Origin of the sequence: Photobacterium leiognathi, from assembly GCF_030685535.1 — a bacterium.
GTDB classification, from domain to species: domain Bacteria; phylum Pseudomonadota; class Gammaproteobacteria; order Enterobacterales; family Vibrionaceae; genus Photobacterium; species Photobacterium leiognathi.
Genome location: NZ_CP131601.1, coordinates 2710558 through 2825900 on the forward strand (window position 1 = coordinate 2710558; position 115343 = coordinate 2825900).

At 42.2% G+C, this 115343-nt stretch carries 80 protein-coding genes, 5 tRNA genes, 4 rRNA genes and 5 pseudogenes (2 of these 94 only partly in view); 43 read left to right on the top strand and 51 right to left on the bottom strand.

Annotation, left to right across the window (positions count from 1 at the left end; translation table 11 throughout):
• Positions 1–508, top strand: the final stretch of a protein-coding gene (locus Q7674_RS19275) for a Na/Pi symporter (protein ID WP_045064014.1). 635 nt of this gene lie to the left of the window's left edge; the window shows 508 of its 1143 coding nt (coding positions 636–1143); the start codon falls outside the window, past its left edge; the stop codon is at positions 506–508.
• 76 nt (positions 509–584) lie between these two features.
• On the opposite strand, the gene Q7674_RS19280 is transcribed toward Q7674_RS19275, so the two are convergent.
• The 4 genes from Q7674_RS19280 to rppH form a co-directional block, all read right to left on the bottom strand.
• Complete coding sequence (locus Q7674_RS19280; protein WP_305423136.1) at positions 585–1436, bottom strand: thymidylate synthase; 852 nt, start codon at positions 1434–1436, stop codon at positions 585–587.
• A gap of 89 nt (positions 1437–1525) precedes the next feature.
• Positions 1526–2329 (bottom strand): sulfite exporter TauE/SafE family protein, encoded by an 804-nt coding sequence (locus Q7674_RS19285; RefSeq protein WP_045064010.1) that lies wholly within the window; start codon positions 2327–2329, stop codon positions 1526–1528.
• A 25-nt stretch (positions 2330–2354) separates the two neighbouring features.
• Complete coding sequence (gene ptsP / locus Q7674_RS19290; protein WP_305423139.1) at positions 2355–4601, bottom strand: phosphoenolpyruvate--protein phosphotransferase; 2247 nt, start codon at positions 4599–4601, stop codon at positions 2355–2357.
• 42 nt (positions 4602–4643) lie between these two features.
• Positions 4644–5171: an RNA pyrophosphohydrolase gene (gene rppH / locus Q7674_RS19295; protein WP_008988445.1), complete on the bottom strand. Its 528-nt coding sequence runs from the start codon at positions 5169–5171 to the stop codon at positions 4644–4646.
• Between the two features lie 623 nt (positions 5172–5794).
• Here rppH and mutH point away from each other — a divergent pair.
• Entirely contained in the window at positions 5795–6475 is a 681-nt protein-coding gene (gene mutH, locus Q7674_RS19300; RefSeq protein WP_045064063.1) for a DNA mismatch repair endonuclease MutH, read from the top strand.
• Between the two features lie 18 nt (positions 6476–6493).
• On the opposite strand, the gene Q7674_RS19305 is transcribed toward mutH, so the two are convergent.
• Positions 6494–6796 carry a DUF6482 family protein gene (locus Q7674_RS19305; RefSeq protein ID WP_045064009.1) on the bottom strand — a complete coding sequence of 101 codons (303 nt, stop codon included), beginning with the start codon at positions 6794–6796 and terminating at the stop codon, positions 6494–6496.
• Between the two features lie 164 nt (positions 6797–6960).
• Here Q7674_RS19305 and Q7674_RS19310 point away from each other — a divergent pair, with 164 nt between their 5' ends.
• On the top strand, positions 6961–7995 hold the full coding sequence (locus Q7674_RS19310; RefSeq protein ID WP_305423141.1) for an NADP(H)-dependent aldo-keto reductase: 1035 nt from the start codon (positions 6961–6963) through the stop codon (positions 7993–7995).
• A gap of 55 nt (positions 7996–8050) precedes the next feature.
• On the opposite strand, the gene Q7674_RS19315 is transcribed toward Q7674_RS19310, so the two are convergent.
• From Q7674_RS19315 to xerD, 7 genes are all read right to left on the bottom strand, one after another.
• Positions 8051–8293 (bottom strand): hypothetical protein, encoded by a 243-nt coding sequence (locus tag Q7674_RS19315; protein WP_008988449.1) that lies wholly within the window; start codon positions 8291–8293, stop codon positions 8051–8053.
• Positions 8294–8567: 274 nt separating this feature from the next.
• Entirely contained in the window at positions 8568–9887 is a 1320-nt protein-coding gene (locus tag Q7674_RS19320) for a sigma-54-dependent transcriptional regulator (RefSeq protein WP_045064006.1), read from the bottom strand.
• Positions 9888–10229: 342 nt separating this feature from the next.
• Positions 10230–11738 (bottom strand): lysine--tRNA ligase, encoded by a 1509-nt coding sequence (gene lysS, locus Q7674_RS19325; RefSeq protein WP_305423144.1) that lies wholly within the window; start codon positions 11736–11738, stop codon positions 10230–10232.
• A gap of 32 nt (positions 11739–11770) precedes the next feature.
• Positions 11771–12869, bottom strand: a protein-coding gene (prfB, locus tag Q7674_RS19330) for a peptide chain release factor 2 (RefSeq protein WP_107176262.1) whose coding sequence is annotated in 2 segments (ribosomal slippage) — positions 11771–12793 and positions 12795–12869 — 1098 coding nt in all. Because the reading frame shifts where the segments join, the coding sequence is not laid out codon by codon here.
• Positions 12870–13046: 177 nt separating this feature from the next.
• Positions 13047–14771, bottom strand: coding sequence for a single-stranded-DNA-specific exonuclease RecJ (recJ, locus tag Q7674_RS19335; RefSeq protein WP_305423146.1), 1725 nt, complete (start codon positions 14769–14771; stop codon positions 13047–13049).
• Positions 14772–14885: 114 nt separating this feature from the next.
• Positions 14886–15614 carry a bifunctional protein-disulfide isomerase/oxidoreductase DsbC gene (gene dsbC, locus Q7674_RS19340; protein ID WP_045064004.1) on the bottom strand — a complete coding sequence of 243 codons (729 nt, stop codon included), beginning with the start codon at positions 15612–15614 and terminating at the stop codon, positions 14886–14888.
• 160 nt (positions 15615–15774) lie between these two features.
• The gene (gene xerD / locus Q7674_RS19345; RefSeq protein WP_008988455.1) at positions 15775–16671 is read right to left on the bottom strand and encodes a site-specific tyrosine recombinase XerD; all 897 of its coding nucleotides are present in this window, start codon (positions 16669–16671) and stop codon (positions 15775–15777) included.
• A 213-nt stretch (positions 16672–16884) separates the two neighbouring features.
• Between xerD and fldB the strand changes: the two genes are divergently transcribed.
• Positions 16885–17406 (top strand): flavodoxin FldB, encoded by a 522-nt coding sequence (fldB, locus tag Q7674_RS19350; protein WP_023931003.1) that lies wholly within the window; start codon positions 16885–16887, stop codon positions 17404–17406.
• A gap of 67 nt (positions 17407–17473) precedes the next feature.
• On the opposite strand, the pseudogene brnQ reads toward fldB, so the two are convergent.
• Positions 17474–18791, bottom strand: a pseudogene (gene brnQ / locus Q7674_RS19355) (branched-chain amino acid transport system II carrier protein).
• 392 nt (positions 18792–19183) lie between these two features.
• Here brnQ and Q7674_RS19360 point away from each other — a divergent pair.
• Positions 19184–19894, top strand: coding sequence for a tRNA1(Val) (adenine(37)-N6)-methyltransferase (locus Q7674_RS19360; protein ID WP_045064061.1), 711 nt, complete (start codon positions 19184–19186; stop codon positions 19892–19894).
• Between the two features lie 196 nt (positions 19895–20090).
• Positions 20091–21326, top strand: a complete 1236-nt coding sequence (srmB, locus tag Q7674_RS19365; protein WP_023931006.1) for an ATP-dependent RNA helicase SrmB — start codon at positions 20091–20093, stop codon at positions 21324–21326.
• An 89-nt stretch (positions 21327–21415) separates the two neighbouring features.
• Here srmB and yaaA read toward each other — a convergent pair whose 3' ends face one another.
• Both yaaA and Q7674_RS19375 read right to left on the bottom strand, forming a co-directional pair.
• A complete protein-coding gene (yaaA, locus tag Q7674_RS19370) occupies positions 21416–22189 on the bottom strand; it encodes a peroxide stress protein YaaA (RefSeq protein ID WP_023931007.1) in 774 nt (257 codons plus the stop codon).
• Between the two features lie 103 nt (positions 22190–22292).
• The gene (locus tag Q7674_RS19375; protein WP_045063999.1) at positions 22293–23720 is read right to left on the bottom strand and encodes an alanine/glycine:cation symporter family protein; all 1428 of its coding nucleotides are present in this window, start codon (positions 23718–23720) and stop codon (positions 22293–22295) included.
• Positions 23721–24426: 706 nt separating this feature from the next.
• Here Q7674_RS19375 and Q7674_RS19380 point away from each other — a divergent pair.
• Entirely contained in the window at positions 24427–24609 is a 183-nt protein-coding gene (locus Q7674_RS19380) for a DUF3545 family protein (protein WP_008988462.1), read from the top strand.
• Positions 24610–24681: 72 nt separating this feature from the next.
• Here the strand turns inward: Q7674_RS19380 and ung are convergent, their stop codons facing one another.
• Complete coding sequence (ung, locus tag Q7674_RS19385; RefSeq protein ID WP_023931008.1) at positions 24682–25344, bottom strand: uracil-DNA glycosylase; 663 nt, start codon at positions 25342–25344, stop codon at positions 24682–24684.
• 88 nt (positions 25345–25432) lie between these two features.
• Entirely contained in the window at positions 25433–26281 is an 849-nt protein-coding gene (gene nfo, locus Q7674_RS19390) for a deoxyribonuclease IV (protein ID WP_023931009.1), read from the bottom strand.
• A 322-nt stretch (positions 26282–26603) separates the two neighbouring features.
• Between nfo and grcA the strand changes: the two genes are divergently transcribed.
• Positions 26604–26981, top strand: coding sequence for an autonomous glycyl radical cofactor GrcA (gene grcA, locus Q7674_RS19395; RefSeq protein WP_008988465.1), 378 nt, complete (start codon positions 26604–26606; stop codon positions 26979–26981).
• A 153-nt stretch (positions 26982–27134) separates the two neighbouring features.
• Here grcA and thrC read toward each other — a convergent pair.
• The 3 genes and pseudogenes from thrC to thrA form a co-directional block, all read right to left on the bottom strand.
• Positions 27135–28418 (bottom strand): annotated as a pseudogene (gene thrC, locus Q7674_RS19400) (threonine synthase).
• Between the two features lie 2 nt (positions 28419–28420).
• Complete coding sequence (gene thrB / locus Q7674_RS19405; protein WP_023931011.1) at positions 28421–29377, bottom strand: homoserine kinase; 957 nt, start codon at positions 29375–29377, stop codon at positions 28421–28423.
• Between the two features lie 2 nt (positions 29378–29379).
• Positions 29380–31840 (bottom strand): annotated as a pseudogene (gene thrA / locus Q7674_RS19410) (bifunctional aspartate kinase/homoserine dehydrogenase I).
• A gap of 425 nt (positions 31841–32265) precedes the next feature.
• Between thrA and aceK the strand changes: the two are divergent.
• Both aceK and Q7674_RS19420 read left to right on the top strand, forming a co-directional pair.
• On the top strand, positions 32266–33996 hold the full coding sequence (gene aceK, locus Q7674_RS19415) for a bifunctional isocitrate dehydrogenase kinase/phosphatase (protein WP_045063995.1): 1731 nt from the start codon (positions 32266–32268) through the stop codon (positions 33994–33996).
• A 164-nt stretch (positions 33997–34160) separates the two neighbouring features.
• Positions 34161–34634 carry a hypothetical protein gene (locus Q7674_RS19420; RefSeq protein WP_008988470.1) on the top strand — a complete coding sequence of 158 codons (474 nt, stop codon included), beginning with the start codon at positions 34161–34163 and terminating at the stop codon, positions 34632–34634.
• Between the two features lie 24 nt (positions 34635–34658).
• On the opposite strand, the gene Q7674_RS19425 is transcribed toward Q7674_RS19420, so the two are convergent.
• A complete protein-coding gene (locus tag Q7674_RS19425; protein ID WP_045063994.1) occupies positions 34659–35165 on the bottom strand; it encodes a putative 4-hydroxy-4-methyl-2-oxoglutarate aldolase in 507 nt (168 codons plus the stop codon).
• Positions 35166–35882: 717 nt separating this feature from the next.
• Between Q7674_RS19425 and arcA the strand changes: the two genes are divergently transcribed.
• Positions 35883–36602: a two-component system response regulator ArcA gene (gene arcA, locus Q7674_RS19430; RefSeq protein WP_008988472.1), complete on the top strand. Its 720-nt coding sequence runs from the start codon at positions 35883–35885 to the stop codon at positions 36600–36602.
• Positions 36603–36739: 137 nt separating this feature from the next.
• Positions 36740–38127 (top strand): annotated as a pseudogene (locus tag Q7674_RS19435) (IS4 family transposase).
• Positions 38128–38186: 59 nt separating this feature from the next.
• Here Q7674_RS19435 and arcB read toward each other — a convergent pair.
• Positions 38187–40556 (bottom strand): aerobic respiration two-component sensor histidine kinase ArcB, encoded by a 2370-nt coding sequence (gene arcB / locus Q7674_RS19440; RefSeq protein WP_107229730.1) that lies wholly within the window; start codon positions 40554–40556, stop codon positions 38187–38189.
• A gap of 150 nt (positions 40557–40706) precedes the next feature.
• Positions 40707–41645, bottom strand: a complete 939-nt coding sequence (gene mnmL / locus Q7674_RS19445; RefSeq protein WP_045066130.1) for a tRNA modification radical SAM protein MnmL/YtqA — start codon at positions 41643–41645, stop codon at positions 40707–40709.
• 655 nt (positions 41646–42300) lie between these two features.
• On the opposite strand from mnmL, the gene gltB (Q7674_RS19450) reads away from it, so the two are divergent.
• From gltB (Q7674_RS19450) to Q7674_RS19490, 9 genes and pseudogenes are all read left to right on the top strand, one after another.
• Positions 42301–46848: a glutamate synthase large subunit gene (gene gltB / locus Q7674_RS19450; RefSeq protein ID WP_305423150.1), complete on the top strand. Its 4548-nt coding sequence runs from the start codon at positions 42301–42303 to the stop codon at positions 46846–46848.
• Complete coding sequence (locus tag Q7674_RS19455; protein WP_305423152.1) at positions 46841–48307, top strand: glutamate synthase subunit beta; 1467 nt, start codon at positions 46841–46843, stop codon at positions 48305–48307. Before gltB (Q7674_RS19450) ends, Q7674_RS19455 begins: the two co-directional genes overlap by 8 nt.
• Before the next feature lie 386 nt (positions 48308–48693).
• The gene (gene gltB, locus Q7674_RS19460; protein ID WP_305423154.1) at positions 48694–53157 is read left to right on the top strand and encodes a glutamate synthase large subunit; all 4464 of its coding nucleotides are present in this window, start codon (positions 48694–48696) and stop codon (positions 53155–53157) included.
• A 14-nt stretch (positions 53158–53171) separates the two neighbouring features.
• A pseudogene (locus Q7674_RS19465) lies at positions 53172–54585 on the top strand (FAD-dependent oxidoreductase).
• 162 nt (positions 54586–54747) lie between these two features.
• The gene (gene mtnN / locus Q7674_RS19470) at positions 54748–55446 is read left to right on the top strand and encodes a 5'-methylthioadenosine/S-adenosylhomocysteine nucleosidase (protein ID WP_305423155.1); all 699 of its coding nucleotides are present in this window, start codon (positions 54748–54750) and stop codon (positions 55444–55446) included.
• A gap of 45 nt (positions 55447–55491) precedes the next feature.
• Positions 55492–56448, top strand: a complete 957-nt coding sequence (locus tag Q7674_RS19475; protein WP_023931022.1) for a cobalamin biosynthesis family protein — start codon at positions 55492–55494, stop codon at positions 56446–56448.
• Positions 56448–57287 carry a vitamin B12 ABC transporter substrate-binding protein BtuF gene (btuF, locus tag Q7674_RS19480; protein WP_045066127.1) on the top strand — a complete coding sequence of 280 codons (840 nt, stop codon included), beginning with the start codon at positions 56448–56450 and terminating at the stop codon, positions 57285–57287. The genes Q7674_RS19475 and btuF overlap by 1 nt, the downstream gene beginning before the upstream one ends.
• Before the next feature lie 111 nt (positions 57288–57398).
• On the top strand, positions 57399–58010 hold the full coding sequence (locus Q7674_RS19485; protein ID WP_045066128.1) for a TRIC cation channel family protein: 612 nt from the start codon (positions 57399–57401) through the stop codon (positions 58008–58010).
• Between the two features lie 112 nt (positions 58011–58122).
• Positions 58123–59454, top strand: coding sequence for an IS4 family transposase (locus Q7674_RS19490; RefSeq protein WP_045066500.1), 1332 nt, complete (start codon positions 58123–58125; stop codon positions 59452–59454).
• 67 nt (positions 59455–59521) lie between these two features.
• Here Q7674_RS19490 and Q7674_RS19495 read toward each other — a convergent pair whose 3' ends face one another.
• Positions 59522–60145, bottom strand: a complete 624-nt coding sequence (locus Q7674_RS19495; protein WP_305423157.1) for a DedA family protein — start codon at positions 60143–60145, stop codon at positions 59522–59524.
• Positions 60146–60360: 215 nt separating this feature from the next.
• Positions 60361–61548 (bottom strand): tyrosine--tRNA ligase, encoded by a 1188-nt coding sequence (gene tyrS / locus Q7674_RS19500; RefSeq protein WP_305423160.1) that lies wholly within the window; start codon positions 61546–61548, stop codon positions 60361–60363.
• Positions 61549–61674: 126 nt separating this feature from the next.
• Here tyrS and Q7674_RS19505 point away from each other — a divergent pair, with 126 nt between their 5' ends.
• Entirely contained in the window at positions 61675–62979 is a 1305-nt protein-coding gene (locus Q7674_RS19505) for a peptidoglycan DD-metalloendopeptidase family protein (RefSeq protein ID WP_045065918.1), read from the top strand.
• A gap of 74 nt (positions 62980–63053) precedes the next feature.
• Here the strand turns inward: Q7674_RS19505 and erpA are convergent, their stop codons facing one another.
• Entirely contained in the window at positions 63054–63395 is a 342-nt protein-coding gene (erpA, locus tag Q7674_RS19510; protein ID WP_008988486.1) for an iron-sulfur cluster insertion protein ErpA, read from the bottom strand.
• A gap of 61 nt (positions 63396–63456) precedes the next feature.
• Positions 63457–64860, bottom strand: a complete 1404-nt coding sequence (gene clcA, locus Q7674_RS19515; RefSeq protein WP_043128429.1) for a H(+)/Cl(-) exchange transporter ClcA — start codon at positions 64858–64860, stop codon at positions 63457–63459.
• A gap of 323 nt (positions 64861–65183) precedes the next feature.
• Between clcA and hemL the strand changes: the two genes are divergently transcribed.
• The 15 genes from hemL to Q7674_RS19590 all read left to right on the top strand — a co-directional run bounded on the left by hemL (position 65184) and on the right by Q7674_RS19590 (position 88619).
• Complete coding sequence (hemL, locus tag Q7674_RS19520; RefSeq protein WP_008988488.1) at positions 65184–66482, top strand: glutamate-1-semialdehyde 2,1-aminomutase; 1299 nt, start codon at positions 65184–65186, stop codon at positions 66480–66482.
• Positions 66483–66840: 358 nt separating this feature from the next.
• Positions 66841–67926, top strand: a complete 1086-nt coding sequence (locus Q7674_RS19525; protein WP_305423163.1) for an AI-2E family transporter — start codon at positions 66841–66843, stop codon at positions 67924–67926.
• A 158-nt stretch (positions 67927–68084) separates the two neighbouring features.
• Complete coding sequence (rsmC, locus tag Q7674_RS19530; protein ID WP_045065915.1) at positions 68085–69107, top strand: 16S rRNA (guanine(1207)-N(2))-methyltransferase RsmC; 1023 nt, start codon at positions 68085–68087, stop codon at positions 69105–69107.
• A 300-nt stretch (positions 69108–69407) separates the two neighbouring features.
• Entirely contained in the window at positions 69408–72794 is a 3387-nt protein-coding gene (locus tag Q7674_RS19535; protein WP_305423165.1) for a hybrid sensor histidine kinase/response regulator, read from the top strand.
• Positions 72795–73572: 778 nt separating this feature from the next.
• Positions 73573–75249 carry an ABC transporter substrate-binding protein gene (locus Q7674_RS19540; protein WP_008988492.1) on the top strand — a complete coding sequence of 559 codons (1677 nt, stop codon included), beginning with the start codon at positions 73573–73575 and terminating at the stop codon, positions 75247–75249.
• A 149-nt stretch (positions 75250–75398) separates the two neighbouring features.
• Positions 75399–76385 (top strand): ABC transporter permease, encoded by a 987-nt coding sequence (locus Q7674_RS19545; protein ID WP_008988493.1) that lies wholly within the window; start codon positions 75399–75401, stop codon positions 76383–76385.
• 2 nt (positions 76386–76387) lie between these two features.
• Positions 76388–77422: an ABC transporter permease gene (locus Q7674_RS19550; protein ID WP_008988494.1), complete on the top strand. Its 1035-nt coding sequence runs from the start codon at positions 76388–76390 to the stop codon at positions 77420–77422.
• Positions 77422–78393, top strand: a complete 972-nt coding sequence (locus tag Q7674_RS19555) for an ABC transporter ATP-binding protein (protein ID WP_008988495.1) — start codon at positions 77422–77424, stop codon at positions 78391–78393. The genes Q7674_RS19550 and Q7674_RS19555 overlap by 1 nt, the downstream gene beginning before the upstream one ends.
• Positions 78394–78421: 28 nt before the next feature.
• Positions 78422–79417, top strand: a complete 996-nt coding sequence (locus Q7674_RS19560; protein ID WP_008988496.1) for an ABC transporter ATP-binding protein — start codon at positions 78422–78424, stop codon at positions 79415–79417.
• Between the two features lie 110 nt (positions 79418–79527).
• Positions 79528–81264 (top strand): glycoside hydrolase family 9 protein, encoded by a 1737-nt coding sequence (locus Q7674_RS19565; RefSeq protein WP_305423167.1) that lies wholly within the window; start codon positions 79528–79530, stop codon positions 81262–81264.
• Positions 81257–82141 carry a glucosamine kinase nucleotide-binding domain-containing protein gene (locus tag Q7674_RS19570; RefSeq protein ID WP_045065911.1) on the top strand — a complete coding sequence of 295 codons (885 nt, stop codon included), beginning with the start codon at positions 81257–81259 and terminating at the stop codon, positions 82139–82141. Before Q7674_RS19565 ends, Q7674_RS19570 begins: the two co-directional genes overlap by 8 nt.
• Before the next feature lie 9 nt (positions 82142–82150).
• Complete coding sequence (locus Q7674_RS19575) at positions 82151–84079, top strand: beta-N-acetylhexosaminidase (RefSeq protein WP_045065910.1); 1929 nt, start codon at positions 82151–82153, stop codon at positions 84077–84079.
• Positions 84080–84120: 41 nt separating this feature from the next.
• The gene (locus tag Q7674_RS19580) at positions 84121–86526 is read left to right on the top strand and encodes a glycoside hydrolase family 94 protein (protein WP_045065908.1); all 2406 of its coding nucleotides are present in this window, start codon (positions 84121–84123) and stop codon (positions 86524–86526) included.
• Between the two features lie 59 nt (positions 86527–86585).
• Positions 86586–87998 (top strand): phosphoglucomutase/phosphomannomutase family protein, encoded by a 1413-nt coding sequence (locus Q7674_RS19585; RefSeq protein WP_305423170.1) that lies wholly within the window; start codon positions 86586–86588, stop codon positions 87996–87998.
• 234 nt (positions 87999–88232) lie between these two features.
• Positions 88233–88619 carry a hypothetical protein gene (locus Q7674_RS19590; protein WP_008988502.1) on the top strand — a complete coding sequence of 129 codons (387 nt, stop codon included), beginning with the start codon at positions 88233–88235 and terminating at the stop codon, positions 88617–88619.
• Positions 88620–88991: 372 nt separating this feature from the next.
• On the opposite strand, the gene Q7674_RS19595 is transcribed toward Q7674_RS19590, so the two are convergent.
• From Q7674_RS19595 to Q7674_RS19640, 10 genes are all read right to left on the bottom strand, one after another.
• Positions 88992–89068, bottom strand: a tRNA-Asp gene (locus tag Q7674_RS19595).
• Positions 89069–89100: 32 nt separating this feature from the next.
• Positions 89101–89216: ribosomal RNA gene (rrf, locus tag Q7674_RS19600) — 5S ribosomal RNA — on the bottom strand.
• Positions 89217–89263: 47 nt separating this feature from the next.
• Positions 89264–89379 (bottom strand): 5S ribosomal RNA (gene rrf / locus Q7674_RS19605).
• Positions 89380–89464: 85 nt separating this feature from the next.
• Positions 89465–92344 (bottom strand): 23S ribosomal RNA (locus tag Q7674_RS19610).
• Between the two features lie 310 nt (positions 92345–92654).
• A tRNA-Val gene (locus Q7674_RS19615) sits at positions 92655–92730 on the bottom strand.
• Positions 92731–92759: 29 nt separating this feature from the next.
• Positions 92760–92835, bottom strand: a tRNA-Lys gene (locus tag Q7674_RS19620).
• A 21-nt stretch (positions 92836–92856) separates the two neighbouring features.
• Positions 92857–92932: transfer RNA gene (locus tag Q7674_RS19625), tRNA-Glu, on the bottom strand.
• A 99-nt stretch (positions 92933–93031) separates the two neighbouring features.
• Positions 93032–94583 (bottom strand): 16S ribosomal RNA (locus Q7674_RS19630).
• Together the 16S, 23S and 5S rRNA genes with 4 tRNA genes alongside form the textbook arrangement of a ribosomal RNA operon.
• Positions 94584–94953: 370 nt before the next feature.
• Positions 94954–96057, bottom strand: a complete 1104-nt coding sequence (locus Q7674_RS19635; RefSeq protein ID WP_045063604.1) for an acyltransferase family protein — start codon at positions 96055–96057, stop codon at positions 94954–94956.
• 22 nt (positions 96058–96079) lie between these two features.
• The gene (locus Q7674_RS19640) at positions 96080–97048 is read right to left on the bottom strand and encodes an acyltransferase family protein (RefSeq protein WP_045063602.1); all 969 of its coding nucleotides are present in this window, start codon (positions 97046–97048) and stop codon (positions 96080–96082) included.
• A gap of 1147 nt (positions 97049–98195) precedes the next feature.
• On the opposite strand from Q7674_RS19640, the gene Q7674_RS19645 reads away from it, so the two are divergent.
• Positions 98196–99278, top strand: coding sequence for a DNA cytosine methyltransferase (locus Q7674_RS19645; RefSeq protein ID WP_201798096.1), 1083 nt, complete (start codon positions 98196–98198; stop codon positions 99276–99278).
• On the opposite strand, the gene Q7674_RS19650 is transcribed toward Q7674_RS19645, so the two are convergent.
• From Q7674_RS19650 to Q7674_RS19670, 5 genes are all read right to left on the bottom strand, one after another.
• Complete coding sequence (locus Q7674_RS19650; protein WP_045063601.1) at positions 99239–100063, bottom strand: hypothetical protein; 825 nt, start codon at positions 100061–100063, stop codon at positions 99239–99241. The two genes, Q7674_RS19645 and Q7674_RS19650, sit on opposite strands and share 40 nt — an antisense overlap.
• Before the next feature lie 215 nt (positions 100064–100278).
• Positions 100279–100545, bottom strand: coding sequence for an AICE-type RepA C-terminal domain-containing protein (locus Q7674_RS19655; RefSeq protein WP_045063599.1), 267 nt, complete (start codon positions 100543–100545; stop codon positions 100279–100281).
• A gap of 110 nt (positions 100546–100655) precedes the next feature.
• On the bottom strand, positions 100656–102101 hold the full coding sequence (locus tag Q7674_RS19660) for an AICE element replication initiation protein (protein WP_045063597.1): 1446 nt from the start codon (positions 102099–102101) through the stop codon (positions 100656–100658).
• A gap of 10 nt (positions 102102–102111) precedes the next feature.
• The gene (locus Q7674_RS19665) at positions 102112–103038 is read right to left on the bottom strand and encodes a DNA polymerase (RefSeq protein ID WP_305423176.1); all 927 of its coding nucleotides are present in this window, start codon (positions 103036–103038) and stop codon (positions 102112–102114) included.
• Positions 103038–103694, bottom strand: a complete 657-nt coding sequence (locus tag Q7674_RS19670) for a hypothetical protein (protein ID WP_045063594.1) — start codon at positions 103692–103694, stop codon at positions 103038–103040. Before Q7674_RS19670 ends, Q7674_RS19665 begins: the two co-directional genes overlap by 1 nt.
• A gap of 243 nt (positions 103695–103937) precedes the next feature.
• Between Q7674_RS19670 and Q7674_RS19675 the strand changes: the two genes are divergently transcribed.
• Positions 103938–104876 carry a hypothetical protein gene (locus Q7674_RS19675; RefSeq protein WP_170106600.1) on the top strand — a complete coding sequence of 313 codons (939 nt, stop codon included), beginning with the start codon at positions 103938–103940 and terminating at the stop codon, positions 104874–104876.
• An 87-nt stretch (positions 104877–104963) separates the two neighbouring features.
• On the opposite strand, the gene Q7674_RS19680 is transcribed toward Q7674_RS19675, so the two are convergent.
• The 7 genes from Q7674_RS19680 to Q7674_RS19710 form a co-directional block, all read right to left on the bottom strand.
• Complete coding sequence (locus tag Q7674_RS19680; RefSeq protein WP_045063590.1) at positions 104964–105176, bottom strand: YMGG-like glycine zipper-containing protein; 213 nt, start codon at positions 105174–105176, stop codon at positions 104964–104966.
• A 163-nt stretch (positions 105177–105339) separates the two neighbouring features.
• The gene (locus Q7674_RS21890) at positions 105340–105615 is read right to left on the bottom strand and encodes a DUF2787 family protein (protein ID WP_336603122.1); all 276 of its coding nucleotides are present in this window, start codon (positions 105613–105615) and stop codon (positions 105340–105342) included.
• A gap of 384 nt (positions 105616–105999) precedes the next feature.
• Complete coding sequence (locus tag Q7674_RS19690) at positions 106000–106380, bottom strand: hypothetical protein (protein WP_052679870.1); 381 nt, start codon at positions 106378–106380, stop codon at positions 106000–106002.
• 11 nt (positions 106381–106391) lie between these two features.
• Positions 106392–106769 (bottom strand): hypothetical protein, encoded by a 378-nt coding sequence (locus Q7674_RS19695; protein WP_045063588.1) that lies wholly within the window; start codon positions 106767–106769, stop codon positions 106392–106394.
• 74 nt (positions 106770–106843) lie between these two features.
• Positions 106844–108043 (bottom strand): site-specific integrase, encoded by a 1200-nt coding sequence (locus Q7674_RS19700; RefSeq protein ID WP_045063586.1) that lies wholly within the window; start codon positions 108041–108043, stop codon positions 106844–106846.
• Positions 108044–108118: 75 nt separating this feature from the next.
• Complete coding sequence (locus Q7674_RS19705) at positions 108119–108763, bottom strand: hypothetical protein (protein ID WP_045063585.1); 645 nt, start codon at positions 108761–108763, stop codon at positions 108119–108121.
• Positions 108764–109167: 404 nt separating this feature from the next.
• Positions 109168–109252, bottom strand: a tRNA-Leu gene (locus Q7674_RS19710).
• 236 nt (positions 109253–109488) lie between these two features.
• Between Q7674_RS19710 and Q7674_RS19715 the strand changes: the two genes are divergently transcribed.
• Positions 109489–109974 carry an RDD family protein gene (locus Q7674_RS19715; protein ID WP_045063583.1) on the top strand — a complete coding sequence of 162 codons (486 nt, stop codon included), beginning with the start codon at positions 109489–109491 and terminating at the stop codon, positions 109972–109974.
• Between the two features lie 37 nt (positions 109975–110011).
• Here the strand turns inward: Q7674_RS19715 and lptG are convergent, their stop codons facing one another.
• Both lptG and lptF read right to left on the bottom strand, forming a co-directional pair.
• A complete protein-coding gene (gene lptG, locus Q7674_RS19720; RefSeq protein WP_045063581.1) occupies positions 110012–111085 on the bottom strand; it encodes an LPS export ABC transporter permease LptG in 1074 nt (357 codons plus the stop codon).
• Entirely contained in the window at positions 111085–112185 is a 1101-nt protein-coding gene (lptF, locus tag Q7674_RS19725; RefSeq protein ID WP_045063580.1) for an LPS export ABC transporter permease LptF, read from the bottom strand. The genes lptG and lptF overlap by 1 nt, the downstream gene beginning before the upstream one ends.
• A gap of 195 nt (positions 112186–112380) precedes the next feature.
• On the opposite strand from lptF, the gene pepA reads away from it, so the two are divergent.
• The 3 genes in view from pepA to Q7674_RS19740 are tightly spaced (at most 48 nt apart) and all read left to right on the top strand, a layout consistent with a single transcriptional unit that may run on beyond the window.
• The gene (gene pepA / locus Q7674_RS19730) at positions 112381–113889 is read left to right on the top strand and encodes a leucyl aminopeptidase (protein ID WP_107229652.1); all 1509 of its coding nucleotides are present in this window, start codon (positions 112381–112383) and stop codon (positions 113887–113889) included.
• Positions 113890–113937: 48 nt separating this feature from the next.
• Complete coding sequence (locus Q7674_RS19735; protein WP_008989767.1) at positions 113938–114390, top strand: DNA polymerase III subunit chi; 453 nt, start codon at positions 113938–113940, stop codon at positions 114388–114390.
• 29 nt (positions 114391–114419) lie between these two features.
• A protein-coding gene (locus tag Q7674_RS19740; RefSeq protein WP_045063578.1) for a valine--tRNA ligase crosses the window boundary here: on the top strand, positions 114420–115343 show its 5' end (the start). 1938 nt of this gene lie beyond the right edge of the window; the window shows 924 of its 2862 coding nt (coding positions 1–924); the start codon lies at positions 114420–114422; the stop codon falls past the right edge of the window.

Below are 115343 nucleotides of genomic sequence, written 5' to 3' on the forward strand. Positions count from 1 at the left end.
TGCATTGATTTTCGTAGCAATCACGATTATGGGTAAACTAATGCGTAACTTAATGGTTGGCCGTGCTCGTGACATCCTTAAGAGTGCTATCGGTCGTGGTCCACTACACGGTATTGCATCTGGTACAGCGGTTACAATTTTGGTTCAATCATCATCGACAACAACAAGTTTGATGGTTCCACTAGTAGGTACAGGTGTTCTTAAAGTACGTGACGTTTACCCATTCACCCTAGGTGCAAACATCGGTACATGTATCACGGCACTACTAGCAGCAACAGCAGTATCTGGCGATAACGCAGTATTCGCACTACAAATCGCTCTAGTACACCTATGTTTCAACGTGCTAGCAACAGTGTTGATTTACGGCGTTCCATTCCTACGTGAAATCCCGTTGAAGTGCGCTTTCTACTTAAGTGACCTAGCAACAAAGAACAAAGCAGCAGTAGCGGGTTACCTAGGCCTAGTATTCCTAGCTATCCCTGGCTCAATCTTAGCCTTCACTGCTTAATAAAACGAAACATGAAAAAGCCCAGCAGATGCTGGGCTTTTTGTTATCTAAAAATCACGAAGTTACTAACACATTCTTATACTGAGAATGGGTATTGAATCGCATCGTGGTGCTCGTAACCAATCACTTCAAAATCATCTAATGTTACCCATGTTTCTAAATCATCTAACGATTTGATCTTAGGGTTAATCTTCAGCTGTGGTGAAGCGAATGGTTCACGCTTTAACTGTACATCACGCATAAGCTCTAGCTGATCTTCATAGATATGTGCGTTAATGATTTTGTGATATGCCTGACCCGCTTTATGACAGGTGATCTGTGCTATTAATGCCAATAATGTAAACACTTGAACTTGATTGAAATTTAAACCTAAAGGCACATCACATGAACGCTGGTAGCTCGTTAAATAAAGCGTATCACCAAGTAGTGAGAAAGTATGAGTGTGCATACATGGGCGCAAGCAGCCCATATCAAACTCACCTGGATTATAAAACGTTAAGATCTCACCACGATCATCGATACCTTTTGTTAAGTCATCAACAATCTTCTTCAGCTGATCAATCGGTGTACCGTCAGGCTTTTGCCAGCGACGACCTTGCACACCGTAAACACGTCCCATGTCATCTTCACCTTTACGATGAGGATTATTCAGCCATGCTTGGTTATCATTGGCGTTAGCATTCCACGTATTACAGCCAATTGCGCGAAACTGTGCCGCATTATCATAACCACGTAAGTAACCGAGAAGCTCAGCAATTGCGGCTTTCCAGAAACTTTTACGAGTAGTGATCAACGGAAACTGATTATTAGCAACATCATAAGTCAGATCAGCATTGATAACCGTTAAACAACGCTTACCTGTACGTTCATTTTCAATCCACACACCGTCATCAACAATGCGTTGGCATAAGGCTAAATATTGTTTCATAGTCCTACTCGTAAATTGAATACGCCCAGCAAAAGCCAGGCGCGAAAATTAGTAATCGTTATTCTATCAGAAGCCTGTTGACCCTGCTGTTAAGTTAAAAACATTTTTATACTGATCACTAGCAATAATACTGCAAATAGCTTTTTAAGTGTCGGCGTCGGTAGTCGACTCACTAACGCCGCGCCATAACGTGTTGCTATCATCGAGGTTGCAGCAATACCGACCAAGGCTGGTAAATAGACATAGCCAACACTGTATTTGGGTAGTGACTCACTCCCTACACCAGCGTAGATAAACCCTATCATGCCAGAAATAGCAATCAACAGCCCAACTAGCGATGAAGTACCAATGGCTCGGCGCATTTCAACCCCAAAATAACTTAGGTATGGCACAGTTAACGAGCCACCACCAATACCAGCAAGGCTCGATATTAAACCAATCACACCGCCACTTACGGCGCATAATGGTGAGCTTGGTAATGGCTTATCATTGACAACTTTCATTGATAACAGCATTTGAATTGCTAAACACAACACAATCACTGCAAAGACTTTTGGTAAGTAATGGGAAGGGATAAGCTCTGCTACCACACTGCCACTAAGACCACCTGCAATGATCCCTGGCGCTAAACATTTCACCACAGAAAAATCAATATTACCGAGTTTAAAGTGATTGCGTGCAGAAGCCATTGAGGTCATGACGATGCTGGCTAAAGATGTTGCAAGTGCAATATGCATCACAAGGTGCGACGCAATTCCGGCTTTGGGTAACAACCACACTAAAGCAGGGACGACTAATAGCCCACCACCAATACCTAATAGACCAGCCAGTAACCCGACAACAGAGCCAAGTAGCAAACACATGCCAAATAGCCAAAGGGTTGTTTCATACATAGTTGTAACCAATTAAAAAGATGTTTTACTTACCTGCGCGGATAAATCCACCCAACCCATGGTGCTCAACAAATAAGGTGGTTTTATCCCTTACTTCTGCAGATAAATGTGCAGCAAGCACATCATCAGCAAGCTGTGCCATGTCATTAGCTGAAACATGGCGTAATATATATTTTATTTTGGCTACATTACGGGTATTCATACTTAAAGATCGATACCCCATTCCGACTAATAAAATTGCACCAATCGGATCACCTGCCAATTCACCACACACACATACTGGGAGTTGGTAGCGCTCTGCACTATCAATGATATGTTTTAATGCGTTTAATACCGCAGGATGCAGTGCATCATACACACTCGCCACCCGTGAATTATTACGATCAACAGCAAGCAAATATTGCGTTAAATCGTTACTTCCCACAGAGATAAAATCGACTTTATCTACCAGCGCATGCAGCTGATATAACATCGACGGCACTTCAATCATAATGCCTAAGCGTGGCTTACGAAGCTCCCCATCATACTCATTGGCGACTTCCTGATAGGCGCGCTCTACCAAGCTTTTTGCCTCATCAAGCTCAGCAATGCCAGAGATCATAGGCAGTAAGATATCCATGTTATTCAGCCCAATACTTGCTCGAAGCATAGCTCTAACTTGGATCAAGAAAATCTCAGGATGATCTAAAGTAAAGCGAATACCTCGCCAACCTAAGAAAGGATTATCTTCTTCAATGGTTAAATATGGCAGAGGTTTATCACCGCCGATATCTAAGGTGCGCATCACTACAGTTTGCTCGGGATAGGTTTGTAATATCGAACGATACTGATTGATTTGTTCATCTTCTGAAGGAAAACTGCGTTGCAATAAAAAAGGCACTTCAGTTCGATATAACCCCACCCCATCAACACCTTTATTGACAGCAATGCTCGTATCAGCACTTAATCCAGCATTAAGGTGGATCATGATCCGCTGACTATCTTTGGTATAAGCCTGCTTATAAAGATCATCTTCAACGGTTTTGGCAAGCTCTTGCTCTTCACGCAATAGACGGCGATATTCAACCAACACATGGCGATTTGGATTAACTAAAAAATCACCTCGGTAACCATCCACTACAACCAAATTGTTGTGCACCATATGAGGGACAAAATCGACCCCCATAATCGCTGGAATACCTAATGCGCGGGATAAAATAGCCGCATGCGAGTTTGCTGCCCCCTCTTGAGAGACAACGGCGGCGAGCTTACCTAACGGCACTGTCGCTAACATGGCGGCGGTGAGTTCTCTTGTCAGTAATACAACCAGCTCATCCCATTGCTGCTCATCGACTTCTTCATCGCGAAGGAAGAATAATAAGCGTTGACCAAGCTCACGAATATCTTGTGCACGCTCTTTAAGGTACTGATCTTTCATATTGGCAAAGCGCGCAGAATACGCTTCAACCACCTGACGAATAGCCCACTCAGCCTGATCGCCACAAGCAATACGCGCCTTAAGATCCTTGCGTAACATAGGATCATTTAATAGGTGACTGAAAAGATCGAAGATTGCTAAGGTTTCTTTTTGAAGTTCACTATCAAAGCGTTTTCTTAACCGACGAAACTCTGCACTGGCGGCTTCTATGGCAATCGTTAAGCGCTCTTGCTCAAAATTGACATCTAAACAAGACGTTGGCGCAACATGTTCTAACAGCGGCTGAGTATCATCCCACCAAGCTTTAGCCACAGCTACCCCAGCAGAAGCCGCAGAGCCTGTTAAATGCAGTTTGTTACCTTGCTCAAACCACATCCCTTGGGCTTTAGCATGGGCTAAAATGCCTGAGAGTTGGGCTGCAAGCGTGACAAGAAAAGATTCTTCACTTTCATCGAATTCGCGCTGTTCACGCTGTTGAACAACCAATACACCAAGAACTTGGCGTTGATGAATAATAGGCGTGCCAAAGAAAGATCGGAATGATTCTTCTCCAATCCCTGGCAAATGTTTGAAATGAGGATGAATACGGGCATCGGCAACATTAACAGGTTCAGCACTACGACCAACCAGCCCTACGAGACCTTGATTAAAACGCAGACTTACTCGACGGTGGGACTTATGTAAACCTTGCGTCGCCATCAGGGTATAGATCTGACGCTCATGATTAGCAATATAAACTGAACAACAGTCTGTTTTCATTGCCTGACAAGTGCTCATCACTAATTGATCGAGCGCTTCTATCAAGGTTTGAGCGCTGACCACCTTGTCAACTATCTCTCTAAGCTGTGTCAGCATAACAAGCCTTATAATCCTTCTATATTGCCGATTGCCTCTATATTACATATGTTTATTTTTGCTATTACGCTTGAATTTTCGCTCTTTCCATTCCTTAAAAGGCATAGCGACAGGCGCAAATTCTTTTAATGCTCGACGGTAAACATCACGCTTAAAAGACACCACCTGTCGAACTGGGTACCAGTAACTTACCCATCGCCACCCGTCAAATTCAGGAGTAGCACCTCGCTGCATATTGACCTTGGACTCATCGCATTCCAAGCTCAGCAAAAACCATTTTTGTTTTTGCCCGATACAAACAGGTTTCGAATCCCACCGTACTAAACGTTTAGGTAATTTATAACGTAGCCAATGACGGCTTGACGCAATTATCCTGACATCTTTTTTGGTTAATCCTACTTCTTCGTACAATTCACGATACATGGCTTGTTCCGGAGTTTCTCCATCATCAATACCACCTTGCGGAAACTGCCAAGAATGTTGTCCATATCGTCGAGCCCAAAATACCTGACCATGGCTATTGCAGATAACGATCCCTACATTAGGGCGGTATCCATCGCCATCAATCACTGGACGACCTCAAGTATAAATATCTATTAATAGTGATTTTTTCATAGTAGAAGAGATCGGTAAACAAAGTTTCGATCAGATCGTGATATTTTCCCACCTTCAACACAAATTCTGGATAACTTTGCCTTTGCTATAAGGTTATAAACAACCAAATGAGACCTATCCCACATTTATTCACTCTTTCTGTGGATAGATTTGTGCAGAAAATAAAAAAACGCTTTTTTTAGTACCAATAAAGGCCGAAAAAAATCACCTACTTACACGACCAATAAACAATATAATCAATAAAAATCATAAAGATAAAAAGTAAAAGCTTATATAATAAATTTAAATAAATATGATATTCACACCTCAAAAAAACGATCGATTAAAGATCAACCAATTATGGATTTATCCACATCAGATAAAAAATTAGATTGCATACTCACGCAGCAGGGTGGCTAAAATAGCGCCACACAACTGTTCATTCAAACAGTTAGCGAAAAATAAAATATTTATTAAAAAATTTCTGTGGATATCTTTTCAAAGGATCTTTTTCTCTTTTTTTAGCCATAAAATCCCCTTATAGCTATGATATGATCCTTATTCCTATTCTTTTCCAACAGATGATCATTAGTCTCACCATGCAAGCGATCCCTCAACCATCAACACCGACAACAGAACAAGAGCTACTTGAAAGAGCTCAGCAACTTGCCGGATTAACACTGGGGGAATTAGCCGATCTTGCAGGAATCATCCCACCGCCCGATCTAAAACGTGATAAAGGCTGGGTTGGACAATTACTTGAGTGGCATTTAGGCGCAACCGCGGGTAGCAAGCCTGTACCGGATTTTATCGAGCTGGGTATTGAGCTAAAAACCATTCCCATTGGTTATAACGGTAAGCCATTAGAAACCACGTTTGTTTGTGTAGCCCCTTTGATTGGTGTGCAAGGCTTACGCTGGGAAACTAGCCACATACGCCATAAATTATCACATGTGTTATGGATCCCTGTTGAAGGAGAGCGCGACATTCCACTTTCTGATCGCCATATGGGATCTCCCTTACTTTGGCGACCGTCACCTGATGAAGAAGCCCAACTGAAACAAGATTGGGAAGAGTTAATGGATATGATCGTCCTTGGTCACGTTGAGCAGATCACCGCTCGCCATGGTGAAGTATTACAATTGCGACCAAAAGCTGCCAACAGCAAAGCATTAACAGAAGCTTATGGTGCCAACGGGCAACCTATCAAAACGCTGCCTCGTGGTTTTTATTTAAAGACAAATTTTACAGCAGATCTGCTCTCTCGTTATTTTATTTAACGATGGCTATTGTTGTTGCTAAAAGTGCAACACAATATCTTCTTCGCATTGCGATACTTTGCCATCAGCAGAAAACTCATCATAAGGATCAGTAAGACGTAAGGTCATATTGCTGATCCCAACTGATTTTAATAAGGTTTGTGCCTGCTCTATATTTTGAAAATGCAGTAGATTGTCTTTTTCATCTTTTAGAGGACGAAGCTGATGTTTATATTCCACTTCCATCAAATAATATGAACATCCCGCATAGCAACTCAACACACAATGGGGAATTTTATTCGGTGATGCTTTTAACCAAGGCTTTAACTGAGATAACTTCATTGTTACTCCACGCAAGATAATGAAACACCTAACATTAACTATGTGTCAGTTTTCGCCAACCAGCAAGTCTCGAACATAATATCGATTTGGTATTGAATCTCGCTTCTCAGCGTTAGCGCTTCGGGCTATAGTCAAATGAAAGATCTTAATAGCAAGGATAGCGAATGAAATATCATACGATCCCGCATTCAAATTTAGACGTCAGTAAAATATGTTTAGGTACCATGACCTTCGGGGCACAAAACAATGAAGCCGAAGCACATAGCCAGCTAGATTTAGCCATCGAACGTGGCGTGAATTTTATTGATACTGCAGAAATGTATCCGGTCCCTCCTAACAAAGAGACTCAGGGACTGACTGAAAGCTATATTGGTAATTGGTTAGAGAAATCAGGATCACGCGACAAACTGATCATCGCAACCAAGGTAGCAGGTCCACGTAATGTGCCATATATCCGCGATAATATGTCACTTAACCGTCGTCATATTCATGATGCCGTGAATGATAGTCTTGAGCGTCTAAAAACCGATTATATCGATCTTTATCAAGTGCATTGGACACAACGACAAACCAACTGCTTTGGTAAACTGAATTATCACTACGAAGAAGATCACTCTGGTGTCACACTCATCGAAACCTTAGAAGCACTATCGGAATTAGTCAGAGCAGGAAAAGTACGATATATCGGGGTATCAAATGAAACACCTTGGGGAGTGATGTCGTATCTAAAGCTTGCTGATAAACACGATTTACCTCGTATTGTTTCCATCCAAAACCCATATAACTTACTTAATCGTAGCTTTGAGGTAGGTCTTTCTGAGATCAGCCATCATGAAGGTGTTGAGCTACTCGCCTATTCACCTCTCGCCTTTGGTACGCTGAGTGGCAAATATCTCAATGATACAAAGCCTAAAGGTGCACGCTGTACTGAATTTCCACGTTTTTCTCGCTACTTTAATCAACAAGGCATTCAAGCTACTCAAGCCTATATCAATGTGGCGCATAAACATGGTTTGGATCCAGCACAAATGGCATTAGCCTTTGTAAATCAGCGCCCTTTTGTTGCAGCAAACATTATCGGTGCAACAACTCTTGAGCAGTTAGAAACAAATATCCAGAGTATTGATTTGGTGCTTTCTGAAGAAGTGATGCAAGATTTAGAGCAAGTAGGTAATCAATACTCAAATCCTTGTCCTTAGTGTTTTAGTATCACGTAAATGTTGGCCAGTAAGATAACCTTACTGGCCTTTCTCTTTACGTGTTATGTCTAAACCGCAGCGTTCGCCTTAAATGACGTACTTTACGTTCAGCATGAACAAGATGGCTTACAGCAATACGACCATCACTTTCCACTCCCACATCTCGCAGTAAATGTGCTGAATGATAAGGCAGGTAAACACGAACTCGTCGCTGTTGATGCCGCCACAGTGCATCTTCACGTTTAATATCTTGTTGGATAAGAAAAATAGCAAAACGGATATAGATAGATTGGCGCATAATATTCTCCTTGGTTTTCAGTTGAGTTAGATATACCAAAAACAAATATTAACCAATCATTAACACTTAACAGGACTATTTATAGCATCCGCTTAACTACATGTTTTTATGCTACAAGATCTTATTTTGTTTATATATTAACCAAGATTAAACCAATAACTATATTTCATATCAGCATAAAAAATTGATGACTATTGATAGGGTTAATTCTATAGAGCTCTAAAACAAAAACAGCCACCTTTCGGTAGCTGTTAAGTAAGAATATCCAACTGTATTAGCCTTGTCGGAAACAACGTGGCGGTGGGATCAAGTCATGTTTGTTCAAGAGTCGATACATGGTTGCCCTTGATACCCCCAACTCTCTAGCGGCTGCTGAGATCTGCCCTTTATTGTTTTCTAACACAGTCAGTAGTGCCGTACGCTCCGACTCTTCTCGGATTTTTTTCAGGCTTTGTTTATCTTCGGTGATCCGTGGAATATCAAGTTGTTCGGCTTCAATACATTTATTTTCAGCCAAGAGTACCGCTCGTTTAATCTGGCTAATTAACTCACGTACATTTCCAGGCCATTGATATTGCAACAACATTACTTGTGCTTGCTCTGAAAATGACTTAGCCACACTGTTATATTGTCTGGCGTACTTAAGCAGTAAAAACTCGGCAAGTAACACAATATCGCTGCCGCGCTCTCGCAATGCAGGTACCGACAATGAAATCACGTTAAGTCTAAAGTACAAATCTCGAGTTAGAGTATCGAGCTCCGACAGATCATCAAAATTATGGCTACTGGTGGCAATAATACGAATATCAACAGTAAGAATGCTGCCATCAGGACGGTAATAAGTCCCATCACTAAGGATTTTTAAGATCTCTTTTTTTCTTTCATCGGCTAACAGGGTGAATTCATCTAATAAAAGCACACCGTTATTGGCATAATCGAGATAAGACTGTCGCTCAACATCATCAATCCACCCAGCTTGAACTGTTTCACAATTCACTCGTGCAAATGGCTTTTTAGCGCGAATAGATGCCTGGTGTAAGGCTTCTGCAACAACCAATTTACCAGTACCAATCTCACCATTGATCAACACAGGCACATCACTTAACGCTACACGCTTAACTTGATCACGTAGCTTTTTCATGATCGGCGTATTACCTTGTAGCCCTTGCTGACCAAATTGCCCTAATTGCGGCCACACTTGTCGTTCAAGTGCTAACATCCCACTTTGGTGACCAATAGTCTGTTTTAAACGCTCGCAAGGGACTGGCGTAGAAAAATAGTCTAAACAGAAATTCACAATAAATTGGCTGATCGCTTCATTACTTAATTGCTCATCACGAACAATAGCGATCCAACGTACTTGCTTATTGCGGTTAACCAACGCAGCTAAGCTATGTAAACTAAAATCATCGTTACTTAAATCAACAACACCGATACAGGGCCCCATTTCTAACAACAGTGACTCTGCTGCTCGTAAATCATAACAACGATGACATGACCATCCCGCCGCTTCCATTGACGGTAACCACTTTTGATTGACTCCACCAAAGACAACGATGGAATTAGCTGCCCCAATCTTATTTCGTTTATCCATTCCCTAATCGCCCTTGATCACGTTATCACGTAGCACGACTGTCGTTGTAATATGTATCAATAATAACCGTACCAAAATTGTTACAATCATATATGGATGAGATACAAATGCGCAACACGTTTACTATCAATTTAAAACTGAACCATTTATTTTCATAACAAAAATCATAGATTATCGGAAGAAGTCACAATCCAGATAAGCAACAAAAAAATTAACATTCATTTTTGATACAACAATGAATCATTTGACAACTATCACACAACTAACTGCATATTGCTTTTCAGCTCAGACAAAAAAGCCACCGATAAACGGTGGCTTTTATATCATCACATCAAACAAGTATTAGTTGTTAGATTGAGGACGCATTGCTGGGAATAGGATAACGTCACGAATAGTATGTGTGTTAGTTAACAGCATAACTAGACGGTCGATACCAATACCTTGACCCGCTGTTGGCGGTAAGCCGTGCTCTAGTGCAGTGATGTAGTCTGCATCGTAGTACATTGCTTCGTCATCACCTGCATCTTTCGCGTCAACCTGCGCTTTGAAGCGTTGGTCTTGATCTTGTGCATCGTTAAGCTCAGAGAAACCATTCGCAACTTCACGACCACCGATGAAGAATTCAAAACGGTCAGTGATGAATGGGTTTTCATCGTTACGACGAGCAAGCGGAGAAATATCTGCTGGGTACTCAGTGATGAACGTTGGTTGCATTAGTTGAGGTTCTGCAGTTTCACCGAAGATCTCTTCAAGTAGCTGACCACAAGTCCAGAAGTCTTCAACATCAACGTGTACAGATTTCGCAATCTTAACCATAAGCTCACGATCAGCAACGCCTTCGTAAGTTAGCGCTTGGATTTCTGCGTGGTCTGGGTTGTACTTCTTGATTGCGTCTAGCATGCTCATACGAGCGTAAGGGCCTGCAAATTCAACTTCGTATTCACCGTATGGCATCTTAGAAGAACCTAGAACATCCATTGCGATGCTGCTTAGCATTTCTTCTGTTAGATCCATTAGATCGTTGTAATCTGCGTACGCCATGTAGAATTCCATCATAGTGAATTCTGGGTTGTGACGTGGCGATAGACCTTCGTTACGGAAGTTACGGTTGATTTCGAATACACGCTCAAAACCACCTACCACTAGACGCTTAAGGTATAGTTCAGGCGCAACACGTAGGTACATGTCGATATCTAGTGCGTTGTGGTGAGTGATAAATGGACGTGCTGTTGCACCACCAGGGATCACGTGCATCATTGGCGTTTCCACTTCCATGAAGCCTTTGCTTACCATGAAGTTACGGATAGCCGATACCACTTTTGAACGAACAACGAATGCGTGACGTGAATCGTCATTTACAATTAGGTCAACGTAACGCTGACGGTAACGCATTTCTTGGTCAGTTAGACCGTGGAACTTTTCAGGTAGAGGACGTAGTGCTTTGGTTAGCAGCTCGTACTCATCCATGTTCACGTAAAGATCACCTTTACCTGACTTATGAAGCGCACCTTTAATACCGATGATGTCACCGATATCTAGACCTGAATATTTTTCTTTCAGCTCTTTTTGAACATCTTTTGATGCGTAAGCTTGGATACGACCAGATACATCTTGAATAGCAAGGAAAGGACCACGCTTCGCCATAATACGACCAGCGATAGCAAATACGTGACCCGCTTCTTCAAGCTCTTCTTTAGTCATTTCGCCGTATTTTGCTTCTAGATCTGCCGCTAAACTATCGCGACGAAAATCATTTGGGTCGTCATTTGCTTTGCAGTTTTCGCGGATCATATCTAATTTAGCGCGACGCTCAGCAATCAGCTTATTCTCATCTTGTAATTGATCAGTCATGGGGTAACCCTTAAATTTTTACCGAAATTCGGTTAAAGACCTGATTTCAGGCTTGCTTCAATAAAACGGTCTAAATCACCGTCCAGTACTGCTTGGGTGTTACGATTTTCCACCCCAGTACGTAAATCTTTAATGCGAGAATCATCCAGAACGTAAGAACGGATCTGGCTGCCCCAGCCAATGTCAGACTTAGAGTCTTCATTCGCTTGTTTCTCGGCATTTTGTTTTTGCAGTTCAAATTCAAACAATTTTGCTTTTAACTGCTTCATTGCCTGATCTTTGTTCTTATGCTGAGAACGGTCATTCTGACACTGCACCACAATATTTGTTGGAAGGTGGGTAATACGTACCGCAGATTCCGTGGTGTTTACGTGCTGACCACCCGCACCTGATGCACGGTATACGTCGATACGTAAATCAGATGGGTTAATATCGATCGCGATATTGTCATCAATTTCAGGGTAAACAAACGCCGAAGCAAAAGAGGTATGACGACGACCGCCTGAATCGAATGGCGACTTACGTACTAAACGGTGAACGCCCGTTTCTGTACGTAACCAGCCATAAGCATACTCACCGCTTACACGGATCGTTGCTGATTTAAGACCAGCAACATCACCTTCTGACACTTCAATTACTTCAGTTTTGAAGCCTTTCGCATCAGCCCAACGCAAGTACATGCGTAGCATCATGGATGTCCAGTCTTGCGCTTCTGTACCGCCAGAGCCTGCTTGCAGGTCAACGTAACAGTCAGAAGGATCGTGATCGCCTGCGAACATACGACGGAACTCAAGTTTTGCCAGCTTTTCTTCAAGCTCTGCTAACTCAGGTTCGATCTCGTCAAACGTTTCCTGATCTTCTTCTTCTACCGCAAGCTCAAGTAGACCTTCAACGTCTTCAACACCTTGATCTAACTGGTCGATAGTCTCTACAACCGCTTCTAGTGATGCACGCTCTTTACCTAACGCTTGTGCGCGCTCAGGCTCGTTCCATACATCAGGTTGCTCTAATTCTGCATTGACTTCTTCTAGACGCTCTTTCTTAGCATCATAGTCAAAGGTACCCCCTAAGGACATCAGTACGAGCTGATACGTCCGCTAGGCGGTTTTTAATTGGATTAATCTCGAACATTGCCACTCTTCATAGCCGAAATGGACATAACCGAAGGATTCTATCGAATTGTAGATAGAATATACAGAGGGAGAGAAAGGTTATAAGAAAATTTAATAGAAAATGGCGAGATTCTGGACGTAAACAACCGCCAAAACCTCGCCATCCATAAAATTATTGCGCAAATCGCCAATAACGCTATTTCGCGTTTAAGTGCTCTACCATCAATTGCACACTGCGATTACCACGGTATTCATTCACATCTAAACGATACACAAGTTCGATTTGTTGTACTGATGCATCAGGCCAACGTTTCACGTCAACGTTAAAAGCAATCGCATCTATCACACTGCCACCATTAAGGGGTTCAACCATCATCTTAAGATGTTTTCCTCCCACTAACTTTTGATGTAATAAGCGGAAAGTACCGTCAAAACTTGGCTCTGGAAATTGCTGTCCCCAAGGGCCACCAGCACGAAGAATTTCAGCCACTTCAAGGTTTAATTCATGACTACCAAGTTCGCCATCTGTCAGCAACACACCTTTTAAGGCATCTTCATCCAGTACACTGCGTACCACAGCATCAAAGGCCTTACTAAATGCATCCAGTTTATCTTCTGGAATAGTTAAACCAGCAGCCATTGCGTGTACACCAAACTTTAAGATCATGCCTGGGTTTTGAGTATCAACAAGATCTAATGCATCACGCATGTGCAAGCCTGCAATAGAGCGACAAGAACCTTTGATTTCGCCGTTACCAGCATCGGCAAACGCAATCACAGGGCGGTGATATTTATCTTTAATGCGCGAAGCCAAAATACCAATCACACCTTGGTGCCAATCACGTTGGAACAACACTAAACCATAAGGCATATTTTGCTGATTGAACTTTAAACGCTCACAAATCGCCAAGGCTTCATCTTTCATGCCTTGCTCAATTTCCTTGCGGGTTTGATTTAACCCATCTAGCTCAGATGCCATACGGCGTGCAGCTTGAATATTATCGCACAGCAACAACTCAACTCCGAATGACATGTCATCTAAACGCCCGGCAGCATTAATACGCGGCCCTAATGCAAAACCCAAATCACTGGTGACTAAACGAGAGGGATCGCGGTTAGCCACTTCAATTAACGCTTGAATACCCGGGCGACATTTACCAGCACGAATACGCTGTAAGCCTTGGTGAACCAAAATACGATTATTACCATCAAGGGCAACCACATCGGCAACTGTACCCAGCGCCACTAAGTCCAGTAATTCAGCAAGGTTTGGCATCGCAATGCCTTGTTGCTCAAACCAGCCGTTATTACGCAGCTCTGCACGCAGTGCCAGCATTAAATAAAAAGCGACACCAACCCCACATAAAGCTTTTGAAGGGAAACCACATTCATTAAGGTTTGGGTTAACAATGGCATCAGCGATTGGCAGCGTATCGCCCGGCAAGTGGTGATCGGTAACGAGCACTTTGATGCCTTTTTCTTTTGCCGCAGCAACACCAGAGATTGAAGAAACGCCGTTATCAACCGTCATGATAAGCTCTGCGCCACGAGCTTGTGCTTGCTCAACCACTTCTGGGCTTAAGCCATAACCATCATCAAAACGGTTAGGCACTAGGTAATCAACGTTTTGACAGCCCAACATACGCAGCGCTAAAACTGATAACGCAGAGCTAGTTGCGCCATCGGCATCAAAGTCACCGACAATGATAATGCGGGTATTATTGGCAAGCGCATCACTGAGCAATTGCACAGCAGCTTCCATACCGTAGAGCTGATTATAATTAAGTAACCCTTTTGCTCCTCGCTCTAATTCAGCATCATTATTGATCCCACGGCTGGCATAAATCCGCTGTAAAATAGGTGGGATTGCATCGGAAAAACTATCCGTATTCGCTAGAGGTCGACGTTTAATTTCAATCATAATCAGGCTTCTTATCAGTATTATTATCTTTGCATAGTAACCAAATCACAGATAACAAAAAAGCCTGAACATCATGCTCAGGCTTTTCATCATTTAATCATTCACAAAGCTAAATTAGCTTTTTGGTTGGCTATCAAGTAGCTGACGTAGTGCTGCTGGCGGCTGGTAGCCTGGGATCATAGTGCCATCAGCCAATACGATTGCTGGCGTACCGTTCACCCCCATTGCAACACCTAGCTCGTATTGTGCACGAACTAGATCTGGACGTGGCGTGATCTTACTTTCATCAAAGTTACCGCTCTTGGCATCATCCATCGCTTTAGCACGATCTTTGGCACCCCAAATTGCACTCATTTGGTTAAAGTTACCAGAACGCTCACCACCACGAGGGAATGCTAGGTAGCGCACAGTGATACCTTCATCGTTGTAGCCTTTGATCTCGTTATGCAGTTTACGACAGTAACCACAGCTGGTATCGGTGAACACGGTAACAACGTATTTTTCGTTCTTTGCAGGATAGACAATCATGTCTTTTTCCATCGCTGCAATTTTGTCCTTGTTCATTTTAGCCATTTTTTGCTCTGTTAAATTAACAGGCTGCGCACCGCTATTTTCATATAAATGACCAACGACGAAATATTTACCATCATCAGTTGTATAAATAACACCACGCTCAGTCACAACTTCATTCAATCCTGGGATTGGTGATGACGCAATCGATGATGGCGTTAAACCAACTTTTTCCAATTGCTGACTGATCGCCGCTTCATTTGGCTTCGCTACCGCAGAAAAAGCCGTTAACGCAACAGCGGTTGCAACAATAGTTCGACTGATAAAGTGCATTTAATTTATCCTTAATTAATGATGAAGATCTCTATGCTTAATAAGACCCGATTCACCGTAAAATAGTTTCACATTTCACTACGTGCTTGTTAGGCAAGCATAAGTAAACTTAAACATAACGCAAACTCGATACGTTAATTTGCCCAACACTCTCTCATAATTATGCGCGAGGATGGTGAGTTTGGTGTAATTGTTTTAGTCTTTCTGTCGCAACATGAGTATAAATTTGTGTTGTCGACAAGTCACTATGTCCAAGCAACATCTGTACCACACGTAGATCAGCACCGTAATTCAGTAAGTGTGTCGCAAACGCGTGGCGCATCACATGGGGTGATAAGGTTTCTGCATCAATACCCGCTAATACCGCATAATGTTTAATGCGATGCCAAAAAGTTTGGCGAGTCATTTGCCTTGCGCGACGACTAGGGAATAACACATCAGAGCTTTTTTCACCTAACAACTGTGGTCGCCCGGTTTCAATGAACTGTTCAATCCAATCAATGGCATTTTCCCCCATCGGCACTAAACGCTCTTTGTCACCTTTACCGGTAATACGCACCACTCCTTGACGTAAGCTGATGTTTTCCATTGTCAGCGTTACTAATTCAGTTACACGTAAACCTGTCGCATAAAGTAGCTCAAGCATGGCTTTATCACGCAGTTCAATCGGATCGTTAACGTCTGGCGCATCAAGCAAGGCATCCACTTGCGCTTCGCTTAAATCTTTCGGTAAACGCTTAGGTAATTTTGGGGTTACCAACATTGCGCTCGGATCATCATCACGCATCTTTTCTCGATGTAAATATTGGAAAAGACGACGGATCGCAGACACCATACGCGCACGGGAGGTCTGTTTATAATCTTTATCAAATAGCCACTGCTGATAACGTTGAAGATCATCAACCGATACATTAATCACATTGCGTGATTCTTGTTTCAGCCAATTTAATAATTTCATTAGATCATTACGATAAGAAGCCAAGGTGTTTTCAGACAACCCTCGCTCCATCCACATAGCATCTAGAAAACGTTCGATAATAACGTCATCGTTTTCCATTTTTCACTCCACTACCTGTGCTAGCACAAGCTAAACACATGGATAAATACACAGTACTTTCTTCATCATAGGGTATTTTTAGCAAAAAGTAACGAGCCTTGTGACAGGGGAGCATCAAGTTAAATTTTTCAGCTTGTTTTACTCACTTTATTGAGCTTGTCAGCGGATAACGGGTACACTGAGCAAATAAGTAAAATAACTAGGATACTCAGCATGAAAATCGGTTTGTTTTATGGCTCAACCACCTGTTATACCGAAATGGCGGCAGAAAAAATCCGCGATTGTATTGGTGCTGAATTAATTGAGCTGCGTAACATTAAAGAAGCAGAGATCAGTGAAATGAACCAATTTGATATGTTGATTTTAGGTATTTCGACATGGGATTTTGGTGAACTACAAGAAGATTGGGAAGCAGTTTGGCAACAACTTGATGGCTTAACTCTCACCAATAAAACCGTTGCATTATTTGGTCTTGGCGATCAAGAAGGCTATACCGAATGGTTCCTTGATGCGATGGGTATGCTGCATGACAAATTACTCGAAGCTGGCGTGCAATTTATCGGTTACTGGCCTAACGATGACAGTTACCAATTTGAAGCATCAAAGGCACTCACCGAAGACAAGCAATTCTTTGTTGGTCTTGCGCTTGATGAAGATTCACAATACGAACACTCCGATCAACGTATCACTCAGTGGTGCGAGCAGATCATGCTTGAGTATGCAGAAACGCTATAACCGCAGTAAAAACCCACCCAATAAAAAAGGGATGCTCATAGCATCCCTTTTCTCTATCTATCACATATTACGCAAGTTTATCTTGGTGTGAGCCCATCGCTTTACCACCAATAAAGCGTGTGATCACCAATGCCACTAATGTTGGTAGTACCCAAGCCATGCCGTAGTTAAATAACGGTAGACTGCTAAACATCGAAACATCGAATTTTAAGTACTTAGCTACATCAATCATACTGAAGATGAAAGAAACCAATAACACCACACGGTAAGCCAAACGTGGATTTGGTAACCATTTGCGAACCAATGTGAGTGCAACCAACGCAATCGCCACAGGATATAGTGCAAATAATACTGGCACCGATAGAGCAATCAGCTGATTTAGACCAACGTTCGCCACTACAGCACAAATCACCGCTAATACTACAGCCCACTTTTTGTAAGACATCGGAGTTAATGAGCTAAAGTAATCGGCACACGCACTGATCAAACCAATTGCCGTGGTTAAACATGCCAGTAAAACAATCGCAGATAAGATCACCTGACCAGGTGCACCAAACAGTGCCATTACATAAGCCGTTAGAATCACACCACCATTGCCAGCATTAGGTGCAACCGTTGAACTAGTTGCACCCAAGTAGAATAGTGAAATATAAACAAACGCTAAACCTGCTGCGGCAATTAAGTCAAGCATAAATAAGGTAGGTACACGTTGTTTTCTCATCGCTGATCCCTTTACTGCGGATCACATCAACAATCAACATACCAAACATCAATGCCGCAAAAGTATCCATGGTGTTATAACCTTCAAGGAAACCTTTGGTAAACGCTTGTGTTGCGTACTCACCTTGTGCCGCCACAATGCTTGCTTGTGGGTTCACAAATACTGCAATTGCTAATACGGCAAGAACAATAAATAAAGCAGGAGTTAAAAACTTACCAATCATGTCGATAAGCTTACCGCGAGACCAAGCAAAAAAGAGAGCAATCGCGAAAAAGATCACTGAAAAAGTCGTTAAGCTTGCTTGACCAGCACCTGCTGATAAAAACGGTTTCACTGCCATTTCATAAGCCACTAACCCTGTACGGGGTGCAGCGAATGCAGGACCGATAATAATAAAGATCAACACTGCCATTAATGTGGCAACTTTTGACGGTAAATCGCGGGTTAAGCCCTGCCAACCACCACCAGCCATGGCTACAGCAATAATACCAACTAGAGGTAAACCAACCGCTGTTACCAAAAATCCTGACATGGCAGAAAGCATATTTTCACCTACTAGCTGCCCTGCTAGTGGTGGAAAGATAATATTACCTGCGCCTAGAAAGAACGCGAAAGTCATAAAGCCTAACGCTATAATGTCTGTTACTTTGAGTGTCTTTTTCAAACTGCACCTTCCACTCGTTTATGGGTTATGTATTGTGTCTGCTTTTTTTATAATTCTCTGTATTGGTTACACACTGCAAAAGATATAACCAACGAAAGCATAATGGATAAAAACTACACCCTTGGCAATAGCGTAGAAATAAACACCATATAATCCATAAACAGAGCGTAAAATGTAGAATATAAAACCAATTAAATACAAATAATTAGAATATAAAATCAACCCATTACCAAAGATTAAAATATAAACCAAAAACCAAACAAATAGAACAACATTTTAGCAACAATAAAAGCACCATAATGAAACATCACTTGCAGTTATGGTTATATAAAAATCACTCAATCATTCAATCTGCTTATAATGCTTTGTTTGGTAAAGAAAAAGGATCGGGAATGTCTCGCGGCTTTAGCTTTAAACAATTTCACGTTAATGATTACGGCTGCGGTATGCCTGTTAGCACCGACGGCGTATTACTCGGCGCATGGGCTGCGCTACCACAACAAGGAAGATTGCTTGATATCGGAACAGGGAGCGGCTTGCTAGCATTAATTGCAGCACAAAGAGCACCAATACTATCTATTGAAGCGATTGAAATTGATCCACAAGCTGCCAATGCTGCTCGACAGAACTTTGCAGCCTCACCTTGGCATGAACGCTTACACTGTATTGAACAAGACATCACTTTATGGCTGCAAAGCCAACCGAGTAAGAGTGTTGATGGGATCATTTGTAACCCCCCCTATTTTAACTTTGGTCAACAAGCAGAATCGCAACATCGTGCTACCGCGCGTCATACTGATACCTTCACGCATCAGCAACTATTACACACCCTTGAATACCTATTAACCGAACAAGGGATTGCGAACATTATTCTGCCAACTTACGAAGGCGAATGCTTAATTGCAGCAGCGAAAGCGTTTAACCTTCATTGTATTGCAAGGTGTGATGTGCAAACGACTGAGAAAAAAACACCGATTCGATTACTTCTACAATTAAGTAAAAAGCAGCAAACATGCCTTTCGCAGCATATTTGCATCCATAAAGATGGCGATTACTCAAAAGAATTCAAAGCGTTAACCAAAGATTTCTACCTTAAAATGTAAGCTACTAAGGTATTTTTACAGATTAAGAACGCAGGAATAATCATCAAGTTTTGAAGTTTTTATGTTTTAATCGGTGTCACTTACGGCAAGAGTGGCTATAATGCCGCCCCTTAAATATTTAATACCCTTGTTGTTATCCTTTGCATTGGCATAGCGATAACCACATACATAGCATTTGTCTTGGGAGAGATAACTGGTGAAAGACTTTTCCGAATTAGAGTTAGATAGCGAACTGTTACAAGCGATTGAAGAAATCGGCTACAGCCGCCCAACCGTGGTGCAGGCGCAAGCTATCCCTCATGCCCTAGACGGTAAAGATGTAATGGCTTCTGCGCCAACAGGGACCGGAAAAACAGCAGCCTTTCTTCTACCGATGATCCAACACTTGCTGGACTTCCCGCGTAAAAAGCCGGGGCCTGCACGTGTATTAGTATTAACACCAACCCGTGAGCTTGCGATCCAAGTTGCCGATCAAGCACGTGCTTTAGCAAAACACACCATGCTAAAAGTATTCACTATCACGGGCGGTATTTCATACGACGAGCACGCTGAACTATTGGGTAAGACCCAAGATATCGTGGTTGCGACACCTGGCCGTTTAATGGAATACATCGAAGCTGAGAAATTCGACTGTCGTGCTATTGAATGTCTGATCCTTGATGAAGCCGACCGCATGCTAGACATGGGCTTTGGTAAAGTGGTTGAGCGTCTAAACCATGAGTGTCGCTGGCGTAGCCAAAGCTTACTGTTCTCAGCAACCCTTGAAGGTAAAGGTGTTCGTGAGTTCTCTGAAAAGATCCTAAACGAGCCTGTAGAAGTAGAAGCTGAGCCTTCACGTCGTGAACGTAAGAAAATCCACCAGCTTTACCACCGTTGTGACAACATGGAGCACAAGCTAGCACTATTAGAAAAAATTCTTAAAGAGCAAGCTGAGCGCACCATTATCTTCGTTAAAACTCGTGAGCGCCTAGCTATTCTTCGTGGTCAACTAGAAACAATGGGTATCCCTTGTAACTGGATCCAAGGTGAAATGGCGCAGTCTGCACGTAATAACATGATCACTCGTTTTCGTGATGGTGTTATCAACGTATTAATTGCAACCGACGTTGCAGCTCGTGGTATCGACTTACCAGATGTTAGTCATGTTATTAACTTCGACATGCCACGTACTGCAGATGTTTACCTACACCGCATTGGTCGTACGGCACGTGCAGGTAAAAAAGGAACAGCGATTTCATTAATCGAAGCACACGATCAGGCGATGATTGAACGTGTTAGCCGTTACATGAAAGAAGAAGTGCCAGAGCGCTTTATTGAAGGTTTACGACCTACGACGAAGAAACCATCGACGGTGAAGAAAAAGAAAAAAGTCGATAAAAAGGCCAAAGTAGCGAAGCAGAAGAAAAAGCTAAAGAAAGCGAAAAAAGCATAATCGCAATAACGCTTTAAAATCACACAAAAAAGGGCTGATCATTCAGCCCTTTTCTTTTATCTGTTTTATTTTAGTTTGGCAATAAGTAGTTATTGCTCTTCACGCTTAAACACAAGCTCTTTCTCTGTCGATTCAGCTTCAACAAAATAATAACCTGCGGTATCAAATTGCTTTAGTGCTTCAATCGATGAGATCTGATTATCTAAAATGTAACGTGCCATCATGCCACGTGCTTTCTTCGCGTAGAAACTGATCACCTTGTATTGACCATTTTTACAGTCTTTAAATACTGGAGTAATTAGCTGCGCATTGAGCTTCTTCGGCTTTACTGATTTGAAGTATTCATTTGAAGCAAGGTTAATAAGAATATCGTCGCCTTGCTCTGCTAATGCTTGATTCAGTTTGTCAGTAATAATATCACCCCAGAACTGATACAAGTTAGTGCCACGAGGGTTCGCCAACTTAGTGCCCATTTCTAAACGGTAAGGTTGCATTAAATCCAATGGACGCAATAAACCGTACAAGCCAGAAAGCATACGCAAGTGCTGCTGTGCATGAGCAAACTGCGCTTCCGTCATGCTCTCTGCATCAAGGCCAGTATAGACATCGCCTTTGAACGCTAAAATAGCCTGACGTGCATTATCTTGAGTAAATTGTGGCTGCCACTCAGCAAAACGTGCCGCATTTAAGCCTGCAATTTTATCGCTCACTTTCATTAAGCTCGCAATATCCATTGGCGTTAACTCACGGCATACATCAATAAGCTCTGCAGAGTGCTCCGTTAGCTCAGGCAAAGTGTAGGTAGATGTTGCCAATGGCGATTCATAATCAAGGGTTTTAGCGGGTGAAACCACAATTAACATAAGGCTTTTTCCTTTAAAGTCTGACTTGAAAAGACTATCACTAAACAACAAAAAAGCCACTTAGAAACTAAGTGGCTTTGGTTATTTCAGCAATAGGAGCACGCTATGATTTGCTCTTATCCCAAATGCCTTCTTCTAACTGGGCATGAAGCTCTGGATAATCATTACTATCAAAAGTTGGCACTTTCCCCTGTGATAACTGTTTATTGTAATCTGCCGCCAGTTTCACCACTGTGCCAGACAGCAATACAATCGCCACAAGGTTGATCAATGCCATCATTCCCATCGATACATCCGCCATCGCCCACACTGTTGGCAGGTCCGCTAGCGCACCAAACATCACCATAAATAGTACTACAACACGGAAAATGTTCAGTCCCGCTTTATGATTATGCTCAAGGAAGATCAAATTGGTTTCTGCGTATGAATAATTCGCCACTAAGGAAGTAAAAGCAAAGAAGAAGATTGCCACGGCAATAAATACCGCCCCCCAATCGCCCACTTGTGAGCTTAAAGCACGCTGAGTCAGCTCAATGCCTGTTACTTCACTATGCGGTACGTATTCCCCTGACATCAAAATAATTGCAACTGTTGCAGAGCAGATCACAATGGTATCCATAAACACACCTAGCATCTGCACATAACCTTGCGAAGCGGGATGTGGCGGATATGGCGTTGCTGATGCGGCGGCATTTGGTGCTGAACCCATCCCCGCTTCATTAGAAAACAAACCGCGCTTCAAACCATTGATCATGCCTTGGGCAATGGTATAACCAAATGCGCCCGACGCTGCTTCTTCTAAACCAAATGCGCTGCGGAAAATCATCATAATAATATCAGGCAGCTTCTCAATATTTACTGCCATGATAAACAGTGCCAACAGCAAGTAACACAATGCCATGGCTGGCACTAAAATTTCTGCGGTACGGGCGATTGCTCGCAGTCCACCGAAAATGATCACACCAGTCATAATAACCAGCACAATACCGACATAAACAGGCGACCAACCAAATGCCACATTTGCCGCTTGGCTAATCGAGTTTGCTTGTACCGAGTTAAACACTAATCCAAAAGCAATGATCAAAAAGACTGAGAACATCACGCCCATCCAGCGCATGCCTAAGCCCTTCTCCATATAGTAAGCAGGACCACCACGGTAGTTACCGTCATCATCTCGGGTTTTATAAAGCTGTGCGAGTGCGCTTTCCGCAAAAGCCGTTGCCATCCCCAACATAGCAATCAGCCACATCCAAAAAATAGCGCCAGGACCACCTAAAGTCAGTGCAACAGCAACCCCTGCCATATTGCCAGTCCCCACCCTTGCTGCAAGGCTGGTACACAGAGCTTGAAATGATGAGATCCCAGCACTGTCTGATTTACGGCTATTTTTCATCACCTTAAACATATGTCCAAAATGACGAAACTGGATAAAGCTCAAACGGTAAGTAAAGTAGATACCAACGCCGATCAGCAAGTAAATGAGTACTGAGCCCCAGAGTAAGTCATTTAAAAAGTTTATTTGACTGGACAAGTGAGTACCTTCTAAAAACGTAGTACGTATTGAATAAAAAGATAATGCTGCTCTACAGCGATTATCAACAAACTATACCCAAGTAACTTCAAGATGCAGTGTTCAGCGAGACGACCTTAGTTCTCAGGCGCGGCAACGATTCGAAGATATAGTGGTTCTACATTGAGAATCGTTAACAAAGTCTGAGAGCTAAGGACGCTCGCCCTTTGGGAGCGTGTCACTGAGCCGACTTCTTGCGTCAGACAACTTGGAAAGAGCTCGCTATTCCGCTTCGTTGTCTTCCTTGAATTCAACTCAGTGACTTCGCTCTGAATCAGGCATATTGAAGTCACTTGGGTATAAATGCTAACTTTTTAGCAACAATTCATCGTTATTTTCTTTCGCTATTATCACTAACCGCTCTTATATACATACATGCAGTCGATATAGAAAAGCGCAGCACTTATTACCATATCGCATGTACTAAGGGTATATATTTACAGTAAATAGTGAAAAATAGTTAAGCGAATCCAAACATAAATTCTGCACCACTGCGAGTCATTTACTCTAAATTTCGGTCATAAAGAGGATATATTTGACCTTTTTCACATAAAAATTTCATCTTTGAGCAACAAATGAGAAACACTTCAATTTTACTCTACCCCATATTGTGATACTTAATGACCTTGTAGCTTATAGTTAGCTAGATCATAGGAAGAGGTGCTTTATGGATAGCTTTGCATTTGATGATATGTTCGCAACAGATACGGTTTCTCGTCGTACACGTGCTAAACCAGAAAAACGTAAATGGCGCGAAATTGAAGCCTTAAAAGATCGTCAACGACTTCGCCGCGAGCTTCAGGACATGGATATGTGCGGCAGTTATGATGCGGATGAATTCGACTTTTAACCTAATTAACCTAAACAAAAAATAAAACGCCAGCATCACGCTGGCGTTTTGTTATCTGCGCTATCTCTAAGCTTATATTTGCCAATTGATCGGTGCTTTCCCCATCTCAGCTAATAACTGATTTGTTTTAGAGAAATGTTGGCAACCAAAGAAACCACGATAAGCCGATAACGGTGACGGGTGCGCTGAATGCAATACGTGGTGACGCGTTGTATCTATCTTCTTACCTTTCTTTTGCGCATGTGCGCCCCACAACAAGAAAATCACGCCTTCAGTATTATCATTGATATATTCAATCGCGCGATCAGTAAAAGTTTCCCAACCAATCTTAGCGTGTGAGTGAGCATTACCTTGCTCGACAGTTAATACCGTATTTAATAACAACACACCTTGCTCAGCCCATGGCTGTAAATAACCATGTTCTGGAATAGTAAAACCGTCGATATCAGTGGCTAACTCTTTATACATATTTGCCAGTGACGGCGGTGTTTTCACACCTGGCAATACCGAGAAGCTAAGACCATGGGCTTGCTTAGGTCCGTGATACGGATCTTGACCTAATATCACGACTTTGGTTTTCTCAAGTGGCGTACTGGTAAACGCATTAAAGACATCTTCTTGAGGAGGATAAACCACTTTACCAGCATGACGAGCAGCATCGACTGCCTGCTCAATATCGATGAAATACGCTTGCGCTTGTTGCTGCGCTATAAAAGTAGACCAACTGGCGGTCATAAATCGCTCCTCATTTATAATCTGTACGGCGTAAGGGTATCAAAAAACGGTAAAGCATCAGAAGAAGATCACCGCTTCCTCTATATAGTTACTTTTCTGCCGCAAACGCACGCAGAGTGGCAATTTCTTGATGCCAGATATCAGGATTAATCGTCTCTAGAATAAGCGGGATATTATTAAAACGATCATCTCGCATTAAATAGCGGAAACAATCCCAGCCAATCTCCCCTTCACCTAAACTATGGTGACGGTCTAAGTGACTACCCAAGCCACCTTTTGAATCATTTAAGTGCATGCCACGTAAATAATGCATGCCAACCACATTATCAAATTCAGCGAATGTACGATCAGTTGCGGTTTCACTGCTCAAATCATAACCAGCAGCAAAGGTATGACAGGTATCAATGCACACCCCAACACGGCTTTTATCTTCCACTTGATCGATAATTTCCGCTAAATGTTCGAAGCGCCAACCTAAATTTGAACCTTGTCCAGCTGTGTTTTCGATCACCGCAACTACATCACTGACTTCTTGATGAGCCAAATTAATCGACTCTGCGATAAGTTTTAGACAATCTTTTTCAGAAATTTTTTTCAAATGACTGCCCGGATGGAAGTTCAAAAGGTGTAATCCGAGCTGGTTACAACGGGACATTTCATCAATAAAAGCCGCACGTGACTTTTCTAGCTTTTCCGTCTCAGGTGCACCTAAGTTAATTAAGTAAGAATCATGGGGAAGAATTGCATCAGCGTTATAACCCAATTGCGCACAACGGGCTTTAAAAGCAGCAATAGCATCCGCTTCTAGTGGCTTAGCAACCCATTGACGTTGGTTCTTAGTAAATAGTGCAAACGCATTTGCATTAATCTTTTCAGCGTTAGTCGGTGCATTAAATACACCACCAGCTGCGGAAACATGAGCACCAATCAACTTCATAATAAAATACCTTACAAATAGCACTTGGCATTACTAGCCAAACACACACAAAAAAGAAACATCTGATACATAACTAACCATTAATTATGTAGTAAAATTACAACATATTGATATTAAAATATTTTTTGTTATTTCATATTTTTTGTTGATTAACCATAAAAATGGCGTTAGATTGACTTAGCTCAATAAAACAGCCCTATTAATTTTAAGGTTTTTTGTTGTGATTTGATCTCAATCAATACACAAGGGACCGAGTTGAACTATATAATAAATAGCTCAACAAAAATGGATAAATTTACGCCAAAACTCTTGGAGAAAAGTTATGATTACTGGTATTCAAATTACTAAAGCAGCAAACGACGAACTACTAAACTCTATCTGGATCCTAGACAGCGAATCAAACGAAGCTCGTTGTGTTTGTGCAGCATCTGGTTTTGAAGCTGACCAAGTTGTAGCTCAATCAGACCTAGGCGATATCGAGTACCGTGAGCTAGCTATCGAAGCACCAGCTAAGATCGAAGGCGGTCAGCACCTAAACGTAAACGTTCTTAAGCGCGAAACGCTAGAAGACGCAGCTAAGCACCCAGAAAAATACCCACAGCTAACAATCCGTGTTTCTGGTTACGCAGTACGTTTCAACTCACTAACTCGTGAGCAACAACAAGACGTTATCGCACGTACTTTCACTAACAGCCTATAATTCTGTTAGTGGCCTTAATTTAAGGTACGTAGCAATAAAAAAACGGCACTCTGTGCCGTTTTTTGTTATCTGTCTTTATACTTTGGCATAAATAGAATACTAAATAAGGAGCCGCAGCTCCCTTTTGATTTTCAATTCTCGCTCAATAAATCCCTATTGAACTGAACGTAATACTGCTTTCACGGCTTCAAAATCATTATCACGCTCTAGTGATAACAACTCCATCGCATTGTGCTTCGCCAAAGGCCCTGGTAATGGAATGTCTGTCTCTAAGATCTCATCAACCACTTCTTTAAACTTCGCAGGGTGCGCGGTACATAAGAATAAGCCTGTTTCACCTTCATTCAACTGCTCGTTAAGAATACGATAAGCAATCGCACCATGAGGTTCACACAAATACCCTTCTGCATCCATCTGCTTTAAAGTCTCTGCCGTTTGCTCATCGGTTACAGCACCATAGCCTAACTCGCTCAAGCCCCAGCCTTTAAGCTGACATAACTCTTCGATACGTAGTCAGTTGTTTGGTTGGCTCACATCCATCGCATTTGAAATCGTCGGTACTGTTACTTTCGGTGACCAGTCACCCGTTTGCAAATAACGTGGCACCGTATCATTAATATTTGTAGCCGCGATAAAGCGTTTGACTGGAAGGCCTAAAGATTTAGCCAATAAGCCTGCGGTTAAGTTACCGAAGTTACCACTTGGTACTGAAATAACGACATCTTTACGCTCAGCTTTTGGCAGTTGCGCTACGGCTTCAAAGTAATAACAGATCTGCGCCATTAGGCGACTAATATTAATAGAGTTCGCTGAATTCAAACCAACTTCTTGACGCAATTCTGCATCATCAAATGCTTGCTTCACCAAGGCTTGGCAATCATCAAAGGTGCCGTTAACCGCAACAGTGGTAATGTTCTTGCCTAGTGTACAGAACATCTTTTCCTGTAATGGGCTGATCTTACCTTTAGGGTACAGGATCACCACCTTGATGTTATCCATGCCGTAGAACGCATGAGCAACGGCAGCACCTGTATCACCAGATGTGGCAGTTAGAATAGTAATTTTTCCGTCATTATCAGTCACAGCAGCCAGCGATTGCGCCATGAAACGACCACCAAAATCTTTAAACGCTAAGGTTGGACCGTGAAACAACTCTAACGCATACACACCACCTTTAACTTTATTAATAGGTGCAGGAAATTGGAATGCACTGTCGACCATTTGACTAACAGTTTCAGCACCGAGCTCATCACCAATAAATGCTGATAAGATCTTGCTGCTACGAGCCACAAAATCCATATCGAGTAGCGCATCAATATTGCCTAATTGTGGCAGCTCTGATGGAAAGAATAGACCTTGGTTACGGCCTAAACCTTGACGTACCGCTTGACCAAATGAAACCTGCTCTGCGTGTTCTTTTAGGTTATATAACTTCATTGTTAAAGCTCACTTCCTGTTACTTTTGCGCCCAAGCTGTCAAGACGACAGACATGAACAAATCCTTCATCATTCTGAACATAATGTTCTTCAAGCCAACGTGCAAGTCGTTTAGCCACTTCTAAATCTGTACAAATGCTAAACATAGTAGGACCTGAACCCGAAATCCCACTCGCAATCGCCCCTGCATCTAATGCATGTTGACGTGCTTTAGCAAAACCTGGCAGCAGTTTTTCACGATAAGGTTCAGCCACCACATCTTTAATCATTTTAGCGGCTAGCAAGGGTTGATTTGAGTGGCAAGCATGAATAAAGCCCCCTAAGTGACGACCATGAGCAATCACATCTTGGCGACGATATTGCGCAGGCAAAATAGCACGGGCTTCAGCTGTCGGTACTTTGATCCCCGGATACGCCATGACCCAATACCAATCATCAAAACAAGGCACTTTTTGGCTGATAATACCCAACTCTTCAACCATAAATTGCAGCCCACCAAGAAAACATGGTGCAACATTATCGTAGTGAAGACTGCCAGAGATCTCGCCTTCCATCTCCCCCATTAGGGCTAATAATTCGGTTTCATTCAGCGGTTGATCGTGGAATCGGTTAAGCGCATCAAGAGCAGCGACAATCGAACATGCACTCGAACCTAAGCCCGAGCCAATAGGCATGTTTTTCTCTAGCGTCATAGATACAGGTAATAGCTTGATTGCTTTTTTATCTAGCTCACGGGCAAATACCTGCCAGCAGCGATAAACAATATTTTCTTCAGCTTGTTGCGGCAATTTATCAACAAATGCACCAACACACTGCAAGCTAAATGGCGTATCACCATCAGCGACTTTCACCCGATCACCTAGCAAGGTGCCATCAATTGGCGATACCGCAGCGCCGAGTACATCAAAACCAACACTGACGTTACCAATTGATGCCGGAGCATAAACAACAACACTCATCCTTATACTCCTCGTTTCCAGCCTAATGTACGCATCAGATCAGCAAACACACCTGCTGCTGTCACTTCAGTACCGAGCACCGTAACCACGAAGTACTAATGGAATTGGCTGGTAGTAACGGCTATAGAAAGCAAGGGCGTTTTCACCATCTTTGATCTTAAACATTGGATCATCAGGGTTAACCGCGACAATTTTCACCGAGCACTTACCGTTATCGATTTCACCAACATAACGCAGTACTTTGTCTTCTTTTGCTGCATCTTGGGCAAGCTTAGTAAAGTATTCATCCGCTTGTGGTAGACGTGCCATAAACTCATCAACAGAGCCTGAAGCATCAAAACCCGGTGGTAGTGCTTGCTCTACATCAACGTCTGAAAGCTCTAGCTCCAAGCCAGACTCACGAGCAAGGATCAACAGCTTACGCGCCACATCCATACCCGATAAATCATCACGAGGATCTGGCTCTGTAAAACCGTTATTACGTGCAACCGTTGTCGCTTCGCTAAAACTCATGCCTTCATCTAACTTACCGAAAATGTAAGACATAGAGCCGGATAGAATGCCTGAGAAACGCTGTAGCTCATCACCAGCAGCCATCAAATTTTGAAGGTTTTCGATAACAGGTAGACCTGCGCCAACTGTGGTGTCGTACATAAACTTGCGGCGACTTACACGCGCAGCTTGGCGTAATTGTTGGTAATACGCCATGCTCGCCGTGTTTGCCTTTTTATTCGGTGTAATAACGTGGAAACCTGCAGATAAGAAATCAGCATATTGCTCAGCGATGGTTTGGTCTGACGTACAGTCGATGATCACAGGGTTAATAATGTGATTACGCTGAACAAGCTGGATCATACGAGCAAGGCTTAATGGCTCGCTCACTGCACCCATTTGATCGCGCCAGTTATCTAAATTGAAACCGTCACTATTGAGTAGTAAGCCTTTGCTATTAGCCATACCGCAAACACGGATCACAATACCATCATCTGCGAGTTTGCTTTGCTGACGTTGGATCTGATCAACTAACTCACCACCAACACCACCAACACCAATCACGAATACATCAAGGAAATGCTGGCTATTAAATAGGTTTTCGTGACACGCTTTCACCGCTTCAGATACTTTATTTTGTGGAATAACGGCTGAAATAGCACGCTCAGAAGAGCCCTGTGCAATCGCAACAATGTTCACATCCACTTCAGCCAATGAGGTGAAGAAGCGAGAAGCGACACCGTGAGAAGTACGCATACCGTCACCGACTAGGGTCACAATAGAAACATCGTCCGAAAATTCAACTGGCTCTAATAAACCTTCTTTAAGCTCTAGTTCAAAGCTTTCAGTTAATGCCTTTTCAGCTTGAACACGATCCGCTGTTTCAATACAAAAACTAATGCTGTATTCAGAAGAAGATTGAGTGATAAGTACAATCGATACGCCAGCAGATGACATCGCACCAAATACCCGTGCAGCCATACCGACCATACCTTTCATACCCGGGCCTGATACGTTAACCATGGTGAGATCTTTTAAAGTCGTGATCCCTTTAATAGCTAACTGATCTTCACCAGTATCTTGACCAATTAATGTACCTGGTGCTTGCGGACTAAAGCTGTTTTTGATCAAACATGGAATTTGGAATTGAGCAATAGGCGCGATAGTTTTCGGGTGAAGTACTGAAGCACCAAAGTAAGAAAGCTCCATCGCTTCTTGGTAGCTTAATGATTTAAGTAAGCGCGCATCTGGTACTAAGCGAGGATCGCAGCTGTAGACACCGTCAACATCAGTCCAAATCTCGCAGCAATCAGCACGCAGGCAAGCAGCCAGTACAGCGGCTGAGTAATCAGAGCCATTACGACCAAGCGTCACTAACTCACCTTTACTATTACCAGCAGTAAAGCCCGGCATGATGCAGACATGACCTTCAGGTAGCGGCTGACGACGGAAGTTTTGCGTTGAGATCTCAATATCTACATGCGCTTCAAGGTAACTGCCTTCCGCATATAAGTATTGAACCGGATCAATAAGGCTAGCTGGCTGTCCTTTTGCTTCAAGTACCGCTTTCATTGCCGCAATTGAAATACGCTCACCTTTACTAATAATCGTCGCATATACATTATCAGGGCAGAGACCTAATAACTTAATGCCATGAACATACTCTTTTAATTGGCCTAATGAGCTTGCTAGCTTGGCATCTAACGCAGCTTTATCAAAACCTGGCTCTAAGGTTTTCAAACCACTAAATAACTCAACAAAAACTTGCTCAAGATCGGCAAGTTGAAGTGATGCATCGCCAGTTTTAACAGCGTTATCAATCACAGAAACCAGCTTGTTTGTCACTTTACCCGGTGCAGATAGCACCACAGATACGTCACCTTGCTGAGCATTATTCGCAATAATGTCAGCAGCTCTTAAAAATCGCTCTGCATCGGCTAATGATGAACCACCAAACTTAAATACTCGCATTCCCTACTCCCGAGTTTCTATCCTGAACTATCTAGTTATAACAGCTAGACATACTCAAATATGTGAATTAAAAATCGTTAAAAAAAAGCCCGCAGCTCTTATGAGTTGCGGGCCTATTGTTAATCTTTGCGCGTATCAGCCCGCACTAACACCTAAAATGTTAATGGTAATAATCGTGCGTGTAGTGCCGTTAAAGCTGAATACTTTTTTCATCTTGCTATGAATTCTCTTTTTGCTGATAGTTTACGTTTACAGCAATCATGGATTAGAGTCAATAATATCTTCACAATTACACAACACAATAGACAGCAAAGTTGTACCATTAATCAACAATTTTCATTACACAACTTGGGCTGATATATTGGTACTAGAATATGCAGGATTGCATACTTAACTTTCACACGACACATCAAGGGAGCTACGCCATGAGTACAGCGATGGAATCTCTAATAGCGCATACTATTTTACAAGGGTTTGATGCTATGTACGGTCGCTTTCTTGATGTCACCGCGGAAGCACAAGAGAGATTTGAAAAACAGTTATGGGGACAAGTTCATCATGCTCTCAAAAAGCGGATCAGCTTCTATGATCACCATGTAGAGCTAGTAACCAATCAAATCCAAATTATGCTCGGTGAGCGTTATGCCAATCATGATTTTTTGATGGCTGTAAAAATCGCCTATCAAGATTTGTTATTGGATTATCCCCGCTACGATATTGCTGAAAGCTTTTTCAACTCCGTTTACTGTCGTATTTTCAAACATCGCAACATCAATCGTGACAAACTCTTTGTTCACACATCCCAAGAAGATCGCGTTCCCCCTTACCCAACATCACTAACACGGTACTACCAAGTAAAAACAACTCTCAGTGCGATGTTTGAACGTATGCTCGATGACACCCCATTCACCTTACCTTGGCAAGATAAGTCTCGAGATATCAATTATCTACTCAAACATTTACAGCGAGATTTGGGTACACAATTCGATCAAGACACGACATTAGAGCTCATTCGTGAGCCTTTCTACCGTAACAAAGCTGCGTATTTAATTGGTAAACTGACATTTTCAAATGGTGAAATGTCACCTTTTGTGATCCCTATTTTAAACGACAGTGATCATGAAATTTATCTCGATGCCTGTATTTGTGATGTGAACGATATCAGTATTATTTTCGGTTTTGCGCGATCTTACTTTATGGTTTATGCGCCAGCACCAGCAGCTCTTGTACGCTTTTTATCTCAACTTATTCCCAATAAAACATTAGCTGAGCTCTATACTGCTATTGGTTGCCAAAAACACGGAAAAACTGAGCTATATCGTGAATTTTTAGCACATTTAGCGACTACAGATGATAAGTTTGTTATCGCTCCCGGCATCAAAGGCATGGTGATGTCGGTCTTTACTCTGCCTTCCTATGACTTTGTGTTTAAGATCATTAAAGACAAATTTGCCCCACAAAAAGACATTAATCACAGCACCGTTAAAGAGAAATATCAGCTAGTTAAAGAGCACGATCGAGTGGGCCGAATGGCTGATACTCAGGAATACCGAAATTTTTGTTTTCCGAGAGAGCGTTTTAGTGATGAACTCATTGAGGAATTACAAACGATCGCTCCATCTATCCTCACAATCACAGATGATACCGTCATGATAGAGCACCTTTACATGGAACGTCGAATGGTGCCATTTAATATCTATATCGAAAATGCGAGTGATGATGAACTGCGATACGCCATTGATGAATATGGTAAAGCAATAAAACAACTTGCTGCTGCCAATATTTTCCCTGGCGACATGCTATTTAAAAACTTCGGGGTAACGCGCCATAAACGTGTGGTTTTTTACGATTATGATGAAATTACCTACATGACAGAAATGAATTTTAGGAAGATCCCACCCCCTCGTTATCCAGAAGATGAGCTTGCTGCTGAACCTTGGTATAGCGTTGGGATCAATGATGTCTTTCCCGAAGAATTCCGTACTTTCTTATTAATTAATCCAAAAGTTCGAGCTCTATTTGATGAGCTACATAGCGATCTGTTTGAGGCAAGCTACTGGCAGCAACTTCAACAAAACATCAATAACGAAGACTACCCAGATGTGATCCCATATCCTAAGCAGTATCGCTTCATACAACACGATAAAACAGCCTAAATAAAGCAATCGCTATGTAATAAATAAAGCACGGTTTACAACAACAGGTGTAGTGGATCATACATTGGAAAACTCATTGCATATTTCTCACATCTGCAATGCCATTTTCGATATCGATCCCCTACAGTTAGAAGCATAAAATAATAATTAGAGAATAAGCTGATATGGCAAGATTATTTTTAGGGATTATTTTTTGTTTGGGCTCTCTTCTTCAGCCTGTAATGGCAACAGAGTTTGAAGACTTTGGCTTAACTTATGACGGTGGTAAAAAGCTATCGTCAGGCTGGTTTCTATCTTCACAATCACGCCACAAACAAGCCTTTGATGTTTGGCAGATCGACAGCGGCTATTCCTATCCAATAGCGAAAAATACACAGGTTTATTTAAGTACCCAACTGACCTCAACCACAGAGCAACAACATGGCTCTCGTGGTATCGCATCTGGTGTCAAATATAACTTCACACCTAAAGTAAGCCTGCAAAGTGAAATTAATACCGCGACCAGTGATGAAAAAACAAAAGTAGGGATTGAGGTCAGTAGCCAATACAACGTATCAGACAAATTAAATCTACGTGCTAGCGTAGATTATGAAGAATTAGAGCAAGTGATCGAATTAGGTCTTGGCTTTAGCTTCTAGCTTCTAGCTTCTAGCTTCTAGCTTCTAGCTTCTAGCTTCATTAAGAGCCGATAAGTCTAACTCTGTCTTAGATAAAATAATGCCGTTTAAATCAGCATAAATATAATCCCCTGGATACACTAAATCTTCATTGATATTCAAGGTAACATTTAGCTCTCCCATTTGACGCTTAATGGTTTTTATTGGGCAAGCTCCTATCGCTTTAACACCTAGATCCAGCGTCGCTAATGTACCGATATCACGTACTGCACCATTTACAATAATTCCCTGCCAATGATTTTTAATCGCCAACAGTGCCAATTGATCACCAAGTAGCGCACGACGACAGCTACCATGACCATCAATCAATAACACTTTACCTGTACCATCTTGCGATAACACATCACGGACTAAGCTATTATCTTCAAAGCATCGTAGTGTCACGCATTGACCATAAAAAATCGGCTTACCGCCATAATCATTGCACGTTAAAGGAAGAAAATGGATCGCTTGTTCATAGTGATCGCAGAGATCAGGCAATAAGTCTTTCATGATTTCCTCCTTGAGTAACACAGGCATTGCGAATAGATACTTAACAATACTCATGAGTACATTAACAACCAACCTACCCATTTATGGTTAGCCGCATAAAAGCAACACTAATATCTAAAAGTGTCTTTTACGTCCAATACACTTAATGAAGCATGTCATATCCCCGATTTTCCATACTAAATAGAGAAAAATCATATTTAGAGTAATGACACATAAAACATGCAACTAGTCGATGACAATGTTACAATTAAAAACATAACGTAAATGACATGTTGTCGTTAATGTAAGTTATAGCTTCAAAAACATACAATCGGTATGTTTTTTATTAATTTTTAATGTTGAATTAAGCAAGCCTCAGTGATTTTATCAATATTGTTAAATATAGTGATAACGAGCGCTAATACTTCACTCTGTTTGATATAAATCAACAAAGTTATAAATAGCTATACTAAACAAACGTACAATATTGTTAGAGAGCTGTTAAGTGAATACAATCGCTGCATTAATTAGGGAGAGTGTAGCCAACACCTCAGTTAATGAGGTATTTCGATAGCATTTACTATTACTATCGGAAAAAGGATGGTGTACCAACATAGGCAGCGATTTCGTAACCAATAAGTATTTTCGTTAATACTTTGCCTATATGTGAATTATTTTTATAGAATTTAACTTAACTCTGTTCATCGCAGATTTAGTTTTTGATATTAGGTACTGCCAATGCAAACCCCTCACATTCTTATCGTAGAAGACGAGCACGTAACACGTAACACCCTAAAAAGTATTTTTGAAGCGGAAGGTTACACTGTTTTTGAAGCAAACGACGGCGCAGAAATGCACCAGATGTTATCTGAAAATCCTGTTCACCTAGTGATCATGGATATTAACCTACCAGGTAAAAACGGTCTTCTACTAGCTCGTGAGCTTCGTGAACAAGGCGATATGGCGCTAATGTTCCTAACAGGTCGTGATAACGAAGTTGATAAGATCCTAGGTCTTGAAATTGGTGCAGATGATTACATCACAAAACCTTTCAACCCTCGTGAACTTACTATTCGTGCTCGTAACTTACTAACTCGTGCAATGAACCAAGGTCTTCCAACTGAAGATAAGAAGTTAGTTGAGCGTTACGAGTTCAACGGTTGGTCTCTAGAAATTAACAGCCGTTCACTAGTAAGCCCAAGCGGTGATCAGTTCAAACTTCCACGTTCTGAGTTCCGTGCCCTACTTCACTTCTGTGAAAACCCAGGCAAGATCCAAACTCGTGCTGATCTTCTTAAGAAGATGACAGGTCGTGAGCTTAAACCACATGACCGTACTGTTGACGTGACTATCCGTCGTATTCGTAAGCACTTTGAATCTGTTGCTGATACCCCAGAAATCATCGCAACTATCCACGGTGAAGGTTACCGTTTCTGTGGTGATCTAGGCGAAGAGTAATTCGTTTAGTTACCAATAAAAAGGCTACCTTAGGCTGTCTCTTATACACAAATCCCTAAGCCAATGCTTGGGGATTTTTTTGAACTAATTTTATGTTTCATAATCTGATCATCTAAGCAATGATAAGGATGATTATGATGACCTATATAGAACCAACGCTTTGGGCTCAAAAACAATTCGGTCAAGCGGATCTTAATGACCCAAGACGCACTCAAAGACTCGTTGCTCTAGCTACCTCTCTGGCTGAACAACCTGGTATCCCTATCTCAAAACTCATCATCTCCCCAGCCGATATGGAAGGGGCTTATCGCTTTATTCGTAATGACCAAATCAAAGCAGAAGATATTGCAGAAGCTGGATTCTATGTCACAGCACAAGAAGCTTTTGAACAACAAACACTGCTTGCATTGGAAGATACCACTTCTCTAAGTTACTCACATCACAGCATACAAGATACACTCGGGCATTCCAATCAAGGTAATCGACACCGAGCAATGTTCGTTCATTCAACGTTGCTTTTTGCTCCCGAAACTCACACTGTAGTTGGTTTAATCGAACAACAACGCTGGACCCGAGATATTGAAAAACGTGGTCAAAGACACCAGCACGCAACTCGACCATACAAAGAAAAAGAAAGTTATAAATGGGAACAAGCATCTCGCCATGTTGCAGAGCGACTAGGCGAGAAAATGTCAGAGGTTATTTCTGTGTGTGATAGAGAAGCCGATTTATTCGAGTACCTCACTTACAAGCACGAGCAACAACAACGATTTATCGTTCGCTCAATGCAAAGTCGCTGTATCGAGGAGCATGATAATCGTCTTTATGACTACGCTTCCAAGTTGTTATCAGCAGGAAGCAAAGAGCTAAAAATACCGCAAAAAGGCGGTCGTAAATCCCGCACGGCTCATCTAGACATCAAATATGCTCCCGTGACACTTAAGTCTCCCGCCAATAAAAAGAGTTCGATAATATCTCTCTCTACTATGTTGGATGTATAGAGCAAGGTGAGAGTGACGACAAGCTCGCATGGCATTTACTGACATCAGAGCCTGTAACGAACAAAGAGGAAGCACTTAACATCGTCAGTTATTATGAGCGTCGTTGGCTGATAGAAGATTTTCACAAGGTTTGGAAAAGTGAAGGCACGCAAGTTGAACAACTGAGAATGCAAAGTAAAGATAACTTAGAAAGGCTCAGTGTTATTTTGGCATTTATTGCTACTCGTTTACTCCAGTTAAGATTTATGAACGAATCTAAAGAGTTATCTAGTTGCTGTTGTGAACGGGTGTTAAAAGGTAAAGCGTGGAAGCTTATGTGGTTAAAATTGGAGAAGAAAAAGCTGCCCAAAGAAGCACCTAATATATCGTGGGCTTACAAAAGTATTGCACGGTTAGGTGGTTGGAAAGATACCAAGCGGACGGGTCGTGCTTCTGTAAAGACATTATGGCAAGGATGGTTTAGGTTACAAACCATCCTTGAAGGATATGAACTAGCTAAGTCTCTTGAACACAATGACTTGTGATCAATAGACAGGCCCTTAGGAGCCTTTTTTGTATCTGTGATTAATGTACAGTTTCTATTTTACTTGCCGTACTGCTTAAGCCACGCTTTCAATACATCAATATCGTTTTGATAGCAGTTTTTGATCTCATCAACCCAATCATTAATGTTTTCCCACCAAGCTGGTAGCTCTGGCGATTGCGCTTTTTGCGCCACTTGCTGAATATGTTTTAGACCAATAGAACCTGCTGCACCTTTGATTTTGTGCGCTTCGAACTTAATCCCGTCTTGATCTTTCGCGACCATATTGGAGTCTAAAATCGCAATGTAATCTGGCATCATTTTTTCGAACATTTCGATACTGGCATAGACAGGTTTAGTACCAACAATATCGACATAAGACGTCAGCATTTCAAGATCGAGCAATTTATCAATCATGCTCTCACTTGGGCCAAATTGCTCATGGTCAGATTCTAATTGCTCAGCTACTTCATCTTCTTCATAGCTACAACTTAATACAAGATTTTCGATTACACTAGTGATTGCTTTAACACTTAATGGCTTACTGATCGCTTCATCCATGCCTTTTTCAAGGTATTCGGTTTTATCGCTGATCACGTTTGCAGTTAGTGCAACTAACGCTGGCAAATCTTGGTATTTTTCACGTAACTGCTGCGCAATATCAAAACCTGTCATATCGGGTAATTGAATATCTAACAGTACTAGATCGTAATCTTCAGGTTTAAACATAGCTAAGGCTTCATCACCTCGCATTGCTACAGTTACTTCATGACCTAGACTTTCTAGTAATGATTTTGCGACCGTGATATTTAACTCAATATCTTCAACCATAAAGATACTTAAACCCGTTAGCTCAGGTTTCACTTCGGTCACGATTTCTTCTTCAATCACATCTTCGACTAGCGGTACGCGAATTTTCACTCTGAATGTACTGCCTTCACCGACTTCTGAATCCACCGTGATGTCACCGCCCATCAATTGCACTAACTGGCGAGATACCGCTAAACCAATTCCCGTCCCCACAGCATGAATATTGTCATCACCCTGCTTTACTTGATAATACATGGCAAAGATATTATCGATTTCAGACTTAGGAATACCAACACCACTGTCTTCTACTTCAAAAACAATATCAGCATCATGTTCATGAATTTCACTGCTTACCGATAAGATCACACCACCTTGTTTGGTAAACTTGGTTGCGTTACCAATTAAGTTCCAAAGCACTTGGCGTAGTCGTGTACTGTCGACTTCAATATTCTTAGGCAGATCCGTTAAACATTCCAAATCAAAGCGTAAACCTTTTTGCTCTGCCATTAATTGCGAGATATTACCCATCTCATCAACAAACTCATGGAAATCCAACGGCTTTGGCATCAACTCTAATCGGCGACGATCGGATTTATCCAAATCAATAATGTCGTTAAAGATGTTACCTAGGGTGATCGCACTAACATGCACTGTACGCAAATAGCCACGTTGCTCATCGGTAAGATCTGTATCTAGCAACATTCGACTTAGACCAACAATACCATTGAGCGGTGTACGTAGTTCATGACTGATCGTTGAGATAAACGAGGTTTTATCGCTGCTCGCTTTCTCTAACGCATCTTCATACTTTTTACGTTCAGTAATATCACGACCAAAACCCATTAAACCTAAACGGCGACCATTACGGCTGTAAAATGGCACTTTGCGCAATTCAAATAATGCTCGTTTACCATTGGGATAAACTAGCCATTGCTCATCAGTCATCGCGTTATTTTCGTGGAATAACTCTTCATCAGTTTTAATGATTTTCTTAGCAACTTCTTCTGGATAAACATCCCACGGCGTTAAGCCCACCAGCTCTTTCTCCGTTTTACCAAGCAGCTCAGACATTGCACGGTTACAGCCAGAAAACTGGTTCTTTTCATTGCGGTAGTAAATCAAATCAGGGGAAGCATCAAGAAACGACTTCAATAATGCACTTTGCTCCGCTACGGCAAGTTGGGCATTTTCACGCTGATAGACCTCATTTTCGAGATCTTGCATCGCTTCTTCGCGGGCTTCCTCTGCTTTCTTCCTTTCTTCAATTTCTAAATTTAGCTGCGAGATATTATCTTGAAGCTGTTGGTTTAATTCCAAATCACGAGAGCGCATCTCTTCTAATTTAGTTACCAATTTAGATAAACGTTGGCGAGATTCCTCTAATTGATCCACCACTACAGAGAGAAAATACACCGCCCAAGGTGTGATCAATAAACCAAAGGTCACCGAGCGAACAATATCAATATCATTCACCGAGCCATGTAAGATCAAAGTCACACCAACTTGAACTATGACGGCTAATGCCACTAAACCTAAAGCGAGTAATAAACTAAAACGGACAATCCCCAGCTTAACCAGAAGATCAACATAGAATTGAGCTAAAATTTTGACTTGTTTCATCACTGAATACCAAAAGAAGAAAGACATCGCGAAAGCGACGATTAAACCTGTTAATCATAAGCGCTCATGCTAATTGCGCCAAAATATAAGGTAAAACTTTAACCTTTACATACAAAAAAGCCCACATTATGCAGGCTTTATTGTTACATCCTATTTTAATTGTGGTAATTCATACACAAAAGTATCATTAATGAGACTACCTTGTGCACCATGACGATCGAGGCTACGACCAATTTCTGTCATGGCTAACCAGCGATTTTCACACCACATAGGTGCTAATAAGGTAGGACGTCGAGCAGCAGCGGATACACGGTGATATACCACATTGGCAGGCGTTAAGCGGATCATCTCCGTCGCTATATCGGTATAGTCTTCAAGACTGATCGGCTCTAAACGCTCAGCTTTAAACGCTTGCCCCATTTTACTACCTTCAACAATATGTAATGGGTGTAACTTAATCCCATCAACACCAGCTGCAACCACTTTGTTAATGGTATCGATATTGTCTGCTTTAGTATCGCCCGGTAATCCCACAATCAAATGGGTACAAACTTTAATCCCTAACGCACGAGCACGCTGAGTGATCGCTTCATAGCAAGCAAAATCATGACCACGGTTGATACGTTTTAATGTTTTATCATTTGCGGTCTGTAAACCTAACTCTAGCCAAATCTCATAACCTTGCTCAACATAACCAGACAATAGCTCTAATACCGCATCAGGCACACAGTCAGGACGAGTGCCAACACATAAACCAACAATATCGGCAGTCTCTAACGCTTCTTCATACATTTTCTTCAGGGTTTGTACTTCAGCATACGTGCTGGTGTAAGCCTGAAAATACGCTAAATAACGTTTCGCTCGATGGATTTCGCCTGCACGATCAGTTAGCTGCTGCTGAATAGGTAAATATTGTGTTTTTTCATCGGCAAACGACGCCACATTACAAAAAGTACAACCGCCTCTACCGATGGTGCCATCACGATTAGGACAGCTAAAGCCGCCATGTAAGGTTAACTTATGCACTTTCTCGCCATAGCGACGTTGTAAATCTTGACCAAATGTATTGACGAGTTCGTGGAGTTGCATTGCTTGACCTAATAGTAAATAAGTATGAGTAGCTGTAAAACCGCGATAAATAGCGAGCTGATATAAAAGGACACGCAAGATAGCATCAATCACGCGTTCAAAGTTTGTGCTGAAACAAAAATACCGCGTTCTTATTCCTTGTAAGCAAGCAGCTTTAAACGTAAATAAAATACAAAAAGAGAAATGGATTACGGGCAAATACGATAACGACAAGAGTACGTCACACTCAGCTTTTTTGCATGAAAACCCAATTGCGAATAATTATCAGGATTAGAGTGCTATTTTCATGTTTAATAATGCAACAAAATAGCAATATTATGATGACTAAGTGTTAATTTTTATTGGTAATTAATGTATCAAAATTGTAGGATAGTTACACTTGTGTGCAATTTCTGAACAATAAAAGCGGCTTTATCACCCTACTTTAAAGTGATTTATGTCGCCCTTTCTCAAGAAATATAGTGTATTCGTTCACACCTAAACGAACACAGCAAAATTAAGTTTGCCAAATAAAGGAACGTTTCATCCTTGCGCAAACACACAATCACCGCAGGTAGAACAGGACAGTTCATTTCAATACCGCATGATTGTGACAATAAATTAGGGATAACCAAGCCTTAGGAATATGGCTTGATGCAACTGGAAGGATGTATCTATGACAGATCAAGAGCTGAACGCTCAGGGACTTTATGTGCCTGAAATGGAGCACGATGCCTGTGGTATCGGCTTTGTCGCCCACCTTAAAAACCGTAAATCTCACCAGATTGTTACTCAGGCTCTCGATATGCTCGCGCGTATGGAGCACCGTGGCGGTCAAGGCTGTGATCCATGCAGTGGTGATGGTGCGGGTATTTTACTGCAAAAACCGCACGAGTTCTTATTAGAAGAAGCACTTAAACTGGGTATTAAATTACCAGCCTTCGACCAATACGGTGTAGGTGTGGTTCTATTCCCTAAAGATGAACATAAACGTCAACAGTGCCGTGAGATCTTAGAACGTAATGCTAAACGTCTTGATCTTGAAGTGATTGGTTACCGTGTGCTTCCGGTTGATAACTCAATGATCGGTGAAGATCCATTGAGCACAGAACCACAATTTGAACATGTATTCATTACAGGTGGTGCCAATCTCGATCCTGCGGTACTTGAGCGTAAGCTGTATGTACTACGTAACTACACGGTACGTGTTTGCCTTGAAAGCGTGTCAAACATTGGTGATGACTTCTACATCAACTCACTGTCATACAAAACGCTAGTGTACAAAGGTCAGTTGACCACAGAGCAAGTACCTCAGTACTTCCTTGATCTGCAAAATCCTACGATGGTAACAGCACTTGCACTGGTTCACTCTCGTTTCTCAACTAACACCTTCCCTCGTTGGCGTCTAGCACAGCCTTTCCGTTACATTGCTCACAACGGTGAAATCAATACCGTACGTGGTAACTTGAACTGGATGAAGGCCCGTGAAGCTATCCTTGAATCGGATCTATTTAGCCAGCAAGAAATTGAGATGCTACTGCCTATCTGCCAAGAAGGTAGCTCGGATTCATCTAACTTCGATATGGCGCTAGAACTACTAGTCCTATCTGGTCGTAGCCTGCCGCATGCACTGATGATGCTGATCCCTGAAGCATGGCAGGAAAATAAGAACCTCGATCCTAAGCGTCGTGCATTCTACCAATACCATGCCAACATCATGGAGCCTTGGGATGGTCCTGCTTCTGTTTGTTTCACTGACGGTGTTCAAGTGGGTGCAACCCTTGACCGTAACGGTCTACGTCCTTCCCGTTATACCGTGACCAAAGATGACTTCCTTGTGATGGCATCTGAATCGGGCGTGGTTGAAATTGAACCTGAAAACGTCCAATTCCGTGGTCGTCTACAACCGGGTCGTATCTTCGTTGCCGATCTAGAGCAAGGCCGCATCATTTCAGATGAAGAAGTGAAAGATGGTATTGCAAGTGCACAACCTTATGAGCAATGGGTTAAAGACAACCTATTAAGCCTTAAGACGTTGCCAGAAGCTGACAACATGCACCACCAGCCAACACCTGAGCGCTTGCTGCATCATCAACAAGCGTTTGGTGTTAGCTCAGAAGAAGTAAATGACATTATCGTTCCACTGGCAAAAACTGGTTATGAGCCATTAAGCGCAATGGGTGCTGACTGGCCGCTAGCTGTGCTATCACACCAATCGCAGCATTTATCTAACTACTTTAAGCAGTTGTTTGCGCAGGTAACTAACCCACCAATCGATCCAATTCGTGAACGTATGGTGATGTCACTGAATACTTACCTTGGTAAAGATCAAAATCTGCTAACAGAAAGCCCTGCTCACTGTCAGAAAGTTGAGTTAGAGTCACCAGTACTTTCTAATGCTGAGCTTGAGAAGATCCGTGAGATTGATAAAGCTCACCTACAATCAAAAACGCTTGATATCGTATTTAGCGCAAGCGGGGAAAACGGTAAATTAGAGCGCGCACTGAAACGTATTTGTCAGTACTCTGAAGATGCTGTTATTGATGGTTATTCGATCATTATCTTAACTGACCGTGCTGTAAACTCTAATCATGCCGCTATTCCAGCAATGCTGGCAGTAGGTGCAGTACATCACCATTTAATCCGCAAAGGTCTTCGTGCTAAATGTGACATCGTGGTAGAGACTGGTGATGCGCGCGAAACACACCATTTTGCGACACTTGTTGGCTACGGTGCTAATGCTGTTAACCCATATCTTGTGACTGAAACGCTAGTTGATCTTCAACGTAAGCGTAAGCTTGATCCAGAAGTACCAACAGACACCTTATTTGATAACTACCGTAAAGGGGTTAACGGTGGTTTATTGAAGATCTTCTCGAAGATGGGTATTTCAACGCTACAGTCATACCATGGCGCACAAATTTTTGAAGCATTAGGTATTAGCAAATCTGTGGTAGATAAGTACTTCACAGGTACGGTTTCTCGTATTCAAGGTCTAACGATTGATGACATTGCACAAGAAGTGCTGGTTCGTCACCGTGTCGGCTACCCAACCCGTGAAATTCCAGTACAGGTACTTGATGTTGGTGGTGTTTATCAGTGGAAACAACGTGGTGAAAAACACTTGTTCAACCCTGAAACGATTTCACTACTGCAACAGTCAACCCGTGAAAAAGATTACGCTCAGTTTAAGCAATATGCGAAAGCGGTTGATGATCAAGGCGATAACGCAGCAACACTACGTAGCCAACTTGATTTCATCAAAAACCCAGCAGGCTCAATCCCACTTGAAGACGTTGAGCCAATCGAGAATATCCTTAAGCGCTTTGCAACAGGTGCAATGAGCTTTGGCTCTATCTCTTATGAAGCGCACTCGACTCTTGCCGTTGCAATGAACCGTATTGGTGCGAAGTCTAACTCAGGTGAAGGTGGTGAAGACCCAATTCGCTTTGAGAAGAAAGACAATGGCGATTGGGAGCGCTCTGCAATCAAACAGGTCGCATCAGGTCGTTTCGGTGTGACATCTTACTACCTAACTAACGCTGATGAGCTACAAATCAAGATGGCTCAAGGTGCGAAACCAGGTGAAGGTGGTCAATTACCTGGTGATAAAGTCGATGATTGGATTGGTGCAACTCGTCACTCAACCCCGGGAGTTGGTCTAATTTCACCACCGCCTCACCATGATATTTACTCAATCGAAGACTTAGCACAGCTGATCTACGATTTGAAGAATGCTAACCGCGCAGGTCGTGTCAACGTTAAGCTAGTATCAGAAGCTGGTGTAGGTACGATTGCATCAGGTGTTGCAAAAGCAAAAGCTGACGTAGTACTTATTGCTGGGTTCGACGGTGGTACGGGTGCATCGCCAATGTCATCGATTCGCCATACAGGTCTACCGTGGGAGTTAGGTCTTGCTGAAACACACCAAACTCTACTGAAAAACGGCCTACGTAACCGTATCGTCGTTCAATCTGACGGTCAGATGAAAACACCACGTGACCTTGCTATCGCGACTCTGCTGGGTGCCGAGGAATGGGGCGTAGCAACCGCCGCACTTGTGGTTGAAGGTTGTATCATGATGCGTAAGTGCCATAAGAACACCTGTCCTGTCGGTATCGCAACGCAAAACAAAACATTACGTGAGCGCTTTGATGGTCGTGTAGAAGACGTTGTTACTTTCTTCCAATACATGGCTGAAGGTCTACGTGAGATCATGGCTGAGCTTGGTTTCCATACCATTGATGAAATGGTTGGTCAGTCTCAGAAACTGAAAGTGCGTGAAAATATTAGCCACTGGAAGTACAAGAACCTTGATCTAAGCCCAGTGCTTTTCATCGAGCAACCGCGTAATGAAGACGGTGTGTACAACCAACGTGAGCAAAACCATGGCCTAGAAACAGTACTTGATCGCAAGCTAATTGAACTTGCACAACTGGCACTTGCTGAAGGCAAAGCTGTTGAAGCTGAACTGCCTATCATCAATACCGACCGTAGCGCAGGTACTATGCTGTCGAATGAAATTTCGAAAGTGTACAAAGACCAAGGTCTACCAAAGCCAATGAACGTCAAGTTTAACGGTTCTGCTGGTCAAAGCTTTGGTGCTTTCCTTGCCAAAGGCGTTAAGTTTGAAGTCGAAGGCGATGCAAACGACTACTGGGGTAAAGGTCTATCTGGCGGTACGCTAGTACTCTACCCTGATGCAAAATCTGACATCGTTGCTGAAGATAACATCGTTGTGGGTAACGTTTGTTTCTACGGTGCAACCTCTGGTGAATCTTACATTCGCGGTATCGCAGGTGAGCGTTTCTGTGTACGTAACTCAGGTGCACAAGTGGTTGTTGAAGGTGTCGGTGATCACGGCTGTGAATACATGACTGGTGGTGTTGCGGTTATCCTTGGTCAAACAGGTCGTAACTTTGCTGCTGGTATGAGCGGTGGTGTCGCTTACGTTTGGGATCAATTCGATGATTTTGAAACCAAGCTCAACCCAGAGCTTGTTGATCTCGACCCAATCGAGAAAGAAGACCAAGAATTATTACTAAATATGCTAACGAAGCACGTAGCATTGACTGGTAGTACGGTTGCAGAGCTTTTCCTATCTAACTTCGAAGATAACTTGAAGAAGATGGTGAAAGTAATGCCAAGGGATTACAAAGCTGTACTACAAAAGCGTAAAGCTGAAGCTCAAGACAAGGAAGCGTTGGAGGCCATCAATGGGTAAGCCTACTGGATTTTTAGAATTTGGCCGTGAACTGCCAAAAAAGTTGGATCCGAGTGTTCGTATCCAAGACAACAAAGAGTTCGTACTAAACGACGAGTTTGGTGACAAGATCAATGATCAATCGGCACGCTGCATGGATTGTGGCGTCCCTTTCTGTCACAACTCATGCCCTATCGGTAATATCATTCCTGAATTTAACGATGCGGTTTACCGTGATAGCTGGGAAGAAGCGTGGAACATCCTAAGTTCGACCAACAACTTCCCTGAGTTTACAGGTCGTGTATGTCCAGCTCCTTGTGAAAGTGGCTGTGTACTGGGTATCAACCAAGATCCAATCACTATCTGTAATATCGAAAAGACCATCGTGGAAACGGCATACCGTGAAGGTTATGCCAAACCCAAAACGCCACGTTCTCGCACCGGTAAAACCGTCGCTATCATAGGTTCAGGTCCAGCAGGGCTTGCAGCTGCAGAGCAGTTAAACAGCGCTGACTACACTGTGACGGTGTTTGAGCGTGATGAAAAAGTCGGTGGTCTACTGCGCTTTGGTATTCCAGATTTTAAACTGGGTATGGATATCATTGATCGTAAGATCAACTTAATGGCAGAAGCTGGTGTTAAATTTGAAGTTAATGCACATATCGGTGTTGATATTAATGCTAAACAGCTTCGCCAAGAGTTTGATGTTGTACTGCTAACAGGTGGTTCAACGGTACCACGCAACCTGCCAATCCCAGGTCGTGAGCTTAACGGTGTTCACTTTGCGATGGAGTTCCTAGCGCAAAACAACCGTCGTGCTAACGACATGGATTTAAAAACCAAAGAAATCCATGCAAAAGATAAGCATGTTGTGGTTATTGGTGGCGGTGATACGGGCTCTGACTGTGTTGGTACATCAAACCGTCACGGCGCAGCAAGCATTACTCAAGTAGAGATCATGCCTGTTCCACCAGAGAAGCGTCCTGCAAATCAGCCATGGCCTTCATACCCAATGATCATGAAGACATCGACATCACATGAAGAAGGCTGTGATCGTTACTGGAATATCTTAACGAAAGAGTTCATCTCTGATGATAAGGGTAACGTGAAAGGCTTACGTATTGCCGATATCGTATGGCAAGATGCCAAACCAGGTGAGCGTCCTGAGTTTAAAGAAGTGGAAGGATCTGAGCGTGTTATCGCTTGTGATTTAGCTTTCTTGGCTATGGGCTTCTTACACCCCGAGCCAACAGGCGTGCTTGCTCAACTTGAAATCGCACTAGATGAGCGTGGTAATGTTGCAACAACTGATTTTGCCACTAACCAAGCAGGTGTATTTGCCGCTGGTGACATGCGTACAGGTCAGTCTCTGGTTGTCCGTTGTATCAACGAAGGGCGAGAATCAGCGCGTGCGGTAGATGCTTACCTAATGGGTAACACAAATCTTGAAGCAAAAGCAGATTCATTAATGCTTTCTTAACTTTTTACTAAAGTTAATTTTTAATTTAAAGCCAGCTTATAGGAGCTGGCTTTTTTATTGTCATAACTCTCAATATTGATTTTTTCCATTTTCATTTCTCCTTAGTTACTAATAAATAGATGCTTTATTCTCAAAAATTAGATATTTACCAGTAAGCTCCTGTCAGCACTAATCCTTATAACTTACTATATTTCCTTAAGTTAAAAGAAGTTATCGCTATTTTAATACACTTCATAATATTTAAGCCCATTTGTTATGTCTATTTGACCTTTTTGTAAATTATGGGTACTTTGATGAATCGCAGGAAGCAGAGTTGATGATCAGGATGATTATCATATTGATGCAGTAAACCTGTTTATACCAAACAGGTGCAAGGGAGAGTTGCAATGTCACTGTATGACCCATCACTGGAAAAAGATAACTGTGGTTTTGGCCTAATTGCTCATACTGAAGGGCAAACCAGCCACAAACTCGTTCGTACCGCTATATCCGCACTAGATCGCATGACTCACCGTGGTGGTATCGCCGCTGACGGTAAAACAGGTGATGGCTGTGGTCTACTAATCAAAAAGCCTGATAGTTTTTATCGCATTGTTGCTGAAGAAAAAGGCTGGAATCTATCGCGAGAATTTGCCGTGGGGCAGATTTTCTTAAGCCAAGATCCTGTTTTAGCAGAGCAAGCACGAACAATTATTAATGAAGAACTTGCAACTGAAACATTATCAGTAACAGGTTGGCGCCAAGTCCCTGTTAACCCTGCCGTTCTTGGTCCTATAGCTCAAGAGTCCCTACCGAATATTGAGCAAGTATTTATCAATGCCCCTGCAGGCTGGAAACCTCGCGATATTGATCGCCGTCTCTATATTGCCCGTCGCCGCATTGAAAAACGTATTACCGAAGATAGTGATTTCTATATTTGTAGCCTTTCTACTCAAGTAATTGTCTACAAAGGCTTATTTATGCCTTCTGATCTGCCTAAGTTCTACTTAGATTTAGGTGATATTCGTTTAGAGTCTTCAATTTGTTTATTCCACCAGCGCTTTTCAACCAATACCCAACCTCGTTGGCCGTTGGCTCAGCCTTTTCGCTATCTAGCACATAATGGTGAAATCAATACCATCATGGGTAACCGCCAATGGGCCCGTGCTCGTGGTTACAAATTTAGCTCGCCTCTGTTACCCGATTTACAAACAGCAGCGCCATTTGTGAACGAAACAGGCTCAGATTCTTCAAGCCTAGATAATATGCTAGAGCTGTTCTTATCGGGCGGTATGGATCTGTTTCGTGCTATGCGCATGCTTGTGCCACCAGCATGGCAAAACCACCCTGATATGGATCCTGCGCTACGTGCATTCTATGACTTTAACTCCATGCATATGGAGCCATGGGATGGTCCTGCAGGCATCGTTATGTCCGATGGTCGTTATGCCGCCTGTAACCTTGACCGTAATGGTCTTCGCCCTGCTCGTTATGTGATCACCAAAGACAAGTTGATCACCCTCGCTTCTGAAGTCGGTATTTGGGATTACACCCCAGATGAAGTGGCAGAAAAAGGCCGTGTCGGTCCGGGTGAATTACTGGTTATTGATACGAAATTTGGCAAGATCTGGCATTCATCAGACATTGATAACGAACTCATGGGACGTCATCCATATAAAGAGTGGATGGACAGCCATGTAAAACGCTTAACCCCATTTGAACAGCTAGGTGATGAACAAGCAGGCGATCGATCTTTAACTGATGATGAGCTAGCGGTTTACCACAAACAATTTGGTGTGAACCGAGAAGAGCTTGATCAAGTCCTGCGTGTTATTGGTGAAAATGGTCAAGAAGCAACAGGCTCAATGGGTGATGATGCGCCAATGGCAGTATTATCATCAAAAGAGCGTCCGGTGACCGATTACTTCCGCCAAATGTTTGCACAAGTAACCAATCCACCTATCGATCCGCTGCGTGAAAAACACGTGATGTCGCTTGCAACCTGTATTGGTCGCGAAATTAACGTGTTCTGTGAAACAGATAGCCATGCCCAACGTGTCGCATTTGGCTCGCCAGTACTGCTCTACTCCGATCTCGTTCAGCTCCTTGAGCTCGATGATCAATACTATGCCAACAGCATTATTGATATTAACTACAACCCTGCCGAAAAAGATCTAAAACAATCATTGATCGATCTTTGTGATGAAGCAGAGCGCGTCGTAAAAAATGGCGCGGTATTAGTTGTACTTTCAGATCGAGGCATCAACAAAGACAAGCTACCGATTCCTGCAGCAATGGCGGTCGGTGCAGTACAAAAACGCCTTGTTGATAACAACCTACGTTGTGATACCAACATCGTAGTAGAAACAGCAACAGCGCGCGATCCACACCAGTTTGCTGTGCTATTAGGTTTTGGTGCAACGGCGGTTTATCCATACCTTGCTTATGAATCACTCGGTCAGCTTATTGATAGCGGTGCAATCAATAAAACCTACCGTGAAGCGATGACCAACTTCCAGAGCGGCATCAACAAAGGTCTGTTTAAGATCATGTCGAAAATGGGTATTTCTACCATTTCGTCATACCGCTGTTCAATGCTGTTTGAAGCAGTTGGTTTAAGTGATGAAATCGTTGAGCTGTGCTTTAAAGGTGTTTCTAGCCGAATTGCAGGTGCTGACTTTAGCGATTTCCAACAAGATTTAATCAACTTATCCCGTAAAGCATGGTTGAAGCGCAAGCCAATCGAACACGGCGGACTTTTAAAATACGTTCACGGCGGTGAGTTCCACGCCTACAACCCTGATGTAGTCAGCACCCTACAAAAAGCTGTTAAATCAGGCAATTATCAAGACTACTTAGCCTTTGCGAAAGAAGTTAATGAACGCCCTGTTGCTGCTATCCGTGATTTATTTAAGTTAAAAGATGGCACAACCGCGATTCCTCTTGAGCAAGTAGAGGCAGCCACCGAACTGTACAAACGCTTTGACTCAGCCGCTATGTCTATCGGTGCACTTAGCCCTGAGGCACATGAAGCACTCGCCATTGCGATGAACCGCTTAGGGGGTTGCTCGAACTCAGGAGAAGGTGGTGAAGATCCACGCCGCTTTGGTAATGAGCGTAACTCACGTATTAAGCAAGTAGCGTCAGGTCGATTTGGTGTAACGCCACACTACCTTGTGAATGCTGATGTTATTCAGATCAAAGTAGCACAGGGTGCAAAACCAGGTGAAGGTGGTCAGCTACCTGACTATAAAGTCACAACCGAGATCGCGAAGCTGCGTTATGCAGTCCCGGGAGTCACTCTGATTTCACCGCCACCACACCATGATATTTATTCGATTGAAGATTTAGCTCAGCTGATCTTCGATTTAAAACAAGTAAACCCTAGCGCCATGGTATCAGTAAAACTGGTATCAGAACCTGGCGTTGGCACTATCGCAACGGGTGTTGCTAAAGCCTATGCTGATTTGATCACCATTTCAGGTTACGACGGCGGTACAGGCGCAAGCCCACTAACATCGGTGAAATACGCAGGTAGCCCATGGGAGCTTGGTCTAGCTGAAACCCAACAAGCACTGGTTACCAATGGGCTTCGTCATAAGATCCGTCTACAAGTCGACGGCGGCTTGAAAACCGGTCTTGATGTAGTGAAAGCAGCTATTCTTGGTGCTGAAAGTTTCGGTTTTGGTACTGCGCCAATGGTAGCCCTTGGTTGTAAATACTTACGTATTTGTCACCTAAACAACTGTGCGACAGGTGTTGCCACGCAAGATGAAAAACTGCGTCGTGACTTCTTCAAAGGCCTGCCAGAGCAAGTGATGAATTACTTCATCGGTGTCGGTGAAGAAGTACGAGAAATTCTTGCCCAATTAGGTGTTGAAAAGCTTACCGACCTAATTGGTCGTACCGATCTTCTTGAAACTCTGGAAGGCTTTACAGCTAAGCAGACAAAACTGGATCTGAGCCCTATTTTAGCAGCACCAACACCAAAAGAAGGCAAAACACTGTACTGCAGCGAAGCCAATACACCATTTGATAATGCCGAGCTTAGCCAAGCCCTACTTGAGCAAATCCTACCTGCGATTGAAAGTCGCAGTGGTGGTGACTTCTACTTCGATATTTGTAATACCGACCGTTCGATCGGTGCCCGTTTATCAGGTGAAATTGCTCAGCGTTATGGCAACCAAGGTATGTCAGCAAATCCTGTAACACTACATCTTACGGGTACTGCAGGTCAGTCTTTCGGAGTGTGGAACGCAGGCGGTCTAAATCTGAAATTAACAGGTGATGCCAATGACTACGTCGGTAAAGGCATGACAGGCGGTATTATTTCTATCCGTCCTCCGCAAGGCTCTGCCTTTAAATCCAGTGATGCCACGATTATTGGTAATACCTGTTTATACGGTGCTAACGACGGTAAATTATTTGCAGCAGGTAAAGCAGGTGAGCGTTTTGCAGTGCGTAACTCTGGCACCATTGCGGTAGTTGAAGGTGCTGGTGATAACGCATGTGAGTACATGATAGGTGGTATTGTTGCCATTTTAGGTAAAACGGGCGTTAACTTTGGTGCAGGCATGACAGGTGGTTTTGCTTATATTCTTGATGAAGATGGCGATTTCGCAGGACGCGTTAACCCAGAGCTTGTCGAGGCACTACCGTTAGATGAACTAAACATCCACCAAGAACATTTACGTGGTTTAATCGACCGTCACCTACAAGAAACAGGGTCATGTCGAGCACAAGAGATTTTGGCGAACTTCGATCAATGGATCCCGAAATTCTATCTTGCGAAGCCGAAGTCAGCAGATATCAATACCCTGCTGGGTCACCAAAGTCGTTCAGCTTCTGAACTACGTCTTCAGGCGCAATAAGGGAGGGAAACCGAATGAGCCAGAATGTTTACCAATTTATTGACGTCGAACGTATCGACCCACCAAAGAAGCCGCTAAATGTTCGTAAAATTGAGTTCGTTGAAATATATGAACCTTTTACAGAACAACAAGCAGGCGCACAGGCGGACCGTTGTTTAGATTGTGGTAACCCTTATTGCGAATGGAAGTGTCCTGTTCATAACTACATTCCTCAATGGCTAAAACTCGCTAACGAGGGGCGTATTATTGAAGCAGTAGAGCTATCTCACCAGACTAATACCTTACCCGAGGTGTGTGGTCGAGTTTGTCCACAAGACAGATTATGTGAAGGCTCTTGTACCCTTAATGAAGACTTTGGTGCCGTGACTATCGGTAATGTCGAAAAGTACATTACCGATAAAGCCTTTGAGATGGGCTGGAAACCAGACATGTCAGGGGTGGAATGGACAGATAAGAAAGTTGCCATCATTGGCGCAGGTCCTGCCGGATTGTCATGTGCTGATATTCTTGTTCGTAATGGCGTAAAACCTGTGGTCTTTGATCGCTACCCTGAAATCGGTGGCTTGCTAACCTTTGGTATTCCATCATTCAAACTTGAAAAAGACGTGATGGTAAACCGTCGTAAAATCTTTACTGAAATGGGTGTTGAGTTTCAGCTAAATACTGAAATCGGTAAAGATATCACCATGGAATCACTGCTATCAGAATACGATGCTGTTTTCTTAGGTGTCGGCACTTATAAAAACATGCGCGCAGGATTAGAGAACGAAGATGCAAATGGCGTTTATGATGCGCTGCCATTTTTAATTTCTAATACCTACAAAGTCATGGAGCTAGAAAACAGCACACCTTTCCTTGATATGAAAGGTAAACGTGTGGTGGTATTAGGCGGTGGTGATACCGCGATGGACTGTGTGCGTACTTCTATTCGCCAAGGTGCTAACGATGTGGTGTGTGCTTATCGTCGTGACGAAGCCAATATGCCCGGATCTAAACGTGAGGTAAAAAATGCCCGCGAGGAAGGCGTAAACTTTATGTTTAACCTTCAGCCATTAGGCATTGAAGTCGATGACGCAGGCAAGGTTACAGGCGTAAAAGTCGTGAAAACTGCATTAGGTGAGCCTGATGATGTTGGTCGTCGCCGCCCTGAACCTGGTTGCTGGTAGTGAGCATGTATTAGGGGCTGATGCCGTTATCATGGCATTTGGCTTCCAACCTCATGCAATGCCTTGGCTTGCACCGTTTGATGTAGAGCTAGATCAATGGGGACGTATTAAAACTTCATATGAAGCGCACTTTGCATACCAAACGACCAATCCAAAAATCTTTGCAAGTGGTGATGCTGTGCGAGGCTCTGATTTGGTGGTCACCGCCATTGATGAAGGTCGAAAAGCGGCTGAAGGGATATTGGATTACCTTGAAGTATAACCAATAGAACACTTTAAAAAGCGGAGGGGAAACCTTCCGCTTTTTTATTGAGACAGATCCTGAGTAACGATTACTTTTGGTATAAATTCTCTCGCTCATGGTACACTTATTCACATTAATGGCACCTTGGGTGCATCGCTTGAACAACAAGAGAACGAATCAATGAAAATCGGCATTATTGGCGCAATGGAGCAAGAAGTTGCGATCCTAAAAGCACAACTAGAAAACTGCGAAACACACAACAAAGCAGGTTGTACTATTTACACGAGTACGCTAAATGGTGCGGATGTTGTCTTGTTACAATCAGGCATTGGTAAAGTAGCCGCAGCAGTAGGTACAGCAGTACTACTTGAAACCTTCCAACCTGATGTTGTGATCAACACAGGCTCTGCTGGCGGTTTTGAATCAAGCCTTAACGTTGGTGATGTAGTGATCTCAACAGAAGTTCGCTACCACGATGCTGACGTAACAGCATTTGGTTACGAAATCGGTCAAATGGCACAACAGCCAGCCGCTTTCCTATCTGACGAAAAACTTATGGATGTAGCAGAGCAAGCGCTTACAGCTTTACCTGAAAAGCCACACGCTGTTCGCGGTCTGATCTGTACTGGCGATGCATTCGTATGTAGCGCTGAAAAGCAAAACTTCATTCGCACCAACTTCCCATCAGTTGTTGCGGTTGAAATGGAAGCGGCGGCCATTGCTCAAGCTTGTCACCAATTTAAAGTACCGTTTGTTGTGGTTCGTGCAATTTCTGATGTTGCTGATAAAGAATCACCAATGAGCTTTGATGAGTTCCTGCCACTTGCAGCGAAAAGCTCATCAATCATGGTTGAGAAAATGGTTGAGCTACTTAAGTAATCTGACTTAAGTTAACCACTCTAACGATAACAGCTGTCACGGATGATGGAATCACTTGTTGCGTTACTCACAACCAATAGCTCCCTACTCGCTTTGTGGGGGGCTTTGTTGTTGCATTGGGTTTTACCCATTCCCTACCCACTTCATCCCATTGTTATTTGGCAACGTCTTGCTCTTTTGATAGCAGAGCGTGTTAATCATCCCAAAGAAAATCCATCCCAACGCATTCTTGCAGGCTCACTCGCTTGGTTTTTAATGTCGGGCACAGTACTGATCTTATTGTTCGCTTTCAGCCAACTGGTTTGGTATCAAACCATTTTCCAGATGACATTACTTTGGATGGCAATTGATTGGCAAACTTCAGCGAAACTCGCCAAACAGTTTAATCAAGCCTATAACCTTGAGCACAAAGGGCGATGCCGAGAATTATTAGCCGATCACGTCAATCGTAATACTGAAAATTTATCATTACTTGGACTAGGTAAAGCTGGTGCGGAAACCCTATTACTTGGCTACGGGCGCAATGTGATTGGAGTATTATTCTGGTACGCCATTGGTGGTGGGATCGCTGCGATTATGTATCGCTTAGCCATTAGTCTCGCCCGTACGTGGTCACCGAGCCGTGAACAATATCGCTTCTTTGGCCTGCCAGCGATCCGCATTGCACTTATTTTAGATATCGTACCGCTACGCTTATTTGCGCTATTAATTACCCTAGGTCAAAATGCCAAGCTCGCTTTCAAAGGGCTAATGCAACAAGGAGAAAACTGGCAGTTACCTGGGCCTGGCTGGTTACTTGTCGCCACCGGTCACAAACTGTCTTTATCTCTAGGTGGCCCTGCGATGTACAACCAAATAAAAATGGAGCGACCTCGTATTGGTGGCAAAATTGCACCTGCATCGCTTCATCTTGCTCAAATTCAGCAATTAATGACGAGCCGACTATGGTGTTGGATCATTATCGAAAGCGGCCTACTCATTCTTTTTCACGGACTAGCTTAATGCGCTTTCTACTTCTTCTTGTTGCTCTATTCCCATTCTCATCTGCCTTTGCAGAACAATCACAGTTTGTTCAACGCATTATTAGTTTATCGCCACACATGACTGAGCTCGCGTATAGTGCGGGATTGGGAGATAAACTGATCGCCGCCAGTGATTACAGTGATTACAGTGATTATCCAGAACAGGCAAAAAAGCTAGAGCGTGTCGCGAACTATCGCGGGATCAAAATGGAGCGTATTCTGGCACTAAAGCCCGATCTAATACTAGCGTGGAAAGGCGGCAACCCAAGTCGAGAAATGACACGGTTACAACAACTTGGGATTAAGATCTTTTATTCGAATCCAACTCAATTAACAGATATTGCAGATACGATTATCAAACTAGGTCAATTTTCTGATGATCCAAGCATAGCTAAAACAGCTGCGACACAATTTAAGCTGCAACTGGCAAACATAAAAGAGCAATACAAAAACAAACCTAAGGTTCGTTACTTTTACCAATTAAGTGACAGTCCTATTTTGACACTATCTGACGGTAACTGGCCTAGCCCTGTTTTTAGCGTTTGTGGCGGCGAGAATATTTTTGCCACCAGCACAGCCGCTTATCCACAAGTGAATCAAGAGCAGGTTGTTGTACGTCAACCTGACGTGATCTTTGGCTCAAGCCATGCAACATCACAAAAAAATAGCCCATGGTTAAATTGGCAAGGTGAACTGCCAGCAGTTGATAACCACCACCTTTACCAGCTTAATAGTGATTGGTTAAACCGCCCAACATTGCGCACACTCAATGCGATTAAACAAGTGTGTCAACTTCTGGATAAAGCAAGAAACCAGTAATCTTTGCTGTGAAAGGCTTCACTAAAGATAGATTTTATTGTTGTACCTAATGCTTTTGTCAGTACAATCGCCTGCCAACTTCCCCACTTCTCAACTTGATTAGGGATCAACATGCTCATCTATATTCTCGATATGTTCGGCACCGCCATTTTTGCGGCTTCGGGAGTACTCATGGCTGGAAGATTACGAATGGATCCTTTCGGCGTCATTGTACTAGCCAGCGTAACTGCCATTGGTGGTGGCACCATTCGTGATATGGCATTAGGTGCAGCCCCTGTTTTCTGGATCACTGATACTAATTATCTTTGGGTGATCTTTATTACCTGCATTTTCACCATGCTTGCTACCCAACGTCCTAAACGTATGCCTTGGTATTTTTTACCCGTCGCTGATGCCATTGGGCTTGCCGTGTTTGTTGCTATTGGTGTTGAAAAAGCCCTACGCTATGGTGCATCACCAATGGTTGCGGTGATCATGGGTGTAATCACGGGCTGTGGTGGTGGCGTTATCCGTGATGTATTAGGCCGAGAGATCCCAATGGTGTTGCGTATGGAAGTATATGCTACTGCCTGTATTATTGGTGGTATTGTACACACTGCAGGCTTATCGCTTGGGATATTACCTTCTGTTGCTGCTGTGATGGGAATTATAACCACCCTCACCATTAGGCTTGCCGCTATTCGCTGGAATTTATCCCTGCCTATCTTTGCCTTACGCAGCTAACAAAAAAACCGCCTATCTTGGCTAACACCTATCACTTAAGAAATTGATTGGTTGCACGATCTTTCAGATAGTTAAAAATACCCTCAGTTTTGCAAAACTGGGGGTATTTTTTATGTTGTCACATTGGCTCATTGATGTAGATGCGTTTGCAGCACCAGAATCACTCTCATTATTTCAAAGAGACTTACCTCTTGAGTGGATTCAACAAGCATTAGATGAAACCAATAAGGCCAGTATACGCAGACGAAAATTACCTGCGGAATTGGTTGTTTGGTTAATCGTTGGAATTGGCCTATATCGTAATAGATCGATAACCGATGTCTTGAATAAACTTGATTTGCAATTATCGCGATCACAAGGTGATTCTATTGCACCAAGTGCTATCCCTCAGGCGCGAAAACGATTGACAGCACAGCCTCTAAAAGCACTTTTCTCACTCACTGCCAAATATTGGACGAAAGCCGAAGATAGCGGAGACACATGGAAAGGCTTACGCCTTTTCTCTGTCGATGGAACTCAATTTAGAAGTCATGATACTCCAGAATTAGCGAGTCACTTTCAGTATGTCAAACACGGTAAGATACAGCATACAGAATACCCTATCGTCAGGTTATGTGCTTTATGCTCCCTTCGTAGTCGATTAATACACAACGTAGCATTTGGTCCCAGCAATATTGGTGAAGAGAACTATGCTAAACAGCTTATATCCTCAATAACGCCAGATTCTTTAACTATTTTTGACCGATGTTATCTTGGCGCCGAGTTGATGATTAATTGGCAACGTCAGCATGATTCGAGTCATTGGATGACTCCAATTAAATCAAATACGCGATATACCGTCATTAAGCAGCTTGATGAAGCAGGACGAGATTTGATTGTAGAAATGGATGTATCCAAATATGCAAGAGCTAAAGACCCAAGCCTTCCTGAAAAATGGCAAGCTCGATTAGTGCTTTATCCAGAAAAAACTCAAAAATATCATATCCAAGGGCTTCTTACTTCCTTAGTTGGTGAGCATTATAGCTATCAAGCTTTGCTTGATGTTTATTTCGAACGTTGGGAGATAGAAAACAGTTATGGTGAAATAAAACATGACATGCTTGAAGATGAAATATTATTGCGTAGTCAATCAGTAGAAGGTATTGAGCAAGAAATATGGGGAATATTGATAGCTTATAATCTTGTTCGCTTAGAAATAAGTAGAATAGCGGCAGAAGCGAATGTTTCACCATTACGGATAAGTTTTATGATGGCGTTAAGAGATATTCAAGATGAATTAATGTGGTGTGCCATCGCTTCGCCAGGTTCAATTCCTCAAAAACTGAGAGCAATGAGAAAACAAGTAAAGCGTTACATATTACCTGAAAGAAAAAAACGGCCCAAGCAGAGAGCCGTTCGTATCAATAAAACTCGTTATCCAGTTCGTTCCAAACACCTTAAGTGATAGGTGTTAGCCTATCTTGGCGGTTTTTTATAACGTCTATTTTATTAATACAGCAAATAACGACTGTTTATTCTTCGATAGAAGTTGCACGACGACGTTTAAAGTGACGAATAACCCACCACGCTAATGCACAAACTAGTACAACAACAACAGCCCAGCATTGCATTTGATATTTATGATAAAACGCTAAAATTGGACCTAATTCATCATGTAAATAAGCTGGTGCAACACCGAAAACAAGCAGCCATACAGTAACAGCTAAGAAGTTACCAAGTAGGAAAAGCTGAACTGGCATCTGGGCAATACCACAGCCAATACACATAAATTGCTTAATACCTTCAACAAAACGGCTGATCACTAACCCTAACATGCCGTAGCGATCAATAAACTGGTGAAGTTTGCTTAAGGTACGGGGCTTAATCCATTCTTTTTTAGTTAAAACATGGTAAAACTGACGGCCAATAAAGTAACCAATACTGTTACCAATAAAGCTACTTGCCCAAGCCACAGTTAACACCATGGGCAGAGACATTTTATCGGTAGAGGCAAGTAAACTAGCTACAATCAATAGTGACTGACCAGGTGCAGGAATACCCATGCCTTCAACAGCAATGGCTAGAGCTAAAATATAGTATCCATACTCGTGCAGTAACGGGGTCAGTTCGGTAATAATATGTTGAATCGATTCCATAGCCAGTCTATGTAATAAAAGTGAAAGGTGATTTTTGATAGTAGCTTGTCTATTGGAGAAGGCATAACGATCAAAGCTAGAAAGTAAGCTTTCATAAAACACAACGCATTAAGATTTAAAGCCAACCTATTATTTATAAAGACTATTTTACAGATAATAAAAAAGGACGCCTAAGCGTCCTTTTCTGTATTCTCAATCACATAAGATCAAATTGATTATTTAATCGTCACGCGAGCAAACTTACGCTTACCTACTTGGAATACGTAATTACCAGCAGCAGGTACTAATTTAGTATCTTCTACTTTCTCACCGTCTTGCTTCACAGCGCCTTGACGGATCATACGCATTGCATCAGAAGTTGAGTTAACCAGTGCCGCTTCTTTTAGTAAGTTAGCAATTGGTAGACCTGCTTCGAATTCAAACTCAGGCATTTCATCAGGTAGGTTACCTTTTTGGAAACGGCTGATGAACTCTTGAAGTGCAGCTTCTGCTTCTTCTTCTGAGTGGAAACGCGCAATGATTTCTTTCGCTAGTAGGAACTTCACATCACGTGGATTCTTACCTGCTGCAACGTCAGCTTTAAATTGCTCGATCTCGCTCATTGGGCGGAATGATAGCAACTCGAAGTAGCTCCACATTAGATCGTCAGAGATAGACATGATCTTACCAAACATTTCGCTTGGTGCATCAGCAATACCAATGTAGTTATTTGCTGACTTAGACATCTTCTTAACGCCGTCTAAACCAACAAGTAATGGCATCGTTAGGACAACCTGTGGCTTCTGACCGTGAGATTTTTGTAGCTCACGACCCATTAGTAGGTTGAACTTCTGATCCGTACCACCCAGCTCTACGTCAGTTTCCATTGCTACTGAGTCGTAACCTTGTAGTAATGGGTACATGAATTCGTGGATCGCAATTGGACGATTTTCTGTGTAACGCTTTTTGAAATCGTCACGCTCTAGCATACGAGCAACCGTTTGATTAGATGCTAGACGGATCATACCTTCTGCACCTAGCTCTGATAGCCATGTAGAGTTAAACGCAATTTTCGTTTTAGCAGGATCAAGGATCTTAAATACCTGCTCTTTGTATGTTTCTGCGTTACGCAGTACATCTTCACGCGTTAGCGGTGGACGAGTTACGTTCTTACCAGTTGGATCACCAACCATACCTGTAAAATCACCAATAAGGAAAGTGACTTCATGGCCTAGTTCCTGAAAAGTACGCAACTTATTAAGAATAACCGTGTGACCAAGGTGAATATCGGGTGCTGTAGGATCGGCACCTAATTTAATACGTAGTGGACGGTTTTCTTTTAGCTTTTCAATCAGCTCAGCTTCAGGGATAAGCTCATCTACCCCACGCTTTATCTCAACAAGTGCTTGTTCAATGTTGACCATTCTTGTTCGCTCCCACAAAATTGGCAAAAATAATCAGTAGACCATCTTACTTGAATAGCAGGCTTTTTTGAAACCAGTTAGACTGAACGTCGTTTATTTTTTCGGAATATATGTGAAAAAGTCAGTATGAAAGGAACTTCATCGCTTCGCTTCCCAAGGAAGAACCTCTTTTTTATCATTTTAATCAGTTTCGCGACTCTCGGTCTCATTGCTTTACCTCCTCCAGAACAAGAAAGTGATCCCGAAACAGAGCGTAAATTTAAAATCGGTGTCGCTTATCCTGTCCCGATCTCATCAGCCTCCACAACAACCTTTTCCAATAAAGAAGAAACCCAAAAGCTCACATGGAAAAAACATGTGGTAGAAAGTGGTGAAAGTCTCGCAATTGCTTTTGATAATATCGGGCTTGATGGCAACACCTTACATACCTTGTTAGAAACAGACGAGAACACTAAACAGCTCGAGCGACTTCGCCCAGGTAATGTCATTGAGTTTGGGTTTAATAAAGAAGGGCAACTAACGGAACTGCGTCATCCTCGTAATCATTTAGAAACGCTTATTGTTCGACATAATGGAAAATCATTCACTAGCGAGCTAGATAAGAAAAAAATCGAAACCCATACTAATTTTGCCCATGCCACTATCGAAACCAGTTTCTGGAGTGCCGCCGATAAAGCAGGATTAACCGCTAACCAAATTATGGAAATCGCAGCACTATTTGGTTGGGATATCGACTTTGCACTCGATATACGCAAAGGAGACAAATTTGAAGTATTGTTTGAACAACACTACCTTGATGGTCACCCGGTTGATCGCGGCTCAATATTAGCAGCCACCTTTACCAACATGGGGCAAACCTTCACCGCGGTTCGTAACGAAGATGGAAAATACTACGACAAAGACGGTCAAGCGATGCGTAAAGCCTTCTTACGCTCCCCAGTCAACTTCCGCTATGTAAGTTCGAACTTTAACCCTCGCCGTCTACACCCTGTCACCGGACGAGTTAAAGCACACCGTGGTACCGATTATGTCGCACCTGTTGGTACACCTATTTGGGCTGCTGGTGATGGTGTGGTATTAAAATCTGCCTATAACAAGTTCAATGGTAACTATGTTTTTATCAAGCACAGTACTAAATATGTCACGAAATACCTGCACTTAACTAAGCGTATGGTCAAAACCGGGCAACGTGTAAAACAAGGCGATACTATTGGTACCTTAGGTGGAACGGGGCGTGTAACAGGACCACACTTACACTATGAATTCTTAGTCAATGGCGAGCACAAAAACCCTCGTACAGTGGATTTACCACAAGCCAATTCGCTATCAGGTAAAGAGCAAACTGCATTTAAACAACGCTCAAAGCAGCAGTTAGCACATATCAACCAGCTAAGTCAGTTAGTGCCAAATAACAATATCTTGCTGAACTAACCTCAAGTAGCAGATACAAAAAAGCCGACAATCTGTCGGCTTTTTTACTGATTCATTGTTAACGCTACTAAACGTTACACACTGAATGATGCACCACAACCACATGTTGTTGTTGCATTCGGGTTGTTAACGAAGAAACGCGAACCTTCTAGACCTTCAGTGTAATCAACCGTACCACCAATTAAGTATTGTAGGCTCATTGGGTCAACAACAAGGGTTACACCGCTGTTTTCAATGGTCATATCGCCATCATTTACTTTTTCATCAAAAGTAAAGCCATATTGGAAACCACTACAGCCACCACCAGTGATGTAAACACGTAGTTTTAGATCCGGGTTTTCTTCTTCAGCGATCAGTGTTTTTACTTTATTCGCTGCAACGTCAGAAAAAGTTAGCGGCAAATTCGCATCGCTCATTACAAAACCTCTCACACACTTCTGTTAATTACGCTGATTATCTAATACCTGACTATGTTGTTCAAGTATTAGCCTCACTTGTTGGAGAGTCATGGCGTAAACGTTCTTTTTTAATTGTTCGGTGTAGCAACTGCGAATAAATCGGTTGGCCGCCTAACATTTGAGCCAGCATAGTCGCACCGAGAGTCGTAATAATCAATGGTAAAATCAGATGATAGTTATTTGTCATCTCAATAACCAACAAGATCCCTGTAATCGGTGCACGTACTGTTGCAGCAAACAATGCGCCCATACCAGCAATCGCAAACAAGCCAGGATCAATACCCAAATCAGGGTACAAACCTTGTGTCACCATGCCGTAAAAAGTACCAAACAAAGTACCGAGGGCTAGCATAGGTGCGAAAATACCACCGGGCGCACCTGAGCCAAAACATAATAAGGTGGTTGCAATACGCGCAAAGAACAACAGCATTAACATGCCAAGGCCGTAATCGCCGTTAGTTGCATGAGGAATAAGAAAGATACCGCCGCTAGTTAGCTCAGGAAAGTAAAGTAACAGCAGACCAAAACAGCCACCAATCAAGGTACCTGTAATTAAATAGCGTTTATGTTCATTACGGTGAATCTTAATAAAGCCGTCTAATGCGAAGATAATGAGGCGATTGAATAACACACCAAAACCACCAAACAACATACCTAACACTAAGAATAACCAAAGAGATTTCAATGCAGGTGCATCATACTGCGGCATGCTGATAACGGCTTCTTGACCACGTAAAAGGCGAAACACAATGTTCGACATTACTGCCGATATCATCACACATTTCACCGAGATCAAGCTGTAGCGAAATTGTGGGCGCATTTCTTCTAGCACAAACATAATGCCAGCCATTGGCGCATTAAAGGCTGCCGCTAAACCACCAGCAGCACCAGCAGCCAATAAAGAGTGACGACCTTCTTTATCTTTAAGTCTAAAAATATCGGAGATCATACGCCCGATATTACCACCCATTTGTACGGTTGGCCCTTCTCGACCCAGCACCATACCTGAGCCTAATGCCCCTAAACCACCGAAGAATTTCACAGGGATCACACGCCACCAGCGAACTGGGCGCATTTCCTCCATTGCCCCCTCAATTTCAGGAATGCCTGAACCACCTGCTTCTGGGGCAAATCGACTAACAAGGTAGTAACCAACAAAAGCTAATGCAGCACTGACAATAAATGCCGCTAACCATAGTGGTAATACGCTGGTAATTTCATTTCGCAGCCATTCTGTGCGTTGATCTGTGACCCAATCAACCCCAATTTCAAACATGGTGCCAACGAATCCGGCAAGGATACCGACTAATGCTGATAAAAAGAGAACAGAAACAGGCGTCTTATCTCGGGTAAGTAACTGCCTTACCAATGCGCGTGGTTGAAGATGAGGAGGCATGTGGATCCCATGCGTTTTATCAGTCATTTTTCGGCCGTATTGTCAAAAGATTGCACGTAGAATGCAGGAAGGATAAATGAAACTATTAGACCTGAAAGAGTAATCCATGATGCGCATTTATTATACTGCTAATGTTGAAAAATAGCTTTGCATCTGTGATTTGTACAACAATTTAACAGTATTTTATTGCTCATCTAGCGCAAATATTACCCATAAAACGCTCTCCCTAAAGCGCCCCCTTTTAGGTACAATAGCTAATGATAATCCACATACTTCTCTGGCTTACCATTCTAGGACAGAAAACTCTGTGGATTGGAATAGCACCTGATTTATTGATATAGGATCTTACAATGAGCAATACAAGCAAATCAGCCGATTTATTTGCTAAAGCACAACAGAAAATTCCAGGTGGCGTAAACTCGCCAGTTCGTGCTTTTGCAGGCGTTGGCGGCACCCCACTATTTATCGAACGTGCCGATGGCGCTTACATTTTTGATGCCGATGGCAATGCTTACATCGACTTCGTTGGCTCTTGGGGTCCAATGATTTTAGGTCACAACCATATCGCTATTCGTGATGCAGTGATCGATGCAGCACAGCAAGGCTTAAGCTTTGGTGCACCAACAGCGATGGAAATCACCATGGCTGATCTTGTATCGAAACTTGTACCATCAATGGAAATGGTACGTATGGTGAGCTCAGGTACAGAAGCGACGATGAGTGCAATCCGTCTTGCTCGTGGTTTCACAGGTCGTGACAAGATCTTAAAATTTGAAGGTTGTTACCACGGTCACGCAGACTGCCTATTAGTAAAAGCAGGCTCTGGCGCATTAACACTTGGTCAACCAAGCTCACCAGGTGTACCTGCAGATTTTGCTAAACACACGTTAACAGCGACCTACAATAACCTTGATTCTGTACGTGAAGCATTTGAAGCAAACCCAGATCAAATCGCTTGTATCATCGTTGAACCTGTTGCAGGTAACATGAACTGTATCCCACCAGTACCGGGCTTCCTTGAAGGTTTACGTGCGATCTGTGATGAGTTCGGCGCACTATTAATTCTTGATGAAGTAATGACAGGCTTCCGTGTATCTGAAGGCGGCGCACAAGGTTACTACAACATCAAACCAGACCTAACAACACTGGGTAAAATCATCGGTGGTGGTATGCCAGTAGGTGCCTTTGGTGGTCGTCGTGAAGTGATGGAATACGTTGCCCCAACGGGTCCTGTTTACCAAGCAGGTACTCTATCAGGTAACCCAGTTGCTATGGCGGCAGGTCATGCTTGTTTAACAGTGCTAACTGAAGAAGGTAATGAAAAGCGTCTCGCTGACATTACTAAACGTTTAGCTGATGGCTTTAAAGCACTGGCTGACAAACATGGCATTCCATTGGCAGTAAACCAAGTAGGTGCAATGTTTGGTTTCTTCTTTACTGATCAAGAAAACGTGACTTGCTATGAAGACGTTACCAAGTGTGATGTTGAACGCTTCAAACGTTTCTTTAACTTAATGTTAGAACGCGGTGTTTACTTAGCACCTTCAGCGTATGAAGCGTGCTTTACTTCGCTAGCGCACAATACTCAAATTATTGATGCGACACTTGAAGCAGCAGACTATGCTTTTGCTACGCTAGCTAATGAATAAGCGCTGAATTTTTTCAAAAAGATTGAATAAATTAAAATAAAAAAGGTCACACAAGGTGGCCTTTTTTTATGACTATTTTTTAGTATCTAAATAACTAAAAATTAGCTTAACTGAAAGCTATTACGCTAGGCTTGCTTATTGCCAGAAATATAATGCAAGCAAGGCCATGATGACCAAAATAATTAGCGCAATAGGTGGTCTGCGTTTTTTTTTGTCATCACAGCCACAATTACAACATCCCATAAGCCATCTCCACGATAAAAGGTATAATCATTGACTCTTGCATGATGATTATAATGATAATCTTTATCAATAACAGCGGTAATGATGACAGCTTATTTATAAAAGGATATAAACCGTGTCACAGCCATTTAAAATCGAGCCTCGCCACTGGCTCCTTATTATTGCTTTATTTGTCGCTGCGTTTGCCAGCTACAAACTGATCGAACCTTACCTAGGTCCGATTGTTCTCGCGTTTATTATTTCATTGTTATTTGCGCCACTGCATAAACGTCTACTTGCGTTAATGCCAACCCGTGCCAATACCGCTGCAATGTTATCGTGTTTTATTCTTACCGTGATCATCGTGATCCCATTACTTATCGTGTTCTCATCGATTGTTCACCAAGGAACAACTGTCTCAAAAGAAAGCTATGAATGGATCACATCAGGCGGTCCGAAAGAGTTATTCGCCCACCCTTACGCTCAAAAAGCATTAGGGTTTATCGATAAATACTCACCGTTCCATAATTTTGATCCGCAAGTGATAATCCAAAAAATCGCCACCACAGCATCACAAGTTGGTTCACAAGCATTAAATATTAGTGCGCGTATTTTAGGTGACGCCACCAGTATTTTAGTGAACTTTATGATGATGCTATTTGTGTTGTTCTTCCTACTACGTGATAACGATAAGATGATCGCTGCGATTCGTCACGTGATTCCGCTTTCTCGTAGTCAAGAAGATGAAATCATGAACGAAGTCGAGCAAGTGGCAAAATCTGCAGTACTTGGCTCCTTCTTAACCGCTGTTGCACAAGGTATTGCTAGTGGTTTTGCCATGTGGCTATGTGGTTTCCCTGGGCTTTTCTGGGGCTCGATGATGGCCTTCGCGTCATTGATCCCGGTTGTGGGTACTGCACTGATTTGGCTACCAGCCTCTTTATACCTACTACTTATTGGTCAATGGGAATGGGCACTGTTCCTTGCTGGTTGGGGCGTGATTGTGGTTGGCTCAATTGATAACGTGGTGCGACCACTATTAATGCAAGGCAGTTCAAGCATGAACACCTTACTGATCTTCTTCTCAATCATTGGTGGTATCCAACTGTTTGGTTTGATCGGTATGATTTATGGCCCAATTATTTTTGGTGTCACACTGGTACTGTTCAAAATGTATGAAGTTGAATTTAAAGACTTCTTAGAACAACAAGATAAAAACTAATCTCCCACCTTTAATGCCGCTTTCTATATTGATATCAGATTAAAAGCGGCACTTTCCTATTTCTCATCTAGGCAAGCTCTGTAGATTTCTTTCCAACTGCTCATAAATATGGAACAATTCGCCCCCAAATTTATGATGTCTACATTGAGGCCAGTTACATGTCTTATTGCGCCGCGAGCCAGGTCGTTGCTCGTCAATCTGAGTTTTTCGAAAACCGTAAAGTCCTTATCGCAGGCGAGTTAAGTGATACCTTTGCATCAGAGTTATGCCAAACAGCACAAACTGTATCGGTATTTACCACTAACTATGGCTTCTTCAATGACATTCAACGCTTCAGCAATGTAAGTAGTTACTTCGGGGCAGAGCTTACTGAAACCTCTGATATCGATATGATTTTGCTTTACTGGCCGAAAGCAAAAGCAGAAGCCGAATACTTACTGACCATGCTATTAGATAAGTTTGGTACTGGCGTTGAAATCTGCATTGTTGGTGAAAACCGCTCAGGTGTACGAAGCGCAGAAAAACTATTTGCACAATACGGTCCACTAACAAAATACGACTCAGCACGTCGCTGTAGCTTCTATTGGGGCCGTTGTGATAACACGCCTAAAGCTTTCAACCTTGCTGATTGGTTCCGTAGCTACCCAATTAATATTGCAGGCGTACAACTGACTGTTCGCTCACTACCGGGCGTGTTTAGCCATGGTGAGTTTGATAAAGGCTCAGAGTTGCTGCTCAATAACTTACCTAACCTACACGGTAAAGTGCTTGATTTTGGTTGTGGTGCAGGTGTAATTGGCGCTGTGATGAAAGCCAAATATCCAGCTATTGAACTAGAGCTTTGTGACATTAGTGCACTTGCGATTGAATCAGCGAAAGAGACCTTTAAGGTTAATAACCTAGAAGCGAGTAAGTTCACCGCAACCGACGTGTATAAAACACTGACGGGGCCTTACCAATTCTTGATCAGTAACCCTCCGTTCCACGCTGGTCTAAAAACGTTTTATGCGGCAACAGAGCAGTTTATTGAGCAAGCCCCACAATACCTTAACCCACAAGGTCAAATGGTAATTGTGGCAAACAGCTTCTTGCAATATCCGCCTCTGATTGAAGCAAGCTTGGGTCATTGCGAAATTACTGCTAAAACCAACAAATTCAATATTTACGCAGCAACCAAATAATCGTTAATTTGGTTTTGACGTGATTATCGTAAGGGCGGCAGTGTTTCGCCCTTTTTTTCACCCTTTTCACTCCGTTAAAAACGTTAATTCTGTGTTTTTACCCACGCTTCCATACCGTAATACTTGATCCCTTTAAATAACCCCGTATAAACAGTATCATATTAAGAAATATGGACTTAGTGATGGCTAACGAACGGAAAAATTGTCAAAAACGACATAAATATCGTTGCCTTACAATTTAACGTTAATCCCTAATCCGCAATTCAGATCGTATTACAATCATATTATTCAGGCACCGGAATGCAGAATACTACGCGATTTAAACGTCTCCAACATACGTTAATGTTGGCTTTTATTGTGCTCAGCATCACCCCTTTGGTTTTATCTGCCTTATATTTTCTAAACTCACATACCAAAGATCTCGCCGAGCAAAGTATCAATCACTTAGCCTCTTTACGCGATAATAAGCAAAAGCAGCTCTACAGCTTTTTTGCCGCTAAAGAATCAGAGGTGAAGAGTTTCGCTCGCTCAGAATTATCCAATAACAGTGGCGGTCGTTTTTATGGCCTCGTGGGTGCTTATCACCAATTAGGTGACATCGAGCCACAGCTTGCAAAACAAGGACGTGCTCACTATTTCTCACAAACCCTGACCAAGAAAAACGACAACAACAACCAAACCACCTATGTAGGGCATGAACGCTATCGTTTGATGTATAAGCGCTATAACGCAGTTTATAAAGAATATTTAAAACGTTCAGACTTCAAAGACATCATGTTGGTTGATTTGTCAGGTAACGTGGTTTATTCCGTCCATAATCACAGCTTATTTGGCATTAATTTGCTTAAAAATCAGCAAGCATCGCCAGCACTAAAGCAGACTTTTGAAACCATTAAGCAAAAAACCAAACTAAGCCAGAAACAGCCCGATCAAGTGCCTGTTACTTTTACTGATTTCAGTCAAACAGCCAATAACAGTGATACAACGGCATGGTTTGCTGCCCCTATTATTCAGCAAGGCTATTTGCACAGTTACGTGTTTATGGAGCTGAGTAACAAAGCAATTTCTGAGCTCATTCAAGATCTGGGTAACAATGCTAATTACGTCCAAACACTACTGATTGACCAAGATCACAAACTGCGTTTTTCAGCAGAATCAGATTTACCCCAAACCTTACAAAGTGAAAGTATTAGCCAAGCACTAGCAGGGAAATCTGGCGTGGGTAGCTTTAAAAACTACAATCACATCCCTGTACTCAGCGCCTTTTCTCCACTCGATATTCTGGGTAACAAGTGGGCGTTAGTGGTTGAGTTACCAGAAAAAGAAGCCTTTGCACGCATTACTGAGTTAGAGAAAATCTTTGGCTTTGGCATGATCACTGCCATTCTCTTGGTGATTTTCGTCTCTCACCTACTTTCCAACTCCATTACTGCGCCATTGTTACGTTTAACTTGGGCTGCTGAAAAAGCCTCTGGTGGCGATCTTGATCAGATCATTGAAGGTACTGAACGCAGCGATGAAATTGGTCGCCTTGCGATAAGCTTTTCACGTATGCAGCGCTCTATTCGTGAAAAAATTGGTCTAATAAAAACCCAAAATGATGAGCTAGAACAGAGCCTTAAGATCATCCAGCAGAAAAATGATGAGCTACAAACCGCAGATAAACTAAAAGATGAATTTCTTGCGACAACTTCCCATGAACTGCGTACACCGCTTCATGGCATGGTCGGTATTGCTGAATCCTTACTGGCAGGTGCTAATGGCCCACTACAAGATCCACAGCGTCGTCAGCTTGAAATGCTGATCAACAGTGGTCAACGCTTAACAAACTTGGTTGATGATCTGTTGGACTATCACAAGATGCGCTATGGCGATCTTGATATTCATCGCCATGCTATTGATTTATCAGCAGCTGTACGTTTGGTTTTAGAACTTTCAAGCCATCTATTAGGTAATAAACCAGTACGTATTATTAACCAAATACCAGCGGATTTACCGCTGGTTGATGCCGATGAACAGCGTCTAGAGCAAGTGCTATACAACCTTGTTGGTAATGCGATTAAGTACACATCTGAAGGGAAAATTATTATCTCTGCCACTGTGCTTGAGCAGCAATTACGAGTACAAGTCGTCGATACAGGCCAAGGTATTCCTAGTGAGCAGCTTGAGCATATCTTTGAGCCATTGATCCAAGCGAATTCTGGCTCGGCTAATTATCGTCAAGGGGCTGGGCTTGGGCTATCAATCAGCCGCCAACTGATTGAATTAATGGGCGGTCGTTTATACGTCAGTAGTCAGCCAATGGTCGGTACAACCTTTAGCTTTACCTTGAATTTAGCGACAGAGGCACAAATTAACGCGATTTCTCACGAGTCCACCAGCCAACATTTCCAAGCACCATCATTAGATTCAAGCAGTTGTGAAAGTAGTAACTTACCAGAAAACCCTAATGGTGACTTGATCCTAGTCGTTGATGACGAGCCTGTTAACCTACAGATCCTCAACAATTTTTTACGTTTAGCTGGCTATCGTGTGAAAACAGCAGAAAATGGTCCACAAGCACTAGCAATGGTAGAAGAACAACGTCCAGATCTGATTTTGCTCGACATTATGATGCCAGAAATGAGTGGATATGAAGTTTGTACAATCCTAAGAAAACAATACTCTATTTTTGAATTGCCAATCATGATGCTGTCAGCTTTAGGACAGATCCAAGATCGCATTAAAGGCTTTGAGTGTGGCGCCAATGACTATTTAACCAAACCCTTTAATAAGGAAGAGCTAATTGCTCGTATTCAAGCTTACCTACAAGCAAGTAAGACTGAACATGAAAAGCAAAAGAACCAAAGCCTACAGCAAGAGATCCATCGCCGAGAGCAGGTCGAAATCAGCTTAATTGAAGCGCAAAGCCGTTTACTGGGGTTACTAGACTCAACCACTGAAGCGATCATTTGTGTACAAAATGAAGGTCGGATTCGTTATGTAAACAGCGCTGCTGGCAAGCTATTTAAACGTCCACCAGAACAGCTTGAGCGCCATACAATAAGTGATATTTTAGCTGCTGAATTACCTGACACCATCGCTGATAGCCACCATTACAACGGGAAATTGAGCTTCCTGATCGGTGAGCAAGTGCAAACACTATCAACCGATGTCATTAATTTGCCGCAAGAATCTGGGCTGAAACAGATGTTTGTATTCGACAGTCAAGGGCCATCGGCAGATCACCGTATTGGCTTATTAGAAAATGCAGTCGATATGTTGTCAGAATTTGCCTTTAACGGTGATAAGAACAACCTACAGCAGCTTCGTGAGCTGGGCGGTGAATTTACTCGACTTGCAGATAAACTCGATAGCAATAACCAAAATAAAGGCCAACAAATTCGAGAGTTGCTGGTTGAATCGATGAAAAACACCCTAATGCTATGGGAAAGCGAATCGAACAAAACCAAGTTTGAATTAGCAGAAGAAAGTGGTTTATGGCGTGTTTATCTAGACCGTAGTACGTTACAAACGCGTACCTTAGATAAATATCTTCATCTTGAAACATTGCCTAAAACACCACGTTGGCGCACTGTGATTAATACCATGGATTATGTACTTGAACGCTGTAATCAACCAACAGCGGCACGCCAAGAGCTCGTCACCATGCGTGATAAATTGCACCATACCATTAGTACCAGCTAAATAATTCATTGCTCAATAAAGGCCCCTTGGGGGCCTTTTTTATTATATCTACAATCACTTTCGGCATATGTTCTTCATCATAGCTACAGCATCAACGTCATCTTAATCGGCCAAACAAACAACTTCACAGCGATAATAACCGACGATCTATCCCATTATTTCTAGCCTAAAAACATCCTCCTTTAGTCTTATAAATCCGTTATTTTAAATAAGAAAAAATCTCATTAAAAAACGTAAAAATGACCTAAATCACACTCTTATTTCTGCTTACTTTTACGCCGATATTATAAAAAAACACGCTTAAAAGGCCTTAAGAGGAATTAGTTTTTGTTTATGAGAAGCGAATCACAACAAACTCAGCCGATAAATTTTCCGCACAGAAAAAACGGTGCAAAAAACATGCATTACATAGAAAAACACATAAACTAAAAAGTAAAAACATTTAAAATCAACAATTTAAATTAACCACTTTTAATGGTGATATTTACCTTGCAGGCTAACTAAATGTGATATAACACACATTTAACATTAAGAAGAAAGCGGTGTAAAAATCAGAAATTAACGTTTTTGACGTGGTTTTTATAAGTTTTAACGTTTTTAACGGGAAGCCAGATTGACGATTTAGCGATTAGAGAGAATATTTAAGCCACTGAGAGCTTACAAGGCCATTCATCGGTTCAGCGTTACTCAGTTCCGTTGAAGTAGGTTCAAGGGCTCCAATGATGGAGCAAACTTTAATTTCCATTAAGTGAAACAGAGCAAAGAGTAAGGAACAGCTATGCTTGCCAATATTAACAAAACTAAGTTAGCACTTGCCGTTGTTGCAGCAGCAACCGCTTTTACAGCACCAGTAGCTTCAGCAGCAGAAAAAAGTGAACTAACAGTAGTACCAAACTTTTACCCTACAATGGTACGTAACTTTAACCCGTACCTATCTACTAACCTACACACCACAACAGACTTCGTTTACGAGCCATTGGTTGTATTTAACCAAATGAAAGGTAACGAGCCAGTAATGCGTTTGGCGAAAGACTACTACATGTCTGACGACCTAATGCAAGTAACGTTCGAAATCCGTGACGGCGTTAAGTGGTCTGACGGTGAAGCGTTCTCTGCTGATGACGTTGTTTACTCTTTCGATCTAGTGAAGAAGAACCCTGAGCTAGACCAACGTGGTATCAACAAGTGGGTTAAATCAGTGAAGAAAGACGGTAACAAAGTTATCTTCTCTCTAACTGAAGCAAACTCTAACGTTCCATTCGAAATTTCTTTCGTACCAGTAGTGCCTAAGCACATCTGGAGCAAAGTTGAAAACCCAACAACTTTCACTAACGAAAACCCAGTAGGTACTGGTCCATTTACTGAGATCGATACTTTTACTCCTCAACTATACGTTCAGTGTCGTAACCCTAACTACTGGGATAACGCTAACCTAGAAGTTGACTGTCTACGTGTACCTCAGATCGCGAACAACGATCAGCTACTAACTAAGATCATCAACTCTGAGCTAGATTGGACTTCATCGTTCATTCCTGACATCGACAGCACATACGCTGCGGCGAATCCTAATCACAAATACTGGTACCCAGCAGCTGGTACTCAGTCATTCATGTTGAACTTCAAGTCGCCTAAAGAAGGTAACAAAGAAGCAATCAACAACGTTGATTTCCGTCGTGCGTTCTCTATGGCTATCGACCGTCAAACAATCATCGACATCGCGTTCTACGGTGCGGGTACACCAAATGACTACGCGTCTGGCCTAGGCGATGGTTTCAAAACTTGGTCTGATGAAGCTGTACACGGTAAATACAAAGCATTCAACACATACAATGTGAAAGGTGCTAAAGAGCTTCTAGCGAAAGCTGGCTTCAAAGATACTGACGGTGATGGTTTCGTAGAAACACCAACTGGTAAGAAGATCGAGCTTGAAGTTCAATCTCCAAACGGTTGGACTGACTTCAACAACACTGTACAGCTAGGTGTTGAGCAGCTTCAAGAAGTGGGTATCAATGCGAAAGCTCGTACTCCTGACTTCGCTGTTTACAACGAAGCAATGCTAAACGGTACTTATGACGTAGCTTACACAAACTACTTCAACGGTGCAGATCCATACCTATACTGGGATAGCGCATACAACTCACGCTACCAGTCTGGTGACGGCATGCCTCGTTTCGCAATGCACTTCTTCAAGAATGCAGAGCTAGACAAGCTACTAGACAGCTTCTACAAGACAGCTGACAAAGGCGAGCAAATCAAGATTGCTCACGGTATCCAGAAGATCATCGCTGAAAACCAAGTTACAGTTCCAGTAATGTCTGGTGCGAACAACTTCCAATACAACGAAACTCGCTTCACTGGTTGGTGGAACGAGAAGAACCCTCAAGGCCGTCCAATGGTATGGGCAGGTGTTCCTGAGCGTCTACTTCAAGTACTGGATCTAAAACCAAAAGCATAATTTCTGCTTAATATTTGCGGTGCACACCTTGTGCACCGCCTCTTCCCCTCAAATCCTTTCTTCTATAAAAGGTATGGCGCCTTGCGTCAGGGGGTTTTACGTCCTGAATTCAGCTCAGGAAGGCAAGCTGGATGTGTAAGGTGTGAGTTATGGGATTTTTTCTACGTCGTTTATCGTTTTATTTTATCGCGCTAATTTTCGCGGCAACGCTAAACTTTATTATTCCGCGTGCGATGCCTGGTGACCCAGTTACCATGATGTTCGCAAACGCAACCGCACAGGTAACCCCTGAGCGTATCGAAGCCATGAAAAAGCTATTAGGCTTTGTTGATGGCCCACTATATGAACAATACTTTTCTTACCTAGCTAACGTATTTACGTGGAACCTAGGTACTTCTATCAAATTTTATCCTCTATCAGTTAACGAACTGCTAGGTGGCGCTGTAGGTTGGTCTCTATTCTTAGCTGGCTCTGCAGTAATCCTTTCTTTCTGTATTGGTTCTGTATTAGGTATTTTCGCGGCATGGAAACGCGGCAGTACTTATGACGCATTCATCTCTCCGGGCATGCTAGTTGTACAAGCGGTTCCACCTGTTGTAATCGCAATGCTAGTAATGTTTACCTTTGCTATTGGCTTACAGTGGTTCCCTACTGGTAACGCATTTACTCCTGGCGTTGTACCTGATTGGACGAGCTGGGCATTCTACAAAGACGTGATGTACCACGCTGCACTACCGCTATTCTGTGCGACGGTAATTCAGATTGGTGGCTTCTTGATCAACATGCGTAACAACATGATCAACTTGCTAAACGAAGATTACATCACCATGGCTAAAGGTAAGGGCCTTAGCGAAAACCGTGTTGTATTCAACTACGCAGCACGTAACGCAATGCTACCAAGTGTAACCGCACTTTCTATGGCACTAGGTATGGCTATCGGTGGTCAGCTGATTGTTGAAATCATCTTTAACTACCCAGGTCTTGGTACGGTGATGCTTAACGCAATCCACTCTCGTGACTACCAAGTTCTTCAAGGCCAGCTACTTATTATGACTATGTTCATGCTGTTCTTTAACTTCATGGCCGACATCCTGATCGTTGTGCTTGACCCTCGCCTACGTAAAGGAGGCAAATAATTATGAAAGCCTTATTTAAATTATTATCAGGTAACCCTAAGGCAATGTTTGGCCTAGGTATCATCAGTGTCTTTATCCTTGCTGCTATCTTTGCGCCGTTTATTACTGAGCACAACCCAGATAAAAGAACAGGTAAACCACACGAATACCCAGCATTTGTTGTAAAAGCTGCACAAGAAAACCCTGAAGGTTGGGTGGCTGAAAACTTAGCAACCAATAAGCGTACCCTGCTGATGTCTAAAGATGCAGAGCACGTATTAGGTACTTCTCGTATGGGTCGTGATATCTGGTCACAACTTGTATATGGCGCTCGTACATCACTAGCGGTAGGTTTCGGTGCTGGTCTAATGGTGTGTTTCTTAGCAACTATCATTGGTATTTCAGCAGGTTACTTTGGCGGTAAGGTTGATGAAATCTTAACAGCAGCGATGAACATCATGCTGGTAATGCCACAGCTCCCACTGCTATTCGTTATCGCAGCCTTTATCGGTCAAGCAGGTCCAATGACCATCGCGGTGGTAATAGCCATGACCTCCTGGGCATGGGGTGCACGTGTTGTTCGTGCCCAAACCCTATCGCTACGTGAAAAAGAGTTCGTAAAAGCGGCTGAAGTATTAGGTGAATCATCTTGGCGCATTATCTTCGTTGAAATTCTGCCAAACCTGATCTCAATCGTAGGCGCAAGCTTCATCGGTTCAGTAATGCTTGCCATCATGACCGAAGCAACACTGTCATTCTTAGGCTTAGGTGATCCAAATACCATCAGCTGGGGTGTGATGCTGTACAACGTACAAACGTCATCTTCAATGCTAGTTGGCGCTTGGTGGGAGCTATTAGCACCATGTATCGCACTAACCTTGATTGCTGTTGGTCTTGCTCTTCTTAACTTTGCTGTCGATGAAATCGCTAACCCGCAATTACGTTCTCACAAAGGCATGCGCCGTTGGAAAAACTTAGCAAAAGAAAATGCTAAAGCAGAAAAAGCACAAGACGCTGTGGAAGCTCCTCAGCCAGCCCTACAAGGGGGAGAAAAATAATGACTAATCCACAAATCTCAATTCGCAACTTGTGCGTTGACTACATTACCGATGCGGGTGATGTACGCGCAGTAAACAATGTTAGCTTCGACATTGGTAAAGGTGAAATTTTTGGTTTAGCAGGTGAATCAGGCTGTGGTAAATCCACTGTTGCATTCTCACTGATGCGCCTTCATAAGCCGCCAGCATTCATCACCGGTGGTGAGGTTATCTTTGATGGTCACGGTGACATTCTGAAAAAATCAGATCTTGCGATGTCAGCATTCCGCTGGAGCGAAATCTCGATGGTATTCCAGAGTGCAATGAACGCCCTAAACCCAGTATTAACAATGGAAGAGCAGTTCTGTGACGTAATTATGCGTCACACGAGCATGACACGTCAGCAGGCTGTTCGCCGTGCTGAAGGTCTATTAGAAATTGTTGATATCCACCCTAGCCGTTTACGCGACTACCCTCACCAGTTCTCTGGCGGTATGCGTCAACGCTTGGTTATCGCTATTGCACTCGCGCTAAATCCTAAAATGATCATCATGGATGAACCAACAACGGCGCTTGATGTTGTAGTTCAACGTGAAATCCTACAAAAGATTTACGCACTTAAAGAAGAGTTTGGTTTCTCAATCCTCTTCATCACTCATGACTTGTCATTGATGGTCGAGTTCTCTGACCGTATCGGCATCATGTATTCAGGTGAGTTGATTGAAGTTGCACCGTCAAAAGAAATCTTAGAGAAACCATTCCACCCATACACTGAGGGCTTGGGTAGCTCATTCCCTCCGCTGACTGGTCCAAAAACGAAGTTAACAGGCATTCCAGGTAACCCACTTAACTTACTTGAAATTCCTCAAGGTTGTCGTTTCCAAGCGCGTTGTAGCAAAACAACAGAAGCTTGTTTTAAAACCCCAACCCAGCTAACACAAATTGAACCAGGACGTTTATCAAACTGCCACCTATTCACTAAACGTGGTTAATAAAAATAGGCAGTATTTAGGAGGCATTATGAGCAAACCTGTCGGAAATCCAATTATTGAAGGTAAAAATCTGATCAAAGATTTTGACGTCAATAGTAACTCGCTTAAGAAATCAAAGATGCGTGCAATCAACGACGTATCTTTCAAAATGTACAAAAGCCGTGGTCTATCTGTAGTTGGTGAATCAGGTTCTGGTAAATCAACTACCGCGAAAATGATCGCAAAAATGTATGCACCAACAGATGGCACTATTGAATATTTTGGTCGTGACATTCAGTCAATCACTAAACATGATGACTTAATGAAATACCGCCAAGGTGTGCAAATGGTATGGCAAGACCCATTCGGATCTTTAAACCCTACTCATACTATTTTCCACCATATTGCTCGCCCATTGCTGATCCACAACAAAGTGAAGCCAGGCAATAAGAAAGAGCTAGAAGAAACGGTATACAACCTACTAGAGCAAGTTGGCCTGATCCCGCCAAAAGCGACAGCTGCGAAGTTCCCCCACCAGCTATCAGGCGGTCAGCGTCAACGTGTTAACTTGGCACGTAATATCGCTGTCGGTGCTGAAGTTGTGCTTGCTGATGAGCCAACCTCAATGCTTGATGTTTCTATCCGTGCAGGTGTTCTTAACCTAATGGAAGAGATGAAATTCGAACGTGAAATGGCACTGCTTTACATCACCCACGATATCGCAACAGCACGTTATATCGCAGAAGATCTGGCGGTAATGTACGTAGGGCACATGGTTGAATGGGGTGATACGGAAGAGATCATTCACGATCCACAACACCCATACACCCAATTGCTGGTATCAGCAGTGCCGGATCCAAGTAAATCGATCCATGAAAAGCTAAAAGGTAACAAGGGCGAAATCCCACTATGGACACCAGAAAGTGCAGGTTGTCCATTTGCAGGTCGCTGTACTCATGCGACAGATAAATGTCGTGAACAATTACCAGGTGTAACGCAGTTATCTGATAACCACTTTGTACGTTGTTACTTATACGAAAACTAATAATAGCTCGTTACTAAAAACGACTTATCCGCGTTATTGGTCGCCTTAGCTGTTAAATGGTGGTTTCAATTCGTTGAAACCACCTTTATTTGGCGACACTAGGAGGTTCCATGCAGCTGTTAACTAACCATCTGGGTTATGAGCGTTTCAACGTAAAACACGCTTTATTACAAACTAACTCTGAGTCTTTAACTGGCACCGCCGAGCTAGTCTGTAACCAGACCAACACCACAATTATGCAGCTGCCATTACATGCCTATGGCAACATAGCGCAATGGCATACCAGCAATATTTACCTAATTGATTTCTCTGCTTGCCAACAAATTGGCGAGTTCCGTATTCGCTACGCTAATAGTGAATCCACTGTTTTCACCATTGCTGAAGGTGTGTTAATGCAACAAACATTCAGTGATGTGCTTCATTATTTCAAATCTCAACGCTGTGGCGGTATCTACGATCGTGCCGATCAACAAGCCGTATTATTAGGCTCTGATCTGACCGTTGATGTTCATGGCGGCTGGTATGATGCCTCTGGTGATGTCAGCAAATACTTAAGCCACTTATCTTTTAGTAATTATTTAAATCCACAACAAACACCCATGATTGTGTGGAACATGCTAAAAGCCTACGACGAATTAGATCAACAAGCAGATGTGGCGGATTTCACTCGCGTACGCCTGCTTGAAGAAGCCACGTTCGGTGCCGATTTCTTACTGCGAATGCAAGATCAGCAGGGCTATTTCTACATGACGGTATTCGACAAGTGGAGCAAATCACCACAACAACGTGAGATTTGTGCCTATTCAACGCAAGAAGGCATCAAGTCTGACGATTACCAAGCCGGTTTCCGCCAAGGTGGTGGCGTCACGATTGCCGCGCTTGCAAGCATCTCCCGTATTGCCCAACTCGAATCGAGTAAGCGCCTAGGTGCATTTTCAGAGCTCGATACTGAGTGCTACTTACAAGCAGCTGAAATGGGTTACTGGCATTTAAAACAGCACAATACCAGCTACTTAAATGACGGTGTCGAAAATATCATTGATGAATACTGCGCCCTACTTGCCGCTGTTGAACTATTCCGTAGCACCAATCAAGAGCGCTACTTAACAGAAATGCGTGAGTGGGCTGCACGTTTAGCAAAACGCCAAATATCAGATGACATGATTACCCATTTCTGGTCAGCAACTGACAATGGTGAGCGCCCTTATTTCCATGCTGCCGAAGCAGGCTTACCTGCTATTGCCTTAATGCAGTATTTAAGTGCGGAAACTGATTCCAATTTCAAAAAGCCAATTGAACAAGTACTGTGTAATGCACTTAGCTTTGAGTTAAGAATTACTAAAGAAGTAACTAACCCGTTTAACTACCCACGCCAGTACACAAAAGCGGTAGATGGCGAAAAGAAAACGGCTTTCTTTGTCGCTCATAACAATGAATCAGGCTACTGGTGGCAAGGTGAAAATGCTCGGCTGGCTTCATTAGCAGCCATGGCTTTTATGGCGCAAGATTACGTTCAAGATCCACAGCTTCAACAAGAACTTATGCACTATGGTCAACACGCTCTTAACTGGATCGTCGGCTTAAACCCTTACGACATGTGTATGTTGGACGGTCATGGTCACAATAACCCAGATTACTTACCTCACCTAGGCTTCAGTAATGCTAAAGGCGGAGTTTGTAATGGCATTACTTCTGGCTTTGATAACGAAGAAGACATCGCATTCAACCCTGAGGGCCAAAAGGACGATATGCTGCAGAACTGGCGTTGGGGTGAACAATGGATCCCACACGGTGGCTGGTACTTACTTGCAATTACTATGCAATTTAAGGAGCGTCACCATGGCTAATATTCGTTTCTTAGTCGGCGTTGATGGCGGTGGTACATCTTGTCGTGCCCGTATTTGCGATATCAATGGCAACACCTTAAGTGAAGCAAAAACTGGCAGTGCCAATATTTTATTAGGCAGTAGCGTTGCTATGGCATCGATCAATGATGCAATTGCCACGGCTGCTGAGCAAGCAGGACTTAACAGCAGTCACTTTCGCCACATGTCAGTTGGGCTTGCCCTTGCAGGTGCAGAGCAACAAGACGCTTGGTATGCCTTTATGAAGCAACCACATCCTTATGGTGCAATCACCTTAAATACCGATGCTTACGGTGCGTGTTTAGGGGCTTGGGGCGGTAAAGATGGCGCTATCTTAATTGCTGGTACTGGCTCTTGCGGGATCTTATTAAAAGATGGTCAACAACATGTGGTTGGTGGTCGTGAGTTCCCAATTTCTGATCAAGGTGGTGGCGCTGTGATGGGACTACGCCTGATCCAGCAAGTGCTATTAAGTGTCGATGGCATTGTGGAACAAACACCATTGGCTCGCTCTGTACTCGAATATTTTAACCATGATGTCGACAGTATCGTGTCATGGTCTAAAACAGCTCGCCCTTGTGATTATGGGCAGTTTTCACCAAGTATTTTTGCTCACGCAGCACAAGGCGACAAACTGGCGGTAGAAATGCTATTGCAAACCGCTGCTGACATTGAAATGTGGATGAATGCCCTGATCCAACGTGGTGCCGATAAAATCTGCTTAATGGGCAGTATTGCAGAGCGCATTCATGCTTGGCTTATTCCACCTCTGCAACAACGCATTGCAACTCCGCAAGGTGATGCAATGGATGGTGCGATTGCTATGGCTCGTAGCAATCACAATTTATATCAACTGTAAGGGGGAATAATGAGTTACCGCCTTGATTTAACAGTTATAAATAAAAACGAACACGAGTCTCGTTTTGCCTTAAGCTTACATAATTTAACGGATAAGCCACTTAAAGATTGGTCACTACATTTTTTATTTAATCGCTATGTAAAACCAGATAGCTTATCTAATGGTGTGGTGAGTCAAACTGGTAGTTATTGCACCATTACACAAACCGATAATTTAGCGGAAAACGGGCTTTTTTATACCGAATTTACTGTCGGTACCGCCCCATTTACGCTTTATGATGATGGGATCTTAGATGCTTTCATCTCAATTGCATCAGCGGATGAATTCATCCAGCCTATCAGCGTCGATATTAGTCGTATTGATCTCGATCAGCCAGCAGTTGAGCGCTATAACACACCACTACCAGAGCAAGCAGCAGAAATCGCGTTAATCCCAAAGCCAAACAAAATGGCAAGGTTGCAAGGCTATTTCCATATCAACCGACATACTGCAATTACGACACCACCAACACTTGCTCAAGGTGCTGTTAATTGGCTTCAAGCTGAATTGAAAAAGTGCCTCAATGAGTCAGTCGCAGTCAGCCCAAAAGGTAATATCCATTTCGCCTTAAACAAAGATATTGCGGATGAAGGTTATCGTCTATTAGTTGAAAACGACAATATTTGGATCCAAGCCAATTCAGCGTCAGGCTTTGTTTATGCCACCTCTAGCCTGCTGCAATTGATACCGAGTCTGCCGTCACATAAAGCCGATAGTACATACTCAATTCCAATGGTTGATATAGATGATCAACCTCATTATGGCTATCGCGGCATGATGCTCGATTGTGGTCGTCACTTCCACCCAGTAGAACGTATTAAGCATCTTCTTGATCAGCTAGCTCGCTTTAAATTTAATACTTTCCATTGGCATCTCACCGATGATGAAGGCTGGCGAATTGAAATTGATGCCTACCCAGAGCTCACTCGAATTGGTGCGTGGCGTGGCCCAAATGAAACAATTTTGCCGCAGTTCACTACAATTTCTCAGCGTTATGGCGGCTTTTACTCCAAGCAAGAGATCCGCGACGTGATCGCGTACGCTGCGGATCGCGGGATCATGATCATTCCGGAAATTGATATCCCAGGACATTGCCGATCTGCGATTTTATCACTACCTGATCTGTTAATTGATCCTGAAGATAAATCTGTCTATCGCAGTATTCAAAACTACAGCGATAACATCTTGTCACCAGCCTTAAAAGGCACTTACAGCTTTATTAGTAATGTATTAAATGAAGTCTGTGAGTTGTTCCCAGCACCTTACATTCATATTGGTGCCGATGAAGTACCAGTAGGCGTGTGGACAGATAGTCCAGCCTGTCAAAAACTGATGGCAGAACATGGCTACCAAGATCCCAAAGAGCTTCAAGGTCACCTATTGCGCTTTACTGAAGAGCTCATTGAAAGCAAAGGTAAACGCATGATGGGTTGGGAAGAAGCAACCCACGGTGAGAAGGTTAGTAAAAATACCATCATCTTCTCATGGCAAAGTGAACAGGCCGGATTGGAATGTATCCAAAAAGGCTACGACATTGTGATGCAGCCAGCACAAGCTACTTACCTCGATCTTGCTCAAGGTTACTCGGCAGATGAAGCAGGTGTTGATTGGGCAGGAAAGTTACCACTCGATAAAGTTTACAATTATTACCCACTTAGCGATCTCTCAGAACAAAATTCTGAGCGGAAGCACATTTTAGGCATTCAAACCGCACTTTGGTCAGAATTAGTAAATAACCAAAGTCGATTTGAATATATGATTTACCCACGCTTACTAGCGGTCTCGGAGATTTGCTGGAGCGAACCAAAACATCGTAACTGGGATGACTTCAAAGCTCGTTTAAAAGGTCAACTTAGCTACCTGGACAAGGCGGGCATTAATTACCGCCACTGTGAATAACCACGCACAGTAGAGTGAAATTTTTTAAGGATTAGAAAGCAATGAAATACGGTTATTTTGACAACGACAACAGAGAATATGTTATCACTCGTCCTGATGTCCCAGCACCATGGACAAATTACTTGGGTACAGAGAAATTCTGTACAGTAATTTCACAAAACGCAGGTGGTTACTCATTCTACAAATCTCCAGAGTACAATCGCGTAACGAAATTCCGTCCTAACGCGACATTTGATCGTCCAGGGCACTACGTTTACCTACGTGATGATGCAACAGGCGATTACTGGTCAATCTCATGGCAACCAGTAGCAAAAAGCCTAGACGAAGCAACGTACGAAGTACGTCACGGTTTGTCTTACTCTAAATTCAAATGTGATTACAACGGCATTGAAGCAACTAAAACTCTATTCGTACCAAAAGGCGAAGATGCAGAGCTTTGGGATGTTGTGATCAAAAATACTAGCGATGAAGTTCGTAATATCAGTGCTTTCTCATTTGTTGAGTTCTCATTCAGCCACATTCAGTCTGATAACCAAAACCACCAGATGAGTCTGTACTCAGCAGGTACTTCTTATGAAGATGGTGTGATTGAATACGATCTGTACTACAACACGAATGAAAAAGAAGGTTACTACTACCTAGCATCAAGCTTTGATCCTGATAGCTACGATGGTCAACGTGACACATTCATCGGTGCATACCGTGATGAAGCTAACCCAATTGCCGTTGAGAAGGGTCGTTGTTCTAACCACGTTCAAACCTGTTACAACCACTGTGGCTCACTACACAAGCAATTCACTATCCAACCAGGCCAAGAAGTGCGTTTCAGCTTCGTATTGGGTGTAGGTAAAAACGAAGGCCAACGCTTACGTAAGAAATACCAAGATGTTGCTGCAGTGGATGCTGCCTTTGCTGAAATCAAAGAGCACTGGAACAGCCGTTGTAACAAGTTCAAAGTAACGTCACCAAACGAAGGTCTAGATACCATGATCAACGCATGGACACTATACCAAGCAGAAACCTGTGTGGTTTGGTCTCGCTTTGCATCATTCATTGAAGTTGGTGGTCGTACTGGTCTTGGTTACCGTGATACAGCGCAGGATGCTATCTCGGTTCCTCACTCAAACCCAGAAATGACTCGTAAGCGTCTAGTTGACTTACTACGTGGTCAAGTTAAAGCAGGTTACGGTCTACACCTATTTGATCCAGATTGGTTTGATCCAGAAATGGCAGATGTTGCACCATCTAAATCACCAACAGTAGTACCAACGCCAAGTGATGCAGATAAAATCCACGGCATCGAAGATACCTGTTCTGATGACCACCTATGGATCGTGCCAACTATCTGTAAGTACGTAACAGAGACAGGTGAAGAGAGCTTCCTTGATGAAGTGATCCCATACGCTGATGGCGGCGATGCCACTGTCTATGAGCACATGAAAGCAGCACTTGATTTCTCTGCTGAATACGTAGGTCAAACGGGTATTTGTAAAGGTCTACGTGCTGACTGGAATGACTGTCTAAACCTAGGTGGCGGTGAATCAGCCATGGTTTCATTCCTACACTTCTGGGCACTACAAGAATTCCTAGAGCTTGCTAAGTACAAAGGCAACGACGCTGATGTTACTAAGTACACAGAAATGGCAGCGAACGTTCGCGAAGCATGTGAAACGCACCTATGGGATGACGAAGGTGGCTGGTACATCCGTGGTCTAACCAAAGATGGCGATAAGATTGGTACAGCGCAACAAACTGAAGGTCGTATTCACCTAGAATCAAACACCCTAGCGGTACTATCTGGCATGGCATCGCAAGATCGTGGTGAGAAAGCAATGGATGCGGTTGATGAGAACCTATTCTCTGAGTACGGTCTGCACCTAAATGCACCATCATTCGCAACACCTAATGATGACATCGGTTTTGTGACTCGCGTATACCAAGGCGTGAAAGAAAACGGCGCAATTTTCTCACACCCAAACCCTTGGGCGTGGGTAGCAGAAGCAAAACTAGGCCGTGGTGATCGTGCAATGAAGTTCTACGATGCACTTAACCCATTCAACCAAAATGACATCATCGAAAAACGTATTGCAGAACCATACTCATACGTTCAGTTCATCATGGGTCGTGATCACCAAGATCACGGTCGTGCAAACCACCCATGGTTAACAGGTACGTCTGGTTGGGCATATTTTGCCGTAACTAACTTCATCCTAGGTGTACAAACTGGTTTTGCTGGCCTTACTGTTAACCCTTGTATCCCAACTAACTGGCCTGGTTTTGAAGTGACACGTGAATGGCGTGGTGCAACTTACAACATCAAAGTTGAAAACCCAAATGGTGTAAGTAAAGGCGTTAAATCTATTACGCTAAACGGTGAAGCAGTTGAAGGTGCAATCGCACCACAAGCTGAAGGTTCAGTAAACACTGTTACAGTGGTAATGGGTTAATAATATTAGGGGGTGGCTTCACCCCCTCTTTAATTTGAGAGAGAAATAGGAGTTCCTCCATGATCCAATTTGGAACCGATGGATGGCGTGCCTTCATTGGTGAAGAGTTTACTCAAGCTAATGTTCGTTTAGTTGCTCAAGCCATTGCCAACATCATGATCAAAGAGTCAGTCACTGAAAATGGCTTTATTATTGGTTACGACCGTCGTTTTCTATCCGACAAAGCCGCAACATGGTTTGCTGAAGTATTAGCGGGAAACAACATTAAATGTAGCTTTATCAACAAGTTTGTCCCAACACCAGTGGTAATGTTTAAAGCCAAAGAAACTGGGGCAACCTACTCTGCATGTATCACTGCATCTCACAACCCAGCCGATTACAACGGTATCAAAGTCTTCATTGAAGGCGGTCGTGATGCCGATGAAGTGATCACTCAAAAGATCGAACAACAAATTGCAGTGTTAACCGATGCTGATGTAAAACGTGTCGATTTTGAACAAGCAGAAAACGATAAGTTAATTGAAGTGATCAACCCAATGAACGAGTTCGTTGATTCGATCATTAACTTTATCGATATGGAAGCGATCAAAAAAGCCAACTTACGTGTCCTTATCGACCCAATGTTTGGTGTGGCGAAAAACGCGCTACAAACCGTCCTAATTACTGGCCGTTGTGACGTTGACGTGATCAACGACAGTGAAAACCCAGGCTTTGGTGGTTTAATGCCATCACCAAGTGCTGCAACGCTATACCGTTTGAAACACCTTGTTGCCAATGAAGGTTATGACATCGGTATTGGTACTGATGGTGATGCTGATCGTTTAGGTATTATCGACGAGAAAGGTAACTTCATTCACCCGAACGAAGTGTTACTCCTACTTTACTACTACCTACTCGAATACAAAGGCTGGACAGGCTCAGTCGTTCGCAATATCGCCACCACGCACCTACTTGATAAAGTAGCAGAAGCATATGGTGAAAAATCGTTTGAAGTGCCTGTTGGCTTTAAACACATCAGCTCACAAATGGAAGCCGATGACTCTTTGATCGGTGGTGAAAGCTCTGGTGGTCTAACGATCCGTGGTCATATCAAAGGGAAAGATGGTGTATTCGCATCAAGCCTATTAGTTGAAATGATCAGCTCTACCGGTAAGAAATTGTCTGAATTACTTGATGAGATCTACGGACGCTTTGGCTATGCCTACACAGCTGAAGGTGATTGTACCTTTAAGCCAGCTGATCGTGACCGTCTGTACAACAAGATCTATGTAGAAAAAGCATTGCCTGATTTTGATTATGAAATCGAAAAAGTAAGCTATGCCGATGGCGCTAAAGTTTACTTTAAGAATGGAGGTTGGGCGATTGCACGTTTCTCAGGTACAGAGCCATTACTCCGTATCTTTGTTGAAATGGAAGATCAACCACAAGCAGAAGCAGTACTTGCTCAATTAAAAGCATTCCTTTCTGTTTAAAAACATAGCTGTTGTTTTAGCAGATCAGTAGTTCCGATCTTTGCTAGAGGGTAACCATTAGGTTGCCCTTTTTCTTTTTTCCGTCTACTAATCCCAAGTAAAGTTAGATCTTCTGCACATTTATAAAATACTAATTAATTCCCCTTCAAATTCTCGCTTGCTATCACATACAAAACGCTATTTTGAGTCCACTATTAATAGGTATTCCAATTATCGTAAAGAAGAGGGATCGGCATGAAAAAGCTTATATTCAGCGTTATTGTTTTGATGTTAGCAATATTATTCACCGAGCATTTCCACTCTTTTACTATCGGTTTTAGCCTTGCCATTATTGCAGTTGGTGCCAGCTATCTCATTGCATACCAAGCAATACGCCAACCTCAGTATGTGATGACATATTTGGTACTTGCTGTCATCACTAAATTAGCCATTACCGTTAGTGGTGTTATTTGGGTATTTTCAAGTAGCTTGATTCATTCACCTATTACCTTTTTAGTTGCTTACGCATTCTTCTCAGCTCTCATCACTTATTCCGTATCGCGTTACCGCGCATACCAACGAGATAAAAGTGAACAACAACAAAAGGAGATCCTTCACACAGGTTTATATGAGCAAATTTAGCCAATAAATATCAGATCAGAGCAAGGAGGTAACCCATTTATCATTACCAACGCTCACCGCTTTTTGAGAGATAAAAGCCAAATAAGATAGGAAAGGAGGTTCTCACATCATCTTCACTATTTTTGATATCCAATGAATTAAGACATGACAACAAAGCCTCACTGTTTCCAGTGAGGCTTTTTAATATGAATAGCATTATTACTGACTAGAAATGAAAAAAGCCTCGCTATTTCTAGCGAGGCTTCTTAATAAATGGCAGAACGGTGGGGGCTCAACGCGCACGGTTAGTGCCGCGACCCAAGATGCGAAGCACTTTTTCGGATCGCACATAGCAAAAAACCTCAGCATTTCTGCTGAGGTTTCTTTAAAAAGTGGCGGAGCGGACGGGACTCGAACCCGCGACCCCCGGCGTGACAGGCCGGTATTCTAACCAACTGAACTACCGCTCCGCAGCGTGTCTATTCAGCATAATGCAATTTGAGCTTAGCAATGTCCTACTCTCACATGGGGAGGCCCCACACTACCATCGGCGCTACAACATTTCACTTCTGAGTTCGGCATGGGTTCAGGTGGTTCTGCTGCGCTATGGTTGCTAAGCAAATTCTTTACAGTTCTCGTTATAACAACAAAAACTAAAATTTAAAGCCTGGCGATGTCCTACTCTCACATGGGGAGGCCCCACACTACCATCGGCGCTATTACGTTTCACTACTGAGTTCGGCATGGGATCAGGTGGGTCCATAACGCTATGGTCGCCAAGCAAATTCGTTACAATCTTGAAAAGCTGATTCTCAAACACACGTTCAAGTGTTCTTGGAGTCCGTATAAAACCCCTTGGGTGTTGTATGGTTAAGCCTCACGGGCAATTAGTATCGGTTAGCTCAATGCCTCACAGCACTTACACACCCGACCTATCAACGTTGTAGTCTTCAACAACCCTTTAGAGACCTTAAAGGTCTAGGGATGACTCATCTTGAGGCTCGCTTCCCGCTTAGATGCTTTCAGCGGTTATCGATTCCAAACTTAGCTACCGGGCAATGCGTCTGGCGACACAACCCGAACACCAGCGGTTCGTCCACTCCGGTCCTCTCGTACTAGGAGCAGCCCCTCTCAATCATCCAACGCCCACGGCAGATAGGGACCGAACTGTCTCACGACGTTCTAAACCCAGCTCGCGTACCACTTTAAATGGCGAACAGCCATACCCTTGGGACCGACTTCAGCCCCAGGATGTGATGAGCCGACATCGAGGTGCCAAACACCGCCGTCGATATGAACTCTTGGGCGGTATCAGCCTGTTATCCCCGGAGTACCTTTTATCCGTTGAGCGATGGCCCTTCCATTCAGAACCACCGGATCACTATGACCTGCTTTCGCACCTGCTCGAATTGTCATTCTCGCAGTCAAGCGGGCTTATGCCATTGCACTAACCTCACGATGTCCGACCGTGATTAGCCCACCTTCGTGCTCCTCCGTTACTCTTTGGGAGGAGACCGCCCCAGTCAAACTACCCACCAGGCACTGTCCGTAATCCCGATAAGGGACCGACGTTAGAACATCAAGCATACAAGGGTGGTATTTCAAGGACGACTCCATAACCGCTGGCGCGATTATTTCACAGTCTCCCACCTATCCTACACATGTAGGGTCAATGTTCAGTGCCAAGCTATAGTAAAGGTTCACGGGGTCTTTCCGTCTAGCCGCGGGGACGCAGCATCTTCACTGCGATTTCAATTTCACTGAGTCTCGGGTGGAGACAGCGTACTCATCATTACGCCATTCGTGCAGGTCGGAACTTACCCGACAAGGAATTTCGCTACCTTAGGACCGTTATAGTTACGGCCGCCGTTTACCGGGGCTTCGATCAAGAGCTTCGACCGAAGTCTAACCCCATCAATTAACCTTCCGGCACCGGGCAGGCGTCACACCGTATACGTCATCTTTCGATTTTGCACAGTGCTGTGTTTTTAATAAACAGTTGCAGCCACCTGGTATCTGCGACTCCCGGCAGCTTAGAGAGCAAGTCTCATCACCGCTAGGAGCGTACCTTCTCCCGAAGTTACGGTACCATTTTGCCTAGTTCCTTCACCCGAGTTCTCTCAAGCGCCTTGGTATTCTCTACCTGATCACCTGTGTCGGTTTGGGGTACGATTTCTTATAATCTGAAGCTTAGAAGCTTTTCCCGGAAGCATGGCATCAATGACTTCGTCACCGTAGTGACTCGACATCGTATCTCAGCCTTAAGATGGTCCGGATTTTCCTAAACCATCAGCCTACTTGAACCTGGACAACCGTCGCCAGGCTCACCTAGCCTTCTCCGTCCCTCCATCGCAATTATAAGAAGTACGGGAATATTAACCCGTTTCCCATCGACTACGCCTTTCGGCCTCGCCTTAGGGTCGACTTACCCTGCCCCGATTAACGTTGGACAGGAACCCTTGATCTTCCGGCGAGGGAGTTTTTCACTCCCTTTATCGTTACTCATGTCAGCATTCGCACTTCTGATACCTCCAGCATGCCTTACAGCACACCTTCAACGGCTTACAGAACGCTCTACCCAATGAAGTAAAACTTCATTGCCGCAGCTTCGGTGTATAGCTTAGCCCCGTTAAATCTTCCGCGCAGGCCGACTCGACCAGTGAGCTATTACGCTTTCTTTAAATGATGGCTGCTTCTAAGCCAACATCCTGGCTGTCTGAGCCTTCCCACATCGTTTCCCACTTAGCTATAACTTTGGGACCTTAGCTGGCGGTCTGGGTTGTTTCCTCTTCACGACGGACGTTAGCACCCGCCGTGTGTCTCCCGGATAGTACTTACTGGTATTCGGAGTTTGCAAAGGGTTGGTAAGTCGGGATGACCCCCTAGCCTTAACAGTGCTCTACCCCCAGTAGTATTCGTCCGAGGCGCTACCTAAATAGCTTTCGGGGAGAACCAGCTATCTCCGAGTTTGATTGGCCTTTCACCCCTAGCCACAAGTCATCCGCTAATTTTTCAACATTAGTCGGTTCGGTCCTCCAGTAAGTGTTACCTCACCTTCAACCTGCCCATGGCTAGATCACTCGGTTTCGGGTCTAATCCTAGCAACTATGACGCCCAGTTAAGACTCGGTTTCCCTACGGCTCCCCTAAACGGTTAACCTTGCTACTAAAATTAAGTCGCTGACCCATTATACAAAGGTACGCAGTCACCCAACAAGTGGGCTCCTACTGCTTGTACGTACACGGTTTCAGGTTCTATTTCACTCCCCTCACAGGGGTTCTTTTCGCCTTTCCCTCACGGTACTGGTTCACTATCGGTCAGTCAGGAGTATTTAGCCTTGGAGGATGGTCCCCCCATATTCAGACAAGATAACACGTGTCCCGTCCTACTCGTTTTCACTGATAATACGTTGTCGGTTACGGGGCTATCACCCTGTATCGCAGAACTTTCCAGAACTTTCACCTAACGCAAAACTAGCTTAGGGCTAATCCGGTTTCGCTCGCCGCTACTACCGGAATCTCGGTTGATTTCTCTTCCTCGGGGTACTTAGATGTTTCAGTTCCCCGGTTCGCTTCATAGTGCTATGTATTCACACTATGATACTTACTTATGTAAGTGGGTTTCCCCATTCGGAAATCCCAGAGTCACAGGTTTTTACTACCTTCTCTGGGCTTATCGCAAGTTAATACGTCCTTCATCGCCTCTGACTGCCAAGGCATCCACCGTGTACGCTTAGTCACTTAACCATACAACCCCAAGAGGTTTCGTATGTTCAAACAACCAAGGTTTAAGTCTCTGATAAGGAGACGTTGGTTTTTCGCCGGACTCGATACAAGACACTTGAATGTGTATTGTTTTGAGAACTCGTTTTCATCTTTCGATGAAAACTGTAAATCAATCTATTCGATTGAATTTACTAGTCAGCTTTCCAGATTGTTAAAGAGCATTGTGTTTCTTTCGAACCACTTTCTAACGATTTTCGGCGACAAGAATGCGGACTTAACAAAGAAATTCTTCATTAAATCTGCGAAATCCGTGCAGAAAACTTTTAGAGAGTGGTGGGCGATACCGGGCTCGAACCAGTGACCCCCTCCTTGTAAGGGAGGTGCTCTCCCAACTGAGCTAATCGCCCTCCGATGTTTTACATCTTCGAGGAGAAGATGGTGGGTCGTGCAGGATTCGAACCTGCGACCAATTGATTAAAAGTCAACTGCTCTACCAACTGAGCTAACGACCCAATTTTCACTTCAAAGAGAAGTGGCGTCCCGTAGGGGAGTCGAACCCCTGTTACCGCCGTGAAAGGGCGGTGTCCTAGGCCTCTAGACGAACGGGACAATGTTCATACTTAATGTTGTTGGGCAACATTAAGTGGCTCTCTTACATTTTAACCAAGCAATCTGTGTGGACACTGCATTCAACAGTAAGTCTTTAGGTAAGGAGGTGATCCAGCCCCAGGTTCCCCTAGGGCTACCTTGTTACGACTTCACCCCAGTCATGAACCACACCGTGGTAAACGCCCTCCCGAAGGTTAAGCTATCTACTTCTGGTGCAGCCCACTCCCATGGTGTGACGGGCGGTGTGTACAAGGCCCGGGAACGTATTCACCGTGACATTCTGATTCACGATTACTAGCGATTCCGACTTCATGGAGTCGAGTTGCAGACTCCAATCCGGACTACGACGTACTTTCTGGGATTCGCTCACTCTCGCGAGTTGGCAGCCCTCTGTATACGCCATTGTAGCACGTGTGTAGCCCTACTCGTAAGGGCCATGATGACTTGACGTCGTCCCCACCTTCCTCCGGTTTATCACCGGCAGTCTCCCTGGAGTTCCCACCCGAAGTGCTGGCAAACAAGGATAAGGGTTGCGCTCGTTGCGGGACTTAACCCAACATTTCACAACACGAGCTGACGACAGCCATGCAGCACCTGTCTCAGAGTTCCCGAAGGCACCAAAGCATCTCTGCTAAGTTCTCTGGATGTCAAGAGTAGGTAAGGTTCTTCGCGTTGCATCGAATTAAACCACATGCTCCACCGCTTGTGCGGGCCCCCGTCAATTCATTTGAGTTTTAATCTTGCGACCGTACTCCCCAGGCGGTCTACTTAACGCGTTAGCTCCGAAAGCCACGGCTCAAGGCCACAACCTCCAAGTAGACATCGTTTACGGCGTGGACTACCAGGGTATCTAATCCTGTTTGCTCCCCACGCTTTCGCATCTGAGCGTCAGTCTTTGTCCAGGGGGCCGCCTTCGCCACCGGTATTCCTTCAGATCTCTACGCATTTCACCGCTACACCTGAAATTCTACCCCCCTCTACAAGACTCTAGTCTGCCAGTTCAAAATGCTGTTCCGAGGTTGAGCCCCGGGCTTTCACATCTTGCTTAACAGACCGCCTGCATGCGCTTTACGCCCAGTAATTCCGATTAACGCTCGCACCCTCCGTATTACCGCGGCTGCTGGCACGGAGTTAGCAGGTGCTTCTTCTGTAGGTAACGTCAAACAATGCCGCTATTAACGACACTGCCTTCCTCCCTACTGAAAGTACTTTACAACCCGAAGGCCTTCTTCATACACGCGGCATGGCTGCATCAGGGTTTCCCCCATTGTGCAATATTCCCCACTGCTGCCTCCCGTAGGAGTCTGGACCGTGTCTCAGTTCCAGTGTGGCTGATCATCCTCTCAGACCAGCTAGGGATCGTTGCCTTGGTGAGCCATTACCTCACCAACAAGCTAATCCCACCTGGGCTAATCCTGACGCGAGAGGCCCGAAGGTCCCCCTCTTTGCTCCGAAGAGATTATGCGGTATTAGCTATCGTTTCCAATAGTTATCCCCCACATCAGGGCATATTCCCAGGCATTACTCACCCGTCCGCCGCTCGCCGCCCTTAACGTTCCCCGAAGGTTCAGTTAAGTCGCTGCCGCTCGACTTGCATGTGTTAGGCCTGCCGCCAGCGTTCAATCTGAGCCATGATCAAACTCTTCAATTAAAGTTTTGTTGGTCTTTCGACCGACTCAATGAATACTGTTAATTCATCATAAATGATGAATGAATTGACTGTGCTGATACCGAAGTATCAAATTGGTCACTAGTATCATTGATAAATCTTTTTGACTAATCATTCAACGAGTGCCCACACAGATTGCATGGTCAAATTGTTAAAGAACAATACTGATTTCGTTGCTAGCCAGCGGCTCGCTCCATGTCAGTGAGGTCGCATTATAGGGAGTTTGTTCACATTGACAAGTGTTTTTTTCGATAAAAATCACAATAACCACTTAAGTGCTCAATACTCCCACAAACTGCTCTCTATCGAACAAAATTAAAGCAACAAGTCACAAAGTTCGGTACTTTGATGACTATTTACTATTAATAATACGCTTACCAAGAGCCTGCCCTTTTAGCTCTATGTATTTATAGGTTGTCATTGAGACAGCTATAACGATACATAAAACCAACAACACTAATAAGTTGTTATAAAGAGCTGAACCTAAATCAATAAAGCGAGCATCATTGATAGTCGGTGCTATCTCTTTACCTAATACTTTTTGTCCAACCATCGCCATGGAAGTGATCATAAAGAGGATTGCAGCATGAGTGAGGTAAATAGAGTATGACCATTTACCTAAAGCCTGAAATAGACCTTTATTTAATAACTTCGAAATTACACCTGATTCAAATGCAAAGAACAACACAACCACATAAAATAATAATGTCGCATATATGTATCTGTCTGCTATCTCATTTGAAACCAAATAAGCCACTGCACTTAAAAGCAGGACTTCAATGATAGAGCCAACAATAAAAGGGATCGATAGATGCTTTATCTTGGCAAAGACTACATAGGTAAATGCGCCACCAAAGAAGCACGATAAACCATTAAAGACATACGGCTGTAATAGATCAGATTTCTGCTCCATTAATATCAGGATCACAACAGCAATACTCAGCCAACTCCATACTTTAAATCGGCCAAATAAAAACAGCGTCAAAAAGAGTAAAACATACAAGTAAAACTCGATACTGATACTCCATGACGGATAGTTAAATGACAGCGGATCTGTCAATGATGTCCATGACTGTAACATCAATAAGTTTGGCAAGATTTGTGTGGGAGAGCCATGCCCTGTAAATGGCAACGCATTGAAACTAAAACCAGCTACTTTATAAGCAAGGTATTTAACAAGCTCCAAGCCGATGAACACCATTAGCATACAAAAGTACAATGGGTAGAGTCGGAAAAAACGTGATGCTATATAAGGTTTAAAGCGCAAATTTTCTCTAAAACCATAGCTATGCGCTAATACAAAACCACTTAATGCAAAGAAAAATTCTACAAATAATTCACTGCCTCTAAAAAAAGGCAACTCAGTAACACTTCCGACGACACGGAAGTGAAATAACACTACAGATAATGCACAAAGTCCGCGAAAGGCATCAAGTACTTCAAATCGTCTTGTCATATAACAACTCAACTTCAATCAATTAATGTCTAACGACTAATTTAGATTCAATGCAGTGCCAACTAACCATGGCAAATAAGAAAACAAGCACAGTTGCAATGGCTGCACCTTTATAGATGTTTTCAAAAAATCCATACATGATTAACGTTTGTAAGATCGGGAAGTGCCAAATATAGATACCGTAGGAAATATCACCAATGCGCTTACTCACTGTAATAGGCTTAAGTTTGAACACTATTACATACACCATAAAACTCACAGCAAAGGCATAAATCACAAACCAGCTTTGTAAGAATAAAACAGTTGGGATCAATAATAATAAGTGCCAAGGTTTTAAGAATTTAGGCTCAGCAAAATTCCAATAAGCACCCAACATGAAGAACACTAACATTGACGGTAACTGTCGGTTAATACTGGCTGGTAAATCATGATATTTAATTAAATATTGAACCAAGTAAAAGCAACAAACTGAAAGTACACCTAATAAAATTGTCAGTTTTTTGTTGTCTAATTTTTTATTAAGCACGCCATAGATAATAGGCACACAAACATAGAACATTACTTCAATTTTTATGGTCCATAATGCTGCATTAACAAAGGGTTGGAAGTTATGTTCAAACAATCCCGGCAAGGTTGGCTGCAAGAAATTAGCCAATAAGTAGTTGGAAGCTAAGTACTTAGCTGCGCCATTATTTAAATAACTAGTAAAGCTATCTGAATAATGAAGATAGCCAAAAATAAACGCTGTTGTGATAACAATAAAATACAGTGGGTAAATACGTAAGAAACGCGACTTTACATAAGTCGATAAAGGCTTTCTTTTTAAGTAGCTTTTTACTATCAAATAACCACTAATAACAAAAAAGCAATGTACCGCTACACCACCAGGCACATACATAAGGTATTCATTTTGAGTTTCTATTCCCATATGAAAATAGAAAACAAGTACAGCGAGAAGAATTCGTAAGATATCAAAATTATTTTTAACCACGAGAGAAGAACTCAAAAAATGAACAAGATCTAATTATTGCACAGTTTTTTTGTTGTCGGGGAAAGTGCCTATTTTCAGACAATATCTTCACATAAATTATGATAAATAAACGTGAGATAAGATAAACCTCTTTATCCCTTTTAAGTATTATCTCTCTGTTATTTTTAGTAAATAAAACAAGAAATGATGCTAGAACACAACTAATAGAAGATTCGCTTTAAAGGCTATTTAAAGAAGAGAAAATGAACAGTATCGCTTTCGATTGTTTATGAAGAGAGAAATATAAGATGTCCAGATACAACAAAGCCCCAATCTTTCGATTGAGGCTTTGTTTGAAATTTGGTGCCCGAGGACGGACTTGAACCGTCACTCCCGAAGGAAACGGATTTTGAATCCCTTAACGCTGCGCTCGAAAAACGTGTATACCTTACTAGTAATAGGCACTCATAATCACAACATAATCCATATCAGCCAGTAAACAATTCTCAGCCACCCTTGCAGCCAGAAAATCACATAATGGCTAACTCTGTGCAGTTATGATCCTTCACGGATTTTGAATCCCTTAACGCTTCGCTCGAAAAACGTGTATACCTTACTGGTAGTAGGCACTCATAATCACAAGATCAACCATGTCAGCCAGAAACCCATTCTCAGCCACTCTTGCAGCCAGAAAATCACATAATGGCTAACTCTGTGCAGTTATGATCCTTCACGGATTTTGAATCCCTTAACGCTTCGCTCGAAAAACGTGTATACCTTACTGGTAGTAGGCACTCATAATCACAAGATCAACCATGTCAGCCAGAAACCCATTCTCAGCCACCCTTGCAGCCAGAAAATCACATAATGGCTAACTCTGTGCAGTTATGATCCTTCACGGATTTTGAATTTATTGAAGCTCCTTTACAAGAATTATCCATCGTCTTTATATAATTGATTACCTTTAAATAAAAAGAGACTTGGATAACATCATTTCAGTACAAGTAAAACATCAACTGAAAATTTATAAATTAACCGATAACAAATTTAAATATTAATAATGATTTTTTTAGCAAAATAGCCTGAACTACTGTAAATTTCCGTTCTGGAAAAATTTAAGGTGGCAGATTATATGAAAACAATATCGCTTTTCTCTGGGTGTGGGGGAATGGATTTAGGTGCAACTAGAGCTGGCGCTGAAGTCATATTCTCCAATGACTTTGATCATGATGCATGTGAATCATTGCGTAAATATTTTCCTGAAACAGAAGTTTTTGAAGGAGATATTGCAGACGTAAAAACATTCCCGAAAGCCGATTTGTTAATAGGTGGCTACCCTTGCCAATCTTTTTCACTAGGAGGAAAACGAGACCCAGAAAAAGATCCTAGGACTAAATTATATTTACACTATGTTCGTTGCCTAGAACAAGTTAAACCTAAGTATTTCGTTGCGGAAAATGTTTCTGGGTTAAGTGGCTTAAAAGGAGGAGCATTCTTTAAAGAACAATTTGAAGAATTTAATCGCCAAGGTTATGTCGTTACAGTAAAATTACTTAATGCTAGGGATTATGGAGTACCTCAAGTACGAAAACGTCTACTAATCGTTGGTGTTAGAAAAGACCTTAATCAAGCATTCATATTCCCAAAAGAAACACATGGGAAACCAACTAAAAAAAATCCAGATCTTCTACCATATACATCTCATGGCGAAGTAATTAAAGATTTGCCATTGTGGCCGACAGGTGAGTTTTACGAAAGACCACACGATCCTGAAGGACACTTATCTTGGTATTATATGTCAAGAAATCGTAAAAAAAATTGGGATGAACCCGCTTTTACTGTTGTAGCTAACTGGCGTCATATTACAATTCATCCAGCAAGCGCTAAAATGACTCTAACATGGTCTAATTTAGAAGATGGTTACAAGCAACGTTGGGACTTTTCTGATGAGTATGAACATTTACAAAAAGACCCTTCTCGACCAATATTAGAAACACCAAGACGATTATCATGGCGTGAGTGCGCTAGAATCCAGACTTTCCCAAACGATTTCGAACCAGTAGGGAAAGTTGAATCAAAATTTAAACAAATAGGTAATGCAGTTCCACCATTATTGGCTGAAGTCATATTCGAGCATTTATTAAGCGGTAAAGGACTCATCCCCTATGAAGAACTGCTAAATAACCAAGAATTACAGCAAACCTTAAATCACTATTCTCTTTGTGAAGAATCTTCGTCAGAAGTATGCTGAGTATCAGGCCAATACTGACGAACCCGATCTGAAATAGACATAATAGGCGCTAACTCAAGAGCAAATTGAGGACTTGAATAAAGTGCTTTTTCTGCTCTTGGGTAATACTTCAATTGACCACCAGATAAACCATACCAATCAAATAAAACTTCTTCAGGATAATCTGGATCATATCCGCTCAAGCACTTCGTACTTTTATAACGCCAGATTATTCCTTCAGGAAAATCCAAAGCAAAAGAATGTAACTGATAACGTATATTTGTATTATTACTATTAGCCTGATTTGTATAGGAAACTGTTAAATGTCTTGAACTATCTAATACTATATTTTCTATTTGTGAATGTTCATACCAACTATGTACTGTATCAAGAATCGACTCACCAATTTCAGTTGCAAACTCCTGAGCTGTAAAATTTTGTTCATTAATTCCCTGCTCTTTCAATGGCTCCCATAGCTTAGCAGGTGAATTACATAACTCCATATAAACTCGGCCATCAGATAATAATTCGGCAAATTTATTGTTCGTAAAACCTTTTGATTTCACAGATATACCATACTTCTGCTGAACTTCGTCTTCTACAATAACATCAAAAATAGCTTTACCCTCAGGGGCGTCACCGTTTAAAGCTTCAGCTACAATTCTTTCAAAATCACGCCACCCTGGTCGAGTTGTGCCATCTTTATTTTTTTCATACCCAAAACCATCAGTATAAACACTCATGAATAACCTAAATTTTTCAATATCTTGATCTGATGGTGCTCGATTTACAAATGCTATTGGCATATCTATACCCTATCTATTGTATGGGTTTATACAATACCCCTTATATAAAATATTTAACAGTATCAATAAGCTATTCATATAATATCAATATAAAAAACTGTATATGTGGCAAAAATTAACAGTACTACTATAAAAACTAGAACTGCCACAAAACATTGACGGTGGCGACCTAAAAATCCTCCGCCACTGTCAACCTAAACACCTAAAACTAAATTTTAAAGAACTTTACCCGATACCATCACATAACGCTCACTATCACGCCCCATCTTAAAATAGATACCGTTGGCATTCAGGCTACTCTCTTGCCCTTTCATCTTTGCCGTTAATGCAGCAGCTCCTTTAGGCAAAAACGTACTACTCTCAAATTCATACAGTTTGTCTAGTAAGGCAGATGGTGTGCCCTTCCATGCTTCACCATCATTTAAACTCTTAATTAATTTCAGCAAAGCAATATTCAGACGGTCATCAATTTTTAAATTCATTACCTTACATACAAAAAAAGGCCAAGCATCACTACGACACTTAGCCTCTTTTTTACCATTTTACCGACTGCTGACCGTCAATTTTTCACACAGTCGACAGTCGGCAAATTTTAATTTTTCAGCGGTTTTCCGCTAATTTTGACGTAGCGTTCAGTTGATTTACCCAACTCAAAATAAATCCCAGCAGCTTCTAGGCTAACTTCTAGCGCATTAAGCTTCCTTGTTAGTGCAGATGCGCCTGACGGTAGATATCTACTTGGCTCATAATCAGCCAAATGCCTCAATAACATTGACGGTGTTCCAGACCATGGTTTCACCTTACATTCAGCCTTAATTAGCTTCTCAAGAGCAATAACAAGAGCATCATCTTTAATTCCACTAGCTGACAAGGATTTTACATTCTCTTGATACATTAACTGCAATGTTCCCTCTTTTTGTCCTAATACTGACTCCATTGCAGATAACCACTTAACAAAATCCATCATACGTGACTGGTATTTAACAATCGCATTCTTCTCAGCCTGTCTCAATATGGCTGCGAGCTTCAATAGACAACCAAATATCATTGGCTTATCTTGCTCAAACTCAGCTAACAATTCCCCCTCAGCTCTTCTTGCTGCACTCGGTAATTTAGGTAGCTGTAGCCATAAACAACGTGACGCTAGGTCACTTTCCTGTACTGAAGAATGAATACCATTAATGACAATAGGAGCATGTAAATGCAAGCTAGACAGTCCACTATCAGTATATAATGCTCTAGTCGCCACGTTACCCTTAGTTACTGCGATACAAAGTAAATCGCTAGTATCTTTTCTGATTTTACTTAAATTATCATATTGAAGTAAAAACGTACTATTGCAGTGGATGGCAAAATCTTTCTCTTTTTTAGGTAATCTCAATGAACTGTTAACATTTGGATCTAGCAAACCACGTAAAATATTATTCGTGATAAACGATTTACCAGAACCTTGCTCTGCTTGAATAAATAACAAAGGATAAGCTAATTTACACTGTTTAGGATGAGCTAATATATAAGTCATATAGGCAACAAATAATCCTAATTGCTTATCTGTACAATTAACGTATTTTTTCAAAACCTTAAATACAGTTTTAAATTCGCAGTCTAAATTAGGCTCTGCCATTGAAATCATTGTGTCTAATGAACGAAAACAAACTCCATCAATATCTTTGTTGTACTCAACATTACCATCTTTTAGAGTAACTGAGTTACCATCTCCTAAATCAATGATTACAGAATCATTATTTATCGAATAAAAGCTTCTAATAGACACTAGATCTTCACAAATATCATCTTTATCATACGTTGATATTTCAGCCACAATTTCATCAATATTAGATTTTCTAAGTCTTAATTTCCTATCCTTTGCAATTTTACGAAAATATTTTTCAGCCTTTTTAGAATTTAATCCATAAACATAATTAATAGTCTTATTTTTTTCTTTAAATAATACTTCTTTTGTTTCTTTGTCAATACAAAAACATTCAGTATTAATTGCATTTAGAACAGCATCAACAGGGTTGATTTTCTCAGCCATAATAAGCTCCTTATTTAATAATTAATTCGATATTTGTGTTTAGTGAAAAACCATCTAATACTTGACTACTGGCTAAAGATAAAGCATCTTTAACTTGTTTTATTTGTTCTTCGTATTTAGATAATTCAATCTTTACAAGAAATGCATCATATACAGTTAACAAGAGAGGTATTTTTCGTTTATATAATTCAACACATACTCTTCTTGATATATCTGCGCCAGATGCTTGTACCAACCAATTTCTTAGCATTAATACAGGTGTATTTTTATCAACTTCTAATTCAAGATCTAGTGACCGAATATATCCATTAGCATAAGCATTCCAAGCAGTTCTATCTAACCACTGATTCACTTTTCTCAACTTGAAATCTAACTTTCTTCGATATTCTAAAAGTTCATCTTTACTAACATGCACCAGTTCTATAATTGCCTCATCTTCAGCTCCGTAAAAATAAGGAAGAAATATTTTTTTAAATTTCTTCCTATCAAACTTATTACTAGTAACTTCATTATTAAGAAATTCATATATGTCACTTTCTTTATAAATATTAAGAAGATCAATATCATTTGACTTAACAGCAGAAATAGCAGGTTCTTGTTGGGAATAATCAAATAACACATAGGCAAAGCCAAACTCAGGCTTAACAAAGTAAGGCCAAAGTTTTTTGTTTATTTGAGTAATAGAAGCACCTATATATGTTTCTCTACCTGTTTTGGTATAAAACGGCTTACAATTAGGTATAGAGCAAGAAAGCTGTCTTAACTTCATAATAGCAGCATTAATCTTCCCCTTATCTAAACCAACATTATTTAATCGACCAATATTATTGATTAATTTATTTAAAAATAATGGTTCAATACGTACCAGCTCTCTTTTTGACAAAGACAACAAGTACGTATCAACTGTAGCCGATTTTAATATTCGACTATGTGCCATTATTCAAACAACTTAGCAAATTCAGGATCAATTTCTTCACCATCAAATGAAGACTTTCGTTGAATAGAATCAGTTAAATCATCAAGGATACCATCCATTGATAGATCATATTCTGTTACCTCTGGCAGGGAAAACTCTTCTTCAGGTTCTTCGATGAAACCAAACTTAATTAAGTCTTGTTTATTTTCTATCGCATAATCAGAAAATAGATCATTTAATGCAGTGTCAGCTTCAATCTGTGTAATATCAGGAATAGTAATATCGTCAATGATATCGTACTCGTAGCATTCTTTATCGTGATTGGAACTAAGAACAATAGGTTTATCTATAGCAGTATTCACCGCCTTAACCAAAGATTGATGCCAAGAATTATTCGATTCTCTTTTAACCAATAAAACAGAAACAGAACCTGATACAGTCTTTGCTAAGTAAATAGAAAAAGTTTGTAGGTAATAGTTTGTTTCTGCAATATCTTTCGATAACAATGAATAACTGCCATCTTGTATGTAAAGGTTATCGTCTTTTTTTATCGCTTGAACTGTCAGTTCGACATCAGTAACTGTAAATGGCAAACGGTATGGTTTACGCAATACAGCCTGCTGCTTACTAATTGAGTCTAAAGAGTTAAAGCGACTATAAGAAGATAGATTTAACATGATAAATTCCTTTATTAGGTGTAAAGTGTGCACATGCTTTGAGCAACACACTGCTGGGATTAATTGTTAAAGAACAACACTTCGTAAAAAGTACGGCTATGATAGCAATATCCCCATTCTCCCCCCTGACACAAACAATTCATAACCAATTGATAATTAAGGGTTAATCATATGATTGCAATTTTCGTTTTTCATCTTTAGGCTTTCGGGTACAGAAACAGATTCTAAGTTTGTCCAAAAAAAATGAACAAAATGATTTCAATATATCTAGATAAGACAGAACTTGATAAAAACATACGTAAAAGAAACCAAGCACTGCTTTGGTTAATCTTTCAAGAATACTTTTACTTAAAACGAAATGAAATTGAGAAGATTTTTGAAAATTTACAAAAAATAACAAATTTTAAATTTTATAAGAAAAGTTCAATTTATAGCTTAATATCAAAGTTAGATAAAAATTCAGTTCTTGATGATTATTTAAACTCCAATTCCACATTAATTGAATCAGGCGATATATTAATAATTAAAAAACAAAATATCATAAATGAAAATTATATAAAGATAGACATTTCAGACACAACATTTAATTTAGAGGTAAAATACAACCTCACTAATTTAATAAACAATGAAGACAATGAAGATAAAAAGAAAAAGAAAAAGAAAAAGAAAAAGAAAAAGAAAAAGAAAAAGAAAAATAATTATAGAAAAAAAACATTAACCAAACTAAAACTACTATATACGGAAATTTCTGAAGTTACTGAAATAAAAAGAAGCTGGATGATAGATATCATAAGAACTATCTATCCAAATAACAATTCCATATTTAACCCTGACAATATAAACACTCAGTCAGCCTATACAGTAATGGATAGTATAAACGTCGAGTTTGGAACAAACAAACCAAAAACAAACAATGCTATATTCTTAATTAAAAATGATTATGGATTTTACCTCACTATCATAATAGAAAGTTCTTTCTCATCATTTAAAATAGATGAAAAAACATTCGAAAAAACAATCGACAATAAGAATGTATACTTAAATATTTTTAATGATAATATAACAATAGAAAATTTAGACATTAACCTAGAATTAATTAAAAAATCCAGTTACCAGCCAAAATCAGATAAGAAAAAAACAATCAGGATAATACCTAAAAACATAAAAAAAATTGAAATTTAACGACATGCCGACCGTATGAAAATTTAACGGTCGGCAGTCGGTAAATGCGGTGAAATTTATTTTTTACCGCTTTACATCTTCTATCACTTAATCGTCATCACTCCCCAACACATAACCCAATGTCCCACCAACTAATGCACCAGTCGCCATTCCGACTGGGCCAAAGATACGCCCAATGACCATTCCTGTTGCAGCACCTTCCATTGCACCTTTACTTGATGGCTTGATTTCATAACGTGTTTCATTTTTATCTTGAGTCACAACAACCGAAGCTGTTAATGACCGACCAATTTTACTCATGCTATTTACCTCTTTTACTCACGGGTGACGTATCCGTGAGAGCTTGTCTTAAAACGAAAAACGCCAGCCCATTAACTCTTGTCACTGGTGGGCTAATGGACTGGCGCAAATTATGGTGTCGACCATGACTGTTACTCCTGTCACGCTCTGGTCTTTTACTTTCTCATTGGTTTTCTGCTGCTACTTTGATTTCGTCAAACACCTCCATCTCTACATAAGCCACAAAGTTGCGTTCCCACATTTGATAGAACTCTATAACTCGGCTATCTGTTATTAGTTCTTCCCAACTGTATAAAACGCTTGCTCGATTATTATCAAAGTCAAAATCAACTTCCTTAGCCAGCTCAGGGTAAGGATGTCCAACATAACTAAAGTCCGTGATGTAACTGAAATGCCATTGACGATTTTCCTGCTCGATTCGAATTTCAACAGGAGCCAGCCACCACTTTCAGCACTGTATCCAGTGTCACGAAAGTTAAAGGTTAATGCTGACGTTGATGTGGTAGGTAAATCATGTTGGGTAGCTATGTGTTGTAATTTCTGCTGCAAATCTACTGTTACAGGCAGCAGCAATCGCTCAACGTTAAATGTTAAGTGCATACATTTTCTCTTTAGATTTTGGTGTGGAAGGTACTCAGCGAACGTGAGTGGTATGAATGGTATTGATGTGAGTTATTTCAGATTAAGCAGTGTGGTTTTTCGCTCCTCATAATCTGCCGACAATTTATGAATGAATACACTCTTTTCAGATTGTGTAAGCAAGCCAATTTCATCACTTCGTAACACGGCAGCAAGAAAGGCTGCATTATTCGTGCTACCACCTTTAAATACCGATTTTAAAAGGCTGCTCTTTCATTGCATCAAGCACTTCAACAATGGCATTCACTGAAATCCATTCTTTAGAGTGTAATCCGCCCCCCTCATTACCACTTAAACGAATGTGAAGTGATCCATCATCATCTTGAGCGGCAATCTGGTAGAACACATGGTTTTGCGTCTTAGGGCTTAGTTTTAGAGCTTTACCATTTTCGACAATTAATGTGTAACCCAGTAGATGTTTATCAATGGCTGGTACTTCAGGATTTACTTCCTTTGATACGGTTTCATCAATCTCAACGTTATCTTGTGTGGCTTCCATTTCTAGCGCATCAATTTCAGCCACGTTATTTTTCAGTGCTACATCGTTTTTCTTTTTGTTTGACATGGTACTTCTCCTTAGTTATCTAGGTGGGTTTTCAATTCATTTACGATATGGGTTTGGCTCGATTTTGGCGCAAATACATAACAACCACCGCCATCACTGTTAAAAATGGCAAGTGCAAGCAAGTAGCTATCACTAATAGCATCAACGAACTCAGGATAATTTTTTACAAAACGCAGCATCGATTGATCAGCTTCATCTTCCATGCTTAATGTCTCATCGCTATCACTTGGCTCGATATAGTAGAGCGTGGTATTAATTTCATTCCATACGTCTTGTGCTGATTCAATATAAAAATCAAACGGCTCAATAAGGTGATGTATTAACGCTTGTTCAATGTCGGGAGCTAACCCTAGGCGAGCAATATCATGAATTTTTTTAATTAGTTTCATTTCATTTTCTCCAGATACAAAAATGCCCCATGCTCGTAATGAACATGGGGCAATATTTAGGTTAATAGATTGTGCTACTTATCCGTGTCTAATGGGTTGTAATCCGTGATAAGGCTTGATAATCGTTGTGATGTTTCTCGTTGTTTACCCTCACTTAGCTTTGCATAACGTAAGGTGCTTTCGATGCAACGATGGTTTAGTAATTTCTGCACTGCACTGATGTCTGCACCATTAGAAATCAGATTACTGGCTACAGAATGTCGAGCCGTATGTAACACGACTTCATCAGGGTTATTAATGTTAGCTCGTTGCTTAATGACTTCGTAAGCGTATTGAGGACGGCTTATCGGCTTACCGATAATGTTACCTGCAAACACATAAGGATTAGTGGTAATACGAGGAATGGATTTGAATTTATCGATCATGTACTCAGATAGATAAATGATATGGGATGTCCCATTTTTAGTCCGTGGTATTTTCATAACACCTTGCACTAAATCTAACTCTTCCCACTTACGCAACCGCAATTCTGATTCACGACAACCGATCAGAAACAGCAAGGCAATAAATGCCCCTGTACTTTTGCAGTCATAAGCGAGCGCAGCTCTGATGATTCGTTTAGTTTCAGCCACATCACAATAACGGGTTCTTGCATTGTTCTCTGGTAGCAGTGAAACACGTTCAGCAACATTAGGTATGTCTAATAGCTGTGTCGCTAATTTCCCAACAGTCTTGAGTAATGCCGTTACTCTGTTACACGTTGCAGGAGCATAGGCTTTTCGCAATTTAGTCTCATTGTTCATGGCTAACTGAATTTGCAGCACATGAGTTGCATTCAAATCGCTGTACTTGAGGTGGGCTATCTTATGACAGTGATCATTAAATCGCTGCATATCGTCTTTCCATGTCCGTTTACGTTTCTTCGCTAACGGCAAGTAAGTCTGGTGAAAGAACTCACCCACAGTTGGCATTGCTTTAACCATATCCCGTTCTTGCTTTGGATCTTGTCCTTGTGCAATTTGAGCTTTGTACTGGCGAGCAATCTTCCTAGCCATTGTTAGGTCTACATCTGGAAAGCGACCAATAGCGATACTTTTCTTTTTGCCATTAAATTGATAACGCAGTAAGAAGCGTTTGCTATCAGTTTTACCTGATAAGCATTTTAAGCCAATGACTTCGGTATCGGAAAACTCTAACTCAGTGGATGGTGAATCAGATGGGTTACGTGGAAGGGATTTGAGGTTGGTAGTAGTAAACTTAAATTTCTTCTTCATGCTAACTCCAATTTCGGTAGCAATATCAAAGAAGTAATATGTGCTTGAAATTGGAGTTATGACGGCCTTGAGTATTTAGTAAAAATATTTTTTAGGTGTAATTGTCGTCAGACCATCATTATATAATTGAACAAATTCTTTTGCTTTCCTTACACTACCAGGATTAATTAAAAGGTCAAAAGCTGCTATAATAGATAAAATACCGAAAAACATGCTAATCAAAGCCCATACAAAATTATACGTGAGATATTCATTATTAAATAGACCATTATATGAAAAGTAATAACATATATAGAATAATACGAAACTAGAAATACAACAAATTAGATACAGCAAAAAATAATAAGTAGAAATTCTTAAAGAATATAACAATGTATATTCTTTTTTCATTTTCACTCCATTCCCATCAAAAATAATAAAATTAACAGACTGTCTATACATATCAAAAAGTTTTAGACTATTTTCATTTTCAAAGAGCTGAACTATTTGAGAATATTTAATGTTTATTTTATAAATTGACTTAATTGTGTTCTCAACAATAAATCTTGTAGACACTAAATCACTATCTTTAAAGCAGTTATGTATTAACTCGTATCGTTTTATTTTAAATACTCTATGCGAGTCAAATGCTTTAAATAAGAAGGTACATATCCAACCAAAAAATGATATTAATAATGGAATTGACAACCAACTCCAATTCCAATCCCAATTAGCCAGCATTTAATATTCCTGTTAAATAAAGTAATGTAATAGTTTTCTTATGATACAGTGCAAATTTAACTAAAAGAAAGAAATTATGAACACTACCAATTTACCAGACCAGTTCAGGAACCCACTCTCCATCCACTCATGCCAATACTCGCATAATAGCCTGCTAATTTCTCAGCCGTACCAGAAAGCCTTAAACGTACTAACAAGTGACAGGCACAGAAACTCTTTAGCTAAAGACCAGATATAGACCGGAGCGTCAAAAATTGGAGTTTTAATGAAAGGAATTGAGTTGAGTAATGGGAGGCTTAAACCCGCTTCCTTTGATTGATGACAAGGTGAAAGCGAATCTAAGGTATTGATTATGCTAGATACAACAAAGCCCCAATCTTTCGATTGAGGCTTTGTTTGAAATTTGGTGCCCGAGGACGGACTTGAACCGTCACTCCCGAAGGAAACGGATTTTGAATCCGTCGTGTATACCAATTTCACCACTCGGGCTGATGTCGGCTATTATACGTATACAATGCTGCTAGGCAAGCATTTATCGTTTAAAAATCAGTTCAAAGCGATTAAATGGTAATTTTTTATCCAACCCGCACTTTATTGTAGATAAACAAGTCGTTGACGAGAGTTATTCATTACACATTCTGTAGCAATATCAGACATTCTCTGCCCTATCTTTTGCTGTTACACTCCCCCTATAAATGGATAAACTAGCCAAACTCGGATGTTCTATGACAAAGTCAGCACAACATAATACAACCCCACAATACCCTACTTTATTTCGTCGCTTTGCCGCATGGTTTTATGATGCGCTAGTCGTTGCTGCCATCTTAATGCTCGCTGGCGGTATAGCTATGGCACTGATCGCTCTACTACTTCATTTTGATATTCTTGATATTTCTGGTCATGAAGATGTAAGTGCCTACTTAACATTACATCCTTTGGCTAGCTCTATTTACACAGGTTACTTAGCTGCCGTGATTATTGGTTTCTATACCTACTTTTGGACACATGGCGGACAAACACTAGGAATGCGAGCATGGAAACTCAAGCTACAAAATAAAGATGGTTCATCACTGACTACAACTCAAGCGTTGATCCGTGCCACTACATCTGCGTTCGGTTTAGGTAATTTCATGGCTTTCAATACCAAGCGTCGAGCGTTACAAGATGTCATGGCTGAATGTGAAATGATCGTCACCAAAGACATTCGTTAACCAATAAAAAAGGAGCCTTGAGGCTCCTTTCTTTGTTTTAAAGTTTACGTCTTAACAAATAAATCGTAATAAATAGGAAGACTAAACTTGGCCCTAATGCACCGATAATGGGTGGTAGTCGATATACCAAGATCATCGGACCAAAGACCTGATCTGAAATATAAAAAGCAAAACCAAAAATCACACCAGATAAAACACGAGCGCCCATCGTCACACTTCGTAGTGGACCAAAGACAAACGAGAGTGCTAACAGCATCATTACTGCAATAGAAAACGGCTGTAGTGCTTTACGCCAAAATGCCAGTTCATAACGAGACGCATCTTGTTTCGACTCTTTTAAGTAGCTGACATAGTTATAAAGGCCAGATAACGGTAACTCTTCTGGTTTCACTGTTACAACCGCTAGCTTATCTGGCGTCATTGTGGTGTCCCACTTCATTGATGCCACATGACTATTAGTTAACTTACTATTACCTGCAGTATCAGTGATCGTCACATCATGCATTGTCCAGCCCGTCGATTGATCATAACTCGCGGTTTTCGCTGACGTAACATCTTCAAGTTTACCTTTATTATCAAACTTCCAGATATTAACAACATCAACTTTATTCAGATCGTGAACACGTCCCATGTAAATAAAGTCGTTATCGTTTTTCGCCCATACACCACTTTGCGCAGCAATAACACTGCCGCCATATATCCAAGCAGAACGATATTCACGAGCCATTTTCTGCGCTTGAGGTGCGCCCCACTGACCTAGTAATACCACGATGATCATCATAGGCACGGCTGTCTTTAACGTCGACAGACCAATATCTAGTTTAGAGAAGCCTGATGCTTGCATCACCACTAGCTCAGAGCTTGATGCCAAGATACCTAAGCCAATTAACGCGCCTAGTAATACCGCCATTGGAAAAAACATGATGATATCTTGCGGCATTGATAACAATACGAAATACAACGCTTTTAACAGATCATAGCTGCCTTGCCCTACTTTACGCAGCTGCTCAACATATTTAATGATCGCAGACAAACCAACTAACGTTGATAACGTCAAGGCTGACGTTGCAATGATCGTTCGACCTATATACCAGTCGAGAATTTTAAACATTAACTGCGTCTCCGTAATTTATCTTTAAGGCGTCGAACAGGCATAGAATCCCAACTATTTAAGCCAAGTGCCACCAGCAAGGTTGCAATATTAATCGGCCACATTCCAATACCAGATGGAATAATGCCATCTTCTATCGCTGATTTTGCTGATGAGATCGCTAAGAAATACGCTAAATAAATCAGCACCGCTGGCGCTAATTTAGCAAATCGTCCTTGGCGAGGGTTGACCGCAGACAGTGGTACAACAATCATCACTAATAGCGGAATACATAAGATCAAAGAAAAACGCCATTGCAATTCAGCTTTTGCGGCAAGGCTACCCTCTTTCATTAAATCAAAAGTTGGTATCGCCTCCCAATCACGATTGCCTTGCTTCACTTCACGTTGACCAATTAAGGCTTGGTAATTATTGAAATGTGTAATGGAGTAATTTAATTGGGTAGGGATACCTTCATAGCGGGTACCGTCATTAAGCTCTAGCATTTGACGGCCATCAGGTTGCTCGGTGATCAAGCCACGATCAGCGACCATCACACTAGGTTGTAAGCTCTCTGTCGCTTTTAATTGGGCAATGAAGACTTTACTTAATTTTGAGCCTTTCTCGGTAATGTCATCAACAAACACCACGCCTTTACCATCAGGGGTATCTTGGAACCTCCCTTTCACCAGCATATTTATGCCAGGCCCAGCTTTTGCCTTCTCCATTACTTGCTCAACATGATCTTGTGACCAAGGAGCGAGCCATAACGCATTCACAGCAGCAATTGAACCAGTGATGATGGCTAAGGCTAAAGCTGATTGAAGCAATAGCTTGTTACCCATCCCCGTCGCATTCATTACTGTGATTTCACTTTCCGCGTAAAGGCGACCGAAAGTCAGCAGTATGCCAATGTAAAGACTTAAGGGGAGCATTAATAATGCCATTGAAGGAATAGATAATCCCATCAAGGTCATAATGAGATCACTCGGGATCGAGCCATCGCTTGCATCGGCTAAAATACGAATAAACTTTTGGCTAATAAAGACAAGGAAAAGAACAAAAAGTACCGCAATTTGGCTCTTTAATGTCTCTCTCGTCAAATACCTAACAATAATCACGCGTTATATTCCCATAGAAAACTTGTTTTTTTGATGGAATCACTATAGTTTTTCGTTAAATCAGTTATTTTTTTATCTTTCAGCTAAATGAAAGACCGCATTCTAAGCGTATACCGAAATCTCGGTAGAGCAAACAAGTGTGGTATTATCCAACATTTAGCGTTAATTGTCTTTATTAGGATGTTAGGAGTACGCATGGAGTTCAGTGTAAAAAGCGGCAGCCCCGAGAAACAGCGTAGTGCTTGTATTGTCGTTGGCGTCTTTGAACCACGTCGCCTCTCTCCAATCGCGGAACAGCTAGATAAAATCAGTGATGGTTATATTAGCTCCTTACTGCGTCGCGGCGACCTTGAAGGTAAGCCAGGGCAAATGCTCTTACTACACCATGTACCAAATGTACTATCAGAGCGTGTGCTTCTGGTTGGTTGTGGTAAAGAACGTGAACTTGATGAACGCCAATATAAGCAGATCATCACCAAAACAATCAGCACCTTAAATGAAACAGGTTCAATGGAAGCCGTTTGCTTCTTAACTGAACTGCATGTTAAAGGTCGTGATACTTACTGGAAGGTACGTCAAGCGGTTGAAACCACCAAAGACAGCCTATATACCTTCAATCAGTTTAAGAGCAACAAACCTGAAACTCGTCGCCCACTGCGCAAATTGGTATTTAATGTACCAACTCGCCGTGAATTATCTTTAGGTGAGCGTGCTATTTCTCACGGCTTAGCTATTGCTTCAGGTGTGCGTGCAAGTAAAGACTTAGGTAATATGCCGCCGAACGTGGCAAACCCAGCTTACCTTGCGTCGCAAGCTCGTCGTCTTGCTGATGATTTTGAAACAGTTTCAACTAAAATCATCGGTGAGCAAGAAATGCAATCTCTTGGTATGACATCATACCTCGCGGTTGGTCGTGGCTCGAAGAACGAAGCCATGATGTCAGTTATCGAATATAAAGGTAACCCAGATCCAGAAGCAAAACCGATTGTCCTAGTTGGTAAGGGCTTAACGTTTGATTCAGGCGGTATCTCTATTAAGCCTGGCGCACAAATGGATGAGATGAAGTACGACATGTGTGGTGCTGCATCTGTTTTTGGCGCAATGAAAGCGCTTGCTAAGCTAAACTTACCAATTAACGTGGTAGGTGTGTTAGCGGGCTGTGAAAATATGCCAGGTGGTAACGCTTATCGTCCCGGCGACATCTTAACTACCATGTCAGGTCAAACCGTTGAAGTATTAAATACTGATGCTGAAGGCCGTTTAGTACTGTGTGATGCACTAACGTACGTTGAACGTTTTGAACCTGAATGTGTTATCGATGTAGCAACCCTAACAGGTGCTTGTGTTGTCGCACTGGGTAATCACATCAGTGGTTTAATGGGTAACCATAATCCACTTGCTCACGAAATCATTAATGCTTCTGAGCAATCAGGCGACCGCGCTTGGCGTTTACCAATGAGTGACGAATACCAAGAGCAAATCGCGAGCCCATTTGCAGATATGGCAAACTTGGGTACTCCAGGTGCAGGTACGATCACTGCGGGTTGTTTCTTATCTCGCTTTACTAAGAAATACAACTGGGCACACCTTGATATCGCAGGTACAGCTTGGAAAGGCGGTGCAGCGAAAGGTTCAACAGGTCGACCTGTCCCTCTACTTGTCCAATTCTTGTTAAACCGAGCTGGCCAAGAGGTTGTCGAGTAAAAGACATCGAAAAGGGCCGCAAGGCCCTTTTCTTTAGGAACAAAAACCATGACTCATGCTACGTTTTATATAATCGATGATAAGCAAGAAAGTGCTGATACAGATTTTCAGTGCCATTTTGCCTGTCATCTAGCAGCCATGAGTTACCGACAAGGCAATAAAGTTTATCTTCTTGCCGCAAATAAACAGCAAGCAGAACAAATAGATGAATATCTATGGCAACAAGATCCCGACAGTTTTGTTCCTCACAATCTCGTCGGTGAAGGCCCTAATGGTGGCTCTCCCGTTGAGATTGGCTGGGCAACATTGCGTCATACAGGGCATCGTGCCACGCTAATTAATTTAGCGGAAACTGCACCAAATTTTGCCGTAACCTTTGCACAAGTGGTAGACTTCGTTCCTTGCGACGAAAAGCTCAAGCAGTTAGCGCGCGAGCGTTACAAGGCATATCGCCTTGCAGGCATTCAAATTACGACTGCCGCTGCTACTGAGACGCCCTAAATTCCACATAGATTCCTTCTAAGAGCGCTATGGAAAAGACATACAACCCACAATCAATTGAACAAGCGCTATATCAGCGCTGGGAAGAGGCTGGTTACTTTAAGCCTCATGGTGATACATCTAAAGATGCTTACAGCATTATGATCCCACCACCAAACGTCACTGGTAGCCTACACATGGGCCACGCGTTCCAGGATACCATCATGGATACCCTGATCCGTTGTGAGCGTATGAAAGGTAAAAACACCTTATGGCAGGTTGGTACTGACCACGCAGGTATTGCTACCCAAATGGTTGTGGAGCGTAAGATTGCTGCTGAAGAAGGCAAAACTAAGCACGACTACGGTCGTGATGCTTTCATCGACAAGATCTGGGAATGGAAAGGCGAATCTGGTGGCACAATCACTAAACAGCTTCGTCGTCTTGGTGCATCAGTAGACTGGGATCGTGAGCGCTTCACGATGGATGATGGTCTATCAAATGCCGTACAAGAAGTATTCGTTCGTTTATACGAAGACGATCTTATCTACCGCGGTAAGCGTCTAGTTAACTGGGATCCTAAGCTACACACTGCGATTTCAGATCTAGAAGTAGAAAATAAAGACACCAAAGGCCACATGTGGCACTTCCGCTACCCACTAGCAGATGGCGTGAAAACAGCAGACGGTAAAGACTACATCGTTGTTGCAACCACACGTCCTGAAACCATGCTAGGTGATACTGGTGTTGCTGTGAACCCAGAAGATCCACGTTACATGGATCTGATTGGTAAAGAGATCATTCTACCTATCGTAGGCCGTCGTATTACTATCGTTGGTGATGAACACGCTGACATGGAAAAAGGCACAGGTTGTGTGAAGATCACCCCTGCGCACGATTTCAACGACTACGAAGTAGGTAAGCGTCATAGCCTACCTATGATCAACATTCTAACTTTTGACGCTAACATTCGT

Bases quoted from the DNA above. Each gene is read 5' to 3' on its own strand.
- Q7674_RS19680 (WP_045063590.1), bottom strand. From the start codon at position 105,176: ATGAGTAAAATTGGTCGGTCATTAACAGCTTCGGTTGTTGTGACTCAA.
- xerD (WP_008988455.1), bottom strand. From the start codon at position 16,671: ATGGAAAACGATGACGTTATTATCGAACGTTTTCTAGATGCTATGTGG.
- thrB (WP_023931011.1), bottom strand. From the start codon at position 29,377: ATGAGTGTTGTTGTTTATGCTCCGGCATCAATTGGTAACGTCAGTGTT.
- Q7674_RS19560 (WP_008988496.1), top strand. From the start codon at position 78,422: ATGAGCAAACCTGTCGGAAATCCAATTATTGAAGGTAAAAATCTGATC.
- arcA (WP_008988472.1), top strand. From the start codon at position 35,883: ATGCAAACCCCTCACATTCTTATCGTAGAAGACGAGCACGTAACACGT.
- Q7674_RS19490 (WP_045066500.1), top strand. From the start codon at position 58,123: ATGTTGTCACATTGGCTCATTGATGTAGATGCGTTTGCAGCACCAGAA.
- Q7674_RS19280 (WP_305423136.1), bottom strand. From the start codon at position 1,436: ATGAAACAATATTTAGCCTTATGCCAACGCATTGTTGATGACGGTGTG.
- Q7674_RS19590 (WP_008988502.1), top strand. From the start codon at position 88,233: ATGAAAAAGCTTATATTCAGCGTTATTGTTTTGATGTTAGCAATATTA.
- Q7674_RS19495 (WP_305423157.1), bottom strand. From the start codon at position 60,145: ATGGAATCGATTCAACATATTATTACCGAACTGACCCCGTTACTGCAC.
- Q7674_RS19660 (WP_045063597.1), bottom strand. From the start codon at position 102,101: ATGGCTGAGAAAATCAACCCTGTTGATGCTGTTCTAAATGCAATTAAT.
- Q7674_RS19580 (WP_045065908.1), top strand. From the start codon at position 84,121: ATGAAATACGGTTATTTTGACAACGACAACAGAGAATATGTTATCACT.
- yaaA (WP_023931007.1), bottom strand. From the start codon at position 22,189: ATGTTAATTGTGGTTTCACCCGCTAAAACCCTTGATTATGAATCGCCA.
- Q7674_RS19320 (WP_045064006.1), bottom strand. From the start codon at position 9,887: ATGGATAAACGAAATAAGATTGGGGCAGCTAATTCCATCGTTGTCTTT.
- Q7674_RS19670 (WP_045063594.1), bottom strand. From the start codon at position 103,694: ATGTTAAATCTATCTTCTTATAGTCGCTTTAACTCTTTAGACTCAATT.
- Q7674_RS19735 (WP_008989767.1), top strand. From the start codon at position 113,938: ATGACTCATGCTACGTTTTATATAATCGATGATAAGCAAGAAAGTGCT.
- Q7674_RS19420 (WP_008988470.1), top strand. From the start codon at position 34,161: ATGGCAAGATTATTTTTAGGGATTATTTTTTGTTTGGGCTCTCTTCTT.
- Q7674_RS19315 (WP_008988449.1), bottom strand. From the start codon at position 8,293: ATGCGCCAATCTATCTATATCCGTTTTGCTATTTTTCTTATCCAACAA.
- mutH (WP_045064063.1), top strand. From the start codon at position 5,795: ATGCAAGCGATCCCTCAACCATCAACACCGACAACAGAACAAGAGCTA.
- ung (WP_023931008.1), bottom strand. From the start codon at position 25,344: ATGACCGCCAGTTGGTCTACTTTTATAGCGCAGCAACAAGCGCAAGCG.
- erpA (WP_008988486.1), bottom strand. From the start codon at position 63,395: ATGAGCGATGCGAATTTGCCGCTAACTTTTTCTGACGTTGCAGCGAAT.
- Q7674_RS19665 (WP_305423176.1), bottom strand. From the start codon at position 103,038: ATGGCACATAGTCGAATATTAAAATCGGCTACAGTTGATACGTACTTG.
- Q7674_RS19305 (WP_045064009.1), bottom strand. From the start codon at position 6,796: ATGAAGTTATCTCAGTTAAAGCCTTGGTTAAAAGCATCACCGAATAAA.
- hemL (WP_008988488.1), top strand. From the start codon at position 65,184: ATGAGCAATACAAGCAAATCAGCCGATTTATTTGCTAAAGCACAACAG.
- Q7674_RS19645 (WP_201798096.1), top strand. From the start codon at position 98,196: ATGGATTTAGGTGCAACTAGAGCTGGCGCTGAAGTCATATTCTCCAAT.
- Q7674_RS19545 (WP_008988493.1), top strand. From the start codon at position 75,399: ATGGGATTTTTTCTACGTCGTTTATCGTTTTATTTTATCGCGCTAATT.
- Q7674_RS19555 (WP_008988495.1), top strand. From the start codon at position 77,422: ATGACTAATCCACAAATCTCAATTCGCAACTTGTGCGTTGACTACATT.
- mtnN (WP_305423155.1), top strand. From the start codon at position 54,748: ATGAAAATCGGCATTATTGGCGCAATGGAGCAAGAAGTTGCGATCCTA.
- gltB (WP_305423150.1), top strand. From the start codon at position 42,301: ATGACAGATCAAGAGCTGAACGCTCAGGGACTTTATGTGCCTGAAATG.
- Q7674_RS19540 (WP_008988492.1), top strand. From the start codon at position 73,573: ATGCTTGCCAATATTAACAAAACTAAGTTAGCACTTGCCGTTGTTGCA.
- Q7674_RS19715 (WP_045063583.1), top strand. From the start codon at position 109,489: ATGACAAAGTCAGCACAACATAATACAACCCCACAATACCCTACTTTA.
- Q7674_RS19675 (WP_170106600.1), top strand. From the start codon at position 103,938: ATGAACAAAATGATTTCAATATATCTAGATAAGACAGAACTTGATAAA.
- Q7674_RS19425 (WP_045063994.1), bottom strand. From the start codon at position 35,165: ATGAAAGACTTATTGCCTGATCTCTGCGATCACTATGAACAAGCGATC.
- pepA (WP_107229652.1), top strand. From the start codon at position 112,381: ATGGAGTTCAGTGTAAAAAGCGGCAGCCCCGAGAAACAGCGTAGTGCT.
- mnmL (WP_045066130.1), bottom strand. From the start codon at position 41,645: ATGCAACTCCACGAACTCGTCAATACATTTGGTCAAGATTTACAACGT.
- aceK (WP_045063995.1), top strand. From the start codon at position 32,266: ATGAGTACAGCGATGGAATCTCTAATAGCGCATACTATTTTACAAGGG.
- Q7674_RS19310 (WP_305423141.1), top strand. From the start codon at position 6,961: ATGAAATATCATACGATCCCGCATTCAAATTTAGACGTCAGTAAAATA.
- dsbC (WP_045064004.1), bottom strand. From the start codon at position 15,614: ATGCACTTTATCAGTCGAACTATTGTTGCAACCGCTGTTGCGTTAACG.
- ptsP (WP_305423139.1), bottom strand. From the start codon at position 4,601: ATGCTGACACAGCTTAGAGAGATAGTTGACAAGGTGGTCAGCGCTCAA.
- tyrS (WP_305423160.1), bottom strand. From the start codon at position 61,548: ATGGTCAACATTGAACAAGCACTTGTTGAGATAAAGCGTGGGGTAGAT.
- Q7674_RS19565 (WP_305423167.1), top strand. From the start codon at position 79,528: ATGCAGCTGTTAACTAACCATCTGGGTTATGAGCGTTTCAACGTAAAA.
- Q7674_RS19505 (WP_045065918.1), top strand. From the start codon at position 61,675: ATGAAAGGAACTTCATCGCTTCGCTTCCCAAGGAAGAACCTCTTTTTT.
- Q7674_RS19380 (WP_008988462.1), top strand. From the start codon at position 24,427: ATGGATAGCTTTGCATTTGATGATATGTTCGCAACAGATACGGTTTCT.
- Q7674_RS19550 (WP_008988494.1), top strand. From the start codon at position 76,388: ATGAAAGCCTTATTTAAATTATTATCAGGTAACCCTAAGGCAATGTTT.
- Q7674_RS19570 (WP_045065911.1), top strand. From the start codon at position 81,257: ATGGCTAATATTCGTTTCTTAGTCGGCGTTGATGGCGGTGGTACATCT.
- arcB (WP_107229730.1), bottom strand. From the start codon at position 40,556: ATGAAACAAGTCAAAATTTTAGCTCAATTCTATGTTGATCTTCTGGTT.
- Q7674_RS19655 (WP_045063599.1), bottom strand. From the start codon at position 100,545: ATGAATTTAAAAATTGATGACCGTCTGAATATTGCTTTGCTGAAATTA.
- Q7674_RS19650 (WP_045063601.1), bottom strand. From the start codon at position 100,063: ATGCCAATAGCATTTGTAAATCGAGCACCATCAGATCAAGATATTGAA.
- lptG (WP_045063581.1), bottom strand. From the start codon at position 111,085: ATGTTTAAAATTCTCGACTGGTATATAGGTCGAACGATCATTGCAACG.
- Q7674_RS19360 (WP_045064061.1), top strand. From the start codon at position 19,184: ATGTCTCGCGGCTTTAGCTTTAAACAATTTCACGTTAATGATTACGGC.
- Q7674_RS19535 (WP_305423165.1), top strand. From the start codon at position 69,408: ATGCAGAATACTACGCGATTTAAACGTCTCCAACATACGTTAATGTTG.
- recJ (WP_305423146.1), bottom strand. From the start codon at position 14,771: ATGATTGAAATTAAACGTCGACCTCTAGCGAATACGGATAGTTTTTCC.
- Q7674_RS19705 (WP_045063585.1), bottom strand. From the start codon at position 108,763: ATGCTGGCTAATTGGGATTGGAATTGGAGTTGGTTGTCAATTCCATTA.
- clcA (WP_043128429.1), bottom strand. From the start codon at position 64,860: ATGACTGATAAAACGCATGGGATCCACATGCCTCCTCATCTTCAACCA.
- Q7674_RS19285 (WP_045064010.1), bottom strand. From the start codon at position 2,329: ATGTATGAAACAACCCTTTGGCTATTTGGCATGTGTTTGCTACTTGGC.
- Q7674_RS19475 (WP_023931022.1), top strand. From the start codon at position 55,492: ATGGAATCACTTGTTGCGTTACTCACAACCAATAGCTCCCTACTCGCT.
- grcA (WP_008988465.1), top strand. From the start codon at position 26,604: ATGATTACTGGTATTCAAATTACTAAAGCAGCAAACGACGAACTACTA.
- gltB (WP_305423154.1), top strand. From the start codon at position 48,694: ATGTCACTGTATGACCCATCACTGGAAAAAGATAACTGTGGTTTTGGC.
- Q7674_RS19485 (WP_045066128.1), top strand. From the start codon at position 57,399: ATGCTCATCTATATTCTCGATATGTTCGGCACCGCCATTTTTGCGGCT.
- Q7674_RS19575 (WP_045065910.1), top strand. From the start codon at position 82,151: ATGAGTTACCGCCTTGATTTAACAGTTATAAATAAAAACGAACACGAG.
- Q7674_RS19455 (WP_305423152.1), top strand. From the start codon at position 46,841: ATGGGTAAGCCTACTGGATTTTTAGAATTTGGCCGTGAACTGCCAAAA.
- rsmC (WP_045065915.1), top strand. From the start codon at position 68,085: ATGTCTTATTGCGCCGCGAGCCAGGTCGTTGCTCGTCAATCTGAGTTT.
- Q7674_RS19695 (WP_045063588.1), bottom strand. From the start codon at position 106,769: ATGAAACTAATTAAAAAAATTCATGATATTGCTCGCCTAGGGTTAGCT.
- lysS (WP_305423144.1), bottom strand. From the start codon at position 11,738: ATGACTGATCAATTACAAGATGAGAATAAGCTGATTGCTGAGCGTCGC.
- Q7674_RS19690 (WP_052679870.1), bottom strand. From the start codon at position 106,380: ATGTCAAACAAAAAGAAAAACGATGTAGCACTGAAAAATAACGTGGCT.
- Q7674_RS19700 (WP_045063586.1), bottom strand. From the start codon at position 108,043: ATGAAGAAGAAATTTAAGTTTACTACTACCAACCTCAAATCCCTTCCA.
- btuF (WP_045066127.1), top strand. From the start codon at position 56,448: ATGCGCTTTCTACTTCTTCTTGTTGCTCTATTCCCATTCTCATCTGCC.
- Q7674_RS19635 (WP_045063604.1), bottom strand. From the start codon at position 96,057: ATGACAAGACGATTTGAAGTACTTGATGCCTTTCGCGGACTTTGTGCA.
- Q7674_RS19585 (WP_305423170.1), top strand. From the start codon at position 86,586: ATGATCCAATTTGGAACCGATGGATGGCGTGCCTTCATTGGTGAAGAG.
- fldB (WP_023931003.1), top strand. From the start codon at position 16,885: ATGAAAATCGGTTTGTTTTATGGCTCAACCACCTGTTATACCGAAATG.
- nfo (WP_023931009.1), bottom strand. From the start codon at position 26,281: ATGAAGTTGATTGGTGCTCATGTTTCCGCAGCTGGTGGTGTATTTAAT.